The organism is Hyphomonas sp., from assembly GCF_018402285.1.
Classification (GTDB): domain Bacteria; phylum Pseudomonadota; class Alphaproteobacteria; order Caulobacterales; family Hyphomonadaceae; genus Hyphomonas.
Map to the genome: position 1 here is coordinate 1,277,590 of NZ_JAGYJH010000003.1, position 111,382 is coordinate 1,388,971.

109 protein-coding genes, 3 tRNA genes and 3 pseudogenes (2 of these 115 running past the window's edge) are annotated in these 111,382 nt (G+C 62.5%); 46 read left to right on the forward strand and 69 right to left on the reverse strand.

The window, feature by feature from the left end; translation table 11 throughout:
- The 3 genes from KG722_RS08805 to galU form a co-directional block, all read left to right on the forward strand.
- Positions 1-128, forward strand: partial view of an ABC transporter ATP-binding protein gene (locus KG722_RS08805; RefSeq protein ID WP_213271356.1) — the 3' end only. Its footprint begins 622 nt before the window's first position; 128 of the gene's 750 nt are visible here — the last part of the coding sequence; its start codon lies off the left edge, out of view; it ends in the stop codon at positions 126-128.
- A 99-nt stretch (positions 129-227) separates the two neighbouring features.
- Entirely contained in the window at positions 228-470 is a 243-nt protein-coding gene (locus KG722_RS08810) for a hypothetical protein (protein WP_213271357.1), read from the forward strand.
- Between the two features lie 85 nt (positions 471-555).
- The gene (galU, locus tag KG722_RS08815) at positions 556-1,428 is read left to right on the forward strand and encodes a UTP--glucose-1-phosphate uridylyltransferase GalU (protein WP_213271358.1); all 873 of its coding nucleotides are present in this window, start codon (positions 556-558) and stop codon (positions 1,426-1,428) included.
- Between the two features lie 146 nt (positions 1,429-1,574).
- On the opposite strand, the gene KG722_RS08820 is transcribed toward galU, so the two are convergent.
- The 3 genes from KG722_RS08820 to KG722_RS08830 all read right to left on the reverse strand — a co-directional run bounded on the left by KG722_RS08820 (position 1,575) and on the right by KG722_RS08830 (position 2,110).
- Positions 1,575-1,651, reverse strand: a tRNA-Arg gene (locus tag KG722_RS08820).
- 42 nt (positions 1,652-1,693) lie between these two features.
- Positions 1,694-2,002, reverse strand: a complete 309-nt coding sequence (locus KG722_RS08825) for an ETC complex I subunit (protein WP_213271359.1) — start codon at positions 2,000-2,002, stop codon at positions 1,694-1,696.
- Between the two features lie 31 nt (positions 2,003-2,033).
- Positions 2,034-2,110 (reverse strand) — tRNA-Pro (locus KG722_RS08830).
- Between the two features lie 356 nt (positions 2,111-2,466).
- Here KG722_RS08830 and KG722_RS08835 point away from each other — a divergent pair.
- Complete coding sequence (locus KG722_RS08835) at positions 2,467-3,495, forward strand: AraC family transcriptional regulator (protein WP_213271360.1); 1,029 nt, start codon at positions 2,467-2,469, stop codon at positions 3,493-3,495.
- Between the two features lie 13 nt (positions 3,496-3,508).
- Here the strand turns inward: KG722_RS08835 and KG722_RS08840 are convergent, their stop codons facing one another.
- Positions 3,509-4,393: an acyl-CoA thioesterase II gene (locus tag KG722_RS08840; protein ID WP_213271361.1), complete on the reverse strand. Its 885-nt coding sequence runs from the start codon at positions 4,391-4,393 to the stop codon at positions 3,509-3,511.
- Between the two features lie 191 nt (positions 4,394-4,584).
- Between KG722_RS08840 and KG722_RS08845 the strand changes: the two genes are divergently transcribed.
- Positions 4,585-6,375 (forward strand): long-chain-acyl-CoA synthetase, encoded by a 1,791-nt coding sequence (locus KG722_RS08845; RefSeq protein WP_213271362.1) that lies wholly within the window; start codon positions 4,585-4,587, stop codon positions 6,373-6,375.
- Between the two features lie 4 nt (positions 6,376-6,379).
- Here the strand turns inward: KG722_RS08845 and KG722_RS08850 are convergent, their stop codons facing one another.
- The 5 genes from KG722_RS08850 to KG722_RS08870 form a co-directional block, all read right to left on the reverse strand.
- Positions 6,380-7,849, reverse strand: coding sequence for a RimK family protein (locus tag KG722_RS08850; RefSeq protein ID WP_213271363.1), 1,470 nt, complete (start codon positions 7,847-7,849; stop codon positions 6,380-6,382).
- Complete coding sequence (locus tag KG722_RS08855) at positions 7,846-8,307, reverse strand: N-acetyltransferase (protein ID WP_213271364.1); 462 nt, start codon at positions 8,305-8,307, stop codon at positions 7,846-7,848. Before KG722_RS08855 ends, KG722_RS08850 begins: the two co-directional genes overlap by 4 nt.
- Positions 8,304-9,419 (reverse strand): glutamate 5-kinase, encoded by a 1,116-nt coding sequence (gene proB / locus KG722_RS08860; RefSeq protein WP_213271365.1) that lies wholly within the window; start codon positions 9,417-9,419, stop codon positions 8,304-8,306. The genes KG722_RS08855 and proB overlap by 4 nt, the downstream gene beginning before the upstream one ends.
- Positions 9,420-9,542: 123 nt before the next feature.
- On the reverse strand, positions 9,543-9,698 hold the full coding sequence (locus tag KG722_RS08865; protein ID WP_213271366.1) for a hypothetical protein: 156 nt from the start codon (positions 9,696-9,698) through the stop codon (positions 9,543-9,545).
- A 120-nt stretch (positions 9,699-9,818) separates the two neighbouring features.
- Positions 9,819-9,971, reverse strand: a complete 153-nt coding sequence (locus tag KG722_RS08870; RefSeq protein WP_213271367.1) for a hypothetical protein — start codon at positions 9,969-9,971, stop codon at positions 9,819-9,821.
- Between the two features lie 111 nt (positions 9,972-10,082).
- On the opposite strand from KG722_RS08870, the gene KG722_RS08875 reads away from it, so the two are divergent.
- Positions 10,083-10,697, forward strand: coding sequence for a glutathione S-transferase family protein (locus tag KG722_RS08875; protein WP_300998331.1), 615 nt, complete (start codon positions 10,083-10,085; stop codon positions 10,695-10,697).
- A gap of 323 nt (positions 10,698-11,020) precedes the next feature.
- Here KG722_RS08875 and obgE read toward each other — a convergent pair whose 3' ends face one another.
- From obgE to KG722_RS08915, 8 genes are all read right to left on the reverse strand, one after another.
- Positions 11,021-12,091 (reverse strand): GTPase ObgE, encoded by a 1,071-nt coding sequence (gene obgE, locus KG722_RS08880; RefSeq protein WP_213271368.1) that lies wholly within the window; start codon positions 12,089-12,091, stop codon positions 11,021-11,023.
- 124 nt (positions 12,092-12,215) lie between these two features.
- Complete coding sequence (locus KG722_RS08885) at positions 12,216-12,743, reverse strand: GNAT family N-acetyltransferase (RefSeq protein WP_213271369.1); 528 nt, start codon at positions 12,741-12,743, stop codon at positions 12,216-12,218.
- Positions 12,744-12,884: 141 nt separating this feature from the next.
- Positions 12,885-13,154: a 50S ribosomal protein L27 gene (gene rpmA, locus KG722_RS08890; RefSeq protein ID WP_213271370.1), complete on the reverse strand. Its 270-nt coding sequence runs from the start codon at positions 13,152-13,154 to the stop codon at positions 12,885-12,887.
- A 36-nt stretch (positions 13,155-13,190) separates the two neighbouring features.
- On the reverse strand, positions 13,191-13,790 hold the full coding sequence (locus KG722_RS08895) for a 50S ribosomal protein L21 (RefSeq protein ID WP_213271371.1): 600 nt from the start codon (positions 13,788-13,790) through the stop codon (positions 13,191-13,193).
- A 279-nt stretch (positions 13,791-14,069) separates the two neighbouring features.
- Positions 14,070-14,477 carry a hypothetical protein gene (locus KG722_RS08900; protein WP_213271372.1) on the reverse strand — a complete coding sequence of 136 codons (408 nt, stop codon included), beginning with the start codon at positions 14,475-14,477 and terminating at the stop codon, positions 14,070-14,072.
- 363 nt (positions 14,478-14,840) lie between these two features.
- Positions 14,841-15,788 carry a CFI-box-CTERM domain-containing protein gene (locus tag KG722_RS08905; protein ID WP_213271373.1) on the reverse strand — a complete coding sequence of 316 codons (948 nt, stop codon included), beginning with the start codon at positions 15,786-15,788 and terminating at the stop codon, positions 14,841-14,843.
- A 170-nt stretch (positions 15,789-15,958) separates the two neighbouring features.
- A complete protein-coding gene (locus tag KG722_RS08910) occupies positions 15,959-16,222 on the reverse strand; it encodes a DksA/TraR family C4-type zinc finger protein (protein WP_213271374.1) in 264 nt (87 codons plus the stop codon).
- Between the two features lie 103 nt (positions 16,223-16,325).
- Positions 16,326-16,415 (reverse strand) — tRNA-Ser (locus tag KG722_RS08915).
- Between the two features lie 249 nt (positions 16,416-16,664).
- Here KG722_RS08915 and KG722_RS08920 point away from each other — a divergent pair.
- Positions 16,665-17,888: a GGDEF domain-containing protein gene (locus KG722_RS08920; protein WP_213271375.1), complete on the forward strand. Its 1,224-nt coding sequence runs from the start codon at positions 16,665-16,667 to the stop codon at positions 17,886-17,888.
- Positions 17,889-17,943: 55 nt separating this feature from the next.
- On the opposite strand, the gene KG722_RS08925 is transcribed toward KG722_RS08920, so the two are convergent.
- Positions 17,944-19,641: a class I adenylate-forming enzyme family protein gene (locus KG722_RS08925; protein ID WP_213271376.1), complete on the reverse strand. Its 1,698-nt coding sequence runs from the start codon at positions 19,639-19,641 to the stop codon at positions 17,944-17,946.
- A 192-nt stretch (positions 19,642-19,833) separates the two neighbouring features.
- On the opposite strand from KG722_RS08925, the gene KG722_RS08930 reads away from it, so the two are divergent.
- The 3 genes from KG722_RS08930 (at position 19,834) to KG722_RS08940 (ending at position 23,179) form a co-directional block, all read left to right on the forward strand.
- Positions 19,834-20,640: an enoyl-CoA hydratase/isomerase family protein gene (locus KG722_RS08930; protein ID WP_213271377.1), complete on the forward strand. Its 807-nt coding sequence runs from the start codon at positions 19,834-19,836 to the stop codon at positions 20,638-20,640.
- Between the two features lie 139 nt (positions 20,641-20,779).
- Positions 20,780-21,904 carry an acyl-CoA dehydrogenase family protein gene (locus KG722_RS08935; RefSeq protein ID WP_213271378.1) on the forward strand — a complete coding sequence of 375 codons (1,125 nt, stop codon included), beginning with the start codon at positions 20,780-20,782 and terminating at the stop codon, positions 21,902-21,904.
- Positions 21,905-21,919: 15 nt separating this feature from the next.
- Positions 21,920-23,179 (forward strand): acyl-CoA dehydrogenase, encoded by a 1,260-nt coding sequence (locus KG722_RS08940; protein ID WP_213271379.1) that lies wholly within the window; start codon positions 21,920-21,922, stop codon positions 23,177-23,179.
- A gap of 45 nt (positions 23,180-23,224) precedes the next feature.
- Here KG722_RS08940 and KG722_RS08945 read toward each other — a convergent pair whose 3' ends face one another.
- Positions 23,225-23,797, reverse strand: coding sequence for a TetR/AcrR family transcriptional regulator (locus tag KG722_RS08945; protein WP_300998332.1), 573 nt, complete (start codon positions 23,795-23,797; stop codon positions 23,225-23,227).
- Positions 23,798-23,902: 105 nt separating this feature from the next.
- On the opposite strand from KG722_RS08945, the gene KG722_RS08950 reads away from it, so the two are divergent.
- Positions 23,903-24,739 carry a metal-dependent hydrolase gene (locus KG722_RS08950; protein WP_213271381.1) on the forward strand — a complete coding sequence of 279 codons (837 nt, stop codon included), beginning with the start codon at positions 23,903-23,905 and terminating at the stop codon, positions 24,737-24,739.
- 85 nt (positions 24,740-24,824) lie between these two features.
- On the opposite strand, the gene KG722_RS08955 is transcribed toward KG722_RS08950, so the two are convergent.
- The 8 genes and pseudogenes from KG722_RS08955 to KG722_RS08995 all read right to left on the reverse strand — a co-directional run bounded on the left by KG722_RS08955 (position 24,825) and on the right by KG722_RS08995 (position 35,035).
- On the reverse strand, positions 24,825-26,618 hold the full coding sequence (locus KG722_RS08955; RefSeq protein ID WP_213271382.1) for an EAL domain-containing protein: 1,794 nt from the start codon (positions 26,616-26,618) through the stop codon (positions 24,825-24,827).
- On the reverse strand, positions 26,618-27,181 hold the full coding sequence (locus KG722_RS08960; protein ID WP_213271383.1) for a heme NO-binding domain-containing protein: 564 nt from the start codon (positions 27,179-27,181) through the stop codon (positions 26,618-26,620). The genes KG722_RS08955 and KG722_RS08960 overlap by 1 nt, the downstream gene beginning before the upstream one ends.
- A gap of 151 nt (positions 27,182-27,332) precedes the next feature.
- A complete protein-coding gene (locus tag KG722_RS08965) occupies positions 27,333-28,313 on the reverse strand; it encodes an NADPH:quinone oxidoreductase family protein (protein ID WP_213271384.1) in 981 nt (326 codons plus the stop codon).
- Positions 28,314-28,409: 96 nt separating this feature from the next.
- Positions 28,410-30,050 carry an MFS transporter gene (locus KG722_RS08970; protein WP_213271385.1) on the reverse strand — a complete coding sequence of 547 codons (1,641 nt, stop codon included), beginning with the start codon at positions 30,048-30,050 and terminating at the stop codon, positions 28,410-28,412.
- A gap of 52 nt (positions 30,051-30,102) precedes the next feature.
- Positions 30,103-30,426, reverse strand: coding sequence for a metalloregulator ArsR/SmtB family transcription factor (locus KG722_RS08975; RefSeq protein ID WP_213271386.1), 324 nt, complete (start codon positions 30,424-30,426; stop codon positions 30,103-30,105).
- A pseudogene (locus KG722_RS15445) lies at positions 30,407-33,690 on the reverse strand (efflux RND transporter permease subunit). The gene KG722_RS08975 and the pseudogene KG722_RS15445 overlap by 20 nt, the downstream one beginning before the upstream one ends.
- 6 nt (positions 33,691-33,696) lie before the next feature.
- Positions 33,697-34,689: an efflux RND transporter periplasmic adaptor subunit gene (locus KG722_RS08990; protein ID WP_213271389.1), complete on the reverse strand. Its 993-nt coding sequence runs from the start codon at positions 34,687-34,689 to the stop codon at positions 33,697-33,699.
- Positions 34,676-35,035 carry a rhodanese-like domain-containing protein gene (locus KG722_RS08995; RefSeq protein WP_213271390.1) on the reverse strand — a complete coding sequence of 120 codons (360 nt, stop codon included), beginning with the start codon at positions 35,033-35,035 and terminating at the stop codon, positions 34,676-34,678. The genes KG722_RS08990 and KG722_RS08995 overlap by 14 nt, the downstream gene beginning before the upstream one ends.
- Positions 35,036-35,177: 142 nt before the next feature.
- On the opposite strand from KG722_RS08995, the gene KG722_RS09000 reads away from it, so the two are divergent.
- The 3 genes from KG722_RS09000 to KG722_RS09010 are packed head-to-tail and all read left to right on the forward strand — an operon-like array spanning position 35,178 to position 37,156.
- A complete protein-coding gene (locus KG722_RS09000; protein ID WP_213271391.1) occupies positions 35,178-36,449 on the forward strand; it encodes an FAD/NAD(P)-binding oxidoreductase in 1,272 nt (423 codons plus the stop codon).
- A gap of 22 nt (positions 36,450-36,471) precedes the next feature.
- A complete protein-coding gene (locus KG722_RS09005; RefSeq protein ID WP_213271392.1) occupies positions 36,472-36,930 on the forward strand; it encodes a thioredoxin domain-containing protein in 459 nt (152 codons plus the stop codon).
- A 22-nt stretch (positions 36,931-36,952) separates the two neighbouring features.
- A complete protein-coding gene (locus KG722_RS09010) occupies positions 36,953-37,156 on the forward strand; it encodes a DUF2892 domain-containing protein (protein WP_213271393.1) in 204 nt (67 codons plus the stop codon).
- A gap of 12 nt (positions 37,157-37,168) precedes the next feature.
- Here the strand turns inward: KG722_RS09010 and KG722_RS09015 are convergent, their stop codons facing one another.
- The gene (locus KG722_RS09015) at positions 37,169-37,798 is read right to left on the reverse strand and encodes a TetR/AcrR family transcriptional regulator (RefSeq protein WP_213271394.1); all 630 of its coding nucleotides are present in this window, start codon (positions 37,796-37,798) and stop codon (positions 37,169-37,171) included.
- 162 nt (positions 37,799-37,960) lie between these two features.
- Between KG722_RS09015 and KG722_RS09020 the strand changes: the two genes are divergently transcribed.
- Positions 37,961-39,238: an aminotransferase class III-fold pyridoxal phosphate-dependent enzyme gene (locus tag KG722_RS09020; RefSeq protein ID WP_213271395.1), complete on the forward strand. Its 1,278-nt coding sequence runs from the start codon at positions 37,961-37,963 to the stop codon at positions 39,236-39,238.
- Here the strand turns inward: KG722_RS09020 and KG722_RS09025 are convergent.
- The 11 genes from KG722_RS09025 to KG722_RS09075 form a co-directional block, all read right to left on the reverse strand.
- The gene (locus KG722_RS09025) at positions 39,235-39,966 is read right to left on the reverse strand and encodes a TetR/AcrR family transcriptional regulator (RefSeq protein WP_213271396.1); all 732 of its coding nucleotides are present in this window, start codon (positions 39,964-39,966) and stop codon (positions 39,235-39,237) included. The genes KG722_RS09020 and KG722_RS09025 overlap by 4 nt on opposite strands.
- A gap of 37 nt (positions 39,967-40,003) precedes the next feature.
- A complete protein-coding gene (locus tag KG722_RS09030) occupies positions 40,004-41,524 on the reverse strand; it encodes an FAD-dependent oxidoreductase (protein ID WP_213271397.1) in 1,521 nt (506 codons plus the stop codon).
- Between the two features lie 18 nt (positions 41,525-41,542).
- On the reverse strand, positions 41,543-42,505 hold the full coding sequence (locus KG722_RS09035) for an alpha/beta hydrolase (protein ID WP_213271398.1): 963 nt from the start codon (positions 42,503-42,505) through the stop codon (positions 41,543-41,545).
- The gene (locus KG722_RS09040) at positions 42,502-44,199 is read right to left on the reverse strand and encodes an amidohydrolase family protein (RefSeq protein WP_213271399.1); all 1,698 of its coding nucleotides are present in this window, start codon (positions 44,197-44,199) and stop codon (positions 42,502-42,504) included. The genes KG722_RS09035 and KG722_RS09040 overlap by 4 nt, the downstream gene beginning before the upstream one ends.
- A gap of 2 nt (positions 44,200-44,201) precedes the next feature.
- Entirely contained in the window at positions 44,202-44,468 is a 267-nt protein-coding gene (locus KG722_RS09045) for a hypothetical protein (protein ID WP_213271400.1), read from the reverse strand.
- Complete coding sequence (locus tag KG722_RS09050; RefSeq protein WP_300998333.1) at positions 44,465-44,707, reverse strand: hypothetical protein; 243 nt, start codon at positions 44,705-44,707, stop codon at positions 44,465-44,467. Before KG722_RS09050 ends, KG722_RS09045 begins: the two co-directional genes overlap by 4 nt.
- Before the next feature lie 193 nt (positions 44,708-44,900).
- Positions 44,901-45,935: a glycerophosphodiester phosphodiesterase family protein gene (locus tag KG722_RS09055; protein WP_213271401.1), complete on the reverse strand. Its 1,035-nt coding sequence runs from the start codon at positions 45,933-45,935 to the stop codon at positions 44,901-44,903.
- 24 nt (positions 45,936-45,959) lie between these two features.
- A complete protein-coding gene (locus tag KG722_RS09060; protein ID WP_213271402.1) occupies positions 45,960-48,398 on the reverse strand; it encodes a TonB-dependent receptor in 2,439 nt (812 codons plus the stop codon).
- 729 nt (positions 48,399-49,127) lie between these two features.
- Positions 49,128-49,817, reverse strand: a complete 690-nt coding sequence (locus tag KG722_RS09065; RefSeq protein ID WP_213271403.1) for a 50S ribosomal protein L11 methyltransferase — start codon at positions 49,815-49,817, stop codon at positions 49,128-49,130.
- Between the two features lie 25 nt (positions 49,818-49,842).
- On the reverse strand, positions 49,843-51,489 hold the full coding sequence (locus tag KG722_RS09070; protein WP_366910211.1) for a DHA2 family efflux MFS transporter permease subunit: 1,647 nt from the start codon (positions 51,487-51,489) through the stop codon (positions 49,843-49,845).
- Positions 51,486-52,664, reverse strand: coding sequence for an HlyD family secretion protein (locus KG722_RS09075; protein WP_213271404.1), 1,179 nt, complete (start codon positions 52,662-52,664; stop codon positions 51,486-51,488). Before KG722_RS09075 ends, KG722_RS09070 begins: the two co-directional genes overlap by 4 nt.
- Before the next feature lie 217 nt (positions 52,665-52,881).
- Here KG722_RS09075 and KG722_RS09080 point away from each other — a divergent pair, with 217 nt between their 5' ends.
- Complete coding sequence (locus KG722_RS09080; protein ID WP_213271405.1) at positions 52,882-54,258, forward strand: alpha/beta hydrolase; 1,377 nt, start codon at positions 52,882-52,884, stop codon at positions 54,256-54,258.
- 15 nt (positions 54,259-54,273) lie between these two features.
- Here KG722_RS09080 and KG722_RS09085 read toward each other — a convergent pair whose 3' ends face one another.
- A complete protein-coding gene (locus KG722_RS09085; RefSeq protein ID WP_213271406.1) occupies positions 54,274-54,642 on the reverse strand; it encodes a cytochrome c in 369 nt (122 codons plus the stop codon).
- A 166-nt stretch (positions 54,643-54,808) separates the two neighbouring features.
- Between KG722_RS09085 and KG722_RS09090 the strand changes: the two genes are divergently transcribed.
- Entirely contained in the window at positions 54,809-55,627 is an 819-nt protein-coding gene (locus KG722_RS09090) for a MipA/OmpV family protein (RefSeq protein ID WP_213271407.1), read from the forward strand.
- 30 nt (positions 55,628-55,657) lie between these two features.
- Complete coding sequence (locus KG722_RS09095) at positions 55,658-56,206, forward strand: lipocalin family protein (protein WP_213271408.1); 549 nt, start codon at positions 55,658-55,660, stop codon at positions 56,204-56,206.
- 14 nt (positions 56,207-56,220) lie between these two features.
- Here the strand turns inward: KG722_RS09095 and hutU are convergent, their stop codons facing one another.
- From hutU to hutI, 4 genes are read right to left on the reverse strand one after another with little or no spacing between them, the layout of a single operon-like run.
- The gene (gene hutU / locus KG722_RS09100) at positions 56,221-57,888 is read right to left on the reverse strand and encodes a urocanate hydratase (protein WP_213271409.1); all 1,668 of its coding nucleotides are present in this window, start codon (positions 57,886-57,888) and stop codon (positions 56,221-56,223) included.
- Between the two features lie 10 nt (positions 57,889-57,898).
- On the reverse strand, positions 57,899-58,717 hold the full coding sequence (gene hutG / locus KG722_RS09105; RefSeq protein WP_213271410.1) for an N-formylglutamate deformylase: 819 nt from the start codon (positions 58,715-58,717) through the stop codon (positions 57,899-57,901).
- Positions 58,714-60,255, reverse strand: coding sequence for a histidine ammonia-lyase (hutH, locus tag KG722_RS09110; RefSeq protein WP_213271411.1), 1,542 nt, complete (start codon positions 60,253-60,255; stop codon positions 58,714-58,716). Before hutH ends, hutG begins: the two co-directional genes overlap by 4 nt.
- On the reverse strand, positions 60,252-61,457 hold the full coding sequence (hutI, locus tag KG722_RS09115; RefSeq protein ID WP_213271412.1) for an imidazolonepropionase: 1,206 nt from the start codon (positions 61,455-61,457) through the stop codon (positions 60,252-60,254). The genes hutH and hutI overlap by 4 nt, the downstream gene beginning before the upstream one ends.
- Before the next feature lie 77 nt (positions 61,458-61,534).
- On the opposite strand from hutI, the gene KG722_RS09120 reads away from it, so the two are divergent.
- From KG722_RS09120 to KG722_RS09135, 4 genes are all read left to right on the forward strand, one after another.
- Positions 61,535-62,905 carry a formimidoylglutamate deiminase gene (locus KG722_RS09120; protein WP_213271413.1) on the forward strand — a complete coding sequence of 457 codons (1,371 nt, stop codon included), beginning with the start codon at positions 61,535-61,537 and terminating at the stop codon, positions 62,903-62,905.
- 55 nt (positions 62,906-62,960) lie between these two features.
- Positions 62,961-63,683: a UTRA domain-containing protein gene (locus KG722_RS09125; protein ID WP_213271414.1), complete on the forward strand. Its 723-nt coding sequence runs from the start codon at positions 62,961-62,963 to the stop codon at positions 63,681-63,683.
- A 101-nt stretch (positions 63,684-63,784) separates the two neighbouring features.
- Positions 63,785-64,825 (forward strand): hypothetical protein, encoded by a 1,041-nt coding sequence (locus tag KG722_RS09130; protein ID WP_213271415.1) that lies wholly within the window; start codon positions 63,785-63,787, stop codon positions 64,823-64,825.
- A gap of 10 nt (positions 64,826-64,835) precedes the next feature.
- Positions 64,836-65,621: a glutathione S-transferase family protein gene (locus KG722_RS09135; protein ID WP_213271416.1), complete on the forward strand. Its 786-nt coding sequence runs from the start codon at positions 64,836-64,838 to the stop codon at positions 65,619-65,621.
- Between the two features lie 71 nt (positions 65,622-65,692).
- Here KG722_RS09135 and KG722_RS09140 read toward each other — a convergent pair whose 3' ends face one another.
- The gene (locus KG722_RS09140; RefSeq protein ID WP_213271417.1) at positions 65,693-66,118 is read right to left on the reverse strand and encodes an organic hydroperoxide resistance protein; all 426 of its coding nucleotides are present in this window, start codon (positions 66,116-66,118) and stop codon (positions 65,693-65,695) included.
- Between the two features lie 175 nt (positions 66,119-66,293).
- On the opposite strand from KG722_RS09140, the gene KG722_RS09145 reads away from it, so the two are divergent.
- The 3 genes from KG722_RS09145 to KG722_RS09155 all read left to right on the forward strand — a co-directional run bounded on the left by KG722_RS09145 (position 66,294) and on the right by KG722_RS09155 (position 69,918).
- Entirely contained in the window at positions 66,294-66,719 is a 426-nt protein-coding gene (locus KG722_RS09145; protein WP_300998335.1) for a MarR family transcriptional regulator, read from the forward strand.
- A 184-nt stretch (positions 66,720-66,903) separates the two neighbouring features.
- The gene (locus tag KG722_RS09150; protein ID WP_213271419.1) at positions 66,904-69,219 is read left to right on the forward strand and encodes a Tex family protein; all 2,316 of its coding nucleotides are present in this window, start codon (positions 66,904-66,906) and stop codon (positions 69,217-69,219) included.
- Between the two features lie 102 nt (positions 69,220-69,321).
- Positions 69,322-69,918 (forward strand): VTT domain-containing protein, encoded by a 597-nt coding sequence (locus KG722_RS09155; protein ID WP_213271420.1) that lies wholly within the window; start codon positions 69,322-69,324, stop codon positions 69,916-69,918.
- Here the strand turns inward: KG722_RS09155 and KG722_RS09160 are convergent.
- From KG722_RS09160 to KG722_RS09180, 5 genes are read right to left on the reverse strand one after another with little or no spacing between them, the layout of a single operon-like run.
- Complete coding sequence (locus tag KG722_RS09160; protein WP_213271421.1) at positions 69,875-71,131, reverse strand: nucleotide disphospho-sugar-binding domain-containing protein; 1,257 nt, start codon at positions 71,129-71,131, stop codon at positions 69,875-69,877. The two genes, KG722_RS09155 and KG722_RS09160, sit on opposite strands and share 44 nt — an antisense overlap.
- Before the next feature lie 2 nt (positions 71,132-71,133).
- Complete coding sequence (locus KG722_RS09165) at positions 71,134-72,399, reverse strand: F390 synthetase-related protein (RefSeq protein ID WP_213271422.1); 1,266 nt, start codon at positions 72,397-72,399, stop codon at positions 71,134-71,136.
- Positions 72,396-73,172: an MBL fold metallo-hydrolase gene (locus KG722_RS09170; protein WP_213271423.1), complete on the reverse strand. Its 777-nt coding sequence runs from the start codon at positions 73,170-73,172 to the stop codon at positions 72,396-72,398. The genes KG722_RS09165 and KG722_RS09170 overlap by 4 nt, the downstream gene beginning before the upstream one ends.
- Positions 73,169-74,137 carry an NAD(P)-dependent oxidoreductase gene (locus KG722_RS09175; protein WP_213271424.1) on the reverse strand — a complete coding sequence of 323 codons (969 nt, stop codon included), beginning with the start codon at positions 74,135-74,137 and terminating at the stop codon, positions 73,169-73,171. Before KG722_RS09175 ends, KG722_RS09170 begins: the two co-directional genes overlap by 4 nt.
- Complete coding sequence (locus KG722_RS09180; protein ID WP_213271425.1) at positions 74,134-75,129, reverse strand: 3-oxoacyl-ACP synthase III family protein; 996 nt, start codon at positions 75,127-75,129, stop codon at positions 74,134-74,136. The genes KG722_RS09175 and KG722_RS09180 overlap by 4 nt, the downstream gene beginning before the upstream one ends.
- A gap of 502 nt (positions 75,130-75,631) precedes the next feature.
- On the opposite strand from KG722_RS09180, the gene KG722_RS09185 reads away from it, so the two are divergent.
- The 10 genes and pseudogenes from KG722_RS09185 (at position 75,632) to folK (ending at position 85,364) form a co-directional block, all read left to right on the forward strand.
- A complete protein-coding gene (locus KG722_RS09185) occupies positions 75,632-77,287 on the forward strand; it encodes a glucan biosynthesis protein G (RefSeq protein WP_213271426.1) in 1,656 nt (551 codons plus the stop codon).
- A complete protein-coding gene (gene mdoH, locus KG722_RS09190) occupies positions 77,284-79,455 on the forward strand; it encodes a glucans biosynthesis glucosyltransferase MdoH (RefSeq protein WP_213271427.1) in 2,172 nt (723 codons plus the stop codon). The genes KG722_RS09185 and mdoH overlap by 4 nt, the downstream gene beginning before the upstream one ends.
- A 112-nt stretch (positions 79,456-79,567) precedes the next feature.
- Positions 79,568-79,982 (forward strand): annotated as a pseudogene (locus KG722_RS09195) (RidA family protein).
- Positions 79,983-80,025: 43 nt separating this feature from the next.
- Positions 80,026-80,778, forward strand: coding sequence for a TIGR00730 family Rossman fold protein (locus KG722_RS09200; protein WP_213271428.1), 753 nt, complete (start codon positions 80,026-80,028; stop codon positions 80,776-80,778).
- A 158-nt stretch (positions 80,779-80,936) separates the two neighbouring features.
- Positions 80,937-82,295, forward strand: coding sequence for an anthranilate synthase component I family protein (locus KG722_RS09205; RefSeq protein ID WP_213271429.1), 1,359 nt, complete (start codon positions 80,937-80,939; stop codon positions 82,293-82,295).
- Positions 82,292-82,876, forward strand: a complete 585-nt coding sequence (locus tag KG722_RS09210) for an aminodeoxychorismate/anthranilate synthase component II (RefSeq protein ID WP_213271430.1) — start codon at positions 82,292-82,294, stop codon at positions 82,874-82,876. Before KG722_RS09205 ends, KG722_RS09210 begins: the two co-directional genes overlap by 4 nt.
- A 118-nt stretch (positions 82,877-82,994) precedes the next feature.
- Positions 82,995-83,699 carry an aminotransferase class IV gene (locus tag KG722_RS09215; protein ID WP_213271431.1) on the forward strand — a complete coding sequence of 235 codons (705 nt, stop codon included), beginning with the start codon at positions 82,995-82,997 and terminating at the stop codon, positions 83,697-83,699.
- Positions 83,692-84,525: a dihydropteroate synthase gene (folP, locus tag KG722_RS09220; protein ID WP_213271432.1), complete on the forward strand. Its 834-nt coding sequence runs from the start codon at positions 83,692-83,694 to the stop codon at positions 84,523-84,525. Before KG722_RS09215 ends, folP begins: the two co-directional genes overlap by 8 nt.
- Positions 84,515-84,880 carry a dihydroneopterin aldolase gene (folB, locus tag KG722_RS09225; RefSeq protein WP_213271433.1) on the forward strand — a complete coding sequence of 122 codons (366 nt, stop codon included), beginning with the start codon at positions 84,515-84,517 and terminating at the stop codon, positions 84,878-84,880. The genes folP and folB overlap by 11 nt, the downstream gene beginning before the upstream one ends.
- Positions 84,873-85,364 carry a 2-amino-4-hydroxy-6-hydroxymethyldihydropteridine diphosphokinase gene (gene folK / locus KG722_RS09230; RefSeq protein WP_213271434.1) on the forward strand — a complete coding sequence of 164 codons (492 nt, stop codon included), beginning with the start codon at positions 84,873-84,875 and terminating at the stop codon, positions 85,362-85,364. The genes folB and folK overlap by 8 nt, the downstream gene beginning before the upstream one ends.
- A gap of 3 nt (positions 85,365-85,367) precedes the next feature.
- Here folK and KG722_RS09235 read toward each other — a convergent pair whose 3' ends face one another.
- The 4 genes from KG722_RS09235 to KG722_RS09250 are packed head-to-tail and all read right to left on the reverse strand — an operon-like array spanning position 85,368 to position 87,689.
- Entirely contained in the window at positions 85,368-85,649 is a 282-nt protein-coding gene (locus KG722_RS09235; RefSeq protein WP_300998338.1) for an ATP-binding protein, read from the reverse strand.
- A 44-nt stretch (positions 85,650-85,693) separates the two neighbouring features.
- A complete protein-coding gene (locus KG722_RS09240; protein WP_213271436.1) occupies positions 85,694-86,689 on the reverse strand; it encodes a hypothetical protein in 996 nt (331 codons plus the stop codon).
- The gene (locus KG722_RS09245; protein ID WP_213271437.1) at positions 86,686-87,348 is read right to left on the reverse strand and encodes a response regulator transcription factor; all 663 of its coding nucleotides are present in this window, start codon (positions 87,346-87,348) and stop codon (positions 86,686-86,688) included. The genes KG722_RS09240 and KG722_RS09245 overlap by 4 nt, the downstream gene beginning before the upstream one ends.
- Positions 87,348-87,689 (reverse strand): PepSY domain-containing protein, encoded by a 342-nt coding sequence (locus KG722_RS09250; RefSeq protein WP_213271438.1) that lies wholly within the window; start codon positions 87,687-87,689, stop codon positions 87,348-87,350. The genes KG722_RS09245 and KG722_RS09250 overlap by 1 nt, the downstream gene beginning before the upstream one ends.
- 157 nt (positions 87,690-87,846) lie before the next feature.
- Here KG722_RS09250 and KG722_RS09255 point away from each other — a divergent pair, with 157 nt between their 5' ends.
- Positions 87,847-88,197, forward strand: a complete 351-nt coding sequence (locus KG722_RS09255; protein WP_213271439.1) for a hypothetical protein — start codon at positions 87,847-87,849, stop codon at positions 88,195-88,197.
- 6 nt (positions 88,198-88,203) lie between these two features.
- On the opposite strand, the gene KG722_RS09260 is transcribed toward KG722_RS09255, so the two are convergent.
- From KG722_RS09260 to KG722_RS09280, 5 genes are all read right to left on the reverse strand, one after another.
- Positions 88,204-89,313 carry a sensor domain-containing diguanylate cyclase gene (locus KG722_RS09260; protein WP_213271440.1) on the reverse strand — a complete coding sequence of 370 codons (1,110 nt, stop codon included), beginning with the start codon at positions 89,311-89,313 and terminating at the stop codon, positions 88,204-88,206.
- A 177-nt stretch (positions 89,314-89,490) separates the two neighbouring features.
- A complete protein-coding gene (locus KG722_RS09265; RefSeq protein WP_300998339.1) occupies positions 89,491-90,654 on the reverse strand; it encodes a histidinol-phosphate transaminase in 1,164 nt (387 codons plus the stop codon).
- Entirely contained in the window at positions 90,644-91,588 is a 945-nt protein-coding gene (locus KG722_RS09270; protein WP_213271441.1) for a TSUP family transporter, read from the reverse strand. The genes KG722_RS09265 and KG722_RS09270 overlap by 11 nt, the downstream gene beginning before the upstream one ends.
- A 306-nt stretch (positions 91,589-91,894) precedes the next feature.
- Entirely contained in the window at positions 91,895-92,491 is a 597-nt protein-coding gene (locus tag KG722_RS09275) for a 2-hydroxychromene-2-carboxylate isomerase (RefSeq protein WP_213271442.1), read from the reverse strand.
- A complete protein-coding gene (locus tag KG722_RS09280) occupies positions 92,491-93,234 on the reverse strand; it encodes an SDR family NAD(P)-dependent oxidoreductase (RefSeq protein WP_213271443.1) in 744 nt (247 codons plus the stop codon). Before KG722_RS09280 ends, KG722_RS09275 begins: the two co-directional genes overlap by 1 nt.
- A gap of 71 nt (positions 93,235-93,305) precedes the next feature.
- On the opposite strand from KG722_RS09280, the gene KG722_RS09285 reads away from it, so the two are divergent.
- The 3 genes from KG722_RS09285 (at position 93,306) to KG722_RS09295 (ending at position 95,854) form a co-directional block, all read left to right on the forward strand.
- Entirely contained in the window at positions 93,306-93,788 is a 483-nt protein-coding gene (locus tag KG722_RS09285; protein WP_213271444.1) for a helix-turn-helix domain-containing protein, read from the forward strand.
- Between the two features lie 220 nt (positions 93,789-94,008).
- The gene (locus KG722_RS09290; protein WP_213271445.1) at positions 94,009-94,338 is read left to right on the forward strand and encodes a hypothetical protein; all 330 of its coding nucleotides are present in this window, start codon (positions 94,009-94,011) and stop codon (positions 94,336-94,338) included.
- A gap of 481 nt (positions 94,339-94,819) precedes the next feature.
- On the forward strand, positions 94,820-95,854 hold the full coding sequence (locus KG722_RS09295; protein ID WP_213271446.1) for a PAS domain-containing protein: 1,035 nt from the start codon (positions 94,820-94,822) through the stop codon (positions 95,852-95,854).
- Between the two features lie 135 nt (positions 95,855-95,989).
- Here the strand turns inward: KG722_RS09295 and KG722_RS09300 are convergent, their stop codons facing one another.
- The 6 genes and pseudogenes from KG722_RS09300 to KG722_RS09330 form a co-directional block, all read right to left on the reverse strand.
- Positions 95,990-96,184, reverse strand: coding sequence for a CsbD family protein (locus KG722_RS09300; protein ID WP_213271447.1), 195 nt, complete (start codon positions 96,182-96,184; stop codon positions 95,990-95,992).
- Between the two features lie 178 nt (positions 96,185-96,362).
- Positions 96,363-96,536, reverse strand: coding sequence for a DUF1328 domain-containing protein (locus KG722_RS09305; protein WP_213271448.1), 174 nt, complete (start codon positions 96,534-96,536; stop codon positions 96,363-96,365).
- Between the two features lie 104 nt (positions 96,537-96,640).
- Positions 96,641-98,478, reverse strand: a pseudogene (locus tag KG722_RS15450) (SLC13 family permease).
- Positions 98,479-98,513: 35 nt separating this feature from the next.
- Positions 98,514-98,948: a hypothetical protein gene (locus KG722_RS09320; protein ID WP_213271451.1), complete on the reverse strand. Its 435-nt coding sequence runs from the start codon at positions 98,946-98,948 to the stop codon at positions 98,514-98,516.
- A 10-nt stretch (positions 98,949-98,958) separates the two neighbouring features.
- Positions 98,959-99,303 (reverse strand): hypothetical protein, encoded by a 345-nt coding sequence (locus KG722_RS09325; RefSeq protein ID WP_213271452.1) that lies wholly within the window; start codon positions 99,301-99,303, stop codon positions 98,959-98,961.
- Positions 99,304-99,368: 65 nt separating this feature from the next.
- On the reverse strand, positions 99,369-100,157 hold the full coding sequence (locus KG722_RS09330) for a response regulator (protein ID WP_213271453.1): 789 nt from the start codon (positions 100,155-100,157) through the stop codon (positions 99,369-99,371).
- Positions 100,158-100,347: 190 nt separating this feature from the next.
- Here KG722_RS09330 and KG722_RS09335 point away from each other — a divergent pair, with 190 nt between their 5' ends.
- The 3 genes from KG722_RS09335 to KG722_RS09345 all read left to right on the forward strand — a co-directional run bounded on the left by KG722_RS09335 (position 100,348) and on the right by KG722_RS09345 (position 102,862).
- Positions 100,348-100,557, forward strand: a complete 210-nt coding sequence (locus tag KG722_RS09335; RefSeq protein ID WP_213271454.1) for a NepR family anti-sigma factor — start codon at positions 100,348-100,350, stop codon at positions 100,555-100,557.
- Entirely contained in the window at positions 100,554-101,159 is a 606-nt protein-coding gene (locus KG722_RS09340; RefSeq protein ID WP_213271455.1) for a sigma-70 family RNA polymerase sigma factor, read from the forward strand. Before KG722_RS09335 ends, KG722_RS09340 begins: the two co-directional genes overlap by 4 nt.
- 68 nt (positions 101,160-101,227) lie before the next feature.
- Positions 101,228-102,862 carry a sensor histidine kinase gene (locus tag KG722_RS09345; RefSeq protein ID WP_213271456.1) on the forward strand — a complete coding sequence of 545 codons (1,635 nt, stop codon included), beginning with the start codon at positions 101,228-101,230 and terminating at the stop codon, positions 102,860-102,862.
- Positions 102,863-102,913: 51 nt separating this feature from the next.
- Here KG722_RS09345 and KG722_RS09350 read toward each other — a convergent pair whose 3' ends face one another.
- Positions 102,914-103,066: an entericidin A/B family lipoprotein gene (locus tag KG722_RS09350; protein WP_213271457.1), complete on the reverse strand. Its 153-nt coding sequence runs from the start codon at positions 103,064-103,066 to the stop codon at positions 102,914-102,916.
- A gap of 160 nt (positions 103,067-103,226) precedes the next feature.
- Between KG722_RS09350 and KG722_RS09355 the strand changes: the two genes are divergently transcribed.
- The 4 genes from KG722_RS09355 to KG722_RS09370 all read left to right on the forward strand — a co-directional run bounded on the left by KG722_RS09355 (position 103,227) and on the right by KG722_RS09370 (position 106,800).
- Positions 103,227-104,072 (forward strand): diacylglycerol kinase family protein, encoded by an 846-nt coding sequence (locus KG722_RS09355; protein WP_213271458.1) that lies wholly within the window; start codon positions 103,227-103,229, stop codon positions 104,070-104,072.
- On the forward strand, positions 104,069-104,875 hold the full coding sequence (locus KG722_RS09360) for a metallophosphoesterase (protein WP_213271459.1): 807 nt from the start codon (positions 104,069-104,071) through the stop codon (positions 104,873-104,875). Before KG722_RS09355 ends, KG722_RS09360 begins: the two co-directional genes overlap by 4 nt.
- 14 nt (positions 104,876-104,889) lie before the next feature.
- The gene (locus KG722_RS09365) at positions 104,890-105,204 is read left to right on the forward strand and encodes a hypothetical protein (RefSeq protein WP_213271460.1); all 315 of its coding nucleotides are present in this window, start codon (positions 104,890-104,892) and stop codon (positions 105,202-105,204) included.
- A 183-nt stretch (positions 105,205-105,387) separates the two neighbouring features.
- Entirely contained in the window at positions 105,388-106,800 is a 1,413-nt protein-coding gene (locus KG722_RS09370; RefSeq protein WP_213271461.1) for an aldehyde dehydrogenase family protein, read from the forward strand.
- Positions 106,801-107,377: 577 nt separating this feature from the next.
- On the opposite strand, the gene KG722_RS09375 is transcribed toward KG722_RS09370, so the two are convergent.
- The 3 genes from KG722_RS09375 to KG722_RS09385 all read right to left on the reverse strand — a co-directional run.
- The gene (locus KG722_RS09375; RefSeq protein ID WP_213271462.1) at positions 107,378-108,925 is read right to left on the reverse strand and encodes an AMP-binding protein; all 1,548 of its coding nucleotides are present in this window, start codon (positions 108,923-108,925) and stop codon (positions 107,378-107,380) included.
- Positions 108,926-109,106: 181 nt separating this feature from the next.
- A complete protein-coding gene (locus tag KG722_RS09380; RefSeq protein WP_213271463.1) occupies positions 109,107-110,762 on the reverse strand; it encodes a M28 family peptidase in 1,656 nt (551 codons plus the stop codon).
- Positions 110,763-110,811: 49 nt separating this feature from the next.
- Positions 110,812-111,382, reverse strand: the 3' portion of a protein-coding gene (locus KG722_RS09385; protein ID WP_300998340.1) for a GNAT family N-acetyltransferase. The gene runs 11 nt beyond the window's last position; the window shows 571 of its 582 coding nt (coding positions 12-582); its start codon lies off the right edge, out of view — the gene reads right to left on this strand; the stop codon is at positions 110,812-110,814.

Here is a 111,382-nt window from a genome sequence, read left to right on the forward strand (position 1 = left end):
TGGTGATGCAGGACGGCGCGCTGGTGGCTGACGGGGCGCCGGAGGCGGCGCTGTCGGCGCCGACGCTGGGCGATGTGTTTGGCGTGCGCCGGGGCGCCGGGGGCCGCCTGGAGCGGGCAGTTCCCTGACAATAGGGGAACTTTTACAGGCGCTGTTAGGGTCATGTTAGGCCAAATTTGGGACAGTTCCGGTCAGATCGGGACAATTGATACCCCGCAGGACCTTGCATGAACGCCGTCAAGAAACCGCTCGACCAGGAACCGGAAACGCCCGCCGCAGAAACCGCTGCCGGGACCCCGGCTGCGCCCGCACGCGCTGGCCACCCATCCCCGGTGCACATCCTGCAGGCCCGGATCGAGGCGGCATTCTCTCCGCAGAACGAAGGCAAGGTGATGCGCGTGCTTACCATGCTGCTGGTGGTTGCCCTGTCTGTCTGGATGGGCGCGCTTGTGCTTCAGGGCGGCGCCTGAGTTTTTTCGCTTGGCAGGCGACTTGCTAGACAGCAGCAGGCCGTGCCGTTAGGGCACAAAGAGTATTCCAAGGAGTGTCACGCGCATGCGCGTCAGAAAAGCTGTACTTCCCGTCGCCGGGCTCGGCACCCGTGTGCTGCCTGCCACCAAGGCCATTCCGAAGGAACTGCTTCCCGTCGTCGACAGGCCGGTGATCCAGTATGTGGTGGATGAGGCGCTGGAAGCGGGGATCGAGCACATCGTGTTCGTGACCGGTCGCGGCAAGGGCGCCATCGAGGACTATTTCGACCATGCCTATGAGCTGGAGACCCAGCTGAAGGCGAAGAACAAGACCGACATTCTCAAACAGGTCGAGGCTTCGCGCCTCCCGGCGGGCTCGTCGAGTTTCGTGCGCCAGCAGCAGCCGCTCGGCCTTGGCCATGCGGTGTGGTGCGCGCGCGATGTGATCGGCAACGAGCCTTTCGCCGTGCTGCTTCCCGACGTGATCGTGAAGGGCAAGCCCTCCAGCCTCAAACAGATGGTCGACGCCTATGACAAGGTGGGCGGCAATGTGATCGGGGTGGACCCCGTGCCGGAGGAGCGCGTCTCCTCCTATGGCGTGATCGCGCCGGTCTCGCGCGACGGTCGCCTGATCAAGATGTCCGGCATGGTGGAGAAGCCGCCGCGCGAGAGCGCGCCTTCAAACCTTGCCATTACCGGCCGCTATATCCTGCAGCCGGAAATCTTCGCTCTTCTGGAAAAGCAGGGCGCGGGCGCTGGCGGCGAGATCCAGCTGACGGACTCGATGGCCAGGCTGATGGAGATCCAGGATTTCTACGCTTATGAGTTTGAAGGCTCGGTGCATGATTGCGGCAACAAGACCGGCTATTTCGATGCCGTGCTCGCCCATGCGCTGGACAATCCGGACACGGCAGACTTTGCCCGCGCGCTGGTGAAGACAACCGCGCAGGCGCTTTGATTGCCGGGGAGCTGGCAAACATTCCAGGCAGACTGACTTGATTGCCGGAGTGGCCGCTGCAATTCTGAAACATGCCTTACGCCTGTCGCGGGCTGATTTTTGTACAATCAGTCTTTGAGCGCCTGGTGCCTGCCGACAGCAAAGCATGGTGACCCCGGCAGGACTTGAACCTGCGACCATTCGCTTAGAAGGCGAGTGCTCTATCCAGCTGAGCTACGGGGCCAAACCCTTGGGAAGGGATGCGCGGGGATTAGCGCAGCTGGCCTTAGTGTGTCCACGGCTGTTTGCGGTCGGCCGAGAAGTTCTCGGCATAGGACTTCACCAGGCGCTTGCGCTCGCGCGGCTCGTCCACGGTGAAGTTCAGGCCTTCGCGCTCGGCATAGGCAATGGCCTGTTCGCGCGTGTCGAACTGGAGGCGGACCTGGCCGGACGTATCGTCGATGCTGGTCCAGCCCATCAGGGGATCGGGTCTGCGCTGGGCATCGGGATTGACGAATTCGAGCGTCCATTCCTTCGTGTTGCCACGACCCGATTGCATGGCGCTCTTGGCCGGCTTGTAAATCCGAGCTTCCATTCCAGAGCCTCCCGAGGCACCCAAAAATGATTGGTCGGAGCGATAGGATTCGAACCTACGACCCTCTGGTCCCAAACCAGATGCGCTACCAGACTGCGCTACGCTCCGGAGTCCCGGTGTAGTCAGATAAGACCGGTAAGCAAGCGCTTTTCGCTGTGCCGGAGGGGTGAATCTGCTGTGTTGCTGTGAGGATCCCAAGGGAATGAAGGAGCCAGCCGCCGTTTTCGCCCGAAAGCATGGCTGCCGGCTCCCGCCATTTGCACGAAGGGACCAGTCACCTTGCGGCAAGCCGGGCTCCGCGTGCGTCCCCTGGCGGCACCTAAACATTCTGACAGCTGGCGTGTCTTGACATTTGCGGCCACTGCCAGTGTCTTTTCCGGCCAGCGGTCAACTTTCTGATTGCGAAGTTGTGTTGGGCCTGTGGGGGCACACGCTGCGGTTCTGCCGCGGGAAGGACGAGGCCCATGCCGACTGTGTCTTCGGCATATCTGTCGAATTATGCTGAAACCTGCATCGCGCTGGGCGCGCCGGCGCAGAAGATCTACGCACTGGTGCCCGGCGGGCGGACGGCGCTGGACCAGCCCGACGAGCGCTTTGCCGCCGATGTGGTGGTGCGCGTTCTCGATGCGGCGGCCGAGTTTACCGGGAACGAGACGGTGGGGCTGCGCGTGGGCATGCAGTTCCGCCCGGCGAGCTTCCTTGATGTCGGCTACGCGCTGTCCTCAGCGGGCACGATCAAGCAGGCGCTTGAGATCAACACCCGCTATCAGGCGCTGACGCAGGAGATCGTGCGCACGAGCCTGGAGATCAGCGGGGGCCTTGCCCGCATTCGCTGCGCGCCGGCCCTGCCGGGGGTGGAGGCGATGCGGCGGGTGATGGAGGCGGTGTTTGCCGGCTATGCCACCATCGGCTTCTGGCTGCTGCGCGATCATGGCAGCCCGATCGAGGCGATGCAGTTCCGCCACCGCGACCCCGGGCCTGCCTGCCGCGAAGTGTATGAAACCCTCTTCGGCAAGGGCGTGAAATTCGGCGCGAAGGAAGACATGCTGGTGTTCCGGGCTGACCTCGTGGTGCGGCCGCTGCCGGGGGAGAACCAGGCGCTGGTGCGCCTTCTGACCGAGCGGCTGGAGACGCGGCTGGCGGCGCTTGAGGAGGGGGTGAGCCTGCCGGAGAAGGTGCGCAACTGCCTGCACATGCAGATGGGGCGCGGGCGGCCCGGCATGGCGGGGACGGCGAAGCTGCTCGGTTTTACCGAGCGAACGCTGCGCCGGCGGCTCTCTGCGGCGGGGGTGAGCTTTGCCGACCTCCTGCAGGCTGCGCGCAAGGAGGCCGCCGAGATTTACGTGCGTGAGGGCAAGCTGTCGCTGACCGAGATCTCCCATGCCACTGGCTATAGTGACCAGAGCGCCTTCGTGCGCGCCTTCCGGGGCTGGCACGGCGTGTCGCCCGGGGCTTACCGGCGGGCGCTCTCCGCGCCGCCGGAAGAGAGCTGAACGAGCAGGCCGGTCAGCTCTTGCGGGGCTTGCGTTCGACGCGGCGCATCAGGCCTTCCTGAGCGACCGAAGCGACGAGGCGGCCGGTGCTGTCATAGATCGAACCACGGTTGAAGCTGCGCGCGCCGCCGGCATAGGGGCTGTCCATCGAGTAGAGGTGCCAATGATCGAACTTGGTGGGCGCGTGGAACCACATGGCGTGGTCGAGGCTCGCCGACATCAGCTCGCCGGTCATCCAGGAGACGCCGTGGGGACGGTTTCCGGTGCCCAGCAGCGCCATGTCGGAGGCGTAGGCCATAAGGCAGTGATGCAGCCAGGGGGCCTCGTCAATCGGACGGGCAACGCGGAACCAGAGGTTCTGCTGGTCGCTGGCCCTTTCCGGCTTCAGGGGATCGAGCGGGTCGATCTCGCGCATCTCCACCGGACGGTCGCGCAGGAAATGGCCGCGATGGCGCTCGGGCACCTGCTCGGCAAATTTGCGACGCCATTCGATCCGGTCGCCCAACTCGTCCGGGGCGGCCACCTCGGGCATCTCGTGCTGGTGGTGCCAGCTGTCCTCGTTCACATGGAAGGAGGCGGCGAAGTTGAAGATCTGCTTGCCATGCTGGATGGCGACGACGCGGCGGGTGGTGAAGGAGCCGCCATCGCGGGAATGGTCGACCTGGTAGATGATCGGGACGCTCGGATCGCCGGGGCGGATGAAGTAGCAGTGGAGGGAATGGCAGAGGCGGTCTTCCGGCACGGTGCGGTAGGCGGCGACGAGCGACTGGGCGATGACCTGGCCGCCGAAGACGCGCTGGCTTTCCTCTTCATCCGGGCTCTGGCCGCGGAAGAGATCAAGTTCGAGACGCTCCAGATCGAGCAGGGTGAGGAGGTCTCCAACCGGGTCCTTAGCCATGGCCATATTCCTTATCATATTATTCTTGTGCGGCGCAGCATCTACCAGACCTCGCGCAGAACGCAAACCTGCCGAAAATTCCCTGTTATGGTTAGCAAAATCTTTGACAATCCCTGCAATACTCCCATCTGGTAATCTCAATAAAATCCCGAAAACCTGATTTCGACCCTCTGCGTTGGGAGGCGCCGCACATGAACCTTTTTGCCAAACTGGCCCGCGAATACCGGCTGTTCCAGGACATCCTGCTCGTCAAGAAATGGACGGGGGACATTTCTCCGGATTCTGACCATCTCGTGGCGGATGATTACGAGCAGGCGGTGGACAAGTTCTCCGCCAATATCGCATTCCGCTTCGAGGGCAACTCCACGACCTATGCGGAGTTTGATGCGCAGGCGAGCCGGTTTGCCAACTGGGCGCTGGGGCAGGGGCTGAAGGCGGGGGATTGCATTGCCCTCTTCATGGAAAACCGGCCCGACTATGTGGCGGCCTGGGCGGGCTTTGCGAAGATCGGGGTCGTGACGGCGCTGATCAACCACAACCTCGAAGGCGAGGCGCTGGCCCATTGCGTGAATATTTCCGAAGCCAAGCTGATCGTGACAGGCGCCGACCAGGACGGGGCCGTGCGTGGCGCGGCGGGCCTCTTCAAGGACGCGCCGACAGTCTGGTCGCTGGGCGGCGCCGTGGGTGAAGACCTTGGCGCGGCGCTGGCTGCGGCCTCACCGCAGCGGCCTGACCGGTCGCATCGCGCGGGCCTTCTGGGCAAGGATCTCTGCCTTTATGTTTATACCTCCGGTACGACCGGTCTGCCCAAGGCGGCGCGCCTGACGCAGGCCCGCACCCAGGGCATGATGAAGAGCTTCATTCCGCCCTGCCGTATCACGCAGGAAGACCGGGTTTACATCACCCTGCCGCTCTATCATGGCACAGGCGGGCTTTGCGGCGTTGGCCAGGCACTGATGACAGGCGCAACGATCATCCTGAGGCGGAAGTTTTCTGCCAGCGCCTTCTGGGACGACGCGACGGACGAGGGCGCGACGGCCATCGTCTATATCGGGGAGCTTTGCCGCTACCTCGTGAACTCGCCGCCCCATCCGAAGGAGCGCGCACACAAGATCCGCACCGGCTTTGGCAATGGCTTGCGTCCGGAAGTCTGGAACGAGTTCATGGAGCGGTTCAATATTCCGCACCTTGCCGAGTTCTATGGCTCGACCGAGGGCAATGTCAGCTTCATCAATTTTGACGGCAAGCCCGGCGCCATCGGGCGTGTACCCGGCTGGCTGAAGAGCCAGTTTGCACATGTTGGCTTCGTCAAGTTCGACATTGAGACAGAACAGCCTGTCCGCGGGCCGGATGGCTTTTGTATTCCCGCTGCGCTCGACGAGCCCGGCGAGGCGATTGGGAAGATCGGCGAAGATGTGCGCCAGCGCTTTGAAGGCTATAATGACCAGAAAGCAACCGAGAAGAAGCTCCTGCGCGACGTGTTCGAGAAGGGCGATCTCTGGTTCCGCACCGGCGACCTCCTGAAGAAGGACAAGGCCGGATACATCTATTTTATAGACCGGATCGGCGACACCTTCCGCTGGAAGGGCGAGAATGTCTCGACCAACGAAGTGGGCGAAGCCCTCTCCAGGATCGAAGGTATCGCCACGGCCAACGTCTATGGCGTGCCTGTTCCGGGAACGGACGGGAAAGCCGGCATGGCGGCCGTGACGCTTGACGGGGAAGTTGACATGCCCGGCGTTTACAGGCGTCTGGCAGCGCTTCTGCCGTCCTATGCCGTGCCGATCTTCATCCGGGTACAGCCGGAAGCCGAAACGACGGGCACCTTCAAATACCGCAAGGTGGAGCTGGTGGCCGAAGGCTTTGATCCGGCCAAGGTCGAAGGCGACGCGCTTTGGATGTATGATCCTGCTGAGGCCGGCTACGCTCCGGTGACGGCGGATCGGTATGCGAGGCTGCTGGCGGGCGGGTTCAAATTTTAGGGGGTCAGCCCGCGCGGCCCATACGGCGTTCGAGGCGGGTGGAGAACCAGGAGATGATGCGTCTCCAGATTTCGTCTTTCAGGACGGCGCCTTCGACATCGTGATCGATCGACGGGTTGTCATTGATTTCGATGATGATGACGCCCTGTTCGGTTTCCTTCAGGTCGACGCCGTAGAGCCCGTCGCCGATCAGGCTGGCGGCGCGGACGGCGACATTGACGACTTCGGGCGGCGCGTCTTCGACCGGCATGGTGGTGAAGCCCCCTTCGGTGGATTTGCCGCCTTCGCCATATTTGACCGTCTGCCAGTGGCCGCGGGCCATGCGGTATTGGCAGGCGTAAAGCGGTTCGCCGTTGAGGACGCCGATACGCCAGTCGAATTTCGTGGGTCGGAATTCCTGAGCGATGATGAGGGCGGTGTCCTCGAACATCTTCTTGGCGCCGGATTTGAGCTCGTCGAGGGACTGGGCCTTGACCATGTTGGTGCCGAAGCTGCCATCGGGGGTCTTGAGGATCACCGGGCTGCCCAGGCGTTCAAACAGGCCGCCAAGGTCTGTCTTCTCGTCAACAATTTCCGTACGCGGAATGGGTAGCCCGGCCTTCTCCAGGATTTCTTTGAGATAGACCTTGTTGGTGCAGCGGATCATCGAATGGGTGTCGTCGATGACGGGCATGCCTTCCTGCTCGGCGCGGCGGGCGAAACGGTAGGTGAAATTGTCGATCGAGGTGGTGGCGCGGATGAAGAGGGCGTCGAATTCGGCGAGCGATGGCAGGTCGGTCGGGTCGATCAACTCGACCTCGACGCCCATCTTTTCGGCGACGTCCGCGAGGCGTTTAAGGGAGGCGGGCTTCGATGGCGCGGTTTTTTCGTGCGGATCGACCAGCACGGCGAGGGCCCATTTGGCGGGCGTGCGGGTCTTCTCGTTTTTGACGCGGCCCTTGGTGTAGGCCTCCATCGAGTCGAGGAAGAACTGGCGGCGCTGGTCTTTCAGCTTGTGGGGCGGGACGGCGCGGATGCGGCCCATGCCGTGGGGAGCTTCCTCGTCGAATTCGATTTCGAGGGCGGGTGTGCGGAACCAGTCCATGGCTTCGCGGGCGAGGCGCTCATATGCGGGGATCTCGGTGCGCGAGAAAGCGACGAACAGGGTCTCGACCTTTGGCGCGCCTTTGGCGAGGGCATCCTGCAGGGTTTCACCAAGGTCTGGCAGGGCATGGTTGTAGAGCGTCTTCTTGGAGAGCTCGACCATGGTCTGGACGCTGGGGCTGATCCGGTGGCCGCGCGCTTCGGCCAGGAGGGAAGCGTAATAGCCTTCCGACTGATAGGAATAGGAGCGGGCAAGATTGAGAATGTAGGGCCGACGGCCGGTGAACAGCGCAGGCTTTGAAATATAGTCTGAAATACGCAGAACCTTGTGCGGCGTCTCGGCTTGAGAGATGTCGCTTGCCGATTCAACAAGCACGACCCAATCAGTCATGGGGCTCCATTAGAGGGCGCATCGAGAGACTTCTCCATCCGCAGCGCCGCTTCTCCGTCCGGATAGTAGGACTCAAGGGTGGCAATTACGCGATAACCGCCCGCCTCGTAAAGCCGGATGGCTGAACTATTTGTTGAGCGCACCTCAAGGCGAACGGCGCGGGCGTGGCGGCCTGCTGCATCTGCTTCACAGGCGGCCATCAGGGTGCGGGCGAGGCCCTGGCCGCGTGCCTCAGGCGCGACGGTGATCGAGTAGAGGCGGGCGAGGGCCGCGCCCTTGCGGTAGAGCATCACGGCGGCGGCGAGGAGGCCGCCCTTTGGGGGTTCGCAGACGAGGACGCTGGCATGGCCGGTGAGGAGGCGGCGCCAGGTGCGCCGGTCGAACCGGTCTTCAGCCGGGAAGCTCGCTTCGAGGGCCACCAGCGCGTCGATGTCGGCGGCGGTGGCGGGCCGGATCAAAGGCGCACCATGTCGTCGCGGTGGATGATGGCGGGACGGCCCTTGTAGCCCAGGAGGGCTTCGGCTTCTTCGGTGCGGCGCCCGGCGATGCGTCGGATGTCTTCAGCGCCGTAAGCGGTGACGCCTTTGGCCAGGAGGCGGCCATCGGGGGCGCGCACGGCGACGGCGGCGCCGCGCTCGAACTGGCCCGTGACGCCGCGGACGCCGACGGCCAGGAGGCTTGCACCTTTTTCCAGTGCGGCAGCGGCGCCGTCATCAACGAGCAGTTCGCCTTCGGGCTTGAGATGGCCTTCGAGCCAGGAGGCGCGGGCCTTGGCCGGGGTGATGCGCGAGGCGATGAGGGTGGCGCGTTCGCCGGCCTCAATGGCGCCGAGAGGATGGGGGCGGTTGCCGAGCGTGATGAGGGTGGAGCAGCCCGCCGCATGGGCGATGCGGGCGGCGGCAAGCTTGGTAGCCATGCCGCCGGAGCCGACACCGGCGGCAGCGTTGGCGCCGGTGGCCATGGCGTCATGCTCAGGTGTCAGCGCTTCGAGGAAGGGGATGTGGGTGGCCCCCGGGTTTGTGCGGGGGTCGGCGGTGTAGAGGCCGTCGATATCGGAGAGAAGGATGAGGACATCGGCCGCCATCATCTGGGCGACCCGTGCGGCGAGGCGGTCATTGTCCCCGTAGCGGATTTCTTCTGTGGCGACGGTGTCGTTCTCGTTGATGACGGGGACGACGCCAGCTTCCAAAAGGGTTTCGAGCGTGGCGCGCGCGTTCAGCCATCTGCGGCGGTTTTCGGTGTCGCCGGGGGTGAGGAGGGCCTGGCCGCAGGCGATGGAATGAGGCGCGAGGGCATCTCCCAGCGCGGCCATGAGGCGGGGCTGGCCAATGGCGGCGGCAGCCTGTTTCTGCTCAAGGCGGCCTTGATAGGGCGCGCCGAGGGCGGCCTTGCCGAGGGCGACAGCGCCGGAGGACACCAGGATGACTTCTTTTCCACGGCCACGCAGGGCGGCGATGTCGCCAGCCAATGCGGCCAGCCAGTCGCGGCGCGGGGCGCCGGCTTCCGCGATCAGGGCAGAGCCGGTTTTCACGACGATGCGCTTGGCGCGGGCGAGTGTGTCTTCGGTCATCGCTGACGGCGATACACGGCCAGACAGGCAAAGGCGAGGGGCTATCCAGAAGCAAAATGGCCTCCGGACGGGTCATCCGGAGGCCACTTTCGGTCAAGTCCTGCCACGATCAGCCATAGGCCGTCAGGCGGCGGTAAACATGGAAACTGCGATGAAGCCAATTACTGTGAGGGCCAGCGAACCGGCGAGAATGCGCCAGAGGCCCACATGGCGGGCCTGGGTGACTTCCCGGGTGCTCATGTTCTGGCGATGTTCGGCCTGATTTGTTTCAGTCTGCACGTGTCTGCTCCTTCTTTTTTAAGGTGCGTCCTTGCCCGAACAACGCGTTTTGCAACGGATCGTTCCATTTTGCGCGCAGGGATATGTGCAGCAAGCCAGACTGAACCGAGCGGGGGTCGCCTACTGCGCCGTGATACCTGCGATGACGGCGAAGCCGATGACGACAATGACGAGCGAAGCGGCGAGCATTTTCCAGAGGCCGACCCGGCTGGCGCCCGAAATGCGTTCGGTTTGCCTCGACTCGGCGGTTTCCTTGATTTCGTTTCGCGTCATGGTGTGCTCCCTTCAGTGAAGTGACCAACCCGCAAAGTATAGCACACCCTTCCCTGGCGGCCTAATGCGGTGTGAACCGGGTCAACGCGCAGAACACAAACAGGAGCGAAAATGAAACTCTACAACACGCCGATGCCGGCGCCAAATCCGCGCCGGGTGCGTATGTTCCTGGCCGAGAAGGGGGTGTCGATCCCTCTGGTGGACGTTGCGCTGGTCAAGGGCGAGCACAAGAGCGCCGACCATGTGGCGCGCAACTCGCTTGGCCAGACGCCGGTGCTGGAGTTGGACGATGGCACCTGCATCAGCGAGACGGTGGCGATCTGCCGGTATCTGGAAAGCGTCTATCCTGAGCCAAACCTCTTTGGAAAAGACGGGCTGGAGACAGCGCTGATCGACATGTGGGTGCGCCGGGTGGAGTTCCAGCTGATGAGCCCGGCGGGCAATTTCTGGCGCCATGCCCATCCGTTCACCGCCAAGATGGTGGTTCCTCAGTATCAGGAGTTTGGCGCGTCAAACCGGGGCCATTACGAGCGGGCGCTGATGTGGCTCGACGGGGAACTGGCCGGGCGCGACTTCATTGCGGGGGAGCGGATTACGATTGCCGATATCTGCGCGCTGTCGACGGTGGACTTTGCCAGCTGGATCGGCCTGCCGGTGCCGGAGAGGGCTGGGAATGTGACAGCGTGGCATGGACGCGTGAGCGGGCGGGAGAGCGCGGGGGCGTAACCCCTCTTCCACGCGGTCTTTCCCGATCTGGACTGGTAGGGCAGGCGCCGGTTCAGCGGGAGGCGAAAGCTGAGCCGGTCTTCAACCTGCGTTGCCAAGAAGCTTCTGTAGAAGCATATGCCGTATGCATTGGTGGATTTGAGGTGCCAGTCGATGCGCCCGCACCCCAGCGCTCTTGCCTTTGCTCATGCGTCAATGTCTGCGCCAGGATTGCAGCAGGCATGAAGCTTACACAGAAGTTCCACCATCGACGTATGGTGCTGAGGACTGAAGAATGAGACGGGCATGTAGCGCTTATGATAGCCTGATGATCCGATCCGTGTTCAGACCGGGCTCCAGGGTTGGTCTGTATCAGGATCTTCGTCGTCTCGGCTGGAGGCTTTGGCGAGGGGGATGTCTTCGTCCTTGAAGCCGAGATGGCCGGCGATGGCGTAGAGGGCGTCTTTCACGCCGGCGCCGGTGACGCCGGAGATCAGCAGGGGCTTGCCCTTGTAGGCCTTTTTCAGCTGTTTCATCTGTTCCTTGACGAGCTCGGGCGTCAGAGCGTCGATTTTGTTGAGGGCGACGATTTCCGGGCGCTCGGCGAGCTCGGGGTCGTAGGCTTCCAGCTCCGAGCGGATCGTGCGGTAGGCGCCGGCGGGGTCGTCCTGGGTGATGTCGATCAGGTGGAGGAGGACCTTGCAGCGCTCGACATGGCCGAGGAAGCGGTGGCCGAGGCCTGCGCCTTCGGCCGCGCCCTCGATGAGGCCGGGAATATCCGCGAGGACAAAGCGGGTTGAGGTGCCCAGATCCACCACGCCGAGGCCGGGATGGAGTGTGGTGAACGGATAATCGGCAATCTTCGGATTGGCCGCCGTGGCGACCGAGAGGAAGGTGGATTTGCCCGCATTCGGCAGGCCGACGAGGCCGGCGTCCGCGATCAGCTTGAGGCGCAGCCAGAGCCAGCGCTCCTCACCCTCTTCGCCCGGATTGGAGCGGCGGGGGGACTGGTTGGTGGAGGATTTGAAGCGCAGGTTTCCCCAGCCGCCATTGCCGCCGGCGGCAAGCAGGACGCGCTGGCCGACCTCTGTGAGGTCTGCGATCATGGTTTCCTGGTCTTCTTCATAGACCTGCGTGCCGACGGGCACTTTCAGGACCGCGTCGTCGCCGCGTGCGCCGGTGCGCTGCTTGCCCATGCCATGGCCGCCGCGGGCGGCCTTGAAATGCTGCTGGTAGCGGAAGTCGATCAGCGTGTTGAGGCCTTCGACGGCCTCAATCCAGACGTCACCCCCGCGCCCGCCATCGCCGCCATCGGGGCCGCCATATTCGATGAACTTCTCGCGCCGGAACGACACGCAGCCTGCGCCGCCGCCGCCGGAGCGAATATATACCTTGGCCTGATCGAGGAACTTCATGGGGTGGTCTTGCCGTAGAATGGGGATTTGGGGAAGGGGCGGGGGTGTGCGGGGTTGGAGGCGGGGGGCGGGCGCCCGCTCATCCCCAACCCCTTCTCCCCGGGAGGAGAAGGCGCTTCAGGGGTCAGGCGATCCTCGCCATCATGATGTGGTCGGAGGGCTCGCCCCGGCCCTTGGAGAACATGGGGCCGCGCCCGCAGGGAAGGAAGCCGAGCTTGCGCAGGACCTTGCCGGAGGCCGGGTTGTCGGCGAAGTAGCCTGCGACGAGGGCGGCCGACGCACGGGTGTCTTCGAGCCAGCGGATGATGCCATTGCCCGCCTCGGTGCAGTAGCCCTTGCCCCAGGCCGGCGGCATCAGCCAGTAACCGATCTCGAAGGGGTCTGCAGGGGAGCCGCGGGTGGCGGAAATGATGCCGCTCGGTGCGCCGGATTTGGGCGCGATGACGAAGTAATGGCCGGTGTTCTCCTCCCGCTGGCGCGCCTGCGTGGCGATCCAGGCAAGGGTCTGGGCCTTGGTCTGGCCGGGAGGGATGCTGGCGAGCATGCGATAGACGCGGGGGTCGTTGACCGCCTCGGTGAAGGGGCCGGCATCCGCGGGCACGAGGCGCCGCAGGGCGAGCCGCTGTGTTTCTATCTCGATCGCTTCCGTCATGGCCGCCTCCTGTGTGCGGGGCCTGGCGGGGGAGGGCAAATTAAAAGGGGGAGACAGTGGCCTGCCTCCCCCCGGAAACTGGTCGTCCTGAACGCGACCCGGCCACCACTCTGACGTGCGGCCGGATGCTCCCCAGGCCGCTTACTCGGCTGCGTCCGCCATCTGTACAACGTTCACGTAAACGCGGCCGCCGGACTTGTGAGCGTACTCAACCTTGCCGCCTTTAAGCGCGAAAAGGGTGTGGTCCTTGCCCATGCCAACGCCTTTGCCCGGCCATTTCTGGGTGCCGCGCTGGCGCACGATGATCATGCCCGGAACGACGACTTCGCCGCCGTATTTCTTTACGCCGAGATATTTAGGGTTCGAATCGCGACCGTTGCGGGACGAACCACCTGATTTCTTATGAGCCATGGTCTGCTCCTGATCCTTTAGCGGAAGGCTTTCGCCTTATGCTTCCTTAGCGAGTTCTGCGGCCTGCTCAACCCAGCCGTCCTTGGCGAAACGGCCAGCGAGGCTGAGTTCTTCTTCGAGCCTTGCGATGTCGTCAGCGGAGAGCGCAGCGATCTGAGCGAAGGTGGTGATGCCGGCGGCATTCATCTTCTTCTCGAGGGCCGGGCCAATGCCGGTGATTTTCTTGAGGTTGTCACCGCCAGCAGCTGCTTCTTCTTTGGGCGCAGCGTCAGCCTTGGGAGCCTCTTCCTTCTTTGCAGCGGCTTTCTTGGCCGGAGCCTTGCCGTCGGTGTTGATGGACGTGATCGTCACTTCCATCAGGTCCTGACGGTGGCCGATGGTGCGGCGGTAGGTCTGGCGCTGGCGCTTCTTGCGGGTGATCAGCTTGGGGCCGCGCACTTCAGCGGCGACTTCGCCGGTAACCGTAGCGCCCGCAACCGTGGGCGCGCCCACCGTTACACCGGCGCCTGCGCCAACCATGAGAACGGCGTCAAAAGTGACCGTCTCGCCGGCAGCAGCGGCCAGACGCTCGATGACGATGGTATCGCCTTCGGCAACCTTATACTGCTTGCCACCTGTTTTAATGACCGCGAACATGGGGCCAATTCCTTCCGGGATGGAACTCGTGAAAATGTGTGAGGGCGCCGCACCTGAAAGGCGCCGCGCCCGAAGGTCGGGGGTAAACACCAAAGCGAACCGGCTGTCAAACCCCAACTTCACGCCGATTGCCGGAAAATCCGGGGTATCAGCACGATGTTAGGCTTACGGCCGGAATTGGCCGGTTGGAGCAGGGGTATGGGCCCCGGCCACTGGCCGATTGAGCGCCCTGGGCCGGGCCCTGCCGCGCGCGCTGCGACCGGCTGACAGGAACGCGGGTCAGTCCGCCGATGGCTCCCGCTTCCAGATCCAGATCAGGAGGAGGAGGCCGGTGATGATGCCGATGGCGAAGCCGGAGAGCATCCAGGGATGGAGGTACCAGCGCTCGCCCCAAGTGAACTCACCGCTCATGATGTTGGCCCAGCCCCTGAAATGCTGGGTCGAGGCGACCGCCAGGCCGAACACGGCGAGGACGGCGGAAAGGTAGCGCACCAGCCAGTGCGCGGGATTTGGCAGCATGAGCAATAAACCCAGAAGGCCGATGACTGTGCGCTGGGTCCGGCAGAAGGGGCATTCATAGACGAGGCCAGCCAGGTCGACCGCCCATGTGATGATGGCGATGGCAATCGCCACACTGCCGACGATCCTGCGATGGCGCAGCAGCAATTCCGGAAACCTGTCGAACATGATCTGACCCCTCCCGATTCCATCGGAACCTGAGCACGCCGCAGGTGCGCCCGCAAGCCCGCCGGCGCCCTGCAGCCCATTGTGAGGCTCTACAGATTTGCAGAAGCGAGCGAGATTTTTCGGGAAGAAAGTCTGGCGGAGGGGGAGTCCGGCGAATCTAAAGTCAGGTGGTCATAACTATCTGTAAAATATATACTTTTAATCTTATTGTATATCGAGTTGCCTTTATGAGAGAGGTCGCATGTATTGCCGCGCCTGTGCTCCAAACTGATGGCATACCGGAAGAAGCTGAGCAGGGAAGAGCTATCTGCGAGCAGGGGAGTTAAGAAGCCTTGCTTCGCGAGCCTCGCAGCAACCGTGTCTCTACCCAGCCAGATCCGAAGTTTCAGATGCACGCGCAAGACGCATCATCCCTCGGGAATAGATGGAGCGCGCCAGCCTGTTCGCACCGAGCGAGACGGCAATGGCACTCGGGAGCACAAAACGCCAATACTCCCGCACAGCTTCACTCGGATCAGCGCGCAAGCGCTGCGCTATCGCAGGGGCCTCGCGGTAATAGCGGTCAATGTCGGCCTTTCCTCCCGGCTGGCGGCTCAGCCATGCATCGCGAAACCGACGCAAGGTCCTAAGCTCCCAGCAATCATCTGTGAGGCCAATCACATCACATGCCGCTGTGGTGAGGAAACAGTCGCCCTCGATTGGCGTACAAAGCCCATCGTTGTAGGACTTTAAGACCAGATTTCTTTGGCTATCCGCAAAAGTTGTTATAGCAGTATAAGCTGTAGAACCATCATATTCTATTTTTACGATTTTGTTCGGATCTTCTAATCTCAAGCTCAAATTTCTAAAGGGCAAAGCAAAAGTATTATATTCGAAAAAAGTATCTGCGTAAAATTTCACTTCCCAATGATAATCCAAATTACGCTCTATAGGTACTAATTCTCCCGGTATCTCTTGATGATTGATTTCTAGTATAGCTCTGGTCTCGATAGAGGCCTTCAAATCTAACAAATAAGCCTCTCCTCCTACGAGATCGCTGCGTCGTTCATCCATGTAAAAAACCAATCTTGGACCGTTTTCATGGGTCGTCACATCTGCGTTGGATGGCGTGCTGTTCGTCGGCAGCAGGATTACTCGATGATAGTTTATGAGACCGAGTGATTCCTCAACAAGTTCAGTGATGGTCAACACGTTCTGCGAGAGCTGCCCTTGCTCTCGGCATATCGGCTTTTCTGGCTGGGCAAGGCCCGCAGATGGGATCAATCCAGCAACGGCAAGCAGCGCGGCAACACGTTTGGATAGTGCTCTCATTCTGGATATCTCCGATATTTGAGGATCGACTGCGCCGCACTAAACACACGATTTACGACTCAGCTAGGCGTCTCGCAACACTCCAACCAGACGCAGTTATGCCGGTCGGCCTGGGGCGCGGAAAAAACACCTCCAGGTTCGATTGCCCGAACGGCCGCTTTGACGCCCGATCAGCGCAGTTGGCTGTCCTTGCTGCCGCGCCGATTGATGGCGGAGAATCTCGGCTGCTTTTCGCGTACTGACTGACAGGCCACGCAGGTCCGCGCGCCGGCCAGCGCCTTACGGCGAGCCAGCGGGATCGTCTCGCCGCATTCCTCGCACTCTTCGAGCCCAATGCCCGATGGCATGCGTGCTCGCGCGGCCGCCAGCTCATCCCGGACGCTGTCCTCGATCTGATCCTGAACAGCGCCATCGCGCGCCCATCCACTTGCCATGTTCCGTTTTCCTGTGCCGGTTTTGTTTTGGCGAAAGGGATATAGAAAAGCGGCGGCTCAGTTTCATGGGACAAAGGCACTGCGCCACGCCGGGAAGGAAGTCTGGCGGAGAGGGAGGGATTCGAACCCTCGATACCCTTGCGAGTATATCGGTTTTCGAGACCGACGCGATCGACCACTCCGCCACCTCTCCGCGCCGGGGTCTTTCAAAGGGGGGTGAACTATCGCGGCCCGGGCAAAAGCGCAAGCGCCGGATTGGGGAATTCGCCCGCCCCGTCGGAGGATTTTGCAGCAGCCCCCAGAGCGTCGAGCCCTCCCAAATACTTTAGATAAAGCGGGCCTGCGGGATGGATCAGTGAAATTTGAGCGATTGGTTAAGGCTGACCTTAGCCGAGACTGAGGCATGAGGCAGGATGGACAACCAGGATTGCTTGCCCGGCTCATGAGCGCTGAATTCTTCATCATGTTGCTGAACCCCGGCATCGGGGCGCTGCTGTCGGCAGCCTTTCTTCTTTTGTGGCTGAGCCAGCGCGGCAAGACCTACATTCTCTATGCCAGCATCGGCTATGGCTTGAACGCGCTGGCCTTTTTCATTCAGGATGTCGTGTTCCAGTATTTCGCCGCGCCCCTGCCGGGCAGCGCCGAGCGGATCTTCACCAACCTGATCTTCCTGCTCTCCGGCTGGCTGCTCTCGGCGGCGGTGCTTGGCCGGTACGGGCTGAAGCCGTCCTACCGCTTCCTGGCGGCGGTCACGGTGGCGGGTGTGGGCGGGGTGAGCTGGTATCTTCTGGCCGATCCGAGCGTCATGGGGCGCGTCCTGGCGATGAACACGGCGCTCGGGGCGATCACGCTGATGATCGTGCTGAAGCTGCGCCCGGTGCGCAGGCGCCATCTGATCGACCGGCTCCTGTTCGGCATGGCGGTCATCTCGGCGGCCAACTATATTGTCCGCCCGGCCACGATCCTTGCCACTCAGGGAAGCTTTGGCCCGGCCGCAGAATTTCAGCACTCGCTCTACTGGACGACAGTGCAGTTCACCCAGCCGCTGATCTCCATTGGTCTGGCGCTCAACCTGATGGTTGCTATCGCCATCGACCTGATCGAGGAGCTGCGCCGCGAAGCGCGTACCGACAAGCTGTCGGGCCTGCTCAATCGCGGCGGATTTGAAGCTGCGGCCAATGCAACGCTCGGCCGCAAGGGTGTGGACGCAAATCTCCCTGTCTGCCTGATCATCGCCGATCTCGACCATTTCAAGCAAATCAACGACACGTTCGGCCATTCTGTGGGCGACGCTGTGATCGGCCTGTTCGGGCGGCACATCGCCGCCATGGCGAGTGAGGACATGGTGGCCGGGCGCATCGGCGGGGAAGAGTTCGCCGTGCTTCTGCCGGGGCACGAAGTCCAGGCCGCCCGCCTGTTTGCCGAGTCCCTGCGGGCCTGCCCTTGGGACTACTGGTCGGGCATGCTTCCCGACGCACTTTCTCCCGGTGTCAGCATCGGCGTTTCAGCCGCCCTGCCCGGCGCCAGTCTGCACGACCTTATGAACATGGCTGACGAAGCGCTCTATGACGCCAAGAATGACGGCCGCAACCAGGTGTGCCTGTATGGCAGCAAATCGGCAGCCGCCCCGACCGCGACGCTGCACCTGATCAAGGTTCCGCGCTGAGGGGAAATCCTCCTCCGGTTACGGAGGAGGATTGCAGGCGCGCTATGGAGCCGCTTCAGGCGTTTTGTGCCAGCGGGGCAAGGCGGTCGCGCAGGTCGCGCTTCAGGAATTTTCCGCTGGCATTGCGAGGCAGGGGTTCGTCCAGGAACCAGATGTAGCGGGGCACCTTGTGCTTGGCCATGATGGTGGCGCAATGGGCGCGCAGGTCTTCCGCGCTGAGCGCTTCGCCAGGCTTCACCAGGACGGCCACGCCGACTTCCTCGCCGAGGCGCTCGTCCGGCACGCCGAACACACAGCATTCGGCGACGGCATTGTTGCGGTAGATCGCCGATTCCACTTCGGCGCAGTAGACGTTCTCGCCGCCGCGCAGGACCATGTCCTTCTTGCGGTCGACAATGAAGATGAAGCCGTCCTGGTCGATGCGCGCGATGTCGCCGGTGTGCAGCCAGCCATCGGTGATCGAGGCGGCGGTTGCGTCGGGCCGGTTGATATAGCCCTTGATAACGGGGGAGCCTTTGACCCAGAGCTCGCCGACCTGGCCGGGGGGCACGGTGTTGCCGTCGTCGTCCACGCATTTGGCCTCAAAGCTCGGCATGGCAGGGCCGGCGCTGTCGGGCTTGTCGACGAAGAAATCTCCGGACACGGAGGTGATGATTCCGCACGTCTCGGTCATGCCATAGCCAGTTGAGGGGCGCGCGGTGGAGACCTGTTTCTCGATCTTGAGCACGAGGTCTGGCGGCACCTGCGCCCCGCCGCCAGCCAGCGCCAGAAGGCTGGAGGTGTCGGTCTTCTCAAAATCGGGATGATTGATCAGCTCACGGGCCATCACGGGCACGCCGCTCATGCTGGTGACGCGCTCCTTCTCGATGATACGCAGTGCTTCGCCTGCTTCCCAGCGAAACATCAGCACCATCTTGCCGCCTGCCGCCGTGGTGGCATAGGCGCCGCAGTTGTTGGCGGTGACGTGGAAGAGGGGCGTGGTGATGAGCGTGACCGGGATGGGCGGCTCGGCCGGCGGGGCAACGCCCGTCGCACGCTCGACGGCGAGGGCCGAGGAGGCCCCGGCAAACAGCATGTTGAAGAGGTTGGCAACACAGCCCCGATGGGTCAGCTGCGCGCCCTTGGGAAAGCCGGTGGTGCCGGAGGTGTAGAAGATGCAGGCGTCAGAATCAGGGTCGACGGTGACGTCCGGCATAGCGCCGCCATGGGCCGCGACGGTGGACCAGTCGACCATGCCAGCGGGCATATCCGGGATACGCACGCCGACGAGTTGCATGCCCGCGGCCATTTCCGGGCGTTCCTGAACGCGGGCGAGGCGCTCGCCGTCCAGGAAGAGGACTTTCGGGGCGGAGTCAGAGAGGCCATAGGCCATCTCCTCGGCGGTCCACCAGGCGTTCATGCCGACCACCGTGATGCCGACAGACAGGCAGGCCCAGTAGATAAGCATCCATTCGGGGAAGTTGCGCATGGCAATGGCCACCCGGTCGCCCGGCTTGACGCCCTGGGCGAGCAGCCAGTTGGCGGTGGAATTCACGATTTCATGGGCCTGGCCATAGCTGAGGCGCTCGTCATTGTAGACGAGGTAGGGTCGCTCGGCGAATTGCAGGGTCGACTGCCAGACTTCGCGCACGGTGGGCGGGGCGTTCTTGAAGATGCGCAGGCGGTTTCCCAGCACGTCCGCCTCGACAATCTCGAAGGCGCCGCCCGGTCCGGTCAGCTCATTACGTGCCTTCAGCAGCTCGGCATAGTGCATGGTTTCTCCCCAATCTTCTGTTTGATGATTTTGAGCGATCATACACACTCCGAAAACCGAAGGAACATTGACGCGACGGGAGGATATGAGCCTGGCGGGCTTACCCGGCGTTCGGGCTGGACGGGGATGCGCGGCGGGGCTTGGATCAGGGCTGACACAAGCCAAGGCCGGGCACAGCGGGAGGAAACACATATGGCAACGGATTATCAGGCGCTGCTCCTGGAGCAGGCGGGCGGCGTGCTGCGCATCACCATGAACCGGCCTGAGGCGCTCAATGCGCTCAACACCCAGATGGTGCGCGAGCTGCGGGAGGTGTTCCAGGCTCTGTATTATGACCGGTCGGTCCGGGTGGTGATGCTGGAAGGAGCGGGCCGTGCCTTCTGCGCGGGGCTTGATCTTAAGGAGTCCGCCGGGCGCCAGGAGGGCGGCAAGCGCCGAACGCCCGAGCAGGGACTGGATGGCCAGCGCTCGATTGCGGAAATCTATGTGGCCATGCGGCGCTGCCCGCAGCCCATCATTTCCATCGTGCAGGGCTCGGCGGCGGGCGGGGGCTTTGCGCTGGCGCTGGCGTCCGACATCCGGATACTGAGCGAGGACGCGCGGATGAACGCCGCCTTTATCCGCATCGGCCTGTCGGCCTGTGATATGGGTGTATCGTATTTCCTGCCGCGCATGATCGGCATGTCGCTGGCGAGCGAGTACATGCTGACCGGGCGGTTCATCACCGCAGAGCGCGCCATGCAGATCGGCCTGGCCAACCGGGTCGTGCCGCATACGGAGCTGCACAAGGAGGCTGATGCCTTTGCCGAAGACATGCTGCACGCCACGCCGCTGGGTCTGCGCCTGACCAAGGACGGGCTCAACCAGGCGATTGATGCCGGCGGGCTGGAAGCGGCCATGGCGATCGAGGATCGCAACCAGATACTCACCTCGACAGACCCCAACTTTGCCGAGGGGATTGCTGCCTTCTTCGAGAAGCGAAAGCCCAATTATTCGTAAGGCGCCTGTCTCTGCGGTACCTGTCTCTGCGGCATGGCTTGACCTGCCGCAGGGGCGCTCTGAAAGTCGCGACATAAAGACAATAGAGAGTGGGGCGTGGGCCGGCAGGGCGCGCGCCTGTTTGAAACTGGAGGCCTTCGTGAACCTGGATTTCTCGGACGAGCAGAAACAATTGCGCGAGCAGGTGCGCCGGTTTCTGAGTGAAAACTGCACATCGGAAACGGTCCGCGCCATTCTGGAAGGCCCGGAAAGCTATGACAAGAAGCTCTATCAGGGCCTTGCCGAACTCGGCGTGCTCGGCGCGGCGATCCCGGAAGAATATGGCGGGGTTGGCCTGACGCATCTGGAACTTTGCGTGGTGGCGGAGGAACTTGGCCGCGTTCTGGCCCCGGTGCCTTTGTCCTCATCGATTTATCTCACGGCTGAATTCCTGATGCTGGCGGGCTCGGAAAGGCAGAAGGAAACCTGGCTGCCGAAACTCGCCGCCGGGGAAGCCATCGGCGCGTTTGCCTTTGCCGAAGGGCAGGGGCGGATGGCACCCGCCAAGATCAAGGCGGCGGTTTCAGGCGGCAAGCTCACTGGCACGAAGTTGCCTGTGGCTGACGGCGATGTGGCTGATGTTCTGGTCGTGGCGGCAACCAACGAGAAGGGGCAGGTCTCGCTCTATCTCGTGGAAGCTGGCGCCAAGGGCGTTTCGCGCGCGGCGCTGGAGTCGATTGATCCCTCCCGCAGCCAGGCGCGCGTCACCTTTGACGGCGCCCCGGCAGAGCTACTGGGTACGGACGGCGATGGCTGGCACATTGCCACGCAGGTTCTGGATCGCGCAGCCGTGCTGATGGCGTTCGAGCAGGTTGGCGGGGCGGACCGATCGCTCGAGATTGCCCGGGATTATGCCCTCGAGCGCATGGCGTTCGGGCGGCCCATCGGGTCGTTCCAGGCGATCAAGCATATGCTGGCAGACATGTATGTCTCCGCCACGCTTGCCCGGTCCAACTGCTATTACGGCGCCTGGGCGCTGAACTCTGGCGCGGCGGAGTTTCCGGTCGCGGCGGCCACGGCCCGCGTCTCGGCGACCACCGCCTTCCAGCACTGTGCCAGGAACAACATTCAGGTGCATGGCGGCATGGGTTTCACCTGGGCGTTTGACTGCCATCTTTACTATCGCCGCTCCAATGCGCTGGCCGTTGCCCTGGGCTCGCTGTCGAGCTGGGAGAGTCAGCTGATCGAGCGCATGAGCGCAGGCAATGCCGAGCAGGCTGCGTAACGGGAGGAATGAAACATGGATTTCAAAGACACACCTGAAGAAGCCGCCTTCCGCGCCGAAGTCCGCGCCTGGATCGACGCCAACGCGCCGAGGCATCTGGAAGACGAACTGAAACGCGCAAGCTTCGGCTCGAACGGGATCGTCAGTGAAGATCCCATTGCGGCCGGAAAAGCCTGGCAGAAGAAAAAGGCCGAAGCCGGCTGGGCCTGCCTTCACTGGCCCAGGGAATACGGCGGCGGCGCCCGCACGCCGATCGAGCGCGTGATCTGGGGCCAGGAAGAAGGTCCGTATGGGGCCCTTACCGGCGTATTCACCATCGGCCATGGCATGTGCGGCCCGACCGTGATGTCTTGGGCCAGCGAAGAACACAAGCGCGCGCTGCTACCCCCGCTGGCCAGCGGCGAAACAGTCTGGTGCCAGCTCTTTTCAGAGCCCGCCAGCGGCTCTGACCTTGCCGGTCTGCGCACGCGCGCGGTGAAGGCAGATGACGGCTCGGGCGACTGGATCATCAACGGCCAGAAAATCTGGACCAGCGGCGCGCAGTATTCTGACTGGGGCCTCCTGATCACGCGCACCAACCCGGATGTACCCAAGCACAAGGGCCTCACCATGTTCTTCCTGGACATGAAGAGCCCCGGCGTTGAAGTGCGCCCGATCAAGCAGGCCAATGGCCAGTCGAGCTTCAACGAAGTCTATTTCACCGATGTCCGCATCCCGGATTCCCAGCGCCTCGGCGAGGTAGGGCAGGGCTGGGAAGTTTCGCTCACCACACTGATGAACGAGCGCCTCTCCATCGGGTCTGGCATGTCGACCGGCTTCCCCGAGCTTTTCCGCTTCTGCATGGAAGCGGAGATCGACGGCGAGCCTGCGGTTGCCGACTCTGGCGTGCGCTCCAAGCTTGCCCAGTTCGCGGTCAAGCAGAGCGGCCTGAAATACACCGGCATGCGCGCCATTTCAGCCCTCTCGAAGGGCGAAACGCCGGGACCTGAAAACTCCATCGGCAAGCTGGTAGCCGGCGCTGCAATGCAGGAACTTTCGATGTTTGCGCTCGACCTTCAGGGGGAGTCCGGGGTGCTTTGGAATGAGGAAAGCCCCCAGCAGGGCCGTTTCCAGGCCATGCTGATGCGCTCACCTGCCACCCGTATCGAGGGCGGCTCTGACGAGATCCTGCGCAACATCATCGGCGAGCGGGTGCTCGGCCTGCCGGGTGATATCCGCGTCGACAAGGATGTGGCGTTCAAGGACATCCCGACGAGCGGACGCAAGAAACACTGATGCGTAGATATGCTATGCCCGGCTGCCCCAAAGGTGGCCGGGCCCTCAGCTCCGGCTGAAATCGGCTTCCAGCAGCTTCACGGCAATCTGGCGCGCGCGCTCGGGCGGCTTGCCCAGGAGCTCGCCCAGTGTCGGGCCGAAGAGCCCCACTCCAAGGGCCAGGATCACGCTTATCAGGATCGAATCCTCAAGCTGCTCTTGCGACAAGTCGGCCGGATTGATCTTCTGGCGGATGACTGTCTGAACCGCCTCGCGCACCGTCCGCAGGCGGCGGGATTCGTCGGTCAGCTCCAGCCAGGCGGCGAGGCGCGCAGCGCCCTTGTTTTCAAAGGCATCAAACAGGCGGGTGAGCGCGACGCTGCGCGCCTGTTTGGGATCTGCAGGCAGGTCCATCTCCAGAAGGCCGCTGACGAGCTCGCCGATCATCTTTTCCATCAGCGCGGCCTGGACGCCGTCAATGGTGCCGAAATGATGCAGCACGGTCGCGTTTGCCACGCCCGCCGCCTTGGCCACATCCGCCAGGCGCAGGGATTGCGGCCCGTGCTCGACCAGCAGGCTTTCTGCCGCAATAAGGATGTTTTCCCTCGACGCTTCAGGGGACCGGCGAATTCTCGGCATCTTCGTTTTCTCTATCGACATTTTTGTCAGTAACGGCTATATTCGTGTTTCAACGAGCCTTAAAGGCTCCCATCGATCCTTGTAAGCCGCATTTGCGAGTTGACCATGAAACACACGCCTGAAGATGTAACGATCATTCCGCGCGACATCCGCTTTGATGTGTCCGGCGCCCAGAAGGGCTACTGGATGGATGGCGACCCGGTTGCCACGGCCGTGATGAACACGCTCTCGCTGACCTTCCCGGACGGCGAGCGCCTCTTCATCGACGCCGTGCGCGCCTACAAGGATCAGGTCAGCGGCAAGGTCGCCCAGGATGTGAAGGATTTCATCGCCCAGGAAGCGATCCATTCGCGGGAACACCATTTGCTCAACAAGGTGATTGACCGGGAGAAATATCCCGTCGAGCGCATTGAGGGAATGATCCGTGAACGGATCGCTTTCTCGCGCTCTGCCGGTCCGATGCGGATGCTGATCGCAACCATCTGCCTGGAACACTTCACCGCGATGCTCGCCGACATGCGCGCGCTGCACCAGGACATGTTCAGCAAGACCGATCCGGCGCTGGAACGCCTGTGGCGTTGGCACGCGATGGAAGAGACCGAGCACAAGGCGGTCACCTATGACGTGTTCATGGAAGTCACCAGGCACTGGTCGCCGGTGAAGCGCTACATGCGCCGCTGCATCTCCATGGCGCTGATCAGCTATTTCTTCACCCGCAATATCGCCACCTATTCCAGCTGGATGCTGGAAGCGGACGGCTATACGCCCGAAGCGGCGCAGAAAGCGGTCAAGGCCTTCCTCTGGAACAAGCCCGGCTTCTTCGCGCGCGGCTGGAAAATCTGGATCAGCTGGTTCAAGCCGGGCTTCCACCCCTGGGATCACGACAACCGGGCGCTGATGGCAGAATGGCGCAGCGAGTTTGATCTGGTGGCGGCCGAATAGCCCTTGCCGAGGGGCGCCGCGAGGGATTTGCGTCTGCCCTTCAATGCCGGCCTCCTGAAAACGGCAACCGGCCTGATGCCGGATATCAGGCGCTGAGGCGCATAGCGCCCTCTGTGGTCCCGGCAGGGGCGGGCGCGGCGATTTCCGGATGCAGGTAGGGCATCAGCTGCGTCTGTGTCATGGCGCGTGAGAAGTGGAAGCCCTGCATGTGCGGCGCGCCCATTTCGCGCAGAATTTCTGCCTGCCTGCCATTGGAAACGCCCTCGACCACGCAGTCAATCGCGAGGCTTTTGCACAATCCCACAATTGATCGAATGATGCTCCGTGTGCCCCGGCGTGTCATCAGGCCGAGCGTGAACGACCGGTCGATCTTGAGCCTGGAGATCGGCATCTTCTGCAGGTAGCCGAGTGAGGAATAGCCCGTTCCGAAATCATCGAGCGCAATGCGCACGCCCATATCGGTGAACATCGCCAGGCAATCCAGCGCGCGTTCGAAATCCTGCATGATCGCCGTTTCGGTGATCTCGAACATCAACCGTTCAGGTGCAAACCCCGATTCCCGGATGATGTCTTTCAGCCGCGACGCCGTCTCTGGCGAGGCGAGGTCGATGGCCGACAGATTGAAGGAGAGGTGGACATGTTCCGGCCAGGTCAGCGCGTCAGTCAAAGCCTTCTTCAGTAGGATCCGCGTCAGGCGCGTCACGCTGCCATTCTGCTCGGCCGCGCGGATGAAGATGTCCGGCCGGACGGGTCCGAGCAGCGGCGAGGTCCAGCGGGCAAGCGCTTCCATCCCGGTCACCGTTCCGTCGGCGGAGCGGATTATCGGCTGGTAGACAATATGGAATTCTTCGTCGCGCGCTTCGCGCAGACCCTGCTCGATGGAGGATTGTTGCCGGATTTCGCGCTCATGCTGGCTGGTGAACACCATCGGCCGGCCGCGTTCCTGCTGTTTGGAATGATAAAGCGCATAGTCTGCACGTTCAAACAGCGTATCAGCGGTGTCGCCCGCCTCGGGAAAGGCGGCAAAGCCGACCGACGCGCCAATGCGGGCAACGCCCTCGCGGACATGAAACGGCTCGGCGAACGCGTCACAGATCTGCTGGCCGAGTTTCAGGATTTCGGTTTGATCGCCAATGTCCGGCAGGATGATGCCGAACTCGTCCCCGCCGAGCCGGCCGACAATGCCGTGCGGACCGGCCAGCTGGCGCAGCCGCGCGCCGCTCTGGCTGAGCAACTGGTCGCCTGCCGCATGGCCAAAAATGTCGTTGACCGGCTTGAAGCCGTCGAGATCGATCACGCCGACGGTCAGGGCGCCGTGCTGTGAGCGGGCCAGTGTCAGGCGTTCTTCCAGCCTGCGGAAAAATCCCCGCCGGTTGGTCAGTCCTGTGAGGGGGTCCATATGCGCTAACGCGTCGGCTTCAGCAGATTTCTCCTGAAGCTCCTCGACCAGCGCCTTGGTGTCCTGCAGCAAGCCCTTGCGCAGATGCGCGGCCACCAGAAGATCCAGCGATCCGTCTGCCGGAGAAAAGTCCGACATCTGAAGCATGAAGGCTTCTTCTTCGGCATTCACATCGGGCACATGGCCGACCAGAAGGCAGATATTGTCGCTGTCGCGCACGACAATGCCGCGCAGGCGAAGGACTGTCTTCCCGGCCCGAATCATGACGGTCACTTCGCGCTGGTCGGTCAGGTTGTCAGCTGACTGGACGCGGCGAGGGGTTTCTACACGGAAGGTTTCAAAGAAGTTCCGCCCTGCAAGGCAAGGGCCGAGCAGGCGCGTCAGGGAGGGCCCGGTCGCAAGGATCCTGCCGGAAATATCCAGCTTGATGAAGGCGGGGAACAGGCGCTCGAAATGCGCGTCGCTAATGCTGAAGGCCACTAGGCGGCTCCTGAAAGTGAGATCTGGCACGCCTCACGATGCAGGGAAAACACGTCGCCCTCCGCGGTAGCCGCATGGGTCACATGGCCGGTTTCGCCGAAGTGTTCCATCAGGCCAGACATGAGACCTTCCACAAAAGGAAAGAGCCCCGTGCGGTCTGATCCGTAGAGCACGTCGATGCGGGCGTCCTCAGCATGGAGCACTTCAAAGGAAGGCATGCGGGAAGCGGGCATTATGGAATGGATGCTGGCATGCATCCGGTTCAGGTTTGTCAGGAAAGTGACGAGATCGAGCCCGCTGATGCGGAACATCGCTCCATAGGAGGAATTGGCTGCGTATTTGATCCAGTAATGCCCAAAGCTTTTCAGAAGCTCAGACGCCTCGATGCCGGAGACCCGGGAAATCGCCCCGACAAGGGCAAAGGTCACATCATCCGAGTAATTCTGCCCGCTGATGAAATGCTCTCCATTCAGATTCGCCTGGTCCAGAACGCGCGACCAGGCTTCTTCGCCCATGGTCTCGATGACCATGCTGCGCGCCGCCGTATGAACCATTCCGTACATTGTTCGCCCTGAAACTAACTGGTTTTCCGCCCCGGCGAACATACCTACACGACAATGGAAAATGGCAGTTTCGTTTCAGTTCGTTATTTCCAGGTCACGGATCAACACATGATTAACCAGATCGGCAGGCCTGCCGGGCGGCAGCGCGGGCTTACAATTCCGCGATCCTGAGGACCACCTTGCCGGTGCCTTTGCCCGAAAGGGCAGAGACCATAGCCTCCCCGAACTGGTCAAAGGGGAACACCGTGCCGATGGGAGGCTTGACCTTTCCTTCACTGGCCCAACCGGCCAGTTGATGAAAGTCATCAATCGCGCGCCTGGTTTCATATTGCAGATACTGACGCACATCGACGCCCAGAAGCGCGGCGCCCTTCATCAGGGTCAGGTTTGAGGGCAGGGCCGGGATCGGTCCGCCGACAAAGCCCACCACCAGATGACGCCCGCGCCAGGCGAGTGAGCGGAAGGCGGGTTCAAAAAGGGGCCCGCAAACAGGGTCAAGGACCACGTTCGGCCCCTTGCCATCGGTGAGTGCTTTGAGCCGGTTGCGCCATCCGTCCGCAGACGTATCAATCGCCAGATCTGCGCCGTGGACCAGCGCGAAGTTGCGCTTCTCTTCGGTGGAGGCTGCCGCGATCACCCTTGCCCCGAGCGCCTTGGCCACCTGAATGCTGGCGGACCCGACCCCGCCTGCGGCCCCGAACACCAGCACGGTCTCGCCTGCGGCCACCGCGCCGCGATCCTTCAGCGCGTGCATGGCCGTGATATAGTTCAGCGGCAGGCTCGCCCCCTCGGCGAAACTCAGCGCATCGGGCAGCTTCACCACCATCGGCGCGGCCGCCACGGCGTATTGGGCAAAGCCCTTCGTGGTCATGGTCATCACCCGGTCGCCGGGCGCAATATTGGCAACGCCCTCTCCGACCGCTTCGACGATCCCGGCCACTTCCTGTCCCGGCGTATGCGGCAGGGGCGGCTTCACCTGATACCGCCCGAGCGCCACAAGCGAGTCGACATAGCCCACCCCGCAGGCAGCCACCCGGATGAGAACCTGCCCCGTCCCGGCGACGGGCATATCGGTCTCCTGCAGGCGATAGCTATCAAGGGACTCAAGGCTCTCTGCGACAGCGGCTTTCATGTCTGGTCTCCATTCGGAAAAGGGGCTGTTCGGCGCCTGTCAAAGCATACCGGCTCCGGCCATGGCCAGACCCGACCGAGGGGAAAGGCTGAGGGATCAGTGCGGGCGCGTCGGATCGCTGGATGTCGGCGAGACGAGAGCAGGATCATGGGTCACGCTCGTCACCTGCCGCTCCAGCATCCGGTGCACTTCGGGCGGCCAGCTTCCCTGATGCAAGGACTTGACGATATTGATGCTGACATCGTCGGCGTGCGTGCGTCGCTCATTGTGCAGAACGTAATCCAGCCAGCGGGCAAAGCTGTACTGTTCCAGCCAGACTTCGGCGTCGCCCAGATCGCGCACCAGCGACCAGGCCCGCGCCCCGTCGCGCAGGTGAATGCGGCGGCGCTCGTTCATGGCAGCCAGGAAGCGCGGAATGCCCGCCTCCGGGATGCGATACTTCACTGACACATGCACCGGCCCGCTACGTGGCTCGACCGGCACCTGCATGTCCGGCTGGCGCCAGCGCCCGGTCAGGTCAAGGTTCATCTCCTCCACCTGCGGCAGGCGCAGGAAGAGGCCCGCAATCAGGCTCACCGATTGCAGCGCCGCCATCGTCAAAAGCGCCTGCGTCACGCCGTAATTCTCCGCCAGCTGCCCGGTAATCCAGCTCCCCACCGCCATCGCCCCAAATACGGCCATCTGGTAAAGCGACAGGGCCCGCCCGGCGACCCAGCGCGGCGCTGCCATCTGCACGGTCACATTCATCGTCGCCATCGACAGCAGCCAGCCGGACCCGCAGATCACGAGCCCGATGACGGTCAGTGGCAGGGCGCGGCTCAGCGCCACGATCACGACGCCAACCATGATCATCGAGATCGTCATCCGCAGGATGCTCTCGGCCGTGAACTGCCGGCGCAGGCGGGCGTTGGAGAGCGCGCCGATCACCGCGCCGATGCCGAAGGCGCCCGACAGGATGCCGAACGTCATCGCACCGCCGCCCAGGAGCTCCTGCGCCACCAGCGGCAGAAGGGAGAGCGCCGCGCTGGCCGCAATGCCGAACAGGGCGGCCCGCGCCATCACCTGGCGGATGGGCGGGGACATCGACACATAGCGCACGCCCGCCCCGATGGCCGTGCGCAGGTCTTCTTTCAGAGCCGGCTTCAGAGGCTTTTCCGGTTTCCAGGCCACCAGCACATAGATGATGCCCAGATAGCTCACGACATTGACGGCAAAGGCAGCCGCCGCGCCCGCTGCCGCCACGATGGCTCCGCCCAGCGCCGGGCCCGCCGTGCGTGCAATGTTGAAACCGAGGCTGTTCATCGACACGGCGGCCGCCAAAGTCTGGCGCGGCACGATATCGCCCACCGTCGCCTGCCATGAGGGCGCGTTCAGCGCCGTTCCGCAGCCCAGCAGGAAGGTGAACGCCAGCAGCAGCCAGGGGCTAAGCCCGCCCATGAACGCAACCACGCAGAGGATCGCCGACACGGCAAACATGTAGATCTGCGACACCAGCATGACCGTGCGCCGGGGATAGTTGTCGGCAATCGCGCCAGAGAGCAGCGACAGGATCATGATCGGCAGGGTGACGGAGGCCTGCACCAGCGCGATCTGGGTCTCGCTCCCGCCCAGCTGCACCATCAGCCAGGCCGCCCCGACGCTCTGGATCAGCCCGCCAAACTGCGAGGCGATGTTTGCCACCCAGATGCGCTTGAAGAGCGGAATGGAAAAAGGGCTGGGGGCCGGCGCGTCAGACATCGGGGACAATCTACATGAGATGCCCGATGGTGAAAGCGATTGGCCCGGCCCGTCAATGCTCGGCGTAAAACCCGCACAGCGTGTCGATGAGTTCCTGCGCGATGCCTGCGCGGCAGCGGTAGAAGATAGTCTGGCCTTCCCGCCGGCTGGTGACCAGCCCTGCTGCCCGCAGCTTGGCCAGGTGTTGGGACACCGCCGACTGGCTCTGCCCGGTCAATTCGGCCAGCTGGTTCACAGGCAGTTCGCCCCCGCTCAGGGCGCACATGATCTTCAGGCGGGTCTCGCTCGCCATCGCCTTCATCACCTCGGCCGCCTCCTGAACGCGCGCCGAGACAATGGTTAGGGCGTCATCCCTGTCAGGCTTGCTGCGGGGCATCAGGCTGTCCTTCCGTATCCGAAAGTGGCCGGTTTGGTCCACTTTCTGGCGCGTTTGGGCGCCAGTCTGGACCGCGAATGGCAATATAGATTGCCGGAATGACCAAGACTGTCAGGGCTGTAGACGAGGCGAGCCCGAACAGAAGCGAGATCGCGAGCCCCTGAAAAATCGGGTCTGTCAGGATCACTGCTGCCCCGATCATGGCCGCCAGCGCCGTCAGAACGATCGGCTTGAAGCGGATTGCCCCGGCCTCCAGCAGCACTTCCTTCAGCGGTTTCTCCGCGTCCGTCGTGTGCCGGATAAAGTCGACCAGAAGGATGGAGTTCCTCACGATAATCCCCGCCAGCGCGATGAAGCCGATCATCGAGGTGGCCGTGAATGCCGCGCCAAACAGCCAGTGGCCGATCATGATGCCGATCAGTGTCAGCGGCACAGGCGTGAGGATGATCAGCGGGACACGGAAGGTGCCAAACTGGCCCACCACCAGGATGTAGATCCCGAGGATCGCAACGCCGAATGCCATCCCCATGTCCCGGAAGGTCACATAGGTCACCTCCCATTCCCCGTCCCAGAGCAGGGTCGTGCCCGTCTCGTCGGCTGGTTGCCCGTAGAGGCTCACGGCAGGCATCTCCAGGCCTTCAGCGGCCCAGTCGAAGGCTTTCACCCGGTCCTGAATCTCGAACATGCCGTAGATCGGCGCTTCGAAACGCCCGGCAAGCTCACCCATCACCATGTCGGCGAAATGCCCGTCCCGGCGGAATATGGTCGGCGACCCTGCTTCCTTGCGCACATCCACAAGCTCGCCGAGTTCAATCGGGGTCGCGTCTGTCCCGGCAAGACGCCGGGGCACGGGTATCGCTGCCATCTCCTGCGTCCAGCTGCGCTCTGACCGCGGAAGATAGACCCGGATGTTCAGGGGATCGCGGCCTTCTCCACGCGGGCTGACGCCCACGGTCTGTCCGCCGAACGCCATGGCGATGGCGGTGAGAATATCCTGTTCCAGGACACCAGCATCGGCGGCGGCCGGCTCGTCGATCCCGAAAGTGAGGCGCGGGGCCAGGTCACCGATGGAGTTGTCCACATCGACAATGAAATCGGTTTCCTCGAAGAAGCGTTCAATAATGGCCGCTGTCTTGCGGCGCGCTTCAGGTGTGGGTCCGTATATCTCGGCCATCAGGGTCGAGATCACCGGCGGCCCCGGCGGAACTTCAACGACCTTCACACGGGCCCCTTCGGGCAGGGGCACGGCCAGCAGCCGCTCGCGCAGGTCGAGGGCAATGTCATGGCTCGCCCTTTTGCGGTATTCCTTGGCCGTCAGGTTGACCTGCAGATCGCCAAGCTCAGGGCTGGCCCGCAGGAAGTAGTGGCGCACAAGGCCGTTGAAATTGAACGGCGCAGCGGTGCCAGCATAGGCCTGGATCGTTGTGATTTCCTCAACCGGGCCGATGGCATCGGCCAGCGCAAACAGCGCGCGTTCGGTGTCTTCCAGCGCCGCGCCTTCAGGCAGGTCGACGATCACCTGGATTTCGGACTTGTTGTCAAACGGCAGCAGCTTCACCGGCACGGCCCGCGTCGCAAACAGCGTCAAGGACAGGAGCGTCGCTGCCCCGACAAGCCCGAGGAAAATCCAGGCGCTTTTCTTCGACGCCACAACTGGCGCGGCAGCGTAGCGGTAAAACCGGCTGAGCCGTGTTTCGCTGTGCTCGCCGTCATGAGCTCCGTGCAGCGGCGCCTTCCCGGCAATCTTCATCATCAGCCAGGGGCAATGCCGACCGCTACAAAGAAGGAGAACAGCATGGCTGCCGAGGCGTTCGCCGGGATCGGCGCCATGTAGGGTCCCATCAGTCCCGACACGAACATCATTGGCAGCAAAGCCGCGATCACGGTCAATGTTGCGATAATGGTCGGGTTTCCGACTTCCGAAACCGCCTCGATGGCGGCCTGGATACGCGTGCGCCCGTCCTTCATCGCCCAGTGGCGGGCGATGTTTTCGATTATGACGATGGCATCATCCACGAGAATGCCAATGGAGAAGATCAGCGCGAACAAGCTCACCCGGTTGATGGTGTAGCCCATCATCAGCGAGGCAAAGAGCGTGAGCAGGATGGTCGTGGGGATCACAATGGCCGTTACCAGCGCTTCGCGCCAACCGATGCTGAACGCAATCAGCACCACAATCGAAACCGTTGCGAGGCCAAGATGGAACAGCAGCTCGTTGGCCTTGTGGTTGGCCGTCTCGCCATAGTCGCGGGTGACTTCCACATGGATGCCTTCCGGGATGAGGGTGCCTTCCAGCGCCTCAACCCTGTGAAGGATGGCCTCAGCCACCAGAACGGCGTTGGCTCCGGGCCGTTTGGCCAGCGACACTGTCACGGCCGGGGCCGCGCTGAAGCGGCCATCCGCGCCGTGGATCATCGTCCACACGCGGGCATCCGTTTCCGCGCCTGCAACCTTCACATTCGCCACATCGCTCAGATAGACGACCCGGCCGCCGGCGCCGCGTATCTGCAGGCGTTCAAGTTCGTGTAAGGCATTGATCCGGTCCCCGGCCTGCACCCGCAAGGCGCCGCCGTCCTCATACGCGACACCGGACGGGATCGCCGCGGCCGCATTCTGGACGCTCTGCACAAGTGTCTGCAATGATACACCCTGCGCCGACAGCGCCTGCACGTCGGGCTCTACCCGAAGTTCCAGCGGCCGCCCTCCGATCACATCCGTGATGCCGACATCCTTGACCTTCATGAGTTCGTTGCGCAGTTCGTCTGCCAGCATCCGAAGCGCCGTGTCATTCCAGACATCGCCAGTTGTCTCGTCCGGCGAGAGCGTCAGGGTCACGATGGGGACATCATTGATCCCGCGCCCGACGACCAGCGGCATCGGGACGTCATAGGGGATGGAGTCGAGATTGGCCCGGATCTTTTCATGGATACGAAGGATCGCGTCGTCAGCGTCCGTGCCGACATCGAAACGCGCCGTGACCATCGCGCCATCGTCGCGCGTCTGGGAGTAGACATGGTCCACATCCGGCACGGCCATGATTATGCTTTCGAGTGGCTTGGTGACCTGCTCGACCGCGTCGGGCGCCTTCAGGCCGGGGGCGGAGACGAGGATGTCCACCATTGGCACGGAAATCTGCGGCTCTTCCTCTCGAGGGATCGTCAGCAGGGCGATCAATCCGACGGCGAGGGCTGTCAGCAGGAAGAGCGGCGTCAGGGGCGACCGGATGGTCGACCGCGTGATGGAGCCCGAAAGGTCCGGTTTCATGTGGATTTATTCCGGTTTCTGGATTTTGTCGCCGGGCTTCAGGCCCGAGAGGATTTCATACTGGTCCTGGTCGTCAATCAGCGGCCCGGCCAGCGCCACCGGTGCATCAATGAAGCGTTCGCCGACCGCCACGCGGATAAAGTCCACGCCAAAGCGGGTGGACACATAGTCTTTGGGAATACGGATCGCGCGGCGTTCGCCGACGGGAGCGAGCACATCGACACGCTCCCCGAAGAGGGCCGTCAGCCCTCCCTGAACCGTCGCATCGGCAATCACTGACCCCTGACGAAGTTCTGGGTATATCCGCATGATGGTAGCCGTCCGCACGTCTCCGGAGCGTGAGGGCAGGCGCAGGGAAATGGTTTCCCCTTCTGCGATTGACGAAGCATGGCGTTCGGGCAGGGCCAGGCGCACAACGCCGTTGACGGTGGCAAAGCTCATGAGCACTTCGCCGGGAGAGACGACCGATCCCTGCACAACGTTTACATCCGTAATGTGCGCGTCCGCCGGCGCAAGGATACGGCCTTCGCCCTCGCGCGCCGAAAGGGCGCGGCGCTCGGCTTCGGTGGAGGCGAGGGTCCGGCGCAGAACGTCGAGCGTGGTTCGCTCATCGTCGAGCCGGGCCCTGGGATAAAACCCTCTTGCCTCAAGACCTTCATTTCGGGCGATGTCTTCTTCCGATTGCCGGACCTGGGACTTCAACCCCTCAATGCGCGAAGACAGCGCGGAGAGTTGCGGCGTGATCATTTCGTCCGTCACGACAGCTACGACCTCGCCCGCCTTGACGATCTGGCCTTCCACAGCGTTCAGCCGCGTTACGACGCCCTGCAGCCGCGAGCGCGCCGTGGCCGTGTCGCCTGCTTCTATGCGGGCGATTACCGGGCGGTAATCCACCACGATCGATTCCTCCACCGTGAGGGTCTGCGCCAGGGCGCTGCCGGAAACCGCAAGGGCTGAGAGGGCCGAAATAAAAAGCGTGCGCATCTCAATAGTGGCCATGATCCTCGACCTCACCGGTCGCGGGGTTGACGGACACGCAGGGCAATCCCGCGCCTTTCCAGGCGCCGATCCCGCCAGCGAGATGCGCTGCTTCAGCCCCTGTCTCCGAAAGGAACCGGTCGAGGGCCATGCGCGAGCGTTTGCCAGAGCCGCACTGGAATACGATCTTACGGCCCGGATTGGCCGGAATGGCGCGGGGATCAAAGGTCGACAGGGGATGCAGCAATGCGCCGTGAATCCGCTGGTTGGCAAACTCTGCCGGTTCACGAACATCGATCAGAAAAACATCGCCGCGCTTGAGCGCGTCGAAAACAGTTCGGGGATCAAGGTCTCTCGGGTCAGTCATCTCGGGTCTCCGCAAGCAGGTTTTCGGGGGGGCAGGTTGTCACAACCGCAAAAAACCCTCTCGAGCCATCCGTAATGCTACGTATTTTATAAAACAATAAAATACATTCATGTTGAAAATCAAGATGGGAGGACGCAGGAAGATGTCTAAAATTGTCATTCTGGGAGCTGGCCTCGGCGGCGTGATAGCTGCGTACGAGATTCGCAGTGCGGTGCGCCGGGAAGATGACGTCACCGTGATCAACGAGACGGACTTCTACCAGTTCGTCCCCTCAAATCCATGGGTTCTGGTAGGTTGGCGGGATCGGGAAGACATCATTGTTGACCTTGTTGCCCCCATGAAGAAGCGCCGGATCGAGCTGGTCGTGGGCAAGGCAGAGAAGGTCGAGCCCGACGCAAAGCGCGTGCGGATGGGCGATGGTACATTTGTCGACTACGACTATCTCGTCATTGCCACCGGCCCGGAACTTGCCTTTGACGAAATCGAGGGCCTCGGCCCCAAAGGCCACACTCAATCTGTCTGCCATATCGACCATGCTCTTCAGGCGAACAAGGCGTTCGAGACATTCTGCAAGGATCCTGGCCCCGTGATCGTCGGCGCGGTGCAGGGCGCCTCCTGCTATGGGCCGGCCTATGAAACCCTCATGATCATCGAAACGGAGCTCCGCAAACGGAAGATTCGCGACCGCGTGCCGATGACCTTCGTGACCTCAGAACCCTATGTCGGCCATCTCGGGCTCGACGGTGTGGGCGACACAAAGGGCCTTCTGGAAAGCGAAATGCGCGAGCGCCACATCAAGTGGATCACCAATGCACGTGTCGTGAAGGCAGAAGCCGGCAAGATGACGGTCGAAGAGGTCAATGAAGATGGCAGCGTGAAACAGGTTCACGAACTGCCGATGAAGTACGCCATGATGTTGCCTGCCTTCCGGGGCGTGAAGGCCGTCTATGGCGTTGAGGGCCTCACCAATCCGCGCGGTTTCATCCTGACGGACAAGCACCAGCGCAATCCTAAGTACCCCGAGATCTTCGGGCTTGGAGTCTGCATCGCGATCCCGCCCGTCGGCAAGACGCCGGTTCCGGTGGGCGTGCCCAAGACCGGCTTCATGATTGAGTCGATGGTAACTGCCACGGCGGAGAACCTGGCCGAAATTCTGGATGGCAAAGAGCCCACCCATGAAGCCACATGGAACGCCATCTGCCTGGCAGATTTCGGTGACAAGGGTGTCGCCTTCATCGCCCAGCCCCAGATCCCGCCGCGAAATGTAAACTGGTCAGGCTCCGGCGGCTGGGTCCATACTGCTAAGGTCGCCTTCGAGAAATACTTCATCGGCAAGGTGAGGGCGGGCAAAGCAGAAACATTCTATGAAAATGCCGCCCTGGCGCTCCTCAAGACTTACAAGCTGAAACACTGAAACTGTATCGGGAGATTTCAGGATGACCATGGATGACAGGATGATCGTTTGTCTAGGCTGCCAGGCGGTGAACCGGGTACCGCAGGGCAGAGTTCTGACCCTGGCAAAATGCGGTCGATGCTCCGAGCTCCTGGCAACGCCGCATCCCGTGGAGATCACCAGTGAGCAGATGCGCCTGCTGGAGAAAAAGGACACCGGCGCGTTCATCGTCGATCTTTGGGCGCCCTGGTGCGGTCCCTGCCGAATGATGGCGCCTCATTATGACAGCGCTGCACAACGCCTCCAGGGCGATGTCCGCTTCTACAAGATCAACACCGACCAGCATCCCGACGCCTCCATCCGTCTAAACATCCGGGGCGTTCCCACGCTCATCGCCTGGAAGGGTGGGCGCGAATTGGCCAAGCAGGCTGGCGCGCCAGGTGGCGCGGCCCTTGAGCGATGGGTGCGGGATATCTTTGGCCTCGCCTCCACATCCCACTGATCTTCAATCGGAGTAACTTAAAATGAACCTTGACCGTGCAGTCCTCGCCTTTGCGGGTTTCGTTGTCCTTGCGGGTCTCGCGCTGGGCTATTTCTTCTCACCCTACTGGTATCTGCTCTCCGCCTTTGCGGGTCTCAACATGCTGCAGGCCTCCGTCACCGGTTTCTGCCCTGCGGCGATGATCTTCAAGATGTTCGGTGTGAAAGAAGGCTGCGCCTTCAAATAGCGGATCTGGAGATCAGTCCGAAAGCTGATCGTAATGCGTCACGATCATCTTTGAGACATCCGTGCAGATCTGGTGGGCGTCGCGGCCGGGCTCCTCCAGCACCATCTCCATGGCGCTGTAGGCAAGCTCTGTCGTGAGGCGGGCAGATCCGATGAGCCGTTCCCGAGAGGCAGTGTGCCCGTTCGCGATGATGGCATCGGCAATCTTTTCAGCCACCATCTCGCTGGACGCCATACGCAGGTCCCGCAGCATCGGGACGGCCCGCAACGCGCGGAGCACATAGATGTTGCCCGGAAACTGGCGGGTGATATCGTTGACCTGTTTCTGCAGCCGCAGAATGCTGGCCACGCGGCCCTCAAACGGGCCCGCCGCCAGACCCCCTTCTTCAATCCAGTCCAGAACCGCCTGATCCTGCCGCGCCATCAGCCGGTCGCCCAGCTCGCGCAGGATGGCGTACTTGTTCGGGAAGTACCTGTAGAGCGCCGGCGGCGACAAGCCCGCCCGGCGGCACACGAGATTGGTCGACAGCCGCTCCAGTCCGACTTCGCCCAACAGGTGCCCGGCAGTATCCAGGATCAGCTCGAACGTATCCTGCGCCCGCGCCTGTTGCGGTTGCTGCTTGGTTGCGGTCTCAACCTGCATCGGGCCGTCCCCCTTTCGGGGGACCGGTTTTTTCGCGCTGTTCATGTCTTCGGCGTTCCCCAGGCGAGTTGTGCCCTGTCAGTCTCGAATTGTCCTTGCGTCCCTATCGGTCTCAAGTAAGATAGTCAAAACTATATTATCAGCAGGGCTGGCGAGGGCAACATGTGGACGAACTCAGTGGACAAGGCTTTGCGTGAGCGGGCCGAAGCGGTCATTCCCGGTGGCATGTACGGCCACCAGTCCGTCCGCCTCCTGCCAGACGACTATCCCCAATTCTTCGACCGCGCCTCGGGCGCCTATCTGTGGGACGCCGATGGCAACCGATACATCGACTATATGTGCGGATACGGCCCAAATCTCTTCGGCTATGGCCATCAGAGCATTGATGCGGCCTATATCAGCCAGCTGAAGAAGGGCGACACGATGACCGGCCCAGCCGTCCTCATGGTGGAACTCGCCGAACAGATGACGGCGATGGTGTCCCACGCAGATTGGGCGATCTTCTGCAAGAACGGCACAGACGCCACCACGATGGCGATGATGGTCGCCCGCAACTTCACCCGGAAGAACACCATCGTTCTCGCCAAGGGCGCCTATCACGGCGCTGCTCCCTGGTGCACCCCGGTGAAAAACGGCACTGCGCCGAGCGACCGCGCCAACCAGGTCTTCTATGCTTATAACGACGTTGCCAGCCTCGAAGAAGCTGTCCGCAAGGCCGGTGATGATCTCGCCGCGATCTTTGCGTCGCCCATCAAGCATGACACCTTCGTCGATCAGGAAGATCCGACACCGCAATACGCCCGGCGTGCGCGGGAGCTGTGTGACGAGAAAGGCGCGCTGCTGATCGTCGATGATGTCCGCGCCGGTTTCCGACTTGCCCGCGATTCCAGCTGGGCGCGCGTCGGTGTGAAGCCGGATCTCTCCAGCTGGGGGAAGGCCATCGCCAATGGCCACCCCATCTCGGCATTGCTCGGCGCCGAAAAAGCCCGCAACGCCGCCGCGACGATCTACACTACCGGCTCCTACTGGTTCTCCGCTGCGCCAATGGCCGCAAGCCTCGAAACGATGCGCCTCATCCGCGAAACCGACTATCTCGAACGCACCCAGGCCCTGGGCCAGCGCCTGCGTTCAGGACTGGACGAAGCTGCAAACCGTCACGGCTTCGCCCTGCGCCAGACCGGCCCGGCTGAAATGCCCCTCATCATGTTTGAAGAGGATCCGGGCTATTCCAAAGGCTACGCCTGGAACGACGCCTTGATGAAGCGCGGCGTCTACTTCCACCCCTGGCACAACATGTTCATCTGCGCCGCCATGACTGAGGCTGACATCGACCACACGGTTGAAGTCGCCGACGACGCCTTCAGATTCGTGCGAGACGCTGGCACGCTGCCCCGCATCGAAAAACTGGCATTCCTGGGTCTGTTGACGGATGGTCACTAAGGCCGCTGCGCCGCATTCTGCATCAGGATAGACTGATACGCCTTGATCTTGCGCTCCAGCAGGGCGCGCCCTTCCGGCGTTGCGGCCGCGCTGAGCAGAAGGCCATAGCCAAGACCAACAGACGCCATCAGGTCTTCGGTGTCCAGCGTTCCGACAGCCCAGGACAGCAGCGTCCCGCCTGCCAGATGGGACAGCGCCCGCTCCATTGGCATCACAGCCATGGACGGCGAAAGCAGCCCTTCCTCCTGAGCAGCGGTGAGCAGCGCGTGCCAGGCGATCCGCGTCTGTGCCTGCCGCTCCGGGCTTGCCAGCCCCGTGTCGTCGTCCCTGCCACCGGCCGTCAGCAGCGCGCGCCAGAGCGGCCGGTAAAAGTCCGGGTCCTGAACAAAATATCCATAGCCGAGTTCATAGGCTTCAAAGATGCGCTCGATGGCATTGGCCACGTCAAGCTTGTGATATTTCTGAACGAAATCCCGCTCATCCTCCAGAACGGCCATCACGACCGCGCGCTTTGATCCGAACAGGTTATAGGAAGTAGCCACGCTCACTTCTGCGCGCCTTGCCAGTTCCCGCATAGAGAGGTTCATGTCGCCCGTCTCGCGGATCATGTCGCGCGCGGCGCGCATGATCTTCTGCCGGCGTTCGGCTTTCGCCTGTTCGCGGCGGCCAAGATCTGCAACGGGTTCGGCCATGATATTGGCGCCAGCCTCCAGAGTGGGTGTTGTCATGAGACAGTCTCCTCCCGGGCTTCTGGCGGTATTCCGGTCACGCGGCCAGTGGCCTTTCGGTCGCGACCCGTTCCATGTCCGCCTCATAGTTGAGCTTTAGTGCCTTCATCATCTCGATGCGCTCCGGCCCCGGCTTGGGCGCATAGGCGGCTGCATTCAGCCTCTTGCCGCGCGCCCAGTAATAGAGAACGCCTGCGAGATTCTTCGGCTTTCCCAGCCACTTTTCCGGATGTTCCAGCATGTGGAATCCGCGCATGGCCTCGCGCAGGAGACGCGTATCCGAGCGCAGTGCGATCTTCACGCCGTCTTCTACAAAGCTCTCCATCATCTTCGATTTGAAGCTCTGCTTGTGTCCTGGCGTTAGTGTCTCGCGGGCCCGCTTCATGGCGGTGCGGTCCTGCCGGCGCTGCACGATGTAGAAGGGGTGGAGCTCCGCCTTGACCCGCTCATGGAAGGCCAGCGCCCGGGACGCAGGATCGGCGGTTTCGTCCAATGTCTGGCGTAATGCCTGCGCTGCGACGGCCGCGAAAGAGCATCCCCGGCCATAGAGCGGATTGGTCCGCACCAGCGTGTCGCCCAGCGGGAAATATCCGCGGGCTGCCGGTTTGCCGTCCACGACCATATCCCGCCAGCGGCTGACGAGGTCGCCCATGCCGAACACCTTGCTGGTGGATTCCGACTGCTCCGAAGTCGTCCACGGACGAAGCCCGGGCAGCATCAGTGTGATCTGGTGGAAAATCTCTGGATCAAGGATCGACTTGCGCATCTCCATCTCGATTTCGGGGATGGCGATGGTGATCGAGAAATTGCCATTGTCGCCCGGGAACACGCCGAACTTCAGGAAGCCGAGATCCCCGGTTGGCGGCGGGTTGGCGTTGCGGTCCGGTTCGGATTTTCCAGGCAGAAAGCGATAATGCCGTGTGAAATAGAGGATGCCGGCGCTCTCGCTCTCCTCGCGGATACCCGCGCCTTCTTCCATCAGCTGCTCGATGGTAAAGCCGCCTTTGCCGCTGGTGTCCACGACAATGTCAGCCGTCAGCGTCACAGGTGCGCCATTCTCTTCACCCTCTACGCCGCTCACGTCAAACACGCCGTCTTTCGCCTTTGCGGTGATCAGCTTGCGGACGAGGAAGCCGGAGCGGAGGGTCACGTTCTCCAGCGTCTCCACATAGCGCCGCATCGCCATTTCAAGCGTCGTGCGCCGGCTGGTGAGGATTGTCAGCTCGGCATCTTCCGGATCGGGCCGGTAGCGCGCCTGCTGCTTCTCGGTCAGCATGTTCTCGAAAGGCAGCTCGCGCACGCCCAGCTCCAGCAGCTGGTCAAGCAGGGCAGGGTGCTCGGCTTTCATGATGGTGCGCAGGCGCGCCAGGAAAGCATGGCTCTGTCGCAAATGCCCCACGCCAATGCGCTTCCAGGTCTTGAACAGCTCATCCGGATTGCTGGTTTCCACCGGCCCGTCGCGTTCCAGAACGACGATGTCGCGCCTGGAAGGCGCCAGCATCAGAGCCGTGCAAAGCCCGCCGATCCCGGCGCCTATGACGATAACTTGTTCACGCATGCGTGCCCCCTCAAGGGTTTAAGGATCGATGTTGTGCAGGAATTCCAGGATGGTCTGGTTGACCGCTTCAGGCGCTTCCTGCTGGGTCCAGTGGCCAATACCCGGGATCATCCTGTTGATCCGCAGGTCTTTTACAAAGTGCGGCATCATCTCGATGGCGGCGGCCGCCATCATCACCACCCCATCTGCCGTTCCGGCTACGAACATGGCGGGCTGATGGATTTCCATCGGCGCGCCTTCGGTCTGCTGCCAGTGCAGGTCGTGGTTGCGGTAATAGTTGATCGGCCCGCGCATGCCTGAGGTCTTGAACTCCGACACATAGAAATCGAGGTCGTCGTCTGTCAGCCATTTCGGCAGCGTCTCCGGATAGGGCAGGCTTGTGAGCAGGTCGTCGTCTTCGGTCTTTGGCGTCAGCTTGGTCAGGTCTGTCTCGCCCGCCGCCATGATCAGGAACTTGCGCAGGGCAGTATACATGTCCTTCTCGAACTCGGCTTCCGCCACGCCCGGCTCCTGGAAATAGAGCTGGTAGAAGAACTGGCCCTTGAACATCTCCCGCATCATCGCCATCGGCTGCACCGGCGAGCGCGGCATGAAGGGCACCGAAAGTCCGCCGACGGCACGTACCTTGTCGGGATGGAACAGGGCGGTTGCCCAGGCGGTCGGCGCGCCCCAGTCATGGCCGATGACGACGGCAGTTTCATACCCCAAAGCCGGGATTAGGCCGATGATGTCCTTAATCACTTCGGTCTGGACATAGTCGGAAATGTTCGGCGGTTTGTCGCTCTTGCCATAGCCGCGCATGTCCGGCGCGACGACACGATAGCCTGCCGCTGCCAGCGGCGCGAACTGGTGCCGCCAGGAATACCAGGATTCGGGAAACCCGTGTAGCAGGAGCACCAGCGGGCCTTCGCCCGCCTCGGCAATGTTTAGCTCGATGCCGTTGGTCGCAACCCGGCGCTGAGTAACGCCCGGCCAGCTCATGCGGCCACCAGCGGACGGGTCTCCGCAGCTTCGCCCGGCAGGATCGCGCCGCGCGTGTCGTCCTTGTAACCGGCTGCAGCCGACCAGGCGACACCGCCGCCAACCACAACAGTGTCCACACCGTGGGAGGCGCGCACATAGCGTTTGCCGTCGCCGGGAACGTCCTGAACATAGGTCTCTTCGCCCCGGTCGATGGTCGCCGCGTCGAACACGACAAGGTCAGCCACATAGCCTTTCTGGATCAGGCCGCGATCAGGAATGCCCCAGATGCCGGCCGTGTCAGAGGTTACCTTCTTGACCGCCTCTTCGATGCTCATGGCCTTCAGGTTACGGACGAAGTGGGAGAACAGGTATCCTGTGTCGCCATAGGTGGAGAAGGAAAGGATGTGCGCCCCGCCATCGCTGGCGCCGATATGCACGCGCGGATGCTTCAGCATCGCGCTGACGCGCTCATCATTGTTGTGGCCCATGTTGGCGGCCATGAAATGCGCGTCGAGTTTCTCCTCGACAGAGAGGTCGATCATCGCTTCCAGCGCCGTGCAGCCGCGCATCTTGCCGATCTCTGCAAGCGTCTTGCCGACATATTTCTGATTGGCCTCGGTCTGTGCAAAGCGCAGCGTCAGGAACGACCAGAGCGCCATGTTCGGAGTGGCTTCGGCTATCAGCTTCTTGCGGTTTTCCGGGTCGGAGAAGGCTGCAATGATCTCGTCCTGCGTGCCAAAGCGCATGATCTTGTACCAGCCCGGCATGCGGATGAAGATCAGGCTCGGCACGGCAAAGCTGAAGCTGATGTCGATCGGGCGCGTCTGAACCTGCGGCCACACACGGGCCCCGCGCGCAAACTGCTCGTCCACCCGCGCCATCACGCGCCCCACGGCCTCCACATTGTCCGCATTGATGAACAGCGGCGAGAATGTCGTCGGGATCGAATATTTCAGCGAGATTTCCGCCAGCTGATCAAGCCGCGCAATCGTCAGGTCCGGATCGTAGAATTCCGGCACGATCTGGAGGATACGGCCATACTCGGCCAGCACCGAGGCCAGCGCATCGACTTCGCCGGCGTCCGCATAGCGGCTCGGCACCGGCAGCAGCGTCTCGTCCATGTCGACATAGCTGGTAGAGAGGCCCACTGCGCCGGCATCGAGGCATTCCCGGAGCACGTCTTGCATGCCGGCGATTTCCCCGGCCGTCGCAGTCCGCTCCATCGCCGCGTCCCCCATCACCCAGAGACGGATCACGCTATGCCCGACCAGCGGCGCCACATTGATGGCCAGCCCCTTGCGGATGCGTGTGATATATTCGGAAAATGTCTCCCAGTCCCAGACGACGCCTTCCTTGAAGGCCTTGTAGGGCATTTCTTCAATCTGGTTGAACATGCCGACAAGCTTCATGCGGTGTTCCGCCTTCAGCGGCGCCAGGGACAGGGAGCAGTTGCCAGGAACAATCGTCGTCACCCCATGCGAGAGGGCGGGCTTGGCATAGCCATCCCACAGCAGCTGCGCATCGAAATGCGTATGCGGATCAATAAAGCCGGGCGAAACGACCTTGCCGGAAGCATCCACTTCCTCGCAGCCCTTTTCGGCCACGTGACCTATCTTCGCGATGCGATTGCCGCTGACGGCAATGTCTGCCTTGTAGGACGGCATGCCCGAGCCATCGACCACTGTGCCGTTCCGGATCACCAGATCATACATTTTCAGTTTCCTCCCGAAATTCCTGTTGCCGGTGCGCCGGCATAGCGTTGTGAAGAGGCGATGAGCGCGTCACGGACATGCTCCCAGCTCGCCCCGATGAGGTCTTCCGGCACGTTCGTTCCGCAGGTGTCGAACAATGCCCGCACGGCATATTCGTCCAGCGTGATCAGGGTCGTGCCGCCATTCTCGTAGGTCAGCGTCACCAGCAGTTCTGCGTCGCCGTCATGGGCGGCGGCGATCTGAACTGCGCTGATGACGGCAATGCTCATGCCTTGGCAGCCGGGGCTTCGACGAAGATCACATCGCTTGGCAGGATGGGGTTTGTCCCCCGCACGCCCCCGGCGGCGCCCGCGGCCCGCATGAACACGTGCAGGTTCCAGCTCTGCAGGCTGGAGACGGCCTTGGCCGCGTCCATGCCGGGCAATTCGCGCGCGGCAATGCTGTCCCAGGTATCGCCCGGCCTTGGCAGTATCGACTTGCGTACCCGTGAGAGTTCAGCTGCGGCCATCATAATCCTCCCGATCTTTGAAATAATTGGAACATGTTCCAATTTTTCTGACAAGCGCCTCCCTAAGGGAAACTCCTGAGCTTTTTTCAGGTTTTCGGTCGCCCCCTTCAGAGCCTCCTGAAATCCAAAGAAAAAAGGGGCGCCCCGAAGGACGCCCCGAAAGTCAGGGAGGAAACTTGCCGCTTCTGCGGTGTCAGTCACCGTCGCGTACTGCGACGGCTGTATCTGGGTAATCAACCCAGATTCCATCAACGCCGGCCTTGATCAGCGCCTTGAGTTCGTCCTGCGCCGTGGCATAGCCTGGCATCGGCGCGTCATCACGCACCGTATAGACGTGCACCAGCAGGCCTCTGGCATGAGCCTTCTGGACAAAGTCGGTCACCGTGCCGTCGGCATTGAGAATGTAGGACTTCTCCGCGCCCACGCCGTTGGTGGTCATCTCGTCGATATTGTAGTCGAGGCCGAGCATCTTGTTGTAGGGCGGGCCCACCATGTTCTGGATCACCGGCAGGTCGCTCTTGGCAGCAAAGGCGGCCAGGAACTCCGGCTCGAAGCTCTGGATGAATACCGGGATGCCGGCTTCTTCCAGGCCCTTGGCCTTCATCGCCTCGATCATCGGGTCGACCATGTCGAGGCCAACGGAGGAATAATACGCCGGCCATTTGGCTTCGACATGCAGGCCGACGATCCGGCCTTCTTTTGCTGAGGCAAGGGCCACATCCATTACCTCGTCGAAGGTCGCGATGTCGAGCTTGCCGTCATGCTCCTTCGTCCGCGACGGGAATTGCTGGCGGGCTTTCAGCGTCTTGATCTCGGCGAGGGTAAAATCATCCGCCCACCAGTCTTCTTTTTCGCCCATCGGCGTCGCGCGCTTTACCTTGCGGTCAGCGAATTCCGGCCGGTCGGCCACATCCGTCGTGGCTGAGAGATAGGCGTCATGCCGGGCAATCAGCACACCGTCCTTGGTCATCACAAGGTCGGGCTCGATGAAGTCAGCCCCTTGCGCGATCGCGGCTTCATAGCCGGGGATCGTATGTTCGGGATAAAGGCCGCTCGCGCCGCGATGGGCGATGATGATCGGCTTCTCGCCCGAAAGCGTAGCGAAGGCGGCAGGCGTTTCTGCGGTAGCGGAAGAGGCCGAAGCCTCCTCCAGGCTGGCAGCGGGCGCTGTGGCGGGCGCTGCGCAGCCCGCCAGCAGAATGGCCACAAGGGTGATCCTATATCTCATGTCAGTATCTCCTCCGTAACCGGATCAGAACTTCACGTAGGCGCCGGCCTTCAGCATCTGCGGCTTGCCGCGGATGATGGTGTGCAGACCGAAAGCACCACCTGTATTGCCGACATCAATCAGGTATTCCTCGTCCAGGAGGTTCTCGCCCTGAACATAAACGCCCCAGCGCTCGCTGGCGCTGTCAAAGCCTGCGCGCAGGTTGACGAGGCCGTAAGCGTCCTCTTTTTCGACCACCGTCCTGCCATCGGGAAAGGTTTCCCGAATGCGGGCAAAGCTGCTGGTGCCATCGGGGATATAGTCGAAGCCGTTATCATCCTCGAAGAATTGCTCGCTCTTCCAGATATAGCTCGGCGTTATCGAGAAAGTGCCATGCTCGGCATACGGAAGGGTGATGTCGGCGGCCAGAGAGAAGCTCTGCTCGGGGCTCATCCGGAACCGGTTGCCAGCAAACTGCAGCGGGTTGCCGTTGCTGTCCTCGTCATCATATTCGGAGAAGTTGTAGGCGTAAGTGCCCAGCAGGCGGATATTGTCCGTCACCAGAGCCTGACCGTCAAACTCGAAACCATACTGGGTCGCATTGCCCGAGTTCTCCACCACAAAGATACCGTTGATCGGGTCAAAGCGGCTGGTCTGGAAGTTCTCATACTGGCCATAGTAAACCGAAGTCGTCATCTGCAGGCGGTCATCGAAGAACCGGCCGAACATGCCCGTCTCCACATTGTCGAGCGTCTCGGCGTCGACCACCGAAACGTTCCGTCCCGAAATCGACAGCGTTTCCGGGCGGCGGCCGCGGCCATAGGACACCCAGCTGTTCACATTGTCAGAGATGCGGTAGGCCGCGTTGAGGCGCCAGGTGAAGGCGCCGTCCGGCTCGGCTGACGCATTAACCGGATTGCCGATCTGCGCGCGGCTGATCAGAAAGCCCGGGGCGAAGGTTACGGCGTTCAAGCCGCCGCCCAGCGCCGGGTTGCCACGCAGAAGTTCGCCGACACTGGATGCTTCAAGTTCGTTGACGGTGTAACGCAGACCGCCCGTCAGCGAGAGCCGGTCGGTCAGATCATAGGTCAGGTCGCCGAAGAGGTCATAGCTCGTCCGGGCGTCTGTCGTTCTCGCCTGTTCGGCATGGGCAGAGTTCAGCGGGATCAGCGCGCCCTGCTGCAGCAGGCCCACCACAGAAAACTGGAACGGGGTCTGGAAGCTGCCGATATTGGCGGCGCCCGGAATGCCCTGCATCATCAGCAGGCCGCGGATCTGCGCCACCGTTGCCCCTGCGCCGGCCGCGATCTGCGGCAGGAAGAGGGACTGGGCATAGGCCTCGTCGGTCGAGAAGGTGAGGCTGTCGCGGGTTTCATAGTCGAAATAGTTGCCGCCAAAGAAGCCGGTCAGCCTGCCGCCATTGTCATAGTTGAGGCGCAGTTCCTGGCTGAGGGCCTCGCCTTCACGGGCCTGGTAGAACTGGAGCAGGTTGAAGGCCGCGCCGTCCGAATCGAAGGCTTCGTTAGAAGTTAGATCACGGTAGTCGGTCAGCGAAGTCAGGGTCCAGGCATCGCTGAGCTGGAATTGGAGGTTTGCGGTGGTGGCAAAGATCTCGCGGTCATTGCCCAGCTTGTCGCGAACCTGATCGGGGTTGATGTTCATGGCGGTCGGGCCGAACGGGTCGACGACGCCGTTCACCGGGAAGAAGCCGGAGGTGAACTGTGTTCCGGTGGACGCGTCGTCCTGATAGTTGACGAACAGGTCGGCGGTGAAGGCCGGTGTGGGCGCCCAGCGGACCGCGCCGCGAACAGCGGTCGTGTCCTGGCCCATCAGGTCGGGCGAGTTGGCGGTGTTGGGCACATAGCCGTCCATCCGCTTCACCTGGCCCGCCAGGCGAAGGGCCAGCGTGTCGCTGAGCGCGAAGTTGTAATAGCCCTCGGCGCGCGCGAAATTATAGTCGCCGCCTTCCAGCGTCACCTTGCCGGAGTTGCCTTCGGTCGTGGCGCGGTTCTGGATGTAGTTGATGCCCCCGATCAGGGCGCCCTGGCCAAACAGGGTTGCCTGCGGGCCTTTCACCACTTCCACACGCTCGATGTCATAGATTGCGATGCTGGTGGCATAGCCCGGCGTCCCGATCGAGACGCCGTTCTGGAAGATGGCCACACGCGGCGCGCCGCCGTCGGCCACAACCCCGCGCAGCGAATAGGTCGGCGCGTTGAGGCTCTGCGCCTGCACCTGCAGGCCGGGAATGAAGTTGGCGAGATCTTCGATGTCGTCTCCGCCGAGCTTGTCGATCAGCTCCTGGTCGGTAACGGAGATGTTGATGGGTACATCGATCAGCGACTGCTCGGTCTTCTGTGTCGTAACGGTCACGACTTCGAGGCGGCGCGCGTCTTCAGCGTCAGCCACTTCGGCAAAGGCGGATAGCTGGCCGGAAACGCCAAGAGCGGCAATGGCGGTGGCGGAAAGGATGCGGAATTTCATGTCAGACCCCGGTGAAACGGCGCAGGGCGAGCGCCGGTTGCCGGGTCGTTAACGAGCGCCCCGCAGGCGTTCAAATCAAGGTTTTGCGAAACTAATGCTTTGAAAATATTAAATTGTTACGGATTTCTGGCTGTGGCCGGATCGCCACGCTCCGGCCGCCCGTTCCCCCGAAAGTAGCTGCGGGTGAGTGGCCCGGCAGGCTATTTATTGGATAAAAATCCAATAACATTCCAGCCGCTGCGCCAACACAACCGGTCAATCATTCTCTCCCGGCGATGGCCCCTGCAAGGTGCCCGGTGAAACCTCGGGTCACCCGCTCATAACCTGTCCGCAGGCTGGGATCGCAGGAAGAAACATGACGGCGACGACACACGACTCCCGCAAGTCAGGAACATGGCTGGAGGTAAGCCGGCCTTTGCGCGCTGAGCCATTTTCATACGTGTCCAAACTGGCACCAGCGCATGCCCAATCTGGTATCTTTTGTCCCGGTCTGTCCCGGAATGGCCGAAAGTGGCAACGTTTTTGCGCGTGTTCTGGCGCGGCCGCGCGCGCCTTGTCCAACAATCGGGGTCATCCGTCCACGGCGCTTGTCCACGCGCCATTGCCCGCCGCTGCGCGACATCCCGCCCTGCCTATCCAGCACAGCCCCCCGCGCGCCCTCCTCCCGGTCCCCCGTCAGGGTAAAATACCCGAACCTGAAAAACCAAAATCAGGTCGTCCGGAAACGTGTCACGTGCCGATCTGCCAGACGCGGGCATGGCGCTGCGAAACGCTTTCCAGTTCCAGACTGGTGGCGATGTCATACTCCGCCAACAGCCCGGCCTTTCCCTGGGGCGCATAGGCCCGCCCCGGATCGCCGGCATAGGCCGCCGCGCCGCCGGCGGCCGCTTGCCTCAGCCAAGTGAGGAAGCGCTGCGCCATGGTCCTCTCATAGAAGATATCCCCCGCCAGGATGACATCGAAATCCGCAGGCGGACGATCAAGCAGGTTCCCGCCAATCCATTGAAGGCAAACACCATTTGCCTCCCCGTTCAGCCCCGCAGCCGCCTCGCAAATCGGGTCGATGTCATTGACGGACACCGCACTTGCTCCTGCTGCCGCCGCCGCAATTCCGACCATTCCACTGCCGCAGGCGATGTCCAGCACGCGCTTGCCCCGCACGATCTCCGGCCGCTCCAGGATCAGCCGCGCCACCGCCTGTCCCCCCGCCCAGGGAAAGGCCCAGAAGGGCGGCTCGATGCCCTCCCGGTCGAGGTCTTCCTCGGTCGCCGCCCAGATCGGCGTGATCTCGTCGGCCTGCCAGATGTGCAGCAGCTGCGGCACATCCTGGTGCATCAGCACCAGCCCCTCGACCGGGGCAAGCCGGGTCCTGGCCGCAATGAACGCCCGGTTGCGCGAAAGGATGTCAGCTGCTGCCAAGGGGCCCGCCTGCCTGTGAAAATGCCTAGCGCGGCGGCTGTATCAGCTTTGGCTTCGGCATCAAGGCAAGCGCGCCAAGCACGAGGACAAACCAGACAAAAATCGCAAAGAAACAGTCCCGGAATGCATAGACGAGCGCCTCCTGCGCGACCTGCTGATTGATCACCCCAAACGCCGACTGGAACGCCTGAACCTGCGTCATGCCGCCCGCCTCCAGCAGCTGCGTGTGCAGCGCATGCGCATAGAGCATCTCGGCATTGGTCTCGTTCATCTCGGTGGAAAGATGCGCTCCGTGAAAGATCGTCCGCCGCTGCAGCAGGATTGCCAGGATGTTCACCCCGAACGCCCCGCCCACCTGCATCAGGAAGGACACGCCCCCGGTCGCCGATGCCAGCAGGTGGGGCGGAACGGCCCGAACGGCCGTGGTATTGGATGGGGGCATGCAGAAACTGATGCCGATCCGGCTCAGCACGATCCACCCCACCAACACCCAGTAAGGCGTCATCACCGACACATGCGACAACAGAAAGGCCGAGGCGGCAAAGGTGAAGATGCCAAAGCCCAGCAACCAGCGCGGATCGACCTGGTCGGTAAGACGCCCCGCAATCGGAAAGCCGATCATCATGGCAATGCCCGCAGGGATCATCATCACGCCTGCCGCGGTCGGCGAATAGCCCTGCACCAGCTGCACGAACAGCGGAATGAGATAGGTTGAAGCGTAGATCGCAATCCCCGTCGCCGAGATGATGAGACCCGCCGACCAGAACTGGCGGTAGGCGAAAACCTTGGGGTTCAGCGCCGGAAAGGGATGGCGCAATTCCCAGAAGAAGAAGGCGATGGCGGCCAGAATGGCGACGCCAAAGCGCAAATATGTCTGATCAGAATCCCATCCGTCCCGGTTCCCGCCGGCAATGGCCGCCAACAGGCCGATCACGGCAACCGCCAGGAGGGTCAGCCCCAGCCAGTCCAGCGGCGGGCGCGGCATGTTGGGATTACGGTCCCCCTTGGGCATCAGGAATGGCCCGATCCCGAGCGCCACCAGCGCCAGCGGCAGCGTCGCCACAAACACCAGCCGCCAGCTGGCAAGGTCCACAGCGATCCCACCCAGCGCTGGCCCAAAGGCGGGCGCCAGCACGACGCCTATGGAGAACACGCCCATCGCCATGCCGCGCCTGTTGTCCGGAAAGGTCTGGAATATCAGGAACATCGACATCGGCTGGAGCAGCCCGGCGGCAATCCCCTGCATGCCGCGCGAGAGGACCAGCAGCTCCAGTGTGCTGCTGACCGCGCCCAGCAGGGAGCCGATGACGAACACCACCATCCCGAACGTATAGGTTGCCCGTGGCCCGAAGGTTGCCATGGCCCAGGCATTGGCCAGCATGGCGATGGTGGAGGAAGCGAGAAAAGCCGTGGACATCCACTGAGCCTGATCCTGCCCCAGGCCGAATGCGCCGATGATGGCGGGCAGGGCGACATTGATCGTCGTTGCCGCCAGCATCGTCGCCATCGATCCGGTCAGCATTGTGAACAGCAGGATCCAGCGATAGATGCTGCCGAAACGCTCGAACTGGGCCTGCACGGAGGGTCCGGCAATCGCCGGAATGTCGGCGGGTAACTCCCGTCTGTCCGGGGCAGCGCCGCTGCCTGGCGAGAGGCCCGGCGAGAAAGTCACGCCGGCGCTCCGCCAGCCCCCGCTGCCCCATCGCCTTTCCGGATTCGCACGCGCACCATCGTGCCCGGCCGCAGCTCGACATCTGTCGGCTCCAGCTCGATGCGCACGCCGATCCGCTGGGTGATCTTGGTGAACACGCCGTTGGCGTTCGGATTGGGCATCATGGCCGCTTCGCCGAGCGTGGCGTCATGTATCCGCACGACCCGGCCGCCGATTGCCTGGGACGGATCACTGTCGGCGCGCACTACGGCGCCGGCCGACGGGCGCACATGGCGGATATCGGTTTCCTTGATATTGGCCGACACCCAGACCGCGCCGGGGTCATGCAGGAGGGCCATGCGGTACCCGCGCAGAGAATGCTCGCCCGTATCGAAGAAGAGTTCATCCACCACGCCGTCAATCGGGCTGCGGATGGTGTGCTTTTCAACGACCACCTTTTGCGCCTCGACCCTGGCTTCAGCCTGGGCAAGCGTGGCCTGCAGGACAGTCAGTTCATAATCGATCAGGCGGACTTCCTGGCCAGCGATGCTCGCCGTTCGCTGGTCGGCAGCGGCGGTTTCCCGCTCGGCCTGCGCCCGGCGCAGCGCCTGAGCGCGTGTATCGAGTACATTCTTCGCCTGATCGAGATTGGATTGGGGCATAAGCCCGCGCTGGAACAGGTCCCTGGTCCGGTCATAGTCGCGCTGGGCGGTTTCAAGATCGGAGCGAGCGGCCTCGACATTTGCCGACGCCGACAGCGTGCCCGCCCGCCGTGCGGCGACCTGGCTGCCGGCCTTGGAGGTTGCAAGGCCCGCCCGTGTTTCCTCGCGCGCCATTTCCGCGCGAAGCCGGGTCGCCTGCGCTTCCAGTTCGGCCAGCGCAAAAACCGCTTCCCGGTCATCGATCGTGTAGAGGATATCCCCGGCCGAGACCCGGTCACCCTCCCTGGCCTGAACGCTTGTGATGCGCCCGGAAATGTCGGTCGACACAGCAATCATTTCCGCGGCAATGCGGGCGTCGGAGGTTGAGACATAGGCCGCGCGGTCGATCAGGAACCGGGCCCCGAAGACGATCAGGACCAACGCCGCTGCAGACGCAAGGATCATCCGCCCGCGCGGAGACTTTACGAACGCGGTTTCGCGCTGGCGCGCGGTTGGCGCAGTTTCGGCGGCAAAGGGCTGAGAATCGCCTTCCATGGCCTCTGACCGGCGCTTGAGACGCCGGATATGTCCTCCCTGACGCGGATTCTGTATGGAGCGTTGTCCGCCCTCACTTACCGCAATCTGCATTTGAGCCGGATGTAACGCTAAGGCAATCAAGCGCTTTGTTGGCGTTGGCGCAGATCATTGTCTTTCCGGTGAGCCGGCGTCATTGCTGCTGGGCAGGGCGATGGAATCGGCGAGGATTAGGGGCATGAAACAGTTCGGAAAACTTCTCCTGGCGCTCGCAACCGGCCTGTTGGCTTCCTGCGCCGACCGTATGCCGGGCTTGCCTGAGATGCCAGCCCTTCCCGCCATACCGATGCTGACGCCCGGGCCCGTGGCCGGCGACCCGGCCTGTGGGGGCAGCTGGCGGCTTGAAGAGGGCGGTGGCCTTGCCGTTACTGCGGCTGAAGAGGGCCTGCGCTGGCGGACGCTCGACGGGCAGACAGGCCGCTTGGTTCTCGAGAATGACCAGTGGCAGGCCTATTCGGGCTGGACCACCCAGCCCGAGATGCGCCAGATCGAATTCACCTGCGAAACCGGGCTCACCACATTTGAAGGCGCCGCCGCAGACCCCGTCCCGGTTATCCGTCAGGATACTGTCTTCAAGGGCGCCAGGGGCACAAAGCTGTCTGGCCGGCTGATCCTGCCGGCGCGCGCTGGTCCTGTTCCGGTCGTTGTCCAGGTGCATGGTTCGGGCCGGTATTCGGCGCTGGACTACGATCCTTTTCAGCACATCCTGCCCCTTCAGGGTGTCGGCGTGTTTGTCTACGACAAACGCGGCACCGGCGCTTCCAAAGGCGACTACACGCAGGACTTTGGCATTCTTGCGACCGACGCTGCCGCGGCCGCAGCAGAAGCCCGCCGTCTCGCCGGAACACGTCTTGGCCGGTTTGGCCTCCACGGCGCCAGCCAGGGGGGCTGGGTTGCCCCGATGGCCGCCGTCTCCCTTAAGCCTGACTTCATTATCGTCTCCTACGGCCTCGTCGAAAGTCCGCTTGCGGAAAATCGCGCCCAGTCGATCCAGGATGTTGTCGAAGCCGGTTTTGGCCCGGAGGCGCAGATGGCCGCCGGCCTCTTGGCTGACGCGGCTGGCGTGGTGATGACCTCGAACTTCAAGTCAGGCTATGTGGAGCTGGAAGCCCTGAAAAACATCTACCGGGAGGAGCCCTGGTACAAACGGATCAAAGGCGAGTTCACAGGCGACATCCTTCAGCACTCAGATGCTGTCCTGCGGGTTGCCGGGCCGTTGCGCAGCCACGGCACCAGCTGGCGCCATGAGGGCGAGCCAGTCCTGCGAAGGCTGGAGGCGCCGGTGCTCTGGGTGCTGGCCGGAGCCGACCGGGACGCCCCGCCTGCCTACACACGATCCCGCCTGAAAACCCTCCAATATGAGGGCAGGGACATCACCCTTGCAGAATATCTAGGCTATGATCACGGCATGCGCGGCTTTGATCTCTTTCCCGACGGAACGCGCCGGTTCATGCACATTGCCCCGGATTATTTCCGCATGGTGGCGACCTTTGCCGCGGGCAAACCGGTTGATCCCGGGGACTATCCCGGCGCTGTCATAAGCCCCAGTCGCTGAGGCCGGCGCCGCTGCCTATTTGGCCTGGATCGATTCCAGATACAGGATCAGCTGCTCGACCTCGTCAGCTTCCAGCTGAAATTCCGGCATGTCCTCATGGCCAACCGCGATGCCCTCTGCCAGAGCCTCTTCCAGCAGGCGCACAGGGTAATTCTCCGACAGGGTCCGGAAGGGCGGGGCGTCCGCATGGGGGCTTTCGCCCTCAAGGCCGATGGCATGACATCCGGCGCAGAGAGTCTGGGCGATCGCCTGCCCGGGCATTTCCGTTGCAGCTGCAGGCGGAGCGGCTTCTTCTGCGTCCCTGGCGCAGGCAGGCAGGATGGCCAGGGCAAGCGTCAGCGCTGCCGCGCCGGTCCGGGAAAATTTCTGTGTGGCTCCGACCATGACTGCGACTCTCCAATACATTGGCGGTCAGGGTCGTTCGCGGCCCGCGCGCTGTCAACTCGTGGAATTTTGCTGCAAGACAACGCGGCGCCACACCTACTAAGTGTGCAAGGCCCTGATCCAGTCGCGTCACCATCTCGTACAACTGGCAAATCAGGAGGCTTGATTGGTTCGAATATTTTTCCTTGGCGCAGCAGCGGTCCTGGCATCTGGCGCGGCAGCGGCGCAGGAGCGCCCGCAGACGGATGGCTGGTCGGTGACCGTTGGCGCCGGAGCGCTCCATTCGCCGACTTATGAGGGCGATGACGACTACAGTCTCAGCATCCTCCCGAATGTGCAGTTGAAATATGGCGACCGTTTTTTTGCCTCAGTGCAGGAAGGGGTCGGATACAACATCGTCAACCGCGAAAACCTGCAGGCGGGGCCGATTGCGCGCGTGCGGTTTTCCCGTCAGGAAGATGGCGACCAGACCTTTGCGGTGTCTGGCGGTCAGACCGGCGACCTGCGTGGGCTCGGGGATGTTGATACCAGCATCGAGTTGGGCGGGTTTGCCGAATACGAGATCGGCGGCATCAAGATCGGCGCAGAAGTGCGTCAGGCAGTGTCGGGCCATGATGGGCTTGTGGCGGACCTTGACGCGCGCTGGAGCGGGGTATCGACCGCGTTCGGGCCGCCTTTGATCTGGTCGGCGGGGCCGCGTGTTCGCATCACAGATGATAAATATTCCTCTGCCTATTTCGGCGTGACGCCTGCACAGGCGATTGCTTCTGGCTTGCCGCAGTATCGGGCTGGCGGCGGGCTGTATTCCTATGGCGTGGGGGCTGGGGCAATCCTGCCGCTCTCCCGGGACGGCGCCTGGAGCGCGGTTTTCCTGGCCGGCTATGACAGGCTTTCGGGCGACGCGGCGGACGCGCCGCTCGTTCAGCTGCGCGGGGACGAGGATCAGGCAACCTTTGGCGTCTTTATCAGTTATACGTTCCGATAACTGCCTCTCTCCAGGGAAGTCAAAACGCTCATGAATATCAAACATGGCCTGCTGCCGCTGTCAGCCCTGCTGCTTTCGGCCTGTATGTCCCAGCCAGACTATCGCGAGACGACCGCAGAGTTGCCGGTCGTCGCGTCTGTAGATCTCGATCGTTATGCCGGCAAATGGCATGAGATTGCACGCTATCCCAACTGGTTTGAACGTGGCTGTCTGACGGCGGTTGCGGAGTATACAAAGCTTCCGGACGGGAAAATTTCGGTCACCAATTCCTGCACCAAGGAGGACGGTGACGTCGATGTCGCCGAGGGCGCTGCCCGGGTCGTCGAGGGATCAAATGGCGCCAGGCTGAAGGTGAAGTTTGCCCCTTCCTGGGTCCCCTTCGCAGAGGGAGACTATTGGATTCTTCATCTGGAGCCGGACTATTCGGCAGTGCTGGTTGGAGAGCCGAAAGGTCAATATCTCTGGATACTGGCGCGGGATCGGTCGCCGCCGCAGGCCACGCTTGACCGTATCCTGAAGAAGGCTGAAGAGCTTGGCTTCGAGACTGCGCCTCTGGTTTATGCCGGCAACCCCGACTGAAGCCGGCCACTGCCTCAGCCGGCGAGGCTCGGCAGATCCAGCCCCTGCTCATATGCGCAGTCGATGGCGATGTCGTAACCGGCATCCGCATGGCGCATGACCCCGCTGGCCGGGTCATTCCAGAGCACGCGCTCGATGCGGCGGGCGGCGGCCTCTGTTCCGTCGCAGCAGATGACCATGCCGGCATGTTGGGAATATCCCATGCCGACACCGCCGCCATGATGCAGCGACACCCATGTGGCGCCGGACGCGCAGTTGAGCAGCGCGTTCAGGAGTGGCCAGTCTGAAACGGCATCAGAGCCGTCGCGCATGGCTTCGGTCTCGCGATTGGGCGATGCGACAGAGCCGGAATCGAGATGGTCACGCCCGATGACGACAGGGGCTTTGAGTTCGCCTGACGCTACCATCTCGTTGAAGGCGAGACCGAGGCGGTGGCGGTCTCCGAGGCCGACCCAGCAGATGCGCGCGGGTAGGCCCTGAAACTTGATCCGCTCACGGGCCATGTCAAGCCAGCGGTGAAGGTGGGGATTGTCCGGGATAAGTTCCTTCACCTTCTGATCTGTCCTGTAGATATCTTCCGGATCGCCCGAGAGCGCGGCCCAGCGAAAGGGACCAATGCCGCGGCAGAAGAGCGGACGGATATAGGCGGGCACGAAGCCGGGAAAGTCGAACGCATCGGCAACGCCTTCATCCAGTGCCACCTGGCGGATGTTGTTGCCATAGTCGACGGTCGGAACGCCGCGCCTCTGGAATTCCAGCATGGCACGCACATGCTCGGCCATGGAGGCGCGGGCGGCTTTCTCCACCAAATTTGAATCGCTGATACGGCGGGCTTTCCATTCCTCCACGCCCCAGCCTCTGGGAAGGTACCCGTTTATGGGATCATGGGCGGAGGTCTGGTCAGTCAGGAGGTCCGGAAGCCGGCCAAGGGCCAGAATCTTCGGAAGAATTTCGCAGGCATTGCCGAGCAGGCCGATGGATTTTGGCGTGCCGGACTGACAGCTCTCGTCAATCATCACGAGCGCCTTTTCAAGGTCATCCGTCCACGCATCGAGATAGCCTGTGCGCATCCGCATTTCGATGCTGGAAAGCTGGCACTCGATGGCGAGGCAGGACGCGCCGGCGAAGACAGAGGCAAGGGGCTGCGCGCCGCCCATGCCGCCGAGACCAGCAGTGAGCAGCCATTTCCCCTTCAGGTTTCCGCCGTGATGCTGGCGGCCCATCTCCACAAAGGTTTCATACGTGCCCTGAACGATGCCCTGAGCGCCGATGTAGATCCAGCTGCCGGCGGTCATCTGGCCGTACATCATCAGGCCCTTGCGATCGAGTTCGTTGAAATGACCCCAATTGGCCCATTTTGGAACCAGGTTCGAGTTTGCCAACAGGACGCGGGGCGCATCGGCATGGGTCCGGAAAACGCCGACCGGCTTGCCGGATTGGATGAGCAGCGTCTCATCATCCTTCAACCGTTTCAGGGTGGCTATAATGGCCTCATAGGCGTCCCAATTGCGTGCGGCGCGGCCAATGCCGCCATAGACGACAAGGTCTTCGGGGCGTTCGGCAACGTCCGGGTCAAGATTGTTCATCAGCATCCGGAGCGGCGCTTCCGTCATCCAGCTCTGCGCATTCAGCTGCGTGCCTCTCGGCGCGCGGACTTCGCGGATGTTGGCGGGATAGGGCATGGCTTTCTCCTCAGGCGGCTTCGGCAAAGGCAAGACAGGCGCCGAGCACCTCTCTCAGGGTTCGGATCATGGGGGCGGCGTAGTCCGGGTCATAGGGAACCGGCCAGTCAGTGTCACTCACACTGCCGATCGGCTCGCGCAGATACCCTCGGCACGAAAGCTCCATCTGGACGGCGTGCACCTGCTGCGCCGGATTGCCGTGGTGGCGTATGGTCCAGCCACCCCGGAAGCGTCCATCGAGCACGGCCGGATGTCCCGAGGCGGCGCAGAGCGCCTCAACCTGCTTTGCAAGGTGCGGGTCACATGTGGTTTGATAGTTGGTGCCAACATTGAACACCGGCAGCAGGCCATCGAAGAGGTCTGGAATTTCCGAGCGTATAGAATGGGCGTCATACAGCACGACCCTGCCATGAGCTGCGCGCAGCCGGGTGATCTGATCCGCGAGTGCTTGGTGATAAGGCAGGTGAAACGCCGCGCGCCGCCGGGCAATTTCAGTGTCGCCTGGCTCATGCCCCGCCTTGTGGAGCGGTTCCCCATCAAAGGTCGTCAGGGGGCAGAGGGCCGTCGTGTTCTGGCCGGGATAGAGCGAGGCCCCGCCGGGGTCCCGGTTTACGTCGATTACCGAGCGCGAGATCGCTGTGTGGACAAGGGTCGCGCCCATCTCTTCAGCAAAAGCGTAGAGCTGGTCCACCCACCAGTCGGTGTCGCGCCGGGCGCGCTCTGGCGATACGAAATGCCTGGCAATATCCTCCGGCAAGGTCGTGCCTGTGTGCGGGAAAGAGACGATGAGGGGCCGGGCGCCCTGCCTGATGGTAAGCCAGCCGTTCATGAACCCGGCTCCACCGAGGGCAGCGGCAATCCAGCTGCGCGGAGCACGTCGCCGATGCGGATAAGGCAAGTGGCCGCTTCGATATCCGGGTGCATCAGGCGGTCATTCTCAAGCGGTGGCACATCGCGGCGCAACCGGGCGCGGACAGCTTCGAGCGCGCCGCTGGATTTCAGAGGCGTATGGAAATCACACGCCTGCGCGGCGGCGAGGAGTTCGATGCCGAGCACATAATCGACATTTTTCGCCATCTTCAGCAGGCGGCGCGCGCCATGGGCGGCCATGGATACATGGTCCTCCTGATTGGCCGAAGTAGGGATGGAATCGACGCTCGCGGGATAGGCCATCTGCTTGTTCTCGGAGACGAGCGCAGCCGCGGTGACCTGCGGGATCATGAATCCGGAGTTGAGCCCCGGCTGGGGCGTCAGGAACGCCGGAACGCCGGAAAGGGCCGGGTCGACCAGCATCGCGACGCGGCGTTCGGCGATGGAGCCGATCTCGCAAAGCGCCATGGCGATCATGTCGGCGGCGAAAGCGACCGGCTCTGCATGGAAATTACCGCCGGAAAGCGCTTCGTCCGTCTCCGGAAAGATCAGGGGATTGTCAGAGACTCCATTGGCTTCGGTGAGGAGCGTCTCTGCGGCCTGGCGCAGCAGAGTGAGCACCGCGCCGGAGACCTGGGGCTGGCAGCGGATGCAATAGGGGTCCTGGACGCGCGTGTCGTTTTCCAGATGCGAAGCGCGGATGGACGAGCCTGCCATGAGATCGCGCAGGACGCGCGCGCAATCGATCTGGCCTTTATGGCCGCGCAGCTGATGAATGCGGTCGTCAAACGGGGCGTCGGAGCCCCTGGCCGCTTCGGTGGAGAGGGCGCCGGTCACCAGCGAGCTTTGCAGGATGCGCTCTGCCTCGAAGAGGCCGGCGAGCGCGCAGGCCGTCGAGAACTGCGTGCCGTTGAGGAGGGCAAGTCCTTCCTTGGCTGCGAGGGCGGGCAGGGGCGTGAGGCCTGCGTTGGCAAAGCCGGCTTCTGCGCCTATGCGTTCGCCCTTGAGGAACACCTCGCCAACGCCGATCATGGCGCAGGCTATGTGGGAGAGCGGGGCAAGGTCGCCGGATGCACCGACAGACCCCTGCGCGGGCACCAGCGGCAGAAGATCAGCCGCCAGCATGGCTTCCATAAGGGCGATGACTTCCGGACGAACGCCGGAGGCGCCCCGGCCCAGATTGGTCATCTTGAGGGCCATCATCAGGCGGACGATCCCGGCGGGCGACGTGTCGCCGACACCGGCCGCGTGGGAGAGAACGATGTTCCGCTGGAGCGCTTCAAGCTGGTCATCGGGAATGCGGACTGTGGCGAGCTTTCCGAAGCCAGTATTGATGCCATAGACCGGCCTGCCTTTGGAGAGGATACGGGCAACTGCCTGCGCGCTCTGGCTGATGGCCTCGTGACAGGCCGGGTCGAGCCGGGGCGTGGCGCCCTGCCAGACCGCGCGCCAATGGCTGAGCGTCACTGCGCCGGGGGTGAGGCTGATGGGATTCATTGGCCTCTCCAGATGCGGGCGTGGAGCCTGTTGAGGCCCATATTGTTGACGAGTTCTGCCGGGCGTTCGATGTCCCAGATGCTCAGATGGCAGAGCTTTCCAGCTTCCAGCGTTCCGGTATCGCCTTCCAGCCCAAGAGCGCGGGCGGCATTGCGCGTGGCGCCGAGGAGGCATTCCTCAACGGTCATGCGGAAGAGGGTGGCGCCCATGTTCATGGTGAGAAGGAGGGAGGTGAGCGGCGAGGTGCCGGGATTGCAATCTGTTGATATGGCAAGGCAAACGCCTGCCTTCCGGAGCGCGTCCAGGGGTGGGGCGTGGGTATCGCGCAGGAAGTAATATGCGCCAGGCAGCATCACGGCGACGGTGCCGGAATCCACCATGGCGGCGATACCGGCGGCGTCGAGATATTCAAGATGGTCGGCAGAGAGCGCGTTGTGGCGGGCCGCCAGCGCACCGCCTTGCAGGTTTGACAGCTGGTCGGCGTGGAGCTTCACGGCGAGGTTATGCTGGCGGGCTGAAGTCAGGACACGGTCTGTTTGCGCTGGCGTAAAGCCGATGGTTTCGCAGAAAGCGTCTACAGCGCTGGCCACACCGGCGCTTGCTGCAGCCGGAATGATCTCGTTGCAGACGAGATCGATATAGGCGTCGGCGCGGCCGTCGTATTCGGGCGGCAGGGTGTGGGCGGCAAGCAGGGTGGTTTCAATGTCTACCGGGCGAGCCTTGCCGAGGGCGCGGGCGGCGCGGAGCTGTTTGAGTTCATGCTCCACGCTGAGCCCGTAGCCGGACTTTATCTCGATCGTGGTGACGCCCTCTGCAATCAGCGCGTCCAGTCGGGGCAGGCTTTCGGCGATGAGTTGCTCTTCGCTCGCCGCGCGGACAGCGCTGACTGTAGAGCGGATGCCCCCGCCGGCACGGGCGATCTCCTCATAGCTGGCGCCCGCCAGGCGCAGCTCGAATTCATGAGCGCGGCTGCCCGCCCAGACGAGATGCGTGTGGCAATCGATCAAGCCGGGAAGGATCCAGCGGCCTTCGCAATCAATGACCTCATATCCGTCCGAGGAGGGTGCACCGGAGCAAGGCCCGGCATAGAGGATTCGCTCGCCCTCTGCGGCAACAGCGCCGTCCTCAATGATGCCGAGGCCGGGAAGGCCTGGCGCCATTGTGGCGAGGCGGGCGTTCGTCCAGATCCGCATAGGCTGCATCCTCCGGTCCCCGTTGTCTTCGCATCGGATTTCTTCTAATATGTATAGACATAATAGAAGAGTCGGAGGGATGTCCAGTGGCCGGAAGAAAGTCGGAGCGCCTCTGGTTCGATCATGCGCTGCTGCCCTCGGGCTGGGCGAGCGGTGTGGTGATCACGGTTTCCGATGGCCTGATTTTGGATGTGTCTGTGGGTGTCGTGCCTCCGTCCGGGGCTGTTCGGGGCAGGTCTGTCCTGCCGGGCCTGGCCAATCTTCATTCCCACGCCTTCCAGAGGGCGATGTCCGGGCGGACGGAAGTCCGGGGGGATGTTCAGGACAGTTTCTGGTCTTGGCGGCGTTTGCTCTATCGCTTTGTCAGCCGGATTGGACCGGAGGATATCCACGCGATAACGGCGATGGCGTATGCCGAGATGCTGGAGGCGGGGTTCACGCGCGTCTGTGAGTTTCACTACATCCACAATGACGCGGCAGGCGCGCGTTATGCCGATCCGGCAGAGATGGCCGGGCAGGTGATACGTGCTGCAGATGAAACAGGATTGGGGCTGACGCTGCTGCCGGTGTTCTATGCCCATTCCGGCTTTGGCGGGCAGCCGCCGGCGGAAGGGCAGAAGCGTTTTCTGAGTGACCTGGACAGTTTTGCAAAACTGCTGGACGCCGTCGGGCAGCTAGACGCCAACCCGTCTGATTTTGTGCTCGGAATGGCGCCCCACAGCCTCAGGGCGGTGACGCCTGCGGAATTGACCGGGCTCCTGTCGTTGGACAGCGCGTGGCCTGTCCACATCCATATTGCCGAACAGGTGAAGGAAGTGGACGACTGCCTTGCCTGGTCGGGCGCGCGGCCTGTGGAGTGGCTGCTGCACAATGCGGACGTGAACGCGCGCTGGTGCCTCGTGCATGCGACGCATACGAATGACAGGGAAATCCACGGGATAGCGAAAAGCGGAGCAGTTGCGGGGTTGTGCCCGGTGACCGAAGCGAATTTGGGCGACGGGATTTTCGAGGGCGCGACGTTCCTCTCCTATGGGGGACACTACGGGGTAGGGACCGATTCCAACGTCTCGATCAGCGGGGCGGACGAACTCCGGATGCTGGAATATTCCCAGAGACTCAAAGGCCTCTCCCGCAATGCCATGACCGGGGCGGGCTATGCTTCGACGGGGCGGTCGCTGTTTGAGCACGCCCTGGCTGGCGGCGGCCGGGCAGCGGGCATTCCTGTGGGGTTGGCGCCGGGCAACCCCGCAGATTTCGTGGCGATCAACTCCAGCGCGCTGCCTGAAGCCGAGGATGGCGGAGACGCCCTGCTGGATGCATGGGTGTTCCGCGGGAAAAGCCAAGCGATCTCAGACGTCTGGCGGCGGGGAGAGCGCGTCGTATGCGGGGGACAACATGTTCACCGCGCGGCAATAGAGGCGCGTTACAAGGCCGCCCTCAAGCTGCTTCTTGCGTGACAAAAACAATGCCATTCCCGGCAAAATCGGGACAAAACAGGACACGTCAGGACAGATGCCGGAAACAAACGAGACAGTTTCAGTCAGCGAACGCATCCGCTCAGACCTCGAGCGGCAGATCCTCTCCGGCGCGCTGAAACCCGATGACCGGATCCCGATCGAGCGGGAACTGATGGAAATTTATGCCTGTTCCCGCATGACGGTGAATAAGGCGGTGAGCGATCTGGCGAGTCGGGGCCTGATCGTGCGGCGCAAGCGGGCGGGATCGTTCGTGGCCCATCCACCGAGCGATTCCACCATCCTCGATATCCCCGACATTCGCCTCGACCTGGAGCGCAAGGGCTATGCCTATGCCTATCGGCTGCTGCACCGGGCGGTGCGCGCGGCGAAGGGCGCGGAGGAAATCGCGTTGGCCGGCAAAGGCGGGCGCGTCATCGAGCTGCGCGGCGTTCACAAGGCGGATGGGCAACCCTTCGGCTATGAGTACCGGCTCGTGAACCTGGCAGCCGTACCCGAGCTTGAATCGGCGGATTTTGCCGCCATGCCACCGGGCACGTGGCTGCTGGGGCATGTGCCCTGGTCGCAGGCCGAGCACCGTATCTTTGCGGTCGCCGCAGACGCCGGCATCGCCGCGCATCTCGGCATTGCCGAGCGGACGCCCTGCCTGATGCTGGAGCGGCGCACCTGGCTTGACGGCATGCCCGTCACGCATGTGTGGCAGACCTTTCCCGGGGACCGGCATTCCTTCATCGGCGCCCTGACCCGGCGGCAGGCATAAGGCGCATTCCGCAGGGCCCTGCCTCTGACGCGAGGACAGGCTTGTATCCGCCAGAACGCATGGCAGGCTCGTCTGATAACTGAATATCAGGGGAGTTTGCCATGGCTGAAGCTGCTGAAGGCTACAAGACCATTCTCGCGCCGGAAGACGAGTTCACCCACGATCCGGGAACCGCCGAGAATTACAATGAAAGCATGTATTTCAACGTGTTCGACGCGGGCAAGCGCGCCGGGGCTTGGTTCCGATTGGGCAACCGGCCGAACCAACGCTACGCCGAAATGTCGATGTGCGTATACTTCCCCGATGGCCGGGTTGGTTTCATGTTTGCGCGGCCAGAGATCAGTGACAATTCACAGATGAACGCAGGCGGCCTGCGCATTGATGTGGTGGAGCCATTCAAGACGTTGAAGATCACCTATTCCGGCGAACTGCTGGTGCTGAAGGAGCCCGGTCAGATGGCCGACCCGAAAGTGGCGTTCCGGAACAATCCGCGCCTGCCGTGCAAGATGGAGATGACCTATACTGGCCTCTCGCCGATGTATGGCGGGGAGACGGTGAAGGCCGATGGCTCGCCGATTGAAGTAGACCCGGAGAAATCCTTCGCCAAGGCGCACTATGAGCAGCATTGCGCGGCCAAGGGCTTCATCGAATGCGGCGGTGAACGGCTGGAGATTGACGGGCATGGCCTGCGCGACAAATCCTGGGGGCCGCGCCACTGGCAGGCGATTGAATGGTATCGCTGGTGCCCGATGAATTTCGGGCCAGACTTTGGCATGATGTTCAATGTGATGGGCGATGGAAAAGGCGGCGTGCATCATAGCGGCATGGTGTTCCGCGATGGAATCTACGACCAGATCGTTGCCGCCGAACTTTCGAGCAATTGGGACGAGAACGAATACCAGACTGATCTGGAAGCAAAAGTCCGTACAAGAAGCGGTAAGGAATACACTGTTTCCGGCAAGGTGCTCTCCCTTATCCCGCTGCGCAACCGGCGCACAGCGCCCGATGGGACGGAACTGACAACGCGCATCACCGAGGCGATGACCGAGTATCGCTGCGACGGGAAGCTCGGCTATGGCATGAGCGAATATCTCGATCAGATCGTTGACGGGCGCCCGCTGGGGCGTCTGGCCGGGCATTGAGGGCAGGCAGATGACGGACCTGATTGTTTATGAACATCCGCTCTCGCCCTATGCGCAGAAGGTGAAAATCTCGCTGCGGGAAAAGGGCGTTCCATTCGAGACGCGCCTGCCAGAAGGCATCGGCACAGGGGCGACGGCAGGCGGCTTTGCCAAGGCCAATCCGCGCGGCGAGGTGCCCGCGCTGATCCATGGCGGCGTGGAGGTTTTCGACAGTACGATCATCCTTGAATACATCGAGGAAACATGGCCCGAGCCGCCGATGATGCCGAAGGCGCCTGCCGAACGTGCCCGTATGCGGATGATCGAAGACGTGATGGACACCCAGTTCGAGGCGATCACCTGGGGGCTTGGAGAGCTCAACTTCTTCCGCCGCGCCGAGGGCGCCAAGAAGGAAGAGATGGAGGCCAGGGCCCGCCAGCAGGCGCAGGCGTTCTTTTCCGTTCTGGAAGGCTATCTCGGCGACCTGGAATGGTTCACCGGTGCGCATTTCGGCTGGGGCGATCTCAGCGTGGTGCCGTATCTGAACGGCGCGGCAGGATTTGATGTCAAGCCACCAGCCGGGTCGCGTCTTGCAAACTGGCTGGCGCGGGCGAACGCCCGGGAGAGCGTCGGGCTGGCGCAGAAAGAGTCGGTCGCGTCCATCACCGGCATGAGCCAGGTTGACCAGGCCGTAAAGGCCGGTCTTTTCAAGCGTCAGTACCGGGATCACCGGCTGGAATGGATGCTGAAGACGGGCGGCACGGAAATTGTTTTGAACGGGCTGAAGGCCGGCAATATTCGTTTCACGGGGCCATAGATTCGCCATCCGTCCAACCAGAAACGGCGCTTCGGATTTGTTCCAGAGCGCCCTTTTCATTTTTGCCCGCGTCAGAGCACGTTCAGGGTCACGTCAATATTGCCCTTTGTGGCGTGGGAATAGGGGCAGACTTCGTGGGCCTCGGCGACGAGTTTCTCGGCTTCTTCCCGCTCAACGCCGGGAGTGGCGATGTCGAGTTTCACGACGAGACCGAAGCCCTTGTCTTCGCGCGGACCAATGCCGACCGTGGCGCTGACCGTAGAGTCTGTGGGCAGTTTGAAATGCTGCCCCTGCGAGGAGACCGCTTTCATCGCGCTGAGGAAGCAGGCGGCGTAGCCGGCCGCGAAGAGTTGTTCGGGGTTGTTGCCATTGCCGCTGCCGCCAAGTTCCTTGGGCATGGCGAGGGACACATCGAGCGCGCCGTCAGAGGTCTTGGCGCGGCCGTCGCGGCCGCCGGTTGCTGTTGCGGTGGTTTTGTAGAGAACGTTGATGGCCATGGGGAACATCCTTTTCTTCTGGTTCCATCCTGAAATATTGCTGCGCGATTAAATCGCGTGCGATGCATATTGCGCATCGGTGTTAAGACTTCAAGTCTTGCGATTAAATCGTGTGCGATTTATATTTCGCCTGATGAACAAAAAACGCGAGACCCGCCCCGAAGGTTCCCCCCCAATGGGTCCGGCCGTGCTGGATCAGTCGCTCTGCTTTGCGGTTTACTCCGCAGGGCTGGCGTTCAACCGGGTCTACAAGCCGATCCTTGAGCCGCTGGGGCTGACCTATCCGCAATATCTGGTGATGGTGGCCCTGTGGGAAGCCGAAGGGCAGAGCGTCAGCGAGCTCGGAGAGCATCTTTTCCTGGAATCCAACACCTTGACGCCTCTGCTGAAGCGGCTGGAGGTGGCCGGGCTGATCACGCGCGCGCGGGACAAAGCCGATGAGCGGCAGGTGCGCGTGTCGCTGACAGAGAAGGGGCGCAGGCTGCTGGCGGAGGCGGCCTGCGTGCCCGGGCAGATCCTGCAGGCGACCGGCCTGACTGTTGAGCAGCTGCGCCAGCTGCAACGCGCCATCGCCGGGCTTCGCGACAATCTCCGGGCTTGAGTGCCAGAGAAGGTCAGAGAAGGCCAGAGAAGGCCTGGGAAGGCCTGGGAAGGCCTTAGCCCGCGCGGCAGAATTCTCAGCGCGTGCCTTGAGCGTAAACGAGGTGTAAACGACTTCTATTGAATTGAAGGAGCTTGCTCTCGATCGGGCAAGAGTTTCCAACGTTTGCACAAGGCGCGCGTTCATGACCGGACAGGTTCGTACTTCTTCCCAGGCTGCCCCTCCTTCCATTGCCCGCATCATTGCCGACGAGCTGGGCGTTCAGGAGCGCCAGGTTCAGGCGGTCATGGAGCTGCTGGAAGAAGGGGCAACGGTTCCCTTCATTGCGCGCTACCGCAAGGAGCGCACGGGCGGGCTGGACGATACGCAGCTGCGCAACCTTGCCGAGCGGCTCGATTATCTCACCGACCTTGCCAAACGCCGCGAAACGGTGCTCAGCGCCATCCGCGAACAGGGCAAACTGACCCCGGCGCTGGAGCGCGAGATCACCTGGGCGATGACCAAGGTGGCGCTGGAAGACCTCTACGCCCCCTACAAGCAGAAGCGCCGCACCAAGGCGACCATTGCGAAAGAGGCGGGCCTTGAGCCGCTGGCTGAGCGCCTGTTGGCCAATCCTTCTCTCTCGCCGTTTGACGAGGCCAAAGCCTTCATTGCGTCCGGCAAGGGCGTGAAGGATCTCGACGCGGCGCTTGACGGCGCGCGGGACATTCTGGTGGAGCGCATTGCCGAAACGCCGCGCCTTGTCGGCAAGGTGCGCGAGACGGTGTGGAAAGAGGGCAAGCTTGGCTCCAGCCTCGTGAAAGGCAAGGAGCAGGAAGGCGCGAAGTTTTCCGACTATTTCGACTTTGACGAGCCGGTGACGCAGATGCCGTCTCACCGCGCGCTTGCTGTCCTCCGTGGACAGAAGGAAGGCGTGCTGAAAGTGAAGCTTGCTGTCCCGGTGGAGCAGGGCCGAGAGCATCCTGCGCTGCGCGAAATCCGATCTGAGTTCGGCATCGCCAAGAAGGGCCGCCCTGGCGACGACTGGCTGATGGAGACGGCCGAAGCGGCCTGGAAAAGCAAGATGGAGCCCTCCTCCTCGCGCGATGTGATCAGCCGCGTCAAAGAGGGCGCAGACCGGGACGCCATCAAGGTTTTCTCGCGCAACATGCATGACCTGCTGATGGCGGCGCCTGCCGGCCCGAAAGTGGTGATGGGCATCGACCCCGGCATCCGCACGGGCTGCAAGGTGGCGATCGTGGACGCGACCGGCAAGCTGCTGGAAACAGCGACTATCTATCCCCATGAACCCAGGAAAGACTGGGCCGGGTCCCTGATGACGCTGGCAACCCTCTGCAAGCGCCACAAGGTGGAGCTCGTCAGCGTCGGCAATGGCACGGCGGGCCGCGAGACAGAAAAGCTGGTCGGAGACCTCGGAACGAAGCTGCCCGAGCTCAAGCTCACCAAGATCATGGTGTCCGAAGCAGGCGCCTCGGTTTATTCAGCCTCGGAGCTGGCGGCGAAGGAATTTCCGGAACTTGATGTCAGCCTGCGCGGCGCAGTCTCGATTGCCCGGCGCCTGCAGGACCCGCTGGCAGAGCTTGTAAAGATCGAGCCCAAGGCGATTGGCGTTGGCCAGTATCAGCATGATGTTGACCAGGCAGGCCTTGCCCGCTCGCTCGACGGCGTGGTGGAAGACTGTGTGAACGCGGTGGGCGTGGACGTGAACACCGCCTCTGTGGCGCTGCTGGCGCGGGTGGCGGGTCTCAACGCGACGATTGCGGCCAACATCGTGGCCTATCGCGAGCAGAATGGTCCGTTCAAGGCGCGTACCGAGCTCAAGAAGGTGGCGCGCTTTGGGCCCAAAGCCTACGAGCAGGCGGCCGGCTTCCTGCGCATCATGAATGGCAAGAACCCGCTGGATGCCTCGGCCGTTCACCCTGAAGCCTATCCGGTCGTTGAGCGCATCGCAAAGGCGGCAGGCCGCAAGGTCGAGACGATCATCGGAGACAAGGCGTTCGTTGCAAGACTGAAGCCGGAAGACTTCGCCGACGCGACATTCGGTGTACCGACCATCAAAGACATCCTGAAGGAACTTGAAAAACCCGGGCGGGATCCCCGCCCGGAGTTCAAGACGGCGACCTTCCAGGAAGGCATCAACCAGATCACCGATCTCAACCCGGGTATGCGGCTTGAAGGTGTCGTTACGAACGTTACTGCCTTCGGCGCGTTCGTCGACATCGGCGTGCACCAGGACGGCCTCATCCATATCTCCGAATTGTCCGACACCTTCATCAAGGACCCCCATGAGGTGGTGAAGACCGGGCAGGTCGTCAGTGTTGTGGTCATGGATGTGGACGTTGCCCGCAAGCGCATCGCGCTGAGCATGAAGCAGGGTGGCAAGCGCCCGGCTGCCGCTCCGGACAAGGGCAACGCCGCGCCCGGCGGCAAGGCGCCCGCTGCAAAGGACCCGCCCAAACCCGCTGACAGCCCGTTCAGCGTGCTCTCCCGCCTCAAATAGGCCGGGCCGGGACAGGCGGGGACAAACCGCAGAAGAGAATGTAAACAGGCAAGGCCGCTGCGGGATTCGCGGCGGCCTTTGTCCATCTGCCCCGGGGGTGGCATGTCCGCTTCGCTTGCTCTGACGCTGTTTCTTGGCGCGTTCTTTGACGCAACGCTGGGCTTTTGTTTCTTCGTCTTCGGAGAGGTGTTCTTTCTGATGGCGGGCGGCCTGCTCTTCAGTGAACGAGCAATCTGGGCGGTGGCCGCTGTGTTGGCCGGGGCCTATGCCGCTGATCAGACCGGCTATCTGATCGGGCGGCAGATGCGGCCGGTGTTCAACCGTTTTGCGCTGGCCAAGCGATGGCGCCGTGCGGCATTGCGCAAGACACGGCGGCTCCTTGCCAGACATGGCATCAAGGCGGTGGCGGTGTCGCGCCTTCTCGGGCCGGTCTCCTGGTTCATGCCGCCGGTGTGTGGCAGCGCGGGCATGGCGTGGCAGCGATTTGCGGTGGGTTCAGCCCTCGGCGTGACGCTTGGCGTCGGCATGTTCGTTGCGCTCGGCTACGCCGCCGCCTGGGGCGCGGCGCGGGGCATTGTGGATGTGGAGGCCTTCATCGCCGCGCACAAATGGGTGCTTCTGGTGGGTGGGCAGGCGGTATTCCTGATCGCCGGGATCATCTCGCATTTTGCCGGAAGCGCTCTGTTTCGGCGCGTGTGAAGGCGGCGAGATCTGCGGCGCCATCCCGGGCGCGCAAGGCCGGGGCAAGCGCCTGGGCGCGTTCTTTCATCCTGGGGCTGACGAGTTGCGTGAGGCGCTCTGTCATCTCGTTCTCGCTCGCCCGCCCCGTGATGTGAGCCGGGGAAACGCCGATCTCATGCAGACGTGCGCCATGCCAGAACTGGTCCAGGCGGTCTGGCAAGATGAGCTGCGGGGTGCCTGCGCGCAGCGCCGTATCAAGTGTGCCCGCGCCGCCATGATGGATCACGCCTGCGCAGAGCGGAAACAGGGCCGGATGGGGCACATGGCCGGAAACAAAATGTCCCTCCACAAGGTCGGCCGGCATAAGACACGCAAGGCCTGCCGAGACAATCGCGCGCAGCCCCGCGCGGCGAATGGCGCGCAACAGGACAGCTACGTGATCTTGCTCTGCCTCGCTCTCAAAGGAGCCAAGCCCGACATGAACGGGCGGCGCGCCGTCGCCCAGAAAATCAAGAAGCGCAGCGGGAAGACCCTCCGCCTCCTGAAGGTCGAGCGACGGATAAGGCAGGAGTTGATCATTGGCGTGCCAGTCTGCCGGGCGGGCAGGCATGAGCGCAGGCGAAACACTGGTCACACGGGCGAGTGGCTGGCCCAGATGCCACCGTGTGCCGCCCTCCGGTATGGGGCGCAGCGAGAGCGCGCGGCGCTGGTCTTTCAGGGCTTCCAGCATCAGGCGCTGGGCAATGCCGACTGTGACATAGCCTGCCCGATTGAGCCAGTTTCCCTGCCACGGCCGCCACATCATCGCGCAGGGCACTTCGCAGGTGGGGCTGATCGCGGGTTGATGGGCGTTGAGAATGTAGGGAATGCCATAGGCCTCGGCCGCGACGCGGGCAGGCGCGCAGATGCTGTTCCCGAGGATGATATCGGCATGTTCGGCCGCCATCAGGCAATGGGCTGTAATATCCTCTACATAAGGCGCGACCATCTCGCTCCAGTCCCGGAAAAAACTTATGGGATCGGACAATGTGCCGCGGCGCCCAGCCTCGGCGTTCCATGCGCTGAGGGAGAAATCAGGCGCCATGGCGGGCGTTATTCCGTGCGCGGCAATCGTCGCGGCATACTCGCGCGGCGCCATGAGGGAGATTTCGGCGCCGCCTGCGATCAAGGCTTGGGCCGTGCTGATATAGGGCATCACGTCGCCAAGGCTGCCGAGTGTCTGGATCGACACCCTCATGGCATCTCGACCCGCACGCGGCGCAGCTTCCGCTCCGAGGGCGGCGCGAGCGGGACGGCCAACGCAGTGATCTCCGGCGATGCCCCGCATGTCTTGAAGAGGGCTGCCAGGCTGGCCGCCGCGGCGGGCAGGCAGCCGGCCTCTTCTGACCGCAATTCAAGGCGCACTGCGTTGCGCCCGGTCTGGATGACGCGGAAATCCGTGATGCCCTTATCCGCGCGCAGCACGGCATTGCGGATGACATCCGGTGTAATGCGAACGCGCTGACCGGGGCTCGACAGAGTGAAAATGTCGTCGCAGCGGCCATGAACCTGCTTTACGGACCGGTGAGGGCGCCCGCACGGGCAGGTGGCGTCCGATAGTTCCAGAACATCATTCATCCGGTAGCGGACCATCACCTGCGTCTCCCGGGAGAAGTCCGTGATCAGGGGCGTGACGAGGGTGGGGCTGCCTTCAATTGGAAGAAACTCGAAAGCAAGCTGATCCTCCAGAAGATGCAGCGTGCCGTGCGGGCAGGCGATGGCGAACAGGCCTTCGGTCGCCATGTAGATCTCGCGCACCTTGTTGCCGAAGCGGGCCTCGATGATACGCCGGTCTTCTCCGTCCAGAACTTCCGCGCCCGAGAAGATGCGCTGCGGGGCAGCCGCCGTGTTGGTTTCAGAAAGCGCACGAAGGAATTTTGGCGGCGCAACAATGACAGTCGGCTTAAACTCCCCAAGCGGCGCAAACTGCGCCTCGATTCCCTGGCCAAGATCAAAGAAGCGCAATTGGAGTCGCCCGCTCTCGTTGGCCGCGTCATAGAGGCGGCTGTTGGCGGGCAGGACGATGGCCACCCTGTGGCGGCGTAAGAGGAAATCCGGCAAGGCGCGCGCCAGGATCGTACCGAGCCAGCGATAGCGTTCACGCTCGGAAACGATGTAGAGCCCTTGATTGCCGGAGGTGCCCGTGCTGGCGCCAATGGCGTAGCCTTCAGGCGCGGTGCCCGCTTCCAGATGTGCCCAGCCCTGCGCGGCCGTAAGGTCAAGCCGGTTATAGCGGGCAAAATCCGCCATCAGGGCGGCCTTGTTCATGACTGGCCAGTCGCTGAGCGCAAGGCCGCTGTAGCCAGCAAAGGCAGGCACCCGCGCCGCCTTGCCGTCCAGAAAGCGCTTCAGACGCCGCTGCTGCGCGGCAAGCAGGTGATGCCGCGTGCGGGACGCCTGTTCCCGGCGGAGGGCTTGAGCATACGCAGCAAGCGTGAAGAAGGCCGCATTCAGTTTCATGCTGGTGTCTCGGGATCATGGCAGAGCACCAGCCGCCCGCCGAGTTCCACAAAGCTCCGGATACGGAGGGCAGTTTGCGCAGCGGCGGCGGGGTTATCCAGAACGAGCCGGGCCGGATAGCCGGGCGAGCGGTCCTCCAGAATGGCGCGCGAGAGCCAGTCCGCATCTGCGGCATATAGAATCGGCGTCACAGGGCGATTGAACAGGAAGCCTGTGTGCCCCCGCATATGGCCGGGCAGGGGCACGGCCAGCACGCTGGCATCCCCGAATACATCTGTTGCCTGGCCGAGGCCCATCGGCGCCTCTTCCTTCGGCAGGGCTTCAAGGGGCAACAGCCTTTCGCGAAGGTCACCGGGCAGAAGCTCTTTGAAACAGCCCTTGTGCGTGCGGCCAAGCCAGCTTGTCGTCAGGAAGTGGTCAATTGCGGCGCCGTCGGCGAAGATGCGTGCGTCCGGATAATCCTTCAGGGCGCTGACATGATCTGCATGCAGATGGGAGAGCAGGATGCAGTTGACCCGCGGCTCTGCGGCAGGCAGCGCCTGCGGAGTAAGTTTCGGGTTCAACACTTTGGAATAAAGCCAGAGGGGCAGGCTGCGCGCGCCGGATGTAACGCGGGGCGAATAGCCAGTGTCGATGAGGCAGCGCCCGAAAATCCGGTGGTCAAACCGGCAATAGCGCACCGCAATGCGCACGCCTTTCCAGCTTCCCCCCTTCAGGACAAAGCGTTCGGGCGCGGTCACAAAAGCGCTGTTTGGAAACTCCGGCTGGATCATGAGGTCCTCTCCGCGAACGTTCGGGCGAGTCCCTCGTCAAAGCAAATTCGCGGCTGCCAGCTGAGTTCGCGGTCAATGCGGGAAATGTCGAGTGTTTGGCGGAAAGCAAACAATCCGGCGCTATAGGAGGTAACCAGCGGTTCGGGGCGGCCGGGCAGGGCGGCGCAGACGGCTTCAGCGGCGCGGGCAGCGGCCAGAACGGCCGGCCAGGGCATCTTCCGCCAGCGGATGGTCATGTTCGCTTTTGCCCCGGCCCGTTCGGCCACGCTGCGTATGGGCAGCGCTTGGCCGCCGGATACGTTGTAAATCTGCGACGGGGCGGTCTTTGCGCGAAGGGCCGTGAGGGCGGCATCGGCGACATCGTCAATATAAGTGAGATCAGTTGCCGCCACGCCGCCCCGCATCAGGGGCAGCGGCCGGGTTGTGGCTGCGCGCAAGAGGCGCGGCAGGAGCGCGGTGTCGCCCGGGCCGTAAAGCCCGCGCGGACGCAGGATGATGGGGGAAAGTTCGGGCACCGCCAGCACAAGTTGCTCGCTCGCGGCCTTGGTGGCGGCGTAGGCGTTCGCCGGCTGCGGCAAGGGCATGTCTTCGCCCACTGCCTCCTGATCGGCGAAACGAAAATAGATGCTGGGGGAGGAGATGTGAACAAAGCGGGCCGCCCCGGCCTCGAGCGCCAGCAGCAGCGCGCGGCGGGTGCCGGCGATATTGGCGCGCTCAAACGCGGCGCGCTGTCCCCAGGGGGAAGACAGGGCCGCGCAGTGAATGATGCCGCTCACGCGCATGGACGGCAGGGGATTGTTCGCCTCCAGATCAAGCGCATGGGTCTCCGCGCCCGCTTCCGCCAGCCCCTCCAGCTTCGCGCGGTCCCGCCCAAGCGCGATGACCCGCTCGCCCTCCTTCAGCAAGCGGCGCGCAATTGCGCCTCCCAGAAAGCCCGTGGCGCCGGTGATGATCGTTCCCGTCATGTTTCCAGCGTTGCCCCGCCGATGGAAACGCCGGCCGAAGTGCCGATCAGCATGACCTTGGTGCCGGCTTTGATACGGCCCTCGCGCCGGGCTGTATCGAGCGTCATCGGGATGGACGCGGCGACGAGGTTGCCGGTTTCCGTTACCGTCGAGACCACCCGGTCACGGGCAAAGCCGCATTTGCGGATCATGTGTTCCAGCGCCAGCGGGCTCGCCTGATGGGGAATGACGAGGTCCACCTCGTCCTGCTTCCAGTCTGCCCGCTCCAGCAGCCGGCCGATGAAATCCGGCAACCGGGAGCGTGTCAGCTTGAACAGGGCATGCCCGTCCATCCGGAAGAAGGCATTGGCCTCGAAGGCTTTGCGGCTGGTGTGCAGGTCGTAGCGCGTGCCGCCCGCAGGCAGGGCGCAATAGTCATAGCCCTCTGCCCATGTCTCGATGGCCACATCCTTCAGGTGCAGTCCGCTTCCCTGCGCCGGGCCCAGTACCAGCGCGGCTGCTCCATCACCAAACAGGCCCGCCGTCGCCGGATCATCCGCCCATGGCAGGGCCCGGCTGGCGATCTCACTGGCAACGATCAGCACATGCCGCGCCCGCCCCGCGCCGATATAGAGCGCCGCCACCTCCATTGCCGCCACCGCGCTCAGGCAGGTTGCGTTCACGTCAAACGCCGGTGACGGGCAATCGCTGAGACCCAGCTCACGCTTGATCAGCGTCGCGGTCGACGGGATCGGCTGGCGGCCAACGGCAGAGGCAGACAGGAGGAGATCGACATCCCGCGCCTCAACACCGGCATCGGACAGCGCCAGGCGCGCCGCTGCCACGGCCATGCCCTCCTGCGTTTCCCCCTCCGCCACGACAGGGCGGCAGGCGACACCGCACGCGCCTTCCAGCCATCCGGCCGGCTTGCCCAGGCGCGTATCGATCTCCACCGACGCCAGCGCCCGGCTGCCTGCGCAGGCGCCTGTGCCAAGAAGGGCTGCATTCAACATTGCGGGCCTCGCCGGTTGTTATGTCTATCAATAAGTGAGTAATTACTCACAATTCTTCTCCCCGTCAAGCCGCCCGCTTCCCGCTCTTTATCATATTGAAGAGGCCCGTGCGCTTCCCCTTCCGGCGAAGGTGCATACCTGACTGAAAAGCAGGCGGCGGTGCAGCATTCCTCATCATGACAGACCTGCAACAGCGGCAGGGTGCGCGGGCCACAAATCTGCCTTTGGTTTGCCTCATTCGCATGAAAAACGGGCCCTGTTTGTCCTCCCACCAAACTATGCGTCCCGTATTCTGAACCATCCCGCAAAGGTCCCTGCCGCCCTCCTTCCTGGCGCAGATCGACCAGCAACTATTTGCGGCCGCATCCGTTAGGCAGGGGCAGGGCGATAGAGCGCTGCAACAAAATGGATCGGGGATGCTCCCGGCCGGGTGATTGGATTGGGAGTTTCAGGGTTGAGGCACGTGTCAGGCGTCTCTTTCAGGATAGTGTGCGGCCTCTTGATGGCCGGGCTTCTGGTATCGAGCTGCTCGCCTTCGGCTGACCAAGCGCCGGAGGACCCTGCGCCCGCTGGCGAGACCGCCGATCCCGCGCTCAACCTGGCCCAGGTCGCCGCCGAACCCGCCATGGCCGCAGCGCCAGACGCGGTGGTCGAAACCCTGAGCGCGGAGGAAGCCGCCTCTCTCGCCGCCTCCGAGGAAGATCCCTCCGCCGCGCCTGCACCGCCGGTGACGCCCGATTTCGATTTCGAGGACGTCCGCCGCAAGGCTGAAATCCTCTCCAGTCGCCCATTCCAGACCCCGCCCGGCATCCCGAAAGCGGCCGGCGGGCTCGATTACGATGCCTACCGCCGTATCCAGCTGCGCCAGGACGCAGCCCTCTGGCAGGACAGCTCCGACAAGTTCCGCATCCTTCCAGATACACGCGGATACCTATTCAACCAGGCCATCCGCCTGAACCTTGTCGAAGAGGGCAAGGAAGTGGCCCGGCCTTATTCGCCTGATGATTTCAATTTCTATGACCTGCCACTGGACGATGAAGCCAAACAGCTGCTCGGCTTTGCCGGCTTCCGCGTCGTCACGCCGCTCAACGTCGCTGGCAAATGGGATGAGCTGATCAGCTTCCGCGGCGCCAGCTTCTTCCGCGCGCTCGGCGCAGGCAACCTCTATGGCGCCTCTGCCCGCGGTATCTCCATCGGCACGGCCTCGCCCGAAGGCGAGCAGTTTCCATACTTCCGCGAATTCTGGCTGATGAAGCCCGCGCCGGGCAACGACACGATCCGTATCTACGCCCTGCTCGACGGCGAGAGCATTACCGGCGCCTATGACATCACGGTCACGCCCGGCGTTGAAACAAAGATGCAGGTGACCGCAACGCTCTTCCCGCGCAAGCGGCTCACCACAATGGGCATCTCGCCGCTCACCTCGATGTATTTCTTCTCGCCGCACGACATCTCGAAGTTTCCGAATGACTTCCGCCCGGCGGTCCACGATTCTGAAGGCCTGTCGATCCAGATGTACAATGGCGAGTGGGTCTGGCGGCCGCTGTTCAATCCCAAGGCGCTGCAGGTGTCCGTGCTGGCCGATCGCCCGCCGCTCGGCTTTGGCCTTGTCCAGCGCAAGCGCGGTTTTGACGACTATGCCGATATCGAGGCGGGTTATCACCATCGCCCGACCGTCTGGGTACAGCCCAGGACCGGATGGGGCGAGGGCGAGCTCACGCTCGTCGAAATTCCGACTGCGAACGAATACAATGACAATATCGTTGCCTACTGGAAACCGAAAACAGCCTGGCAGCCCGGCACGGCCTACACGGTCTCCTATGACATGAAATGGAGCCTGCTGACTTCGTCCGTTCCGGATGTGGTGACAGTGGCAAACACCTTCGCCGGCGTCAAACCGGCCTCTACACAGCAGCTGTTCGTTGTCGATTATGACCAGATCCCTGAGGCGCTTCTGGAAGGCGTCGAGGCGAATGTCTCCACCTCTGCCGGCAAGATCCTCAATCCGGTCATCAAGACCAATCCGGAGACCGGAAAGGTCCGGCTCAGCTTCGAGCTCGAAGCGCAGAATGCCGAAGTGGCAGAGCTCCGTGCCCTGCTCACCAAGGGAGGAAAGCCTATCACTGAAACCTGGCTTTACCGTTGGCGGAAGGAATGACCTTGCTGCGCGCACGTCCCACAGAATTCCCAATCGATATGCCCAGCCAGTCTCTGGCCGGACCCGTTCCCGTTTCCGGCGCTCGCCCGAAATCGGGCAACTGGCGCAAGCTCTTCCTGCTTGTCGCGTCCCTGGCCCTCACAGCCTGGGCGACCTACGAGATGCACGAAGTGCTTTCAGTCTCGGGCCTGACCCTGCTGGAATGGGCGCTGCTGGTGATCTTCGCGATCAACATCGTCTGGGTCTGCTATGCCTTCATCAACGCCACGATGGGCTTCTTCTCCGCTGTCGGCTCCCTGATGAAAAAGCCGCGCGCCGATGCCGGACCGGATCTGCGCAACACGCGGACCGTCATTGCCTTCCCGATCTATAACGAGAATGTCGAACATATCTTCGGCACGGTGCTCGCCACCGCGCAGATGATGTCGGGCGCGCCGGGTCGGTTTGACTGTTTCATCCTCAGCGACACGACCGATCCTGAAGTGGCCCTTGCCGAGGAAGCCGCCTTCGAGCGCATCCGCCAGCAATCGCCGACAGACGTGCGCATCTGGTATCGCCGTCGCACGATAAACCACCATCGCAAGTCCGGTAACATCCGGGACTTTGTCACCCGCTGGGGCGGCCGTTACGATTACATGATCGTCTACGACGCGGACTCCTACATGGAGCGCGACACACTGATCGAGCTTGTCCGCCAGATGGAAGAAGCCCCGCGCACCGGCCTCATCCAGACCATCCCGCAGCTGGTCGGCGGGGAGAGCCTGTTTGCCCGCATACAGCAATTTGCCGCCGCCCTGTACGGTCCCGTGCTCGGCCACGGCATTGCCTGGTGGGCGCAGAAGGAAGGAAACTTCTGGGGCCACAACGCGATCATCCGTGTGCAGGCGATGGCATCTGCCGCCGGCTTACCGGAGCTTCCGGGCCGCGCGCCCTTTGGCGGACATATCCTCAGCCATGACTTCGTGGAGGCTGCCCTGCTGCGCCGCGCGGGCTGGAATGTCGAGATCAAACCGGCGCTGAGCGGTTCCTATGAGCAAGGGCCGCCCACCATCATCGACCTCGTCATCCGGGACCGCCGCTGGTGCCAGGGCAACATGCAGCACATGCTGGTGCTTCTGAAGACCCGGGGCCTCGCCTGGACGAGCCGGTTCCACCTCACCACGGGTATCTTCTCCTACCTGTCCTCGCCGCTCTGGCTGATCTTCATCACGGTCGGCATGGCCCTGTCGCTGCAGAACAGCTTCATGCAGCCGTCATATTTTGGCGATGGCTTCTCGCTCTTCCCGACCTGGCCGGTCATCGACTCCGTGCGCGCGCTCAATCTCTTCGTGGTGACGATGGTCATCCTCTTCGCACCCAAGATTTACGGCCTCATCTATGGCCTGATCAGCCCGCTCTGGCGCAACCAGGTCGGCGCCTTCCGTACATGCCTCGGCGTCCTCACAGAGACCTTCCTCTCTGTCCTCATCGCCCCGATCATGATGGTCACCCAGACCAGCGCGGTCATCAGCGTACTGACGGGCCGCGATTCCGGCTGGTCGCCCCAGAAGCGCACCCAGGATGGCTATTCCCTGATGGCAACCCTGCGCCACAGCGCGCCGGCAATGACGCTCGGCGTCGTGCTTTCGGTCTCGGCGATGATCATCTCGCCGGTCTATGCCGCCTGGCTTGCCCCGGCGACCATCGGCCTGATCCTTTCGGTGCCGCTCTCCTACTGGACCGCAAAGCGCTCGGCCGGACAGGCGCTCCGCAAGATGGGCGCGCTCGTGTCTCCGGCAGAGGTCTCTGTGCCCGCCTCCTTCGCGGCCGCGCAGGAAGCCCAGCACGTATTCCGCGATCTGCGACCGGTCGATCTCTACACCCTGCTGCTCGACCAGGTGAAACAGCAGCGCCGCTGCGCCCTGGTGGACACCCACTGGTCGCTCGGCCGGCATGAGGTTCACGCTCCGCTGGCCATCGCCCGCGCGCGCACGGAGACAACAGAGTCGGCGGCCGAATACGTCGCCGCGCTCAGCAAGGGCGAGAAGATTGCGCTTCTCAACTCCTGCCGCGACCTGGCTTCGGTCAGTTCGGTCTTCTCCGCCTCGGGCCGCCCGCTGGCCAGAAGCGTGATGAATGGCGGCCACATGTTGCCCGCAGGGGCTGACTGCGACCGCTCGGCCTCCTGAGGCGAGATGAACTCTCCTGGCCAACAGGCCTGCATGACAGGGCGCCGGTTCCAGGTCGTTCCTGGCAGCCGGTGGGCCAATCAAGGTCGCATTTGCGGCGACCGGTCCCTGGATGCAGCTGACCCAAGCTGCCTCAAGGGCGCGCGCTCTTGAAAGGACAGACACATGCTCCGAAACGAACCTGTTATTTCCCAAGGATCGGCATGATCTTTTCGAGCAGCACGGATACTCTGCGGCGATCAGGTCTGGCGACCTGTTGTTTGTATCCGGGCAGGTCGGCAGCCGCCCTGACGGAACACCGGAACCTGATTTCCCCAGACAGGATCAGCTGGCCTTCGATAATCTGATCGCGGTGCTTGAAGCAGCAGGCTGCGGGCTCGGCGATATCGTCGATGTCACCACGTTTCACACCGATCCGGAGGCGCAGTTGGGCGCCGCCTTGTCCGAACTGGGCAGCCGTTGGCGTAACCTGGCTTTCCGGGTTTAACTTTGAGATCAAGGGCATTGCCCGCTGTCCTGCAAAGTAGAATGCAGTATGAGAGTATCCTTCTGACGAAGAGGGAGGCTCTCATGGGCGCAGACGATCTGGCCGGGCATCCGGTCTACCAACTGGCCGCACTCGATCAGGAGTTCATCCTGGGCGACTCGATGCGCGGCGCCCGGTTCATGATGGAATATGCCAAGGCCGAGGAATACCTTCGCCGGGAGCGCGTGCGCACCACCATCGTCGCCTTTGGCAGCGCCCGCATCAGAGAAGATGGCGGGGAGTGGCAATCGCGCATCTACACCGCCGCGCGCACCTTCGGCCGCATCGCGTCCGAGCGCGGCGGCGCCCTTTGCGAAGAGGGGGAATGGCGCGACCATGTGATTGCCACGGGCGGCGGCCCCGGCGTGATGGAAGCAGCCAATCGCGGCGCGCGGGACGCGGGCGCCGTCACCATCGGCTTCAATATTCAGCTGCCCCACGAGCAGGCGCCCAACCCCTACATAACCTCCCAGCTGAGCTTTCAGTTCCACTACTTCGCCATGCGCAAGATGCACCTCGCCATGCGCGCCCGCGCCCTGGTGATCTTCCCCGGCGGGTTTGGAACCATGGACGAGCTGTTTGAGCTCCTCACCCTCAGCCAGACCGGCAAGGGGCATCACATGCCGGTCGTCCTCTTTGACCGGGCCTTCTGGACCCGCGTCGTCAATTTTGAGGCCTTCGCCGAAACCGGGATGATCAGCCCGGAGGATCTGAACCTCTTCCGGTTTGCGGACGACCCCGAAGAGGCCTGGCAATGCCTCCTCGATCTCGGCCTGGAGCTGCCCGAAAAGACCTGACTTTTCTGTCCGGACGTGTCCCGATTTGGCCGGAAGTGGCCCCTTTTTGACCGCGTATGGACGCGTGTCCTGAAAATGTCCTTTATTTACTGTGATTTGGCGCCGCTGCGGCCCTCCAGCGCCTTCCCGCAATACCAGCCTCAGGCTAGAGAAATTCCATGCTGGCTGAAGCCCTGTCCTCCTTCGATCCTGCTGCCGCCGCGCTGGCCCTGCGGGGGGAGGACGGCTTTCTCTGGCTCGACAGCGCTGCCCCTGGTCACCCCGGTTCGCGCTACTCCTATATCTGCCTCTGGCCCGTTGACCGGCTGGCTCTCACCCCCGGCCCTGACTCTTCTGCCCGGCTGCGCCAATGGCTGGGGCAGTTTCAGGCCGAGATCATTGCCGGCGGCGCGCCGTTTCAGGGCGGGGCGGCCGGCTACCTGTCCTACGATTTTGCGCCCGCCTTCCTTGGCCGCTTCGCGTCCCGTCATCCGCCGGTTGCCACGCCGGCGCTGGAGTTTGGCGCCTACGACACCGTGATTGCCTTCGATCATGCGGCCCGGATGGCGACGGCCTATTCGGCGGGGTTGAGACCGGGCGATACTGCGCCTGACCAGATGCTCGCGAAGGAGAAGATCAGGCGGCTGAAAACGAAACTGGCAGAGCCAGGCCCGGCTCTGCTGCCAGCGCAAAAACCGGATTGGACGGGGCTGGTCCAGGAGGCGGGTTACAAGGCATCCGTTTGCCGCGTTCGCGATTTTATCCGGGACGGCGACATCTATCAGGCCAACATCGCCGGCCTGTGGACCGCCCCGCCGCTCTCCCGGGACGAAGCCTTCGCGCACTACCTCTCCGGCCGGGCGCGCTCCCCGGCGCCGTTTTCCGCCTTCGCGGTTTTCGAGGGGCGCACAATTGCAAGTTTTTCGCCCGAACGCCTCATCAGCGCCGACCGGGCAGGACGGGTGAAGGCCGAGCCCATCAAGGGCACCATCCGGCGCGAGGCGGACGAGGCACGCGACGCTGCCGCTCGCGCGGCCTTGCTCGCGTCCGAAAAGGACAGGGCCGAAAACGTGATGATCGTGGACCTTCTGCGGAACGACATTTCGCGGGTCGCTACTTCCTCCTCGGTGACGGTCACCTCGCTTTGCCGTCTGGAGACCTTCGCCAATCTCCACCACCTCGTCTCGACGGTGGAAGGGCAGCTCGCGCCGGGGCAGGGCGCTGCAGATCTGCTGGCAGCGGTCTTTCCCGGCGGGTCGATCACCGGAGCGCCGAAGTTGCGCGCGATGGAAATCATAGACGAGTTGGAGCCTGCCGCACGCGGCGTATTCTGCGGGTCGGTGGGTTGGATCGGTCATGACGGCGCAATGGATTTTTCGATCCTGATCCGGACGCTGGAATGCCTTCCCGAGGCAACCCGCCTCTGGGCCGGGGCAGGCATCACCTTGCTTTCTGATCCGGAGGCGGAGTATGCCGAAATCCGCCTGAAAGCCGATCGTGTCATGAGTGAAGCGGTCGTTCCCGAGGCTGCATCATGATCCTTATGCTGAACAACCGGGACAGTTTCGTTTTCAATCTCGCCCGCTATTTCACCGAGCTTGGATGCGACATTCAGGTGATCGATAGTGACCGGATCACTGTCGCCGAAATAGACCAGATGGCGCCTGACGCGCTGGTGATCTCGCCCGGCCCCTGCACGCCTGCAGAGGCCGGGGTCTCGATCAAGGCAATTGAAACGCTCGGCGCCCGTCTCCCGATCCTGGGCGTGTGCCTCGGTCATCAGGCAATTGCGGCGGCCCATGGCTGGCCCGTAACCCGCGCTGGATCACCCACCCACGGCCGGGCAGCGCGCATTACGCATACCGGCCTTCGCCTGTTTGATGGCTTGCCCGGAACATTCGATGTCGGCCTCTATAACTCGCTCATCGCTGTGCCCGGAGAAGCGCGCGGGGGGCTCGAGATCGATGCTGTCTCTCCTTCGGGTGAGATCATGGCCCTGTCCCATCGCTACAAGCCGGTCTACGGCATTCAGTTTCACCCGGAGTCGATCCTCACGGAGCATGGGCCGGATCTTCTTCAGAACTTCCTCAACATTGCCCACGCCTGGAGGCACAGATGATCCGGCTCCATCAACCCGCCTCGTCAGCTGAAAACACGGAGATTTTCGATCTGACCGATCGCGGCCTGCTGCTCGCTGACGGGGTGTTTGATACCTCTCGCATTGTAGGGGGCGGATTATGCAGAAACGCGCGCATCTCATGCGGCTTGTGGCGGATGCGGCGGCGCTGGGGATTGGAGCGCGCTTTCCTGAGCTGGAGTCCCTCGCCGAAGAGGTGGTTCCCGAAGGCACAAATGGCGCCTTGCGTCTTACCGTCACGCGCGGCCCTGGCGCGCGCGGGCTCGCAGGCAACGGCAGCGGGCGCCCGACAGTTCTCGCGCGCTTCACGCCGATGGAGCTGCCGTTTCCGATGCAGCCCGTGCGCCTCGGCATCAGCACCATTCGCCGCAATCCCACATCTCCCTCCGCGTGTCACAAGACCCTGTCCTATACGGACAATGTCATGGCCCTGCGTGAGGCGGTCGCTGCAGGCTATGACGACGCGCTGCTCCTCTCGCCTGAGGGCCGGGTCGCCTGTGCTTCGGCGGCCAATGTGTTTGCGCTGTTTGGAAACCTCTTGGTGACGCCGCCGCTTTCCGAAGGCGTGCTGCCTGGCGTGGTGCGTGGCTGGCTTCTCGCTGCGGCGAGAGAGGCGGGACTTGAGACCGCGCAGGAAAGCATGACACCGGAACGCCTGGCTGAGGCAGACAGCCTCTTCCTGACTAACAGCCTGCGCATCTTCCAGCCCGTCAGGGAATTTGCAGGTCAGACCTTTGATACCGAGCTGCCTGCTGCCTTGATCGGGCTGGGAAAGACCCTGCTGCAGGGAGGTTTTGATGATTGATACAGGGCGGCGGGATGAGGTGCTCTCCCGCGTCCGGGCGGAGCCCGTCATCATGGGCATCCTCAATGTGACGCCGGACAGTTTCTCCGATGGCGGACGCCATACCACGCTGGAGACGGCTGAGGCGCAGGCCATGCGCATGGTGGCTGACGGCGCGGGCATCATTGACATTGGCGGGGAGTCCACACGCCCCGGCGCGGCGCCGGTATCGGTGGCAGAGGAGCTTACCCGCGTCCTTCCCGTGATCCGGCATCTGGTCAGGCGGATCAGCGCGCCGATCTCCATCGACACGGTGAAAGCCTCCGTCGCCCGCGCGGCGGTCGAGGCGGGGGCGGTCATCATCAATGATGTGACCGGCATGACCGGCGACCCCGATATGGCCGCAGCCGTCGGCGAGACAGGCGCGGCCATCGTGATCACCTACCATCGCGGGCAGGTGGCCCAGGCGGTCGATGCCATCGCCGACATGTGCGCCTTCTTTGACCGCGCCTTCGAGACGGCGGCCCGCACGGGCATTCAGAAAGATCGCATCTGGCTCGATCCTGGAGTCGGCTTTGCGAAGACGCCGCAGCAGAATCTGGAGGTCATCGCCGGGTTGGGCGCGCTGGCCGCGTATGGCTGCCCTGTCCTGGTGGGGCTTTCCCGCAAGAGCTTTATCGGCCATGTCACCGGCCGGGCCGTAGATGATCGCCTTGCTGGCACGCTGACCGCTCATCTGATGGCGCTGCAGCGCGGTGCTCGCGTCCTGCGGGTGCATGATGTAGCTGGGCACACTGATATGCTGCGCCTGTATCAGGCGATCGAAGGGGCAGGGCATGAAAACTGAGATTATCATCCGCAATCTCCGCATCCACGGCTATCACGGCCTGAAGGAAGCAGAGAAAGCCCTCGGCCAGATATTCGAGGTGGACATCACCTGCGACATGCACACCGACAAGCCGCCGCGCGATGTCATGGAAGATACCGTCTGCTACGGCGAAATCTGCGATCTGGTGGTCGGCGTTTCCGAAAACGAAGTGTTCAACCTGATTGAAACACTGGCCGAGCGGATCGCTTCGGCGATTTTTGCAGCCTTCCCGCCGATCCAGAAGATCCGCGTTGAAATCCGCAAGCCTCGCGCGCCCATTCGCCATATTGTCAACCATGTCGGTATCGCCATCGAGCGGGAACGCCATGGCTGAAGCGGCGCTCGGTCTCGGCTCCAATCTGGGGGATCGTGAGGCGCATCTCTCCGGCGCGGTGCGCGCGCTGGAGAAGTGGGAGGGCGTGCGTGTAACCGCGCTGTCTTCGCTCTGGGAAACGCCGCCCTGGGGCGTTGAGGAGCAGCCGCATTTCCTTAATGCGTGCGTTCTGATCGAGACGACACTATCGCCCATCGAGGTCCTCGATGCCTGTCTCGCCATTGAGCGGGATCATGGCCGGGAACGCAGCCTTCGCTGGGGACCGCGTACGCTGGACATGGATGTTCTGTACTATGACGATGTTGTAATGGCGGATGAGCGCCTGATCCTGCCACATCCGCGCATGTTTCTGCGCAGCTTCGTGCTGGCCCCGCTGGCGCAGATCGCGCCGGACAAGATGATCGGCGGCGCAACGACCCAGGAAAATCTCGTGCTGGTGGGCCTGGAAGCCGGCATGAAACGGCTAGGCCCGCTCAAGGGCTAGGCGTTACCAGCTCAGGCTCGCCTTGAGCCCGCCCAGTTCGGAGGCGCCAAGTTCCAGCCGTCCGTCTGTTGCCTCTGCCAGGTCGTTGGCAATCGAGAGGCCCAGCCCATGCCCGCCCGGACGCTCGTCTGCGCGCTGCCCCCGCAGGATGACTTGTTCGCGGTCGGCCGTGCCAAGGCCTGGTCCGTCATCCTCGATCAGCAACGCGCGGGCACGTGCCGTCACCCGCACGCGGGTCCCGGCATAGCGGGCGGCGTTCTCCATCAGGGGGCCAGCCATTTCCATCAACTGGTCAGCGGAGACGGGCAGCGCTGCGCCAGAAGGGCAGTCTATCTCGAACTGCAGCCGCCCCCTCGCTCTGTGCGCGAGAGAACCGCTACCAACCGCTCGATCAGCGGTCCGGGCGCTGTCGGGCCGCGATCGAGGCTGGCGGCGGTGCGGGCACGCGCCAGTTCCCGGTCAACGGCGTCAGACGCCGCGCGGATCGATTGCTCGAGGCCATCGGCCATGTCGGCCTGACCCGCGTCGTGCACGCGCCGGGCGATGGCGCGCAGAGCAGAAAGCGGCGTCTTAAGGCCATGGGCGAGATTTGCGGCGCGGTCGCGGGCTGCATGGACGTCCGCTTCGCGGGCGTCGGCGAGTTCATTGATCTGGTCGACCAGCGGGGTGACCTCAGTGGCAAACCGGGCCGCGTCCAGACGCGAGACGGGCGAAGACTTCAACTCGCTGATCGAGGACTGAACAGCGCGCAGGGGCAGGAGGCCGATGGTCACCTGAAACCAGGCTGCGAGGCTCAGCGTGGCCCAGAGCAGTGTCAGGAAGATCGCAAGTTCGCGGGCAAATTCTTCCCTTGCATTGATCAGGCTTGCCCGGTCAGCGGCAATGATCAGCGTCACTGGCGCTGAGATTTCTGTCTCCCGGATGGTGCGGGCCACGCGAACGAGGTCCTGTCCGAACGGGCCAGCGGCGGTGTCCCGGCGCCAGTCCGCGCCGTCCACATCCGGGGGAATGTCGAGCGCATTGTCCCAGAGGGAGCGTGACCGGTGGACACCCCCGGCACGGGAAACCTGCCAGTAGAGGCCACTGGCAGGACGGTCAAAGCGCAGGTCGGTGGGCTGATAGGTCTCGGTGGAAAGCCCGCCGGCCGTGAAGCTGATGGCGCTGACGATGTCGCGGCCGTGGCGGATGAGGTCATCTTCGGAGTTGCGCCGGATGTGGCTGTCAAACAGCAGGACCAGCGTGAACCAGGAGACGAGCAGTGCCGCCGCAATCGCCAGCGCGCCGCCCGCCAGCAGGCGAAGCCGGATGGAGCGCAAGGGCTTCACGCGTCTGCTTCGATGACGTAGCCAAAGCCCCGGCGTGTATTGATGACGCCCGGGCCAAGCTTGCGCCGCAGGCGCGAGACGATGGCTTCGATTGCGTTGGTGTCCCCTGTATCCTCGACACCGTGGAGGTGTTCGGAGAGTTCACCGGCGGAGACCGTGCGGTTCATGTTATGGATAAGGTAGTCGACCAGGCGAAATTCAAGCGGCGTGACGCGGATGGGCTGGCCGGCGAAGGCGATGGTCATCCGGCGGGTGTCGACCCTCAGGTCGCCGGCCTGAAGCACGGGCTGGGCCATGCCCGCGGCGCGGCGGATGAGGGCGCGCAGGCGGACGATCAGCTCAGCCATTTCAAAGGGTTTGGGAAGGTAATCGTCCGCGCCTGATTCGATGCCATCTACCCGCTCCATCCAGCTGCCGCGGGCGGACAGGATGAGGATGGGCGCGGTCATGCCCGCAGCGCGCCAGCGCTTGAGGACAGAGAGGCCGTCCATGCGGGGCAGGCCGAGGTCCAGAATAATGGCGTCATAGGGCTCGGTGTCGCCCTTGAACCAGGCGTCCTCGCCGTCGCGGGCAAGGTCGACCCTGAAGCCGAAATCCTTCAAAGCCGACGAAATATCTTCTGCGATCAAGGCTTGGTCTTCGACCAGAAGCACGCGCATCAGTCATCTTCCTCAATGTCGAGGATGCGGCCGGTACGGGCGTCTATTTCCATTTCCAGCACGATCCCCCGGCGGGTCAGCACGTCCATCTCATAGATGAGATAGCCCTCGTCATCGTCCAGTTCCAGCTTGAGAAGTTCGCCCGGGTAGCGCTGCAGGACAGTGGCGAGGATGACTTCCAGAGGCAGGATTTCCCCGCGTTTGCGAGCGTCCCACACGACTTCCTGATCACGGCGGCCGTCATCGTCCTCGTCAGCATCCCCGTCGGCAAAAGCCGGGCCGGCTGCGGCCAGCAAAAGGCAGCCAATCAGAAGCCGTTTCGGGACATATCGGGACAACATGGGACAGATTGCTCCATTCGGCAGACACTCAGCGTCATATCCTGAACACGCCCTGACAGGAACCTGACAGGCAGGGGCAGTTTCCTGTCAGCCTCCGGCGGGCACATCACAGGTCATGCCGGAGAGAACGGCCGGAGTTTTGCAAAAGGACCAGATCATGAAGACCATTGCCCATCTTACCGGCGCCCTCGTCATCGGGGTGTTTGCAGCCGGGGCGAGTATTGCCCAGACCGAAGAACTGAAGGGGTCATCGACCCAGGAGACCCTCAAGCCGACCCCGGCAAAATATGCCATCGGGCCGCAGCCGAGCTTTGAGGACGTCACCCGGAGCCTGGCAGAGCAGGGGTTTGAGGTGATCGGCTATGAAGCGGGCGAGCGCCGGATCGAGGTCCACGGCCTGACGGCGACGGGACATTGCCTTGAGCTGAAGTTCAATCGGGCAAATGGCAAGGAAGTCCGCCGCGAGCGTGACGATGATTGCCGGCCGGGCGACGGGTTTGACAGCTGACCAAGCTCAGGCAGCGTCGCTTGCCCTTTCCGAAAACGGCAGCGGGATTATGGTCGCAGTTTCGATATCGCCGGGCGGGACAAGTTCCGCCCGGTTGCGCCCGAGGCGTTTGGCGCGGTAGAGCCCCTTGTCAGCGCGGTCTAGCGCGGCATGTATGTCGGCCTCAGCCTGTTCGGGCCGGCTGACTCCAAGGCTGATTGTGACCGAGAACTCGCCTTCGGGGCTGTTGAAGCGCAGCTTCCGGACGGCCTCGCGCAGCCGGTTGGCCAGGGTCAGGGCAGCGTCGACATTCGTTTCCGGCAGGATAAGGCCGAATTCTTCGCCGCCAAGCCGGCCAAGCAGGTCGGCTTCGCGGACGCACTCAGTCACCAGCCTCGACAGCGCGACAATGACTTGATCGCCTGCGGCATGCCCGTGAACATCGTTGACCTTCTTGAAATGGTCGATGTCGAACATCAGCACACTCAACGGGTGGCCGTGACGCTGCGCGCGCTGCACTTCACGCTCGGCAAAGCGGAAGAAGGCGCGGCGATTGAGGGCTTTGGTCATGGGATCGGTGACGGCAAGTTCGTACAGCGCGCAGCGATCTTCCTCGGCGTTGATCAGGTCCTGAACGGCATAACGCCCGGCGCTGTGCACGCAGATATCCTGGCTGAGGATGTCCGCCATACTCTTGAGAATTTCGGTCTGGGCGGGGGCAAGTGAACGCGGCTGGTTGTCGATCAGGCAAAGGGTCCCGAAACGTTTCCCCTCCGGATCGCTCAACGGCGCGCCAGCAAAAAAGACGACGTTCGGCGCGCCCATGACGGCCGGTTCGCGTGCGAAGTAAGGCTCAAGTCGGGCATCTGTTACTGCAAATGCCTCGTCGGACAGGTTGGCATGTGCACAGAACATTTCGAGCGTGTTGAAGTCCAGGGCATTGACCCCGTGCGCTGCGCGGTACCAGTGACGGTAGCGCTCGTTCAGGGTCGCGATCACGATCGGCGCATTCAGAGCAAGGGATGCCGTGCGTGCGATATGGCTGGCATCGTGAACAGATTCGCTTTTGAGAATCCGGTAACGCTGCAACACCTCCGATTTCTGCTGTTCAAAGCGCGGCGGCGGATAGGTTAGCATCAGAAATGTCCCCCCGGACAGTTTGGTTACCGGGGTGTTATGCATTCTGAGCGTTGAATTTGCGCTATCCAGGACCGGTTAAATTTCATCGATCCTGGCTATTCCTGCAGCTTTCCGGCTCGGGATTTCCTAAATTCCGCCGCCCGATTGTTTACCTGTTGCACACCTGCCTTCCGGCTAAGCGTTTAAAAGACGGGGCAGGGCTTTGCAGAAACGGTCGACATCTTCGATCTTCCCCATCGAGACACGGCTCCAGGGTGTGTAGTCCATGTACTGGCCGCGGATCGCGATCTTTTCTGCGGCCATCGCTTTTGCAAGATCATTGGCGGGCAGGCCGCTCCGGAAATAGACGAAGTTGGTCTGGGACTTGAGGTAGGTCAGGCCGAGCGTGTCGAGGGTTGTCGTGACCATTTCGCGGGCTTCCACAATCTTTGACTTCGAATAGCTGACGAAGGCGTGGTCATCATAACAGCCAATGGCAGCGGCAATGGAAGTGCACGGTGTCCAGGACATCAGCGTGTTGCGGATCTTTTCGGCGGTTTCAGCCGACGAGACCGTATAGCCGACACGAATGCCGGCCATGCCGTATATCTTCGAGAAGGTGCGCGTGACGATCACGTCCTTGCCATCCTTGATGAGTGGAATGCAGGTCATTTCCGCTTCGTCATCGACCAGTTCGATATAGGCTTCATCAACCACGACGGTTGTCTTTTCCGCCATCTTTTCCACGGCCGGTCGGATGATCGAGCCTGGCTTGGCGATACCGGTCGGATTGTTGGGATTGCACAGCTGAACCATGCCGGTTTCCGGGGTGATTGCAGCATCGATCCCGGCAAGATCCATGTCCATGTCATCCGTGAGCGGAATACGGACAATGGTAGCCATACCAAGCTTTGCCGCATAAAGGGCGGTGGTATCCCAGAAGAGACGGGGGGCAACAATGGGACCTTTGGGGCCATAGATCAGGGCCAGCGCGCTAAGCGCTTCACCTGACCCTGTCGTGATGACCACCTGCTCTGGCGAGACACCGTGACGGTCTGCGATCAGGCTGGCGAGGCTCTTCACCGCCTCGTCGTTTGTGTAATACGCACCTTTCTCGGCTGATGAGGCGATCATCCTGAGCGCAGAGGGCGCGGGGCCGTAAGGATTTTCATTGCGCGAGAGAAGCGCAAGGCCCGCTGCCGGTCCAAACAGGCTTTTGCCAGCAGGCTCCGGCGGAAAGGCGCCGCGCGTTTCTGCGGCAAGCGCGGACGGGGCTTGTGTTGCGCATCCCGCCAGGCCAATGGCGGCAGCGCCTGCGCCAGCCGAAAAGAGGCTGCGCCGTGTCAGTCTATATCCCATGATCTTCCTCCGATTTCGGGATTGAAATGTCTGTGCTGATCACCATCACCCTTGGAGCGGTGTCAGCGAGAAGCGCGGTGCCGCGCGACGGCGGCGTGAAGGCAGAGACCAGCATGAGGCTGGAGGTGACGAGCAGATAGAGGCCGAGCGCGCGGCGCAGATGGACGCCGTTGAGGCTGTGGGCGAGGGCGACACCCCAAGGCGCGGTGATGACGCTCATCGAGGTGATAGCGAGGGCGGCTATGACATTGACATAACCGAGCGAGCCGAAGGGAAGGCCGGTCTCGCCGAGGCCGCCGAGAATGCTGCCGATTGTTCCGGGTACGGCAATGATCGTACCGAAGCCTGCAGCTGTGGCGACAGCCCGGTGCATGGGCTGGCCACTCAGGGTCATGATGAGGACCGCAGGTGTTCCCCCGCCGATACCGAGTAGCGTGCAATACCCGCCCAGGAAACTGCCGAGGCCGCCGCGCATGAAGCCCTTGGGCATTTCATTCGAGATCGGGCCGCGCTGGGTGAGCACCGGGAACAGGAAGTGCCAGGCCATGATGAAGACACCTACGCCGAAGGTGATCTTCAGCGCATAGCCATCAAGATAGCGCGCGACGAAGAGACCAAGGACCACCCCGATCACGACCCAGGGCGTCCAGCTCCTGAGGATTTCAAAGTCCACCGCGCCGCGCTTGGCATGAGCCTGAACGGAGCGGAGCGAGGTGAAGATGATGGTGGCCAGTGATGTGCCGATGGCGACGTGCATGATCTTGTCGGTATCCGAGGCGTCTGTTCCGGCGCTGAGCAGGGTCAGCACCGAGGCAAGCGCGGGGACGACAACAAAGCCACCCCCTATGCCGAACAAGCCTGCAACAAATCCCGCCAGCGCGCCGGCAGTGAGCATGGCCACAATAAAGACAAGCGTATCCGGCGTCAGCAGCACGGCTGGAACGTGTTGGTGGCAACGCTTTGCATCAGGGTCGGAACCGGCCCTGAATGGCTGGTCAGGGCCGGGCTATTGATGCCAGGTCGCAGCAAGGTTCGGACGATCTGCAGCACATGATCCTCCGTGCGGCTCCTGATGACAGGATCAGTGAGCGCCCTGGTGGCGGGCGTGCAATTGCCATCATCGCGTTGTTTCAAGTTTGTATCGGTTCGGGGCTGCTTTGCAGGTTCTTTGTGCGGTGCCGCAAAAAAAGCGGGCAAGCTGACTGCCTGCCCGCTTCATGATGAGTTGAGCGCGTGCGACTCAGGCGGTCAAACGGTCTTCGATTTCGCGAAGCGTGTTCTTGCCGAAGTAGATGTCTTCTCCGATGAAGAAGGTGGGGCTACCGAACGCGCCGCGCTTGGCGGCGTCTTCGGTGACAGACATCAGGCGCTGTTTCACGTCACTGTCCTGGGCGCGCTGCATCAGCCCGGCTGAATCAATTCCTGCCGCGGCCAGCTCCGTGGCGACGATTTCGGGATCATCCATCTTCTTGGGAGTTTCCCACATCAGGCGGAAGGCCATGTCAGCCAGTTCCTTGAGGCCGCCATCCATTGCAGCCGCTGTGGCCATCCGCATCATCAACAGGGTGTTGACCGGGAAATGCGGGTTCATCTGGAACGGGATGGCATGACGGGCAATGAAGCGTCGCATCTCGAGGTTTTCATAGGCCATCTTGTTGGGGATGCCGGAGAAAGCCATCATCGGCGACTGGTTGGCGGTGAGCTTGAACAGGCCGCCAAGCAGGACCGGGGAGTAGGTGAAGGTTGCGCCCGTGCGCGCCTCGATCTGCGGGATCACGCGGTGGGCGAGATAGGCATTCGGGCTGCCGAAATCGAACTGGAATTCAACGGTTTTCATTACCAGGTTTCCTTGTAGGGGCGCAGGTCCATTTCAAATGTCCAGGCATCGCGCTTCTGCTGGTGGAGGTACCAGTACGCCTCGGCGATGGAGGCAGGCTCCATCAGCGTATCCGGCGCAAGGTTTTCGACAGCTTCTTCGCCGCGGGCAGACTTGATCCGGTCCCGGACGAAGTCTGTATCGACGCCTGCATCGATGACAAGATGGGCGACGTGGATATTCTGAGGGCCGAGCTCGCGGGCCATGGCCTGGGCCATCAGGCGCAGCCCGCCCTTGGCGCTGGCAAAGGCGGAATAGCCCGCCCCGCCCCGGAGGCTGGCGGTGGCGCCGGTGAAAAAGATTGAACCTTTCCCGCGCGCCAGCATCAGACGTGCCGCCTCGCGGCCCGTCAGGAAGCCAGCCTTGCAGGCCATTTCCCATACCTTGAAGAAAACCCGTTCGCTGGTGTCGAGCAGCGGAAAGTTCACGTTCGCGCCGGGGTTCGAGATGACAATTTCGAGAGGGGCGTGGGCGTCTGCCTCCTGAAGGAAGGCGGTGACGTCTTCTTCCTTGCGCGCGTCGAGTGCGCGCGCGACGCATTTCCCGCCGGCCGCTTCAATCTCGCTTTTCAGTTTCTCAAGTTTCCCGGCCGTGCGCCGGCCCGCAAAGACGGTGTAGCCTTCGGCGGCGAACTTCTTCGCGATGGCTGAGCCAATGAAATCTCCGGCGCCGACAATGGCGCAGGTTGCGTTGCGGTCCGGCATGAATTTGCCTCCCTGTTTGGCGCATCGATTAAGTCTTGAATTAAGACTAAGTCAATGGCAATCCTGGTGGTATGAAATGGCAGGAACTTGAACAGGAAAACTGCTCGCTGGCGCGGGCGATGGCTGTGGTGGGCGATCGCTGGACGCTGCTGGTGTTGCGGGAAGCGTTTCTCCGCGTGCGCCGGTTTGACGATCTCCAGGAGCGGCTCGGGATTGCCCGGCGTGTCTTGACCGAACGGCTCAGGCACCTCGTCGATCACGGCGTTCTTGAGAAGGTCGCTTACAGCCAGACGCCTCTGCGGCATGAATACCGGCTGACGGAAAAGGGGCTCGGCCTTTATCCTGTCATCATAGGTCTCGTTCACTGGGGGGACGCGCACTATGCCGGAAAGAAGGGGCCGCCGCTGCTGCACCGGCACAAGGCGTGCGGCCATGACTTCCGCAGCGTGGTGACCTGTTCGGAATGCGGAGAGCCTGTCGACGCCCGGAGCGTGACGTCTCATCCCGGGCCAGGCGCGCGCGCAGGCGAGTGGGACGGCCGCCTGACTGACTGAGCGGCTTGACGATATGCCGGCAGGGCGCATCTACGGTGCCATGACCCTCATCGCGGACCTTGTCCATGTTTCCGCAGCGCGTGCCGCCGCACGCCGCTAGCCCCTGATCGTGCCTGCAGGGCCGGCGTCGTCAGGGGCTCACGAGACTACTCATCCCACAACATGTATCCTGGCAGCGCTACCAAAGGCAGCGGCGATCTGGTGGTTTCAGGAGCAGATCATGTCCAACACAGCCCGACCGCCCATTCATGTCACCGAAACCGAACAGGGGCGGGGGTCGGAGCTTGCCTGCGCCGCAGAGAATCGCGAGCCAGCCGCCGCTTATCTGATGGAAGAAGTTGCGCGCACCGAGGTGACGCCGCCGGCAAACGTGCCGCCCGAAGTCGTCAGGATGGATGACAGGGTCAGCTTTCTCTATGACGCCGCCCGGTATGACAATTTCGAACGGCGATACCCCTTCGAGGCGCGTATAGAGGCAAGGAAGACATCCATTCCGACCCAGGTTGGCGCGGCGCTGATCGGATTGAACCAGGGCGATACGCTGCACTGACATGAAGGCGATGGCCGCGACCATGTCTTGCAGGTCTTGTGTGTTTCACGCCGACGATGGGCGGGACCCAGAACGCCGCCAACTTGTGTTATCCAGGCGACAGAAAGCAAGGTGTCCAGAAAACCCGCGGAAAACAAATCCTGTTGATTTGATCGCGCGAAAAATTTCGGTTTTTTCTGTCTCCTGAGAAGATCTCGCGATTCATGAAGACCCTGAACAGGTGCATCGGGCAGGGTCAGGAGCTGTGCCATAATTATTCGTATACAGACAAAAAAGGAATAAGGTTCAGGAGGCAGCCGCTCCGGGAGACTACAGCATCAGGCTGTAGGCTCCGAAGGTTGCCTGGCTGTTTACCTTAAGCCTCAATCGCACCCGCGCAGACAATCAGAACTTGCGCCATCCCTGCTTTTACGCTTCCTTCTGGTGTAGAGGGGATGCGAGAGCGCGGTTTGCCGCGGGACCCAGCCAGGAGCCTGATGCAATGCATCACAGTCCGGTACATGACGAAGTTTCGCCGGCGATCCAGACAGACGAGTTGTCAGCGAGCCTTTCCGATCCAATCCTCGCGGCGCTGTTCCACAGCAGCCGGGATTGTATCGAGGTCCTCGACCCGTCGGGCCGCATCCGGTTCATGAACCCGGCCGGGCTATCGGCACGTCAACTGAACGCGGACGCCGATGTGATCGGCCGCCACTGGTGGGACCTCTGGCCGGCCGAAGCGCATGCCATGGTTCAGGAGGCAGCCTCCAAAGGCGCCGCCGGTGAAGCAACGGATTTCCGCGGATTTGGTCCGACGGCGCGTGGGCGCCCGAAATGGTGGGACGTGCGGGTTGTGCCCATTCGGGACGCTTCGGGCGAAGTCAGCGGCGTGTTGGTCGTGTCCAAGGATGTGACCGATGCTGTCACCAACCGGAAGATGTACGACACGATCGCGCTGGAAATGCGCCACAGGCTCAAGAATGCCTTTTCCGTGGCAAGCGCGATTGCCAAGATCAGCGCGCGCCAGACACCCGAGCATCAATCTTTTGCCGAAGACCTTGTGAAGCGCTTCTCATCGCTGGCAGTGGCTCAGGCGAAGCTGGTGGACGCGGCCAGCGACTTTCCGCTTCGCTCGCTTGTTTCCGATCTGGTCGACGCCGCTGGCGTCAGCGGTGAAACGATCAATGTAAGCGGCTTGCCTGATTGCCTGGTTGACGAAGCGCAGATGCGGGTTATCGCGGTCGTGATCGGAGAGCTTACAACCAACTCCCTAAAATATGGCGCGCTGCGCAATGGCGACGCCATCCATTGTTCAGGGCGCATCGAGGATGGGTGGCTTCACATCTTCTGGGTCGAGCCACTCGACGGTGCAACGCCTGACGAGACAGAAGAGACGTCCTCGACGAGCACCGGTCTCACCGTCATTCAGCGTATCGTGACGTCTGCCGGCGGGCAGGTGTCGCGTGTGATGGATGCAGATGGCTTGCGGGTGGCGTTTTCCCTCGTCCACCAGAACGCCAGCGACGCTCAGGACTGAAGCAGCATCCCGAAAACGCATAACCGCCACTCGGCGGGGCGGCCGAGTGGCGGACAGGCGCCATACGCGGGGTGGGGGGACGCTGACGTGACGCCTGGATTACTTTGCGTAGCAGTATGCTTCAAACGGACCGGACTATTTGCGGTCTTTGTCGGTAGCCTTCTTCAGCTCGTCCTCGACTTTGCCAGCAGCGCGCTGGGCATCTCCCTTCAGTTCCTGAATGCGGCCTTCGGCTTCCAGCTTCCTGTCGCCCGTCACTTTGCCTGCCGCTTCCTTGGTATTGCCTGCAACCTGGTTGCCGACGCCTTTAGCTGTGTTCTTGTTGGTCATCTCGGTCTCCTGCCGTTTCACGGAATGCGCCTTTGTGACACACGCTGGAACAACGCTTTCCGGCGGGATTCAGTTCCCTGACATTTTCGAAATGTTTTCGGCGCGTTTTTCGCGGATCGAAAGAAAAAGGGCGCCCGGAGGCGCCCTTGAACTTTTGCAATAACAGTTGTTACTGCAGTCAGCTAATGCTCCGTCCACGGAGCGCCCTTGCAACGAAGGTAATCACGAGAAGCGCGAGGAAAACGAAGAACAGGATCTTGGCAATACTTGCAGCAGCGCCGGCGATTCCGCCGAAGCCGAGCAGTGCAGCGATGATCGCGAGGATAAAGAATGTCAATGCCCAACCAAGCATGGGGATCTCCTTTGTCTGTGTCTCTGACCAGGTATTCGGGTCCGTGAAAAGCCAACGCGCCGGGTTCTTTTAGGTTCCGGAGAATGTGTCAGTAACCAGCATATTTAAAGAGGCCATACCCAGAGCAGCATCGGTGTTGCCGTTGCAACCACGATGATTTCCAGGGGCAGGCCAAGTCGCCAGTAGTCGCCGAAACGGAAGCCGCCCGGACCCAGGATGAGTGCATTGTTCTGGTGGCCGATGGGCGTCAGGAACGCGCAGGAGGCGCCGACAGCAACGGCCATGAGATAGGTATCAGGGTTGACCTGCAATTGCGCCGCCACGCCAAGGGCGATCGGGCACATGACGGCAGCGGTGGCGGCATTGTTCATGAAGTCCGAGAGCGACATGGTGACGACCAGCAGAATGATGAGTGTCAACACCGGATTAGCGCCGCCGGATGCATTGATGAGCCCTTTCGCCAGAAGATCGGCCGCGCCCGTGGTCGACATGGCTCCGGCGACCGGGATGAGTGCTCCGAGCAGAATAATGACGGGCCAGTCGATTGGCTCATACAGTTTGCGCAGGGGCACGATCTTGAAGACCGCCACAGCGAGCACGCCTGCTGCGAAGGTTATTGCCGCGGGGAGCAGACCAAACGCGGCGCCAGTAACGGCCAATATCATGATGCTCGCCGCGAGCAGCGCCTTGCGGGTGTCGGGGATCTTAAGCGGACGCTCGGCGAGCGGAACACATCCATAGCGGTTGGCGAATTCCAGGATCGCGTCCGAAGTCCCTTGCACCAGCAGCACGTCTCCAGATCGGATGGGCGTAGAATTCAGCCGCGCCATGGAGTTCTTTCCGTCCCGCGACAACGCAATCAGGTTAACCCCGAACTCCCGGCGCAAGTCGATATGCTTGATTGACAAGCCAAGAAGCGGCGCGTTCGGACGCACCGCGAGTTCCATGAGAATGACGTCGCCGGATTGAAGCCGGCTTTCAGTCTTGTTGTCCCTTTCTTCTTTTTCAGGGTCGCCGGCGCTGCCTGTATCAGCTGCCTCGTCTTCTTTGGGGGCCTTTTCGACAGCGTCGAGTGTCAGACCGAGTTTGGAGAGGGCATCGCCAATGGCGGCAGGGTCGGCCTCGATCACCAGGACGTCATCGGCGTGCACTTCCCGGTAAGGGCTCGGCGCAGAGATGCGCCGGTCATTGCGCAGGAGGCTGACGATCTGCGCGTCGGTCGTATCGAGCTGATACTCGATATCGCGCAGGGACTGGCCGATGATCGAGGAATCCCTTTGACCCTCGCTTCCATAATGTAGGGCGCGGTCTCGAAACTGGAGAGATCCGTGCGGGCACGGGCCGGCACGAGTTTCCACGCCAGGGCAATGAAGAGCATGCCGGCAGCGGTCACGGCGAGACCGACCGGCGCAAAATCGAACATGGTGAAGTTGCTGCTGTCTCCCTCGCCGCTGAAGCCGGCGACGATGAGGTTGGGCGGTGTACCGGTCAGTGTCGTCATTCCGCCAAGGATCGACGCAAATGAAACGGGCATCAGCACCCGCCCCGGTGAGATTCCCAATCTTCCGGCTGTCTTGATTGCCACGGGCATCAGCAGGGCAAGCGCGCCGACATTGTTCATGAATGCCGAAAGACCCGCGGCCAGCGCCGACAGGGCAATGATCGAAACGGTCGCGCCAGAGGCGGAGGGAAGGAGCCGGGATGTGAGCGTATCCACCACCCCTGTTGTCTGCAGGGAGAAGCTGAGGATCAGGACTGATGCAACGGTAATGACGGCCGGATTTCCGAAGCCGGAAAAGGCCAATGCCGGATCAACCAGCCCGGTGATCACACAGGTGATCAGCGCCCCGAGCGCAACGAGGTCGTGACGCCACTTTCCCCATATGAAGAGAAGCGCCGTGACGGCCAAAATGGCAAAAATGCCGGCTTGCTGGATTGTCATAGGTGTGTCCCCGATCTGGCCAGATCAAGCGAGTGTCAGATCAGACGGGACAGCATGCGGTCAACTATGCCCGCGCCGGCATGGGGGGCTCGTGTCACGGCATAGGCCGCGGCACCCACGCCAAGCAGGGTGAGGATAGGCCGCTTATCCACCATCTTGCTGACGGCATTGAGGGACATGCCGGTCAGCGTGTCCAGGGTGTCGTCCCGGATGTAGGCCACCGTGTTTGCTGCCGCAGCCGTGACGCCGGAAAGCTCCGCCTCCATTGGAACAGAGGGGCGCGTAGCTGACCAAATGGCCGCTGCAGCGGTCATGCTCAAGATTGCGCCCACGAGCGCAGCCGACCCCGCCAGACCAAGCCACGGCGTCATCGCCACGATGGCCGCCCAGGTCAGAGCGCCCGCACCGGCGAGACCAATCACGGACCCGCCGGCTATCAGGATGGCGCGAAGTTTCAGGCTTCCCAGCATGCCTGTGCCCTTAACGGCGTGCGAGCAGGGCGAGGAGTACGCCGGCGCCGCCAGCGGCACCAACGGACATAAGCGGGCGTTCACGGATAGTGTCCTGAATTTTGTCGCGCGCATTGGCAGCCTTGTCGGCAACCGTTTCAGCTCCGTGCTGTGCCTTGACGACTTTGTCGCCGACAGCGCGGCCGAGATGTTCGGTGAAGTGGTTGGCAGAGGATTTCACAGCGGAGACAAAAGTCTCGGCAGCTTCCTGCGCAGCATACAGATCGTGTTTGGCAGCGACTGCGGCGGCAGATTTCTTGTCGCGACCGTTTCCACGGCCACGCGACTTACGGGTAGAGGTTTGGGGGGTAGCCATCGCTTTCTCCTTTGAATGTCCTTTAAGGAACAACGAAGGAGAAAGCCAAAGGTTCCATTTTTTCCTCAGGTTTGCGGCTCTGTCTGGGTGTGGAAGAAGAGGGCCTGGCTGATGGCAGCTTTCACCGTGTCATCCTGGAAGGGCTTTGTGATCAGGTAGGTCGGCTCAGGGCGTTCTCCCGTCAGCAGGCGCTCCGGGAAGGCCGTAATGAAGATGACCGGCAGGTCGAAATCGGCAAGGATATCCTGCACCGCGTCAATTCCCGACGAATTGTCTGCAAGCTGAACATCACAGAGGATCAGGCCGGGTTTTAGCTTGCGGGCAAGGTCGACGGCTTGTTTGCGCGTGGCGGCATTGCCGGCAAAGGTGTGGCCCAGATCCTCGACCAGGTTTGCAAGATCGGCCGCAATGATCGGCTCATCCTCAATGATCAGGACCGATGTCGACAGCTCCTGCTCGATTTCGCGATGGGCTGCATCGATCAGCTGGTCGATTTCAGCCACAGACTTTTCGAGAATCTCGCTCGCTTCCTTCCGGCTGAACCCTTCCAGCGTCGTCAGCAGGAAGGCCTGGCGCTGGATCGGGGCCAGTTTGCGCAGGCGCGCCTGTGGCGAGCTGCCAGATTGCCTGCCGGCAGTTTCCAGTTTCGCGCCTGTGGTTGACCAAATCGCGTGGAAAAATCGATAAAGTGTGGCCCGCGGCGATGATCCCTCGATCAGCAGGCTGGGGTCTTCGCTCAGGGCTTCAAGGCAGGCGCGGATGTAGGCGTCCCCGCTCTCCTGTGAACCTGTCAGGGCGCGCGCGTAACGGCGCAGGAAAGGAAGATGCGGGCCGTATTGGGCGATCAGACTCATAAGGGAACCTCTTAGCTATCTGAGCGCTACAACGCGTGGAAAGCAGATTGGTTTCATGCGCTGCAAATTTTTTCATTATGTGCAGTATGCCGTGGAACCTATGCAGGATCGGGGCGTTTATGGCACGAATATGGCCGCTTTGCTTCCGCTGGGCGCAGGCCAGCGGATAATCAGAATTTAAGGCAAGACCATGGGTGATGCAGGAAAGCTGAACGGAAAAGACCCTGACGGCCGTGGTGGCCAGCGCCGTCTCGGCAACCGGGCAATCGGTGAGCGCCTCCGTCAGATGTATGATGGCGTCGTCGGCGAGTCTGTGCCGGATGACTTCTTCAAACTGCTGGAACAGGCAGAAGCCAAAGCCAGGTCAGGAAACACGTCGCAGACTGACGGTGAAGCATGACCGCCCCCCGGGCACTGTCCCTGTCAGACTTCAAGGCGGCCCTTATGGAGGTGACGCCGCATCTGCGCGCATTCGCGCGCAGCCTGTGCGGAAATCCTACCCAAGCCGATGACCTCGTCCAGGACGCTCTGCTGAAGGCATGGAATGCTCGCGAGAGCTATGCAGAGAACACAAGCTTCAAGGCGTGGACCTTTACCATCCTTCGCAACGCGTTCTATTCGGAAAAACGGCGTAGCTGGCGCTCGACAGCGCTCGAGCCGGGCGTCGCCGAGGCAACCCTGGTCGCCTCAGATGATCCCGACAAAGGAGTGGAACTCGTAGCCTTGCGCAATGCCCTCGAGCATCTCCCGCAGGACCAGCGCGAAGCGATCATCCTCATCGGCGCTGGCGGCATGGCCTATGACGAGGCTGCCGAGATCGTCGGTTGCGCCGTGGGTACCATCAAGAGCCGCGTCAGCCGGGCCCGCAAGGCGCTGGCAGAGATCTTGAACAGTGAAGAGGGCGTACCTTCAGGTGCCAGCGGGTCGAATGTGACATCGGGCGAAGTCGCGTTCAATGACATCATGGGCCAGGTCGACGTCCTCAGCCGGCAAAACGGATGATGCCAGAAAGCGGGGACGGACGCAGCAGGCGGAGCCGCCTCAGCCTCAGGCTGCAGGTGATTGCCGCCATGGCGTTCGTCCTCAGCCCGCTCCTGATTATGGGCGCCATTCACGCCTGGAGCGAGCAGCAGTTCTCCGAGAAACTCCGTTTCCACGAAATCCAGCAGACCGCGCAGGATCATTTCCGTCAGACCGATGCCATGCTCATGCGGGCACGTATCGCGTTGCAGATGATCACGACTGCTGATCGCGAGTGGACATGCCCGCAAATCGGTCAGCGCTTCTCCGCGCTCGAGCTGCCGTTGCGAAACACCCTCCGCTTTGATGCCGAAGGCCTCCTGACCTGCAGCGAAATCGGGGAGGGGTTGGTCGGTATGCCGATGCCCCAACTGGAATGGAACGACCGCCTGCGCAGAGGGGTCGAGGCCATAGAGGTCAGTGGACAGCGCGGGATGGCCCTGGGGGATCCATCGATCTACCTGCTGCGCCGCCAGCATGACGAGGCCGGGGTTTTTACTGGTTCGATCGCCATGAGCTTGTCTCTGGAAGACATTGTCGCACGTATTTCGCGGTCCCAGTCGAGCGGCGTAACCGTGTCGCTGGTGGTGCCGGGCGGGCAGGTCGTCGGATCGAACATCGTTGCCGGCGTTCCGATGGAATGGATCAGCGAAGGCGCAGCGCTCGACCGGAAGACATATCGTCTGTCACCCGATCAGGGCCCGCCGCTGGATGTCGTGCTGCTGCCTCTCTCTGCAGAAGGGCTCTGGCTGATGGTCGGGTCGCCCGCGCCGCCGCAACGGGTCGAAGTTATCCTGGCATTTCTTGTGCCGATCCTGGCCTATCTCGCCGCGCTTCTTGCCGCGAGCTGGATCGCTGATGCGATGGTCCTGCGTTGGCTTGAGCGGATCCGGCTCCGGATTCTGGATATGCGCAGTTCGGCAAAATACGCGCTGCTGGCGCCGGAATTGTCGCGCGCGCCGCGCGAAGTGCAACAGGTGGCCGAAGCCTTCGACGACCTGACGTCCCGTGTTTCCACGCATGAGTCGGACCTTCAGAGCGCGCTTCTGCAGATGAAGCTGGCCTTCCGCGAGGTACATCACAGGGTCAAGAACAACCTGCAAGTGATGCTCAGCATGCTGAAACTTCAGGGCAGGGGCGAGGCATTGCCTGAGACCCAGAGCGCCCTGAAGGTCGCGGCGCACCGAGTGGCGATGATGGCGGCAGTTCATCACACTCTCCTGAATGAGGGAAATCTGGACTCTGTTGAAGCACTCGACCTGTTCAATGCCATCTCCAACCAGGTGGACGAGCAACAGGGCTGGGTTGATGGCGGGCGTCACCTCATTCCGGATGTGACGCCGGGGCCTTTACCCGCCGACATGGCAGTTCCCCTCGGCATGTTTGTTCTGGAGGCAGTGGGCCTCCTCTGCCCGGAAGCAGGCAGCGATGAAAATACAGACATCGTTCTGCACTTTGACCGTCAGAGTGAGGGCGCGTGCTGCCTCACCCTGACCTGCAAGGGCGGCGATGAAGAGAGCGATGCGGCAATGGACCGTGACACCAGCCTGTTCCTGTCGGCCTTTGCCCGTCAGATCGGCGGCTCGGTGTCAGTAGGCCCGCATGAGGATGGCCTGATCGCGATTGAGCTTGAATTTCATGTCGACGCGCAGGACCAGACCAGCAGTCTGCTTCAGCCAAAATGAAAGAGGCGCGTCCCTTTCGAGACGCGCCTCTTGATCTGGCAACAGCCGACTTTAGTCGGTGAGATCGTCTTCAACAGCTTTTGCTGTGTCTTCAATGGCTTCGCCCCCGGCCTGGACGTCTTCGCCAACACCTTCAACCGTGTTGCAAGCGGTAAGGAAAACAGCGGCGAGCGCGAGGGCCGGAATAATGATTGTCTTTTTCATTTCGTAATCCTTTTCGTCAGCTGCAGTGATCCAATGGCTGCAGACACACCCTAAACGCGCAGACAGCCTGAGAGTTCCAGCCAGCATCACGATTAATTCTGGCTCCCTGCTTTTGGAACTTTTCAGGTGAACTGGCGTTGGTGGGCGGGAGACCTGACATATGAAACTAGGTATCATTGTAAATGAGCGATCCGGCTCTGTACCCGAAGATGGGCGCGCAGAACTCGAGCTGGAAATCCATGACGCGGGCCATAAAGCCATTGTCCCGGTTGATCCTGAAGCAGACCTGCAGGATCAGGTAGCCGGTCTTATGGCGCAAGACGTGGACGCTATCGCGGTATGGGGTGGTGACGGGACGATCTGCGCTGTCCTTCAGACCACGAATGGCAAGACACCCGTTCTGGTCCTGCCAGGTGGCACGATGAACCTTTTGCCCAAGCGCCTCCATCATGGCGAGATGGACTGGAAGAAGATTGTCCGGTCTGTCCTTGAAAATCCAAAGCCAACCTGGATTTCGGCTGGCGAAGTTGCGGGGCAGCGTTTCTACGTCGCCGCGCTGTTCGGGCAGCTGACCCATATCGGCGCGTCGCGCGAAGCTGCGCGTGAAGGCTCGATCCTGGAGGCCGTCAGTATTCTGACCGACAGGTCTGCGCTCGATATTGAAACGAGTATCCTGATCGAAGTCTTCCAGACCGACATGCGCCGGGAGTTTCCGGCGACCGCTGCGGCGGTCATTCCTGCAGATGAGGGCGGGCTGGAAATTGCCGTCATCGCGCCTGACAGCCATCTGGATCTGGCCGCGACGGCGATGGACGCCATGATCAAAGGCTGGCGGGAGGGCGCGCATTTTCATGCGGATAATGCTTCTGCCATCCGGATGAACCACGCCAAAGGCAGCTCGATCCCGGCAACGATCGATGGCGAGCCGCATGAGCCAGGCGAGCATTTCAACATTTCCTACCTGCCTAAGGCAGCCTGCGTGCTTGTTGCCGGAGGTGAAACATGAAGATTGCGCACTTCGCGGATCTCCACTTTGGCCGCGAAGACAAGCCTGCCTTGAAAGCTGCCGCAGATCTGGTGCTTGAACTTGATGTGAGCGCTCTTGTCGTGTCAGGCGACCTCACCCAGCGCGGCAAGCGGGAAGAGTTTGAGGCGGCCCGGGAGTGGCTGTCGCAGTTCAAGACCCCAATCCTCTGTGTGCCCGGCAATCACGATACGCCGCTGCTGAACATTGCTGCGCGCGCGACGGATGCGTTCGGGCGCTATGAGCGCTATTTCGGTGAGCATTCCCAGCCGCTGAAAATGGACGGCTTGTCCATCCGGGGGCTTAATACGGCCCGGGGCTGGCAGACCCGCATGAACTGGGCGGAGGGCCGCGTAAACCTTGATGATCTCGAAGCGTCCATCGGAAAGGATGAAGCCGAAGCAGTTCGCATTATTGCCTGTCACCACCCGTTCAAGTCTCCGGCAAAAGCGCGCCTTCAGACCGAGACCAAGCGCGGCGAAGAGGCCAGCCGCCGGCTCGCGGCCAGCCCGGTCCAGATTCTGATGACCGGGCATGTGCATACCCCGCATGCCGAACTCATCCGCGATCCCTCGGGAGGCGCCTATATCGCCATCACGGCCGGGACCCTGTCGACCCGCCTGCGGGCTCAGCCGCCGGCTTTCAATATCCTGTCCATTCGCGACGGCATCGCGACCCTCAATGTCCAGACCTTTGAAGACGGTCATTTCCATGAAGGCACACATGGAAGCTGGGACTTGGCAATCCTGGAACCGATCCGTACACCGCGCGTTGTGACCGTATAGACCTGGAAGGAGACATGATGATGATCAAGGCAGCACTTGGAATGAGCGTGGCTGTTTTCGCCGGTCTGGCCCTGGCAGCCTGCGGCGACCCGCCCGAACCGATGTCGCCGGTTGGGCCCTCCTTTGACCGCGCCACCGAGTCCACGGACACCGACGCGGCTGACCCGATGGTTCCGGACACCGGATCAGAGACCGTTCCACCGGTCGGGTCCGTGCCCGGCGAGATTCCCGAGGTCATGGAAGACGAGGCCTATGGTGACGGCGACACCTACACCGAAATGATGGGTGAGCCCGAAGTGCCTGGCGAGGAAACAGGCACGCCACAGTAAGGGGAAGCAGGCGCTCAGCGCCCTGCATTGTGAAGGTGCCGGGCGCGGGGAGCCAGTCTCCCCGCCCCGTCGTGCTGTATGCTCGCGCCTTCCCCAAGGATAATCGGGCAGAATCCTTATTCGGTTTCCCGGGCAACTGGCGTAGCTTCGCGAAGAACAGAATGACCGGAGGAAGAAAGCCAGATGTCCCCTACCTATACAATGACGATCAACGGCCAGGCAGTTTCGGCGAGCGAGAGTTTTGGCGTCGAGAACCCCGCGACCGGTGCTGTGTTTGCGCAGGCGCCTGATTGCACCGAAACACAGCTTGATGAGGCGGTCGCTGCGGCGCGCGCGGCGCTGCCGGCGTGGAAAGCGACTCCGATCGAGAAGCGCCGCCAGATGCTGCAGGCGATTGCCGGCGTGATCGCGCAGAACGGGGAGGAACTCGCTCGCCTGCTGACCCAGGAGCAGGGCAAGCCCCATCCCGATGCGATGGGCGATGTTCTTGGCGGCGCGCACTGGCTGGTGGAGACAGCAAAGCTCGACATTCCCGAACATGTTTCGGAGGATACACCCGAGCGGCTGGCGGTGACCCGGTATGGGCCGGTTGGCGTTGTGGCGGCGATTGTGCCGTGGAATTTCCCGATCATCCTGATGATGTTCAAGCTTGCCCCGGCGCTGCTGGCGGGGAACACCGTGGTGATCAAGCCGGCGCCGACAACGCCGCTGACGACGCTGAAGATCGGCGCACTGATCCGGGGCATCCTGCCGCCGGGCGTGGTGAATGTTATCTCCGGCTCTGACCGGCTCGGCCCCTGGCTGACGGCGCACAAGGGCGTCGACAAGGTCAGCTTCACCGGGTCGACCGAGACCGGCAAGAAGGTGATGGCGAGCGCGGCGAAGGATCTGAAGAAGGTGACGCTGGAGCTTGGCGGCAATGACGCGGCCATCGTAATGCCGGATGTGGACGTCAAGGCCGTGGCCGAGCAGCTGTTCTGGGCAGCCTTCCGCAATGCCGGGCAAATCTGCATCGCCACCAAGCGGATGTATATCCACAAGGACGTATACGAACCTCTGAAAGCCGCAATTGTCGAGTATGCTGGCAGCGTGAAGGTCGGCGACGGGGCCGAGCAGGGCACACAGATCGGGCCGATCCAGAACAAGGCGCAGTATGAGCGCGTGCTGGAGCTGATCCAGGACGCCAAGGACAAGGGCTACAAATTCCTGATTGGCGGAAACTCCGCGAATGTGCCGGGCTATTTTGTACCGGTGACGATCCTCGACAACCCGCCGGAAGATGCGCGGATTGTGCAGGAGGAGCAGTTCGGGCCGGTTTTACCGCTGATGTCGTTTGATAATATCGACGAAGTCATCGGCCGGGCGAATGCCAGCATTTATGGCCTCGGCGCCTCCATCTGGACCAAGGACCTTGACCGGGCGCAGGCGCTGGCGTCACAGCTTCAGGCCGGGACGGTCTGGATCAATGAGAGCCAGCATCTTTCGCCCCATGCCGCGTTTGGCGGGCATAAACAGTCCGGCGTCGGCGTGGAAGGCGGCCAGGACGGCCTGCTTGAATTCTGCCAGGCGCAGACGGTGTTCATGCGCCGGGCCTGATTTTTTCGGGCTTGGGATTTTGGAAACCCCTCCGGCGACGGAGGGGTTTTTTTGCGCGCGCACGGGCGGCCTGTGGGGGCTAAGCAGGGGGCTGAAGGATTGTCGGCTGAAGATGTCTCGGATTCGTCCAGGCAAGCGCCTGCGAGGTTTGGCGCGATGTGGCTTGCCCGCAGGGCCGCCGGCGCACGACAGGCGCGCCGCGGGTCGCCGGCGCGGACGATGTGGACATGGCCTCATCTGGTGAGGGCGATGAGGAGGGCGCGGCGTTCCTGATCCTGACATGTGAAGATCCAGCCCAGCTGTCAGCAGAGATATGGCCAGAAGACGGGCAACAGGCTGGCATGGAGGCGGGCGATCTGCGGGATCGTGGAGGGGAGTTTGCCTCCGGTCCCGGAGGGGGTGGGGGCCGTTGGCGTTTTTCCCGTTAAGCTCCAAGGAAAACGCCAACGGGGCGCCAAAAAATCCAACGTGCATCTCGAACCAGGAGAGTGCCAGATCCAGCCATTTCCGGCCAAAAGAAAACGGCGCGGGACAGTTTTTGTGTCCCGCGCCGCTCCTTAGATGCTCTTTGGCCGGATCAGACGATCCGGCTGTCCTTGTTGCCCCAATAGCGGTCGCGGATGAGGCGTTTGTAGAGTTTTCCGGTGGCGTGGCGGGGGAGTTCGGGGTCGAAGTCGATGCTTTTGGGGCATTTGAGCTTCGAGAGGTTGGCCTGGCAGAAGGCCATGAGCTCGGCGGCGAGTTCGTCCGAGAACGGGACGCCGGGCATCGGCTGGACGACGGCTTTGACCGCTTCGCCGAAGTCTTCATCCGGCACGCCGATGACGGCCACGTCGGCCACTTTGGGGTGGGTGATGAGGACGTTCTCGGTTTCCTGCGGGTAGATGTTCACGCCGCCGGAAATGATCATGAAGGATTTGCGGTCCGTCAGGTAGAGGAAGCCGTCGGCGTCCAGCTTACCGACATCGCCGAGGGACGACCAGTCAGGGTGTTTGGGATTGAGGGCGGCCTTGTTCTTTTCCGGGTCGTTGTGATAGTTCGGCGGCGTGGTGCCGGAGAAGTAGACTTGGCCTTCTTCGCCGATGGGCAGTTCATTGCCCTCTTCGTCGCAGATGTGGACGACGCCGTGGATCGCGCGGCCGACCGTGCCTTTGTGGGAGAGCCAGTCCGGGCTTTTCACATAGGTCATGCCGTTGCCTTCAGAGCCGGCATAATATTCGTCGATGACAGGGCCCCACCAGGCAATCATCTGCTCTTTCACCGGGACCGGGCAGGGGGCGGCGGCGTGGATGGCGAAGGTCAGGCTGGAGACGTCGTACTTCTTACGGGCGTCTTCGGGTAGTTTCAGCATCTTCACGAACATCGTCGGCACGACCTGGGTGTGCGTGACCTTGTATGTCTCGACGGCTTTCAGGAACTCTTCGGGATCGAACTTTTCCATCACAACCAGCGTCGAGCCGATGCGCGTGAAGGTCATGCACCAGCGCAGGGGCGCGGCATGATAGAGCGGGGCCGGGGAGAGATAGACAGAGTCCGGACCCGCGCCGGACATGGCGCGGGCAATCTGGACGAGGATGTTGTCGGCGTCGATCGGCAGGTTCCGTTCAAGCGGCGGGCGGATGCCTTTCGGGCGGCCTGTGGTGCCCGAGGAATAGAGCATGTCGGTGCCGGCCATCTCGTCGGCAATGGGCGTATTCGGGAAAGCGGCGGCATGGCCCTCAAGCGCGGTAAAGCCTTCGACATTGCCGTCGATTGACCAGAGCTTTGTCAGGCCCGCCGCAGCGGCGGCCTCGCGGGCAACCGAGCCTTTGCCCGCCCCGGAGATGAGGAGTTTCGAGCCGGAATCCTCGATGATGTATTTCACTTCCGGCGCTGTGAGGCGCGAGGAAATGCAGACATAGTAGAGGCCCGCGCGCTGGGCGCCCCAGCAGATCTCGAAATAGCGGGGCGAGTTTTCTGCGAAGATGGCGATGGTGTCGCCCGGCTGGCAGCCGGCATCCCTCAGGGCGTGGGCAATCTGGTTGGAGCGTTCGTCCAGCTGGCGGAATGTGATGGTTTCGCCTGAGCCGGCCATGATGATGGCGGGCTTGTCGGGATGCGCCTTGGCGTGATGACTGGGATGCATGACGTCTTATCCTCCGGGTGTGAAGCCTGGCGCATACCGCGCTGGCTTCCGTCTCGCGGCGGACTTTAGCGAGCCTTGGGGAGGTGTCCACGACTGACCCAAGGTGAGGGTCTGCCGTTTCAGGGACTTAGAGGTCCGAAGACTGCCCGGCCCCCGCACAGAGGACCGGGCAAAGGGCGTGTCAGGGCTCCATCGGGCCGTTGAACTGGCGGGCGAAGAAATCATCTTTCCGCCAGAGGGGGCGCTGATCGGCATTGGCGAGGGCGAGCGCAATGCGCGCCTTGATGGCGGCAAAACGGGCGGCAGCGTCAAAGTCGAGAGAGTTGGACATATCATCCGACGGGCGGTGATAGTTGCTTGTCATGTGACGGGCGAACTCTTCGGCGCCCCCATTCTCCCAGCCGGGGATCAGGTAGACCGAGGGGATGCCCGCTTCGACGAAGCGGAAATGGTCCGACCGGGTGAAGAGGCCCTGATCGGGGACCGGGTCCGGGCTGAGGGTGATGTTCATATCGGCGGCGGCCTTTTCGACCTCCTCGATAATGGTCGAGCGCGAGCCTCCGAACACGACAAGGTCGGTGAAGGGGTAGGTCAGGACCGGCATGTCGAGATTGACGTTGGCGACGAGGCTTGCCTTCGGCACGGTCGGGTTTTCGGCAAAGTACTGCGCGCCGAGGAGGCCTTTCTCTTCGGCAGTGAGGGCGATGAACATGACTGAGCGCTTCATCGGCGGGCCGGCCTTCAGCATGCGGGCAGCTTCCAGCAGGGTGGCGACGCCGCTGGCGTTGTCGAGGGCGCCATTGTTGATCTGGTCGCCTTCGAGGCCTTTGGTGATGCCGATATGGTCGAGATGGGCGGTGAGGACGATAACCTCGTTCTTGAGGACGGGGTCTGTGCCCTCGATCATGCCGATGACGTTGGCGGACTGGACCTGGTCATGGGTCGAGGCCTGGCTGAGTTGGACCGTGAAGGGAAGGGCGAGGCCCTGAACGGCGCCGCCTTCGGCTTCGGCGGCGGCGAGGATGTCGGTCCAGCTTGCGCCGGAGCCTTCAAAGAGCTTGGCGGCGCTTTCCATCGAGACGCTGGCACTGGCCTGGATGCCGGGCGCGCGGGAGAAGGGTGTGCCTTGGGCGTCGAGCCAGGTGAGGCTTGCGCCATCGAGGCGCCCTTCGCGAATGAGGCGCTCGAAAGGGTAGACGCCGCGCGAGGTGGGCGTTTCGAGGGTGACGACGGCGACGGCGCCGCGCTCTGACGCGTTGACGAATTTGCGGGTGCCGTAATAGGCGCGCTCTTCGGTCTGAATACCTTTAGGGGTGCCTGAGAGCATGACGGCGACCTTGCCGGTGAGGTCGAGGCCGGCATAGTCATCACGGCCGAGATCTGGCGCGACGACGCCAAAGCCGACGAAGACGGCTTCACCGGTCACATCGCTGCTGGTGGCGCCGAGGGAGCCGCCCATGGCATAGTCGACATTCTCCGTAAACGGAACGGTCGCGCCGGTGGCGGTGTTGGTAACCTCCATCAGGCGGCCTTCGGGTGCGCGGAGCGAACGGAGGAAGGAGATAGTCTGGAAGTAGGTGCCTGCGTCGCCGGCGGGTTTCAGGCCGATCTCTGTGAACGCTTCGGCGACATAGGCGGCGGCAATGTCGTAGCCAGGGGTGCCGGCTTCGCGGCCTTCGAGATCGTCGGAGGCGAGGAATTCCATGTCGGCGCGGATCGCGTCCGCGTTGGGCGCGGGAAGCTCCGTGACGGCGGGTGGCTGGGGCGGCGTTTCGGGCGCGCAGGCGGCGAGCACCAGGGCCGACGCCATGATAAGGAGGCTGAATTTAGTCCGCATGGGATTTTCTTTCTTGCAGGCCGGTCTGCGTCCGGTTTTCGGGTTGGGATCAGAATTGCCGCATCCAGTAGGTCATCGGATGGGGAAGGTCGGGGCCGCGGGGCTCGGTGGGCCAGGTGAAGTTTGTGGTGATGCCGGGGATTTTTCGGTAGCCGCGTTTTTGCCAGAAGCTGTCGAGCGGGGAGTAGCCGTCCGGGCGACGGGGGTGATCGGGGGGGCGGTCCACGGCGCAGAAGCAGGCGCGGGCATAGCCGCGCTGGCGGGCGTGTTCTTCCCGTGCGTCAAAGAAGGCGTGGCCGAGGCCGCGGCCGCGGTAATCCGGCTTGAGGACAGACTCGCCGAAATAGAAGGTGGTGGGAAGGTCATAGCCCGCGTCTGCCAGCGGGGCGGAAAATTCGGCGTGGTGATCGTCGATCGCAGAGCCTGTGGCGCAGCCGATGATCTCGCTGTCTTCCTCGGCGGCGATAATTATGGCGTCCCGCGCGGCGGAGAAGGCGCGCAGGTATTTCTGCTCATAGCTTTCCGTACCCGAATAGAGATAGGGGAAATCCGCAAACACGCCGATGCGCAGGCGCGCAAGCGCCGGGAGTGTGTGTTCGAGAGCTTCACCGGTCAGTGGG

Coding starts and splice junctions, on each gene's coding strand:
- KG722_RS08810 (WP_213271357.1), top strand. CDS start 228: ATGAACGCCGTCAAGAAACCGCTCGACCAGGAACCGGAAACGCCCGCC.
- galU (WP_213271358.1), top strand. CDS start 556: ATGCGCGTCAGAAAAGCTGTACTTCCCGTCGCCGGGCTCGGCACCCGT.
- KG722_RS08825 (WP_213271359.1), bottom strand. CDS start 2,002: ATGGAAGCTCGGATTTACAAGCCGGCCAAGAGCGCCATGCAATCGGGT.
- KG722_RS08835 (WP_213271360.1), top strand. CDS start 2,467: ATGCCGACTGTGTCTTCGGCATATCTGTCGAATTATGCTGAAACCTGC.
- KG722_RS08840 (WP_213271361.1), bottom strand. CDS start 4,393: ATGGCTAAGGACCCGGTTGGAGACCTCCTCACCCTGCTCGATCTGGAG.
- KG722_RS08845 (WP_213271362.1), top strand. CDS start 4,585: ATGAACCTTTTTGCCAAACTGGCCCGCGAATACCGGCTGTTCCAGGAC.
- KG722_RS08850 (WP_213271363.1), bottom strand. CDS start 7,849: ATGACTGATTGGGTCGTGCTTGTTGAATCGGCAAGCGACATCTCTCAA.
- proB (WP_213271365.1), bottom strand. CDS start 9,419: ATGACCGAAGACACACTCGCCCGCGCCAAGCGCATCGTCGTGAAAACC.
- KG722_RS08870 (WP_213271367.1), bottom strand. CDS start 9,971: ATGACGCGAAACGAAATCAAGGAAACCGCCGAGTCGAGGCAAACCGAA.
- KG722_RS08875 (WP_300998331.1), top strand. CDS start 10,083: ATGAAACTCTACAACACGCCGATGCCGGCGCCAAATCCGCGCCGGGTG.
- obgE (WP_213271368.1), bottom strand. CDS start 12,091: ATGAAGTTCCTCGATCAGGCCAAGGTATATATTCGCTCCGGCGGCGGC.
- KG722_RS08885 (WP_213271369.1), bottom strand. CDS start 12,743: ATGACGGAAGCGATCGAGATAGAAACACAGCGGCTCGCCCTGCGGCGC.
- rpmA (WP_213271370.1), bottom strand. CDS start 13,154: ATGGCTCATAAGAAATCAGGTGGTTCGTCCCGCAACGGTCGCGATTCG.
- KG722_RS08895 (WP_213271371.1), bottom strand. CDS start 13,790: ATGTTCGCGGTCATTAAAACAGGTGGCAAGCAGTATAAGGTTGCCGAA.
- KG722_RS08900 (WP_213271372.1), bottom strand. CDS start 14,477: ATGTTCGACAGGTTTCCGGAATTGCTGCTGCGCCATCGCAGGATCGTC.
- KG722_RS08905 (WP_213271373.1), bottom strand. CDS start 15,788: ATGAGAGCACTATCCAAACGTGTTGCCGCGCTGCTTGCCGTTGCTGGA.
- KG722_RS08910 (WP_213271374.1), bottom strand. CDS start 16,222: ATGGCAAGTGGATGGGCGCGCGATGGCGCTGTTCAGGATCAGATCGAG.
- KG722_RS08920 (WP_213271375.1), top strand. CDS start 16,665: ATGAGCGCTGAATTCTTCATCATGTTGCTGAACCCCGGCATCGGGGCG.
- KG722_RS08925 (WP_213271376.1), bottom strand. CDS start 19,641: ATGCACTATGCCGAGCTGCTGAAGGCACGTAATGAGCTGACCGGACCG.
- KG722_RS08930 (WP_213271377.1), top strand. CDS start 19,834: ATGGCAACGGATTATCAGGCGCTGCTCCTGGAGCAGGCGGGCGGCGTG.
- KG722_RS08940 (WP_213271379.1), top strand. CDS start 21,920: ATGGATTTCAAAGACACACCTGAAGAAGCCGCCTTCCGCGCCGAAGTC.
- KG722_RS08945 (WP_300998332.1), bottom strand. CDS start 23,797: ATGCCGAGAATTCGCCGGTCCCCTGAAGCGTCGAGGGAAAACATCCTT.
- KG722_RS08950 (WP_213271381.1), top strand. CDS start 23,903: ATGAAACACACGCCTGAAGATGTAACGATCATTCCGCGCGACATCCGC.
- KG722_RS08960 (WP_213271383.1), bottom strand. CDS start 27,181: ATGTACGGAATGGTTCATACGGCGGCGCGCAGCATGGTCATCGAGACC.
- KG722_RS08965 (WP_213271384.1), bottom strand. CDS start 28,313: ATGAAAGCCGCTGTCGCAGAGAGCCTTGAGTCCCTTGATAGCTATCGC.
- KG722_RS08970 (WP_213271385.1), bottom strand. CDS start 30,050: ATGTCTGACGCGCCGGCCCCCAGCCCTTTTTCCATTCCGCTCTTCAAG.
- KG722_RS08975 (WP_213271386.1), bottom strand. CDS start 30,426: ATGCCCCGCAGCAAGCCTGACAGGGATGACGCCCTAACCATTGTCTCG.
- KG722_RS08990 (WP_213271389.1), bottom strand. CDS start 34,689: ATGGCCACTATTGAGATGCGCACGCTTTTTATTTCGGCCCTCTCAGCC.
- KG722_RS08995 (WP_213271390.1), bottom strand. CDS start 35,035: ATGACTGACCCGAGAGACCTTGATCCCCGAACTGTTTTCGACGCGCTC.
- KG722_RS09000 (WP_213271391.1), top strand. CDS start 35,178: ATGTCTAAAATTGTCATTCTGGGAGCTGGCCTCGGCGGCGTGATAGCT.
- KG722_RS09005 (WP_213271392.1), top strand. CDS start 36,472: ATGACCATGGATGACAGGATGATCGTTTGTCTAGGCTGCCAGGCGGTG.
- KG722_RS09010 (WP_213271393.1), top strand. CDS start 36,953: ATGAACCTTGACCGTGCAGTCCTCGCCTTTGCGGGTTTCGTTGTCCTT.
- KG722_RS09015 (WP_213271394.1), bottom strand. CDS start 37,798: ATGCAGGTTGAGACCGCAACCAAGCAGCAACCGCAACAGGCGCGGGCG.
- KG722_RS09020 (WP_213271395.1), top strand. CDS start 37,961: ATGTGGACGAACTCAGTGGACAAGGCTTTGCGTGAGCGGGCCGAAGCG.
- KG722_RS09025 (WP_213271396.1), bottom strand. CDS start 39,966: ATGACAACACCCACTCTGGAGGCTGGCGCCAATATCATGGCCGAACCC.
- KG722_RS09030 (WP_213271397.1), bottom strand. CDS start 41,524: ATGCGTGAACAAGTTATCGTCATAGGCGCCGGGATCGGCGGGCTTTGC.
- KG722_RS09035 (WP_213271398.1), bottom strand. CDS start 42,505: ATGAGCTGGCCGGGCGTTACTCAGCGCCGGGTTGCGACCAACGGCATC.
- KG722_RS09040 (WP_213271399.1), bottom strand. CDS start 44,199: ATGTATGATCTGGTGATCCGGAACGGCACAGTGGTCGATGGCTCGGGC.
- KG722_RS09045 (WP_213271400.1), bottom strand. CDS start 44,468: ATGAGCATTGCCGTCATCAGCGCAGTTCAGATCGCCGCCGCCCATGAC.
- KG722_RS09050 (WP_300998333.1), bottom strand. CDS start 44,707: ATGGCCGCAGCTGAACTCTCACGGGTACGCAAGTCGATACTGCCAAGG.
- KG722_RS09055 (WP_213271401.1), bottom strand. CDS start 45,935: ATGAGATATAGGATCACCCTTGTGGCCATTCTGCTGGCGGGCTGCGCA.
- KG722_RS09060 (WP_213271402.1), bottom strand. CDS start 48,398: ATGAAATTCCGCATCCTTTCCGCCACCGCCATTGCCGCTCTTGGCGTT.
- KG722_RS09075 (WP_213271404.1), bottom strand. CDS start 52,664: ATGGAAGGCGATTCTCAGCCCTTTGCCGCCGAAACTGCGCCAACCGCG.
- KG722_RS09080 (WP_213271405.1), top strand. CDS start 52,882: ATGAAACAGTTCGGAAAACTTCTCCTGGCGCTCGCAACCGGCCTGTTG.
- KG722_RS09085 (WP_213271406.1), bottom strand. CDS start 54,642: ATGGTCGGAGCCACACAGAAATTTTCCCGGACCGGCGCGGCAGCGCTG.
- KG722_RS09095 (WP_213271408.1), top strand. CDS start 55,658: ATGAATATCAAACATGGCCTGCTGCCGCTGTCAGCCCTGCTGCTTTCG.
- hutU (WP_213271409.1), bottom strand. CDS start 57,888: ATGCCCTATCCCGCCAACATCCGCGAAGTCCGCGCGCCGAGAGGCACG.
- hutG (WP_213271410.1), bottom strand. CDS start 58,717: ATGAACGGCTGGCTTACCATCAGGCAGGGCGCCCGGCCCCTCATCGTC.
- hutH (WP_213271411.1), bottom strand. CDS start 60,255: ATGAATCCCATCAGCCTCACCCCCGGCGCAGTGACGCTCAGCCATTGG.
- hutI (WP_213271412.1), bottom strand. CDS start 61,457: ATGCAGCCTATGCGGATCTGGACGAACGCCCGCCTCGCCACAATGGCG.
- KG722_RS09125 (WP_213271414.1), top strand. CDS start 62,961: ATGCCGGAAACAAACGAGACAGTTTCAGTCAGCGAACGCATCCGCTCA.
- KG722_RS09130 (WP_213271415.1), top strand. CDS start 63,785: ATGGCTGAAGCTGCTGAAGGCTACAAGACCATTCTCGCGCCGGAAGAC.
- KG722_RS09135 (WP_213271416.1), top strand. CDS start 64,836: ATGACGGACCTGATTGTTTATGAACATCCGCTCTCGCCCTATGCGCAG.
- KG722_RS09140 (WP_213271417.1), bottom strand. CDS start 66,118: ATGGCCATCAACGTTCTCTACAAAACCACCGCAACAGCAACCGGCGGC.
- KG722_RS09145 (WP_300998335.1), top strand. CDS start 66,294: ATGGGTCCGGCCGTGCTGGATCAGTCGCTCTGCTTTGCGGTTTACTCC.
- KG722_RS09150 (WP_213271419.1), top strand. CDS start 66,904: ATGACCGGACAGGTTCGTACTTCTTCCCAGGCTGCCCCTCCTTCCATT.
- KG722_RS09155 (WP_213271420.1), top strand. CDS start 69,322: ATGTCCGCTTCGCTTGCTCTGACGCTGTTTCTTGGCGCGTTCTTTGAC.
- KG722_RS09165 (WP_213271422.1), bottom strand. CDS start 72,399: ATGAAACTGAATGCGGCCTTCTTCACGCTTGCTGCGTATGCTCAAGCC.
- KG722_RS09170 (WP_213271423.1), bottom strand. CDS start 73,172: ATGATCCAGCCGGAGTTTCCAAACAGCGCTTTTGTGACCGCGCCCGAA.
- KG722_RS09175 (WP_213271424.1), bottom strand. CDS start 74,137: ATGACGGGAACGATCATCACCGGCGCCACGGGCTTTCTGGGAGGCGCA.
- KG722_RS09180 (WP_213271425.1), bottom strand. CDS start 75,129: ATGTTGAATGCAGCCCTTCTTGGCACAGGCGCCTGCGCAGGCAGCCGG.
- KG722_RS09185 (WP_213271426.1), top strand. CDS start 75,632: ATGGCCGGGCTTCTGGTATCGAGCTGCTCGCCTTCGGCTGACCAAGCG.
- mdoH (WP_213271427.1), top strand. CDS start 77,284: ATGACCTTGCTGCGCGCACGTCCCACAGAATTCCCAATCGATATGCCC.
- KG722_RS09200 (WP_213271428.1), top strand. CDS start 80,026: ATGGGCGCAGACGATCTGGCCGGGCATCCGGTCTACCAACTGGCCGCA.
- KG722_RS09205 (WP_213271429.1), top strand. CDS start 80,937: ATGCTGGCTGAAGCCCTGTCCTCCTTCGATCCTGCTGCCGCCGCGCTG.
- KG722_RS09210 (WP_213271430.1), top strand. CDS start 82,292: ATGATCCTTATGCTGAACAACCGGGACAGTTTCGTTTTCAATCTCGCC.
- KG722_RS09215 (WP_213271431.1), top strand. CDS start 82,995: ATGCAGAAACGCGCGCATCTCATGCGGCTTGTGGCGGATGCGGCGGCG.
- folP (WP_213271432.1), top strand. CDS start 83,692: ATGATTGATACAGGGCGGCGGGATGAGGTGCTCTCCCGCGTCCGGGCG.
- folB (WP_213271433.1), top strand. CDS start 84,515: ATGAAAACTGAGATTATCATCCGCAATCTCCGCATCCACGGCTATCAC.
- folK (WP_213271434.1), top strand. CDS start 84,873: ATGGCTGAAGCGGCGCTCGGTCTCGGCTCCAATCTGGGGGATCGTGAG.
- KG722_RS09235 (WP_300998338.1), bottom strand. CDS start 85,649: ATGGAAATGGCTGGCCCCCTGATGGAGAACGCCGCCCGCTATGCCGGG.
- KG722_RS09245 (WP_213271437.1), bottom strand. CDS start 87,348: ATGCGCGTGCTTCTGGTCGAAGACCAAGCCTTGATCGCAGAAGATATT.
- KG722_RS09250 (WP_213271438.1), bottom strand. CDS start 87,689: ATGTTGTCCCGATATGTCCCGAAACGGCTTCTGATTGGCTGCCTTTTG.
- KG722_RS09255 (WP_213271439.1), top strand. CDS start 87,847: ATGAAGACCATTGCCCATCTTACCGGCGCCCTCGTCATCGGGGTGTTT.
- KG722_RS09260 (WP_213271440.1), bottom strand. CDS start 89,313: ATGCTAACCTATCCGCCGCCGCGCTTTGAACAGCAGAAATCGGAGGTG.
- KG722_RS09265 (WP_300998339.1), bottom strand. CDS start 90,654: ATGGGATATAGACTGACACGGCGCAGCCTCTTTTCGGCTGGCGCAGGC.
- KG722_RS09275 (WP_213271442.1), bottom strand. CDS start 92,491: ATGAAAACCGTTGAATTCCAGTTCGATTTCGGCAGCCCGAATGCCTAT.
- KG722_RS09280 (WP_213271443.1), bottom strand. CDS start 93,234: ATGCCGGACCGCAACGCAACCTGCGCCATTGTCGGCGCCGGAGATTTC.
- KG722_RS09285 (WP_213271444.1), top strand. CDS start 93,306: ATGAAATGGCAGGAACTTGAACAGGAAAACTGCTCGCTGGCGCGGGCG.
- KG722_RS09290 (WP_213271445.1), top strand. CDS start 94,009: ATGTCCAACACAGCCCGACCGCCCATTCATGTCACCGAAACCGAACAG.
- KG722_RS09295 (WP_213271446.1), top strand. CDS start 94,820: ATGCATCACAGTCCGGTACATGACGAAGTTTCGCCGGCGATCCAGACA.
- KG722_RS09300 (WP_213271447.1), bottom strand. CDS start 96,184: ATGACCAACAAGAACACAGCTAAAGGCGTCGGCAACCAGGTTGCAGGC.
- KG722_RS09305 (WP_213271448.1), bottom strand. CDS start 96,536: ATGCTTGGTTGGGCATTGACATTCTTTATCCTCGCGATCATCGCTGCA.
- KG722_RS09320 (WP_213271451.1), bottom strand. CDS start 98,948: ATGCTGGGAAGCCTGAAACTTCGCGCCATCCTGATAGCCGGCGGGTCC.
- KG722_RS09325 (WP_213271452.1), bottom strand. CDS start 99,303: ATGGCTACCCCCCAAACCTCTACCCGTAAGTCGCGTGGCCGTGGAAAC.
- KG722_RS09330 (WP_213271453.1), bottom strand. CDS start 100,157: ATGAGTCTGATCGCCCAATACGGCCCGCATCTTCCTTTCCTGCGCCGT.
- KG722_RS09335 (WP_213271454.1), top strand. CDS start 100,348: ATGGGTGATGCAGGAAAGCTGAACGGAAAAGACCCTGACGGCCGTGGT.
- KG722_RS09340 (WP_213271455.1), top strand. CDS start 100,554: ATGACCGCCCCCCGGGCACTGTCCCTGTCAGACTTCAAGGCGGCCCTT.
- KG722_RS09345 (WP_213271456.1), top strand. CDS start 101,228: ATGGCGTTCGTCCTCAGCCCGCTCCTGATTATGGGCGCCATTCACGCC.
- KG722_RS09350 (WP_213271457.1), bottom strand. CDS start 103,066: ATGAAAAAGACAATCATTATTCCGGCCCTCGCGCTCGCCGCTGTTTTC.
- KG722_RS09355 (WP_213271458.1), top strand. CDS start 103,227: ATGAAACTAGGTATCATTGTAAATGAGCGATCCGGCTCTGTACCCGAA.
- KG722_RS09360 (WP_213271459.1), top strand. CDS start 104,069: ATGAAGATTGCGCACTTCGCGGATCTCCACTTTGGCCGCGAAGACAAG.
- KG722_RS09365 (WP_213271460.1), top strand. CDS start 104,890: ATGATGATGATCAAGGCAGCACTTGGAATGAGCGTGGCTGTTTTCGCC.
- KG722_RS09370 (WP_213271461.1), top strand. CDS start 105,388: ATGTCCCCTACCTATACAATGACGATCAACGGCCAGGCAGTTTCGGCG.
- KG722_RS09375 (WP_213271462.1), bottom strand. CDS start 108,925: ATGCATCCCAGTCATCACGCCAAGGCGCATCCCGACAAGCCCGCCATC.
- KG722_RS09380 (WP_213271463.1), bottom strand. CDS start 110,762: ATGCGGACTAAATTCAGCCTCCTTATCATGGCGTCGGCCCTGGTGCTC.